This window comes from Mycobacterium sp. IS-1590 (genome assembly GCF_001500025.1).
In the GTDB taxonomy this organism is placed as follows: Bacteria; Actinomycetota; Actinomycetes; order Mycobacteriales; family Mycobacteriaceae; genus Mycobacterium.
In genome coordinates, this window is sequence record NZ_LQIW01000007.1 from 1 (window position 1) to 111063 (window position 111063).

The window sequence follows — 111063 nt, forward strand, 5'->3', positions numbered from 1 at the left end:
GGCAGGCGTTACGCGGAGTTCACCCATTCGTCGGAGCCGTCGGCGAAGAACTGGTGTTTCCACACCGGGAGTCGCTCCTTGACGACGTCGACCAGTCGCGCGCACGTCGCAAACGCGGCCGCACGGTGATCGGCCGCGACGGCGGCAACCAACGCCGCATCACCGATCTCGAGGGCCCCGATGCGGTGGCTGACCGCGATGGCCCGCACGCCGTCGGCGTCCGCGGCGATCTCGGCGGCCACCTCCGCAAGCGTCTGCGGCGCCGACGGATGCGCTGAATACTCCAGCCGCAGCACAGAACGACCGCCGTCGTGGTCGCGCACGACACCGGCGAAGCTCACCACCGCACCAGCCGAGGCGTTCGCGACCAGGGCCTCATGCTCGGCGGGATCGAGGGTTTCCTCGCTGAGGTCGGCGCGCAGCACCACCGCCGTCATCGCGGGTGATCCTTACCAACGATCTGATCGAGCGCATGCTCGAGGACGCGGTCCAGGACACCCAGTCCGTCTTTGACGCCGCCGGGTGACCCGGGCAGGTTCACGACGAGCGTGCGGTCCTTGACCCCGCACACGCCGCGCGACAGCACCGACGTCGGAACCTTGTCCTCGCCGGCCCGACGGATCGCGTCGGCCAGGCCCGGAATCTGATAGTCGACCAACGCGGCGGTGGCCTCGGCGGTGCGGTCCGTCGGGGAGATCCCCGTGCCGCCTGAGGTGATCACCACATCGACACCGTCCTCGACCGCCGCGGAGATGGCGTCGGCGACCGCGTCGCCGTCCGGCACCACCACGGGCGCCGGGGTGTCGATGCCTCGGCCGGCGAGCCAGTCCACGACGACCGGTCCGCTGCGGTCCTCGTATACGCCCGCGGCGGCGCGGGTGGATGCGACGACGACCCGGCCCGACCGCATCAGCGGGTCCAGGTTCCGGTCTTGCCGCCCTCTTTGCGCAGCACCCGGATGTCGTCGGTGCGGGCGGCGGGGTCGACGGCCTTGATCATGTCGTAGAGCGTCAACGCGGCCACGCTCACCGCGGTCAGTGCCTCCATCTCGACACCGGTGCGGTCGGTGCTGCGCACGGTGGCGGTGATGTCCACCGTGTTCTCGCCGATCTCGAAGTCGACGTCAACCCCGGTCAGCGCCAGCTGATGGCACAGCGGGATGAGGTCGCTGGTGCGTTTGGCGGCCACAATGCCCGCGACGCGGGCAGTGGCCAGCGCGTCCCCCTTGGGCAGCCCTCCCGACGTGATCATCGCGACGACGTCCGCGGTCGTGCGGAGGGTTCCGGCCGCGACGGCGGTGCGCTTGGTGACGTCCTTGGCCGTGACGTCGACCATGTGCGCCGCGCCGGTCTCGTCGACGTGTGAGAGGCGGGGCCGCTCGGACACCTACTTGTTGACGACCGTGACCGCGTGCACGTACGGCAGTTCGTCCGCGGGCAGCGGGAACGTGATCTCGCCGAAGGGCGACAGCGCGCCGGTACGGTCGGCGGCCAGCTCGCTCACCGCGTGGTCGTCGTCGCCGTCGACCGCCGGCCAGCCCGGATCGACGTACCGCTTCTTCCCTTTGTTGTCTGCCACGCCCACATTGTGGCAAATGCCTCGGGCGGTGGCGACACCGCCACACTCCTTTACGCTGGTCAGCAATGACCGAGAACGCACCAGGCCTCCCTCTTGGCGCCTGGTTGGCCGATCTCCCCGACGACCGGCTCGTCCGGCTGCTGGAGCTGCGGCCCGACCTGACGCAGCCGCCTCCGGGGTCGATCGCCGCGCTGGCGGCCCGCGCCCAGGCCCGCCAGTCGGTCAAGGCCGCCACCGACGACCTCGACTTCCTGCGGCTCGCTGTGCTCGACGCGCTGCTGGTGCTGCACGCCGACACGACCGCCGTCCCGGTCACCAAGCTGCTGGAGCTGGTCGGCGACCGGGCGCCCGAAGCAGCCGTCATCGCGGCCGTTGACGATCTGCGTGACCGTGGACTGGTGTGGGGTGACGCAGTGGTCCGGGTGGCGGCCGAGGCCGTCGCGGGCTTGCCGTGGTACCCGGGGCAGGCCACGGTCGAAGACACCGCCGCCAGCCCACAGGACATCGCCGCCCGGCTGGAGGCGCTCGACAAGGCGCAGTCCGAGCTGTTGCAGAAGTTGCTCGAGGGCTCGCCGGTGGGCCGCACCCGCGACGCCGCGCCCGGCACGCCGGCCGATCGCCCCGTGCAGCGGCTGCTGGCCGCCGGCCTGCTGCGGCAGGTCGACGCGGAAACGGTGATCCTGCCGCGACTCGTCGGCCAGGTGCTGCGCGGTGAACTGCCCGGCCCCCTGCACCTGACCGAACCCGACCCGGTGGTGTCGACGACGACGGCGGCCGACGCCGACGCGGTGGCCGCGGGCGCCGCACTCGACCTGCTCCGCGAGGTGGAGGTGGTGCTCGAAACGCTCGGCGCCACACCGGTTCCCGAGTTGCGTAGCGGCGGGCTCGGCGTGCGTGACGTCAAACGGCTGACCAAGGCCACCGGCATCGACGAACGCCGGCTGGGGCTGATACTCGAAGTGACCGCGGGCGCGGGCCTCATCTCGGCGGGCATGCCCGAACCCGAACCGGATGCCGGCGACGGCCCGTACTGGGCGCCGACGGTCTCATCCGACCGCTTCGTCGAATCCCCGACAGCGGTCAAATGGCATCTGCTGGCGACGACCTGGCTGGAACTTCCGGGGCGGCCGAGTCTGATCGGCAACCGGGGCCCCGACGGCAAACCCTATGCGGCGCTGTCGGATTCGCTTTTCTCCACTGCCGCACCACTGGACAGACGGCTGCTACTGGAGATGCTGGCAAGCCTGCCGCCGGGCGCGGGCGTCGACGCAGGCGAAGCGTCGCAGGCGATGATCTGGCGCCGGCCGCGGTGGGCGGTGCGGTTGCAGCCGGGGCCGGTCGCAGACCTGCTCACCGAGGCGCACGCGTTGGGTCTGGTGGGCCGGGGCGCCCTCGCCAGCCCCGCTCGCGTATTGCTCACCGACGCTCCACCCGACGACGTGGTCAAGGCGATGGACAACGTGCTGCCCGCACCGATCGACCATTTCCTGCTGCAGGCCGACCTCACGGTGGTCGTCCCCGGCCCGCTGCAACGAGACCTGGCCGAACAACTGGCCGCGGTCGCGAGCGTGGAGTCGGCAGGCGCGGCGATGGTGTACCGGATCAGTGAGCCGTCGATCCGCCGGGCGCTCGACACCGGCCGCACCGCGGGCGAATTGCATGCCTTCTTCGTTCGCCACTCGAAAACACCTGTGCCGCAGGGCTTGACGTATCTCATCGACGATGTGGCCCGCAGGCACGGTCAGTTGCGCGTCGGTATGGCGGCATCGTTCGTGCGGTGCGAGGACGCGGCGCTGCTCGCGCAGGCGGTGGGTGCACCGGCGACGGAGTCGCTGGAGATGCGCCTGCTGGCGCCGACGGTCGCGGTGTCCCAGGCGCCGATCGCCGACGTGCTCGCGGCGCTGCGGCTGGCCGGATTCGCGCCGGCGGCCGAGGACTCGACCGGTGCCATCGTGGACATCCGCGCCCGGGGCGCACGGGTGCCGGCCCCGCCCGGACGACGGCGCACCTATCGGCTCACACCTACGCCCACCAGCCAGACGCTCGGCGCGATCGTCGCTGTGCTGCGCAAGGTGGCGTCGGCCCCGACCGGCGGTATGCGGTTGGACCCGGCGGTGGCGATCAATCAGCTGCAGGAGGCCGCGCACACGCAGGCCTCGGTCGTCATCGGTTACGTCGACCCCGCCGGCGTGGCGACCCAACGAGTCGTCGCGCCGATCAACGTGCGGGGCGGACAGCTGACGGCATACGACCCGGCGTCGGGGCGGGTGCGCGATTTTGCGATCCACCGGATCACCTCCGTGGTGGCCGCCGACGAATCGTAGCGCACGCACCATCGCGAGCGACCGCCAAATGCCCAGTTCAGACGGTGTGTCGGCGGGCAGACACGGTCACTCGCGGGTGGGGACGTCCGGGGGTTCTGGATAATGGACGGGATGACCGACGGCCCCCTGATCGTGCAGTCCGACAAGACGGTGCTGCTCGAGGTCGACCATGAACAGGCGGGGGCGGCACGCGCCGCGATCGCCCCGTTCGCCGAACTCGAGCGTGCGCCCGAGCACATCCACACCTACCGGATCACCCCGCTGGCGCTGTGGAACGCGCGCGCCGCGGGCCACGACGCCGAGCAGGTCGTCGACGCACTGGTGTCGTTCTCCCGCTACGCGGTGCCCCAGCCGCTGCTGGTCGACATCGTCGACACCATGGCGCGCTACGGGCGTCTGCAACTGGTCAAGCATCCGGCTCACGGTCTGATGTTGGTGAGCCTGGACCGCGCGGTGCTCGAAGAGGTGCTGCGCAACAAGAAGATCGCGCCGATGCTGGGCGCGCGCATCGACGACGACACCGTCCTCGTGCACAACAGTGAGCGTGGCCGGGTCAAGCAGATGCTGCTCAAGATCGGTTGGCCCGCAGAGGATCTCGCGGGCTACGTCGACGGCGAGAAGCATCCGATCAGCCTCGCGGAGAACGGCTGGCACCTTCGGGACTACCAGCAGATGGCCACCGAGTCGTTCTGGGAGGGCGGATCCGGGGTCGTCGTGCTGCCGTGTGGTGCGGGCAAGACGCTCGTCGGCGCCGCCGCGATGGCGAAGGCCTCGGCGACCACGCTGATCCTGGTGACCAACACCGTCGCGGGCAGGCAGTGGAAGCGTGAGCTGATCAACCGCACCTCGCTCACCGAGAACGAGATCGGCGAATACTCCGGCGAGCGCAAGGAAATCCGCCCGGTGACCATCGCCACCTATCAGGTGATCACGCGTCGCACCAAAGGCGAATACCGGCACCTGGAGTTGTTCGACAGCCGCGACTGGGGGCTGATCATCTACGACGAGGTGCACCTGTTGCCCGCACCGGTGTTCCGGATGACGGCCGATCTGCAGTCGCGTCGTCGACTCGGCTTGACCGCCACACTGATTCGTGAGGACGGCCGCGAGGGTGACGTGTTCTCGTTGATCGGGCCGAAGCGCTACGACGCGCCGTGGAAGGACATCGAGGCCCAGGGTTGGATCGCGCCTGCCGAGTGCGTCGAGGTGCGTGTGACGATGACCGACAACGAACGCATGCTGTACGCCACGGCCGAACCGGACGAGCGCTACAAGCTGTGCTCGACGGCGCACACCAAGATCGCGGTGGTCAAGTCCATTCTCGACAGGCACAAAGGTGAGCAGACATTGGTGATCGGCGCCTATCTCGACCAGCTCGAGGAACTCGGCCGAGAGCTCGATGCGCCGGTCATCCAGGGCTCGACCAAGACCGCCGAGCGCGAGGTGCTCTTCGATCAGTTTCGCCGCGGTGAGATCTCGACGCTGGTGGTGTCGAAGGTCGCCAACTTCTCCATCGACCTGCCCGAAGCCAGTGTCGCCGTGCAGGTTTCGGGGACGTTCGGATCCCGCCAGGAAGAGGCGCAGCGCCTGGGACGGCTACTGCGACCCAAGGCCGACGGCGGCGGCGCGATCTTCTACTCCGTGGTCTCCCGCGACAGCCTCGACGCCGAGTACGCCGCGCATCGTCAACGATTCCTCGCCGAGCAGGGCTACGGCTACGTCATCAAGGACGCCGACGACCTGTTGGGACCCGCGATCTAGACGTGCGGGCCCACCGGATTCGACACCGTCAGCAGGATCGCGGAGTCCTCGATCGCCTGCAGTCCGTGCCGGTCCTTCGGCACCACGAGGTGGTCGCCTTCGGAGCCCTCCCAGTTGGCCGATGCGTGGGTCAGCCGTACCCGGCCGTGCAGGACCTGCAGCGTGGCTTCCCCGTTCGTCTCGTGCTCGGTCAGCTCGGAGCCGCCGGTCAAGGCGATCAGCGTCTGACGCAGCGAGTGCTCGTGCCCGCCGTAGACCGTGTGCGCGCTGCGTCCACTGCTGGCGGCGCGGGCCGTCTCGAGTTGCTCACGTGCGAGCGCGGTCAGCGAGGTCTTGTTCATTGCGGGCTTCCTGTCGAGGGCTGGTCGATTTTCGAATTCGGCGCCAGAGGCCAATCTTAGTGACGGCGCATCGGCTCCAGGAGACCGCATCGAGACCGTCGTAAATGAGCGGCCGGGGCGGTGAGGCGCTAGCCTGCTTACCCATGACCAGACGCCGTCGCGCCACGTCCGTTCAGGCGGTCAAGTTCGGGCTCGTCGGCGTTGCCATCGGCCTGGGTGCGCTGACTTCGGCCGGGTTGGCCGGCGCGGACCCCGAGGTCCCGCCCGTTCCCGGGACGCCCGAGGTCCCGCCCGTTCCCGGGACGCCCGGCGCGCCGCCGGCGCCGGGCCAGCCCTACGCCGCTCCGGTGGCGCCGGGGGACCCACCGCCCGCGCCTCCGCCCGTCGGCGCGCCACCGGTGCCCGAGATTCCGAACGCGCAGTACGGGCAGGGTTCGAGTCCGGGTCCGCTCGGATTCCTCCGCGATGCCTGGCGTCAGGCCCAGGACCCGTACGGGTTCGCCGCACTGCCGCCGGGCCAGGCACCGGTCGGAGCGCCGCCACCGCCGGGCGCGGGGCCCGCACCGCAGTTACCGCCGGGATACACCTCGCTGAACGCTCCGGAGTCCAACGGCCCGCCGGTTGCATCGCCCACCGAAGGCGGTCCACCGCTGCCGCCGGGTTACTACCCACTGGACGGTCCACCGCCGCCCGGGTACTACGACGCTCCCCCGCCGGGCCCCGCGATTCCACCCGAGGGGCCGATTCCGCCGACGCCGTGATCAGGTGTTGGCCGTCGAGAGCTGAGCTTTGACCGACCGCGACAGTTCGTCGGCGAGGATTTCCGCGTCACCATTGAGCAGGCCGGCGACGGCCTGCTCGGCGACGATCGACGGATCGGTCTTCTGATTCGCGGGGATATAGCTGACCATATCGGTGTCCATGTATCCCACATGCAACGCCGAGACGTGAATTCCTCGCGGCGCCAACTCGGTTCGCAATGCGTCGGTGAGCGCCCACGCCGCGGCCTTGGCCGCCGAGTAGGCACCCGACGTCGGCGGGTGATGCCAGGAGAGGACGGACAGGACGTTCAATATCGAACCACCGCCGTTCTTCTCGATGACGGGCACGAACGCGCGGACGACGTTCAACGTGCCGAAGTAATGCGTATCCATCTCCAGCCGGATGTCCCCGATCGCCCCGGTCAGGAGGCCGGCCCGGTCGACACCCCGGCGTTGTTCACCAAGACCGTGACGTCGTCGGCGATCTCGGCGGCACGGCGCACCGAATCTGGATCGGTGATGTCGAGCTGAATCGGAACCACCCCGGGCAGGTCGATCGTCTCCGGCCGGCGCGCTGCGGCGTAGACCTTTGCTCCGCGCGCGACGAGTTCGGCGGCGAGCCTTCGCCCCAGTCCGCGGTTCGCCCCGGTCACGAGGGCGGTGATGTTGTCTGCCATGGTGGCGCTCCTCTCGGCTGATGACCACCACAACACCAGGAGCACCCGAAAGAAGTCCCGATACGTAACGAGTGCGAAAACTTCGCCGCGCCCCCTAGCTCAGGGCGGGAATCACCTGCTGCTCGAACATCTCGATACCCGACCGGTCGTAGGCGGCCTCCGGGAAGTAGAGGATGGCGTACTCACAGCCCAGATCGCGCATCTTCGCCAGCTTCTCGACGACCTGTTCGGGTGTGCCGCTTGCCGCCTCGCGCGCGGACACGGAGTTCAGCATCGCGTCGACCGCGGCCTCGTCGGCCTTGGTGATCTGCCGGGCGCGCAACCTGGCCACGCGTTCCTTGACGTCGGACTCCGAATCGCCGATCACCGCATTGAAGTTCGCCGAGCGAACGATCGCGTTGTAGTCGGTGCCGAGCTCACGGCAGTGGTCTGCCAGCACCTGTGACTTGTGGGTGAAACCTCCCGGCTCGGAGGTGAAGTTGGTGTACTGGGCGTACTTCGCCGCGATGCGCAACGTCACCTTCTCTCCTCCGCCGGCGATCCACAATGGAATTCCGTTCTCCTGCAGGGGCTTCGGCTGCACGATCGCCCCCGCGACCTGGTAGTGCCTGCCCTCGAAGCTCACCTTCCCGTCACGCCAGGCGTCGCGCATGATCTGCACGCCCTCGTCGAGGCGACCCAACCGCACCCCGGCCGAGGGGAATCCGTAACCGTAGGCGCGCCATTCGTGTTCGTACCAGCCGCCGCCGATGCCCATCTGGATGCGGCCACCGGAGATGATGTCGGTGGTGGCCGCGACCTTGGCCAGATATGCCGGGTTGCGGTAGCTCATCGCCGTGCACATCTGGCCGAGCTTGATGCGCGAGGTCGTCGCGGCGTAGGCGGCCATCAAGGTCCACGCCTCGTGGGTGGCCTCCGCGGTGGGCACCGGGACGGTGTGGAAGTGGTCGTAGACCCACAGCGAGTCCCAGGCGTCGCTGTCGTCGGCGTACGAGGCGAGGTCGCGCATCACCGCCCATTGCTCCGCCGCGGGAATGTCGATGAGGTCCAGTCGCCAGCCCTGCGGGATGAACAGTCCGAAGCGCATGAGACTCGACTCTAGGCCTCCCGTGGCCGGGAGGTCGGCAGGGCACCGAGCGCGTCGGTTCGCCGGGAGCGGCGTCGGCAACGCGGCATCGTTACCGCATCGGCGCCACCGCCCGAGATGTATCAATTAGCTGCGCTCACCATGAGTCCCGTACTGGGCGTTAGCGTCTCGCCGACGGGAAAGGCTCGTGCCGGCATGCGGGCCTACCGACCGCACGGGCTCAACACGCTTCGCCGACCGCCGATTTCTGTTGTATGGTGTGGCTCACACCAGGCAGTACGTGTGATCTGAGACACAGACATGAGGAGGCGTTCGTGGGTCGTGACCCGATAGACGGGTTCAGGGCGCATCCCGTGCGTCCCGGCGGCGCGGTGCACGTTCGGTGGTTCACTGTCCTGCTGCTGGCGGTCATCGCGATCGCAGCGATAGCAGGAATCGTCAGCACGGCGGCGATGGGCCAGACTCCCGTCGCGATCGCCATCGGCATCATCGCGATGGCGTTCTTCTCCCGGATCGGGGCCTGAGGCTCGATCCCCGAATCCTGTCGGGGGCCGGCGTTAGCCTGACGACATGGCCCTGTCGAAAGACGAACGCGAACAATTCCTGGCCGAACCCCACGTTGCCGCATTGTCGGTCGGTGCGGGCGACAAGCGGGGCCCGCTGACGGTTCCCGTCTGGTACCAGTATTTGCCCGGCGGTGATGCGTGGGTGCTCACCGGCGACGGCTCTCGCAAGCATCGACTCATCGAGAGCCAGGGCGAGTTCACGCTGATGGTTCAGCGCCTCGAGCCGACAATTCGGTACGTGGCGGTCGACGGTCCGGTCAGCCGCATCGAGCCCGGCACCGACGAGCGACTCGTCGAAGTCACCAAACGCTATCTGCCACCCGAGAAGGTCGACGCGTACCTGGAATACGCCCGCCGCGAGCACGGCGACAGCGTGGTGATCTTCATGAAACCGCAGCACTGGTTGTCGGCCGATCTGGGCGCCCTCTAGACGTTCCGGCGCCGCTCGAAAAGCGCCGCGACGGCGGGCAGGCTCACCTTCAGCGCCGGATTGCGTGGCAGTTCGTCGACGACCGCGAATGCCACCGGCACGTTGTACACCGGCAGCGAGCGGCGAACCAGGCCGCTCAGCTCGTCATCCGACGGCGCAGGCAGCCCCGGGGCCACCTCGATGGCTGCGACCGGCACTTCGCCCAAACGCGCGTCACGCACGCCGACCACGCAGGCGTCGCGGACAGCGGGGTGTGAGATCAGCACGCGCCGAACGTTTTCCGGCAGAATCTTGAACCCCCCTCGGTTGATCGCCCCGTCGGCCCTTCCGTGGAGTGTGACGAACCCGTCCGTGTCGATCGACGCGATATCGGTGGTGCGGATCCAGTCAGGACCGATCGGTGCGACCTTGGCTTCCAGCAGGCCCGGCTCGCCGGCCGCAAGCTCGTCGCCGGTGTCGGTGTCGACGATGCGCAACTGGACGTCGGGCAGGGCCCTGCCGACGCTGTTGCGTTTGGTCGAACCGAAGTCACGTTGCATCTCCGGAGTCCATGCGCACAGCGATCCCGCGAATTCCGTTGCGCCGTAAGCCAGCACGATCGGTATGCCGTATCTGGCCTCGAACTCGTCGCGGGTCTCGGGGTCCAGTGGGCCGGACGCGCTGATGAGGAAGTCCAGCGACGCGAGATCCTCTTTCGCGACGTCTGCGTCGAGCAGCATCCGGATGACGGCGGGCTGCACACCCGAGCGGGTGATGCGGTGCCGCTTCACGAGATCCACGAAGTCGGCGACGCTGAATCGCTCGAGCATCGCGATCCGCCGGCCGTTGTACACCCCGGCGATCAGCTGACACACGCCGATTCCGCCGAACTGCCAGTACGCGAGTTCCGGCGGGGCGTCGGCGGGCGCGGACTCTCCGCTGGTGACGCTGAACACCGTGCGCTCGAGCACCGGTGTCCTGATCGACTGCCGCTTCGGTGGTCCCGTCGTGCCGCTGGTCAGAATCTGCAGTGCCACACCAGGTTCAGCCTCGGCATGCCTGCGCTGTGGGTCTCGGCGCTCCAGGCCCGGCACCGCAGAGACGAGCGGTGCCCGCCCGGCTATCGACACGCCCGCGCTGCCCGTCCGTCGAGCCGCGTCGACGACGGGCGCGGTCCAGTCCTCGACGTCGGCCACGATCGCCGACAGCCCGAGCGTCTCGATGTCGCGGCCGATCGCCTCCGGCGACTGGAACGAATAGATCATCGACACCGTGCGGCCCGCGGCAAGAAATCCGATGATCGCCGCGGCGTGCGGCAGGCGGTTCCTGACCACGAGGCCGACGGGGACGTCGTCATCGACACCGGCGTCTCGCAGCGCCTGCGCGATGGCGCGGCCGTACGCCGTCACCTCGTCGCCGCTGTACCAGCGTCCCTCGAACTCGATACAGGGGTTCTCGCCGTAGCGGGCCAGCCCGGCCGCGAACCCGGCGGTGAAGCTTTCCGGCACGGCGCCAATCTAGCGAATCACGCGCCCCTCAACGCGGCGAGCCCGATTGAGTTACGTCAGCGACGCCGGCGGGTTGAACCGCTCGCCGTACTTGGCGGCCAGCTCCTTGGCACGCGCCACGAAGGCCTCCTTGCCGACACCGCCGGGACCCTGGTAGCCGACGATGAACTGCGCCGAACCACCGGTGTACGGCGGGAAGCCGATACCCATGATCGAGCCGATGTTCGCGTCGGCGGTCGAGGTGAGCACGCCCTCGTCGAGGCACTTCTGCGTCTCGAGCGCCTCGGCGAACAGCATGCGGTCGATCATGTCCTGCAACGGGATCGACGTGCTGCCGGAGTTGAACGTGTCGGCCAGCCCCGGCCACAGCCCGACGCGCTTGCCGTCGGCGTACTCGTAGAACCCGGCGCCCTTCAGGCGCGACGGGCGTCCGATCTCGATCATCTTCTCGACGACCGCCTCGGCCGGGTGCGGCTCGTAGGTGCCGCCCGTGCTTTCGACGCCCTTGCGGGTGGCGACCGCGATCTTGTGCATCAGCTCGAGGTTGAGCTCGTCGGACAGCTGCAGCGGCGGCGCCGGGTAGCCCGCCTGCGAGCCGGCCTGCTCGATGCTCGCGGGCGCAATGCCCTCGCCCAGCATCGCCAGCGCCTCGTTGACGAAGGTGCCGATGACGCGGCTGGTGAAGAAGCCGCGGCTGTCGTTCACCACGATCGGCGTCTTGCCGATCGCCAGCGTGTAGTCGAACACCCGGGCCAGCGCCTCGTCAGAGGTCTTCTCGCCCTTGATGATCTCCACCAGCGGCATCTTGTCGACCGGGGAGAAGAAGTGGATGCCGATGAAGTCCTCCTGGCGCTTCACCCCGGTCGCCAGGCCGGTGATCGGCAGCGTCGAGGTGTTCGACCCCAGCAGCGCGTTGGGCTCGACGATGTCCTCGATCTCCTGGAATACCTTGTGCTTGAGGTCCTGGTCCTCGAACACCGCCTCGATGACGAAGTCCACACCCGCCAGGTCCTTCGGGTCCGCCGTCGGCGTGATGCGGGCCAGCAGCGCGTCGGACTTGTCCTTGGTGGTCTTGCCCCGCTCGAGCGCCTTGGCCTCCAACTTCTCGGAGTAGCCCTTGCCCTTCTGGGCGGCCTCGATGCTGACGTCCTTGAGTACGACGTCGAAGCCGGCCTTGGCCGAGACGTAGGCGATGCCCGCGCCCATCATGCCCGCGCCCAGCACACCGATCTTGTTGATCTTGACCGGCTCGATACCGTCGGGTCGCGACGCGCCGCCGTTGATGGCCTGCAGGTCGAAGAAGAACGCCTGGATCATGTTCTTGGCGGTCTGCCCGGTCACCAGATGGGTGAAGTAGCGGCTCTCGATGCGGCTCGCGGTGTCGAAATCGACCTGCGCACCCTCGACGGCCGCGTCCAGGATCGCCCGCGGCGCCGGCATCGGCGCACCCTTGAGTTGCTTCTTCAGCAGCGCCGGGAACGACGGCAGGATGCTGGCCAGGCCAGGCGAGGTCGGCGTGCCGCCGGGCATCTTGTAGCCCTTGGCATCCCAGGGCTGGGTATGTGCGTCGGGGTTGGCCTTGATCCACGCCTTGGCTGCGGGCACGAGTTCGTCGACCGACGACACGAGTTCGTCGACCAGGCCGATCTCCTTGGCCTTGCCCGGCTTGAATCGGGTGCCCTGCGAGAGCACCTCCATGAACGCCTTCTGGATGCCGAACATCCGCACGCTGCGGGCGACGCCCCCGGCCCCCGGCAGCAGGCCCAGTGTGACCTCAGGGAACCCGAGCACCACACCCTTGATGTCGGCGGCGATGCGGTGATGGCACGCCAGCGTGATCTCCAGGCCGCCACCGAGAGCGGCGCCGTTGATGGCCGCCACAACCGGCTTGCCGAGGGTCTCCAGCTTGCGCAGGTCGGCCTTGATGCCCTCGACCTCAGCGAAAGATTCCGCGGCGTTCTCCGGGCCGACGTTCATCATGCCCTTGAGGTCACCGCCGGCGAAGAAGGTCTTCTTCGCGCTGGTGATGACGACGCCCGTAATCGAATCCTTCTCCGCGACAAGGCGTTCCACCGCCTTGTGCATGGATTCCTTATAGTGCTCGTTCATCACGTTGGCCGAGCCGGTCGGGTCGTTCAACGTCAGGGTGACGATGCCGTCGGCATCCTTGTCCCACTCAATCGTGTTCTCTGCCATGGGTTGTCCTTACACTCGCTCGATGATGGTGGCCACGCCCATGCCGCCGCCGATGCACAGCGTGATAAGCGCACGCCGGGCGTTGCGACGTTCGAGCTCGTCGACCATGGTTCCGGTGATCATGGCGCCGGTGGCGCCCAGCGGGTGGCCCATCGCGATGGCGCCACCGTTGACGTTGAGCTTCTCGTCGGGGATGTTCAGGTCCTTCTGGAACTTCAGCACCACCGAGGCGAACGCCTCGTTCAGCTCGAACAGGTCGATGTCGTCGACCGTCAGACCGGCGCGGTCCAGCACCTTGCGGGTGGCCGGCGTCGGACCGGTGAGCATGATGACCGGATCGGCGCCACTGGTGGCGGTGGCCACGATGCGCGCGCGGGGGGTCAGACCCTGCGAGGTGCCGGCCTTTTCACTGCCGACGAGCACCAGCGCGGCGCCGTCGACGATGCCCGAGCTGTTGCCGCCGGTGTGGACGTGGTTGATCTTCTCGACGAAGTGATACTTCTGCAGCGCCACGTCGTCGAAACCGCCCATCGCGCCGACGCCGTCGAACGCGGTCTTGAGCTGACCGAGGCCCTCGAGCGTGGTGTCGGGGCGCATGTGCTCGTCGTGGTCGAGGATCACCAGGCCGTTCTGATCCTTGACCGGCACGACGGACTTGGCGAAGTAGCCCCCCGACCAGGCCGCGGCCGCCTTCTCCTGGCTGCGCAGCGCATAGCGGTCGACGTCCTCGCGGGAGAAGCCTTCGATCGTCGCGATCAGGTCGGCGCCGATGCCCTGCGGAACGAAACCGATGCGGTAGTTCGTCTCCGGGTCGGACGCCCAGGCGCCGCCGTCGGAGCCCATCGGGACACGGCTCATCGACTCGACGCCGCCCGCGAGCACCAGGTCGTCCCAACCGGAGCGCACCTTCTGGGCGGCGGTGTTGACGGCTTCGAGACCCGAGGCGCAGAACCGGTTGAGCTGGAAACCGCCGGTGGTCTCGGGCAGGTTGGCCACCAAAGCGGCGGTCCGGGCGATGTCGCCGCCCTGGTCGCCCACCGGCGACACACAACCGAGGATGACGTCGCTGATCAGCGTCTCGTCCAGGTCGGGATAGCGGGCGCGGATCTCCTCGATCAGACCGACGACCAGGTTGACGGGTTTGACCTCGTTGAGCGCGCCGTTCTTGTTCTTGCCGCGGGGCGTACGAATCGCCTCGTAGATGAAGGCTTCTTCAGACATGAAGATATTTCCTGTTCAGATTGGGTTGCGGGAGACCTGTCCATCCGGACGGTAGTCCTCTGTTCGGAAGCCTAACAGCCTCGGCCAACCTGTTGGTTGGGCGGCCTGAGCGCTCTATTGTGAATTTGACGACGCTTTCCCGCCGATAACGTCGTCAGATTCACAAACGGGGAGACGCCGGCGATGCTCGCCTACGCTCGACACCTGTGACAGTCCGACGGCTGCAGCCGTATGCGGTGACGATCTTCGCCGAGATGTCGGCGCTGGCCGCGCGCATCGGCGCGGTCAACCTCGGGCAGGGGTTTCCCGACGAGGACGGCCCGCCCGAGATGCTCGAGATCGCGAAGAAAGCGATCGCCGACGGTATCAACCAGTACCCGCCCGGCCTCGGAATCGCACCGCTGCGCGAAGCGATCGCCGCCCAGCGCAAGCGCGCATACGGCATCGAGTACGACCCGGACACCGAGGTGCTGGTGACCGTCGGCGCCACCGAAGCGATCGCGTCCGCGGTCCTCGGGCTCGTCGAACCCGGTTCCGAGGTGCTGCTCATCGAGCCGTTCTACGACTCCTACTCCCCCGTCATCGCCATGGCGGGCTGCGAGCGCCGTGCCGTCCCCATGATCCAGGCCGGGCACGGCTTTCGTATCGATGTCGACGGGCTGCGAAAGGCCGTCACCCCCCGCACCAAAGCCCTGATCGTCAACTCACCGCACAACCCCACGGGGATGGTCGCCGGCGACGATGAACTGCGCGCGCTGGCCGAACTGGCCGTCGATGCCGACCTGCTCGTCATCACCGATGAGGTCTACGAGCACCTGGTGTACTCCGACTTCCCGGGCCGACGGCATCTGCCGCTGGCCGACTACCCCGGCATGGCCGAGCGCACGATCACGATCTCGAGCGCGGCCAAGATGTTCAACGTCACCGGTTGGAAGATCGGATGGGCATGCGGCCCAGCCGATCTCATCGCGGGAGTGCGCGCAGCCAAGCAGTATTTGTCCTACGTCGGCGGCGCGCCGTTCCAGCCCGCGGTGGCGCACGCACTCAACAACGAGGACGCGTGGGTCGCTTCGCTGCGGGAGTCGTTGCAGCGCAAGCGAGACCGGCTGGGTGGTGCGCTGGCCGACCTCGGCTTCGAGGTGCACGACAGCTTCGGCACCTACTTCCTGTGCGCCGATCCCCGCCCGCTGGGGTTCAGCGACAGCGCCGCGTTCTGCGCCGACCTACCGCATCGTGCGGGTGTGGCGGCGATTCCGATGTCGGCGTTCTGCGATCCGGGCGCCGGGCATGCCGGTGCATGGAATCATCTTTTGCGGTTTGCCTTCTGCAAGCGCGACGACACCCTCGACGAGGCGATCCGTCGACTCGAGGTGCTGCGGTCCGGAAGCCGATCAGCTACGTAACCGCGGCCATCACCCGGCGCCGAAGATTCTCGGTCGCGACGTCGAGCACCATCTTCTTGGCGCGGCGAAGCAGGAACTCCGGAATCGGCGCCGCCAGGTCGATGATGATGTCGAAGCGGACGCGGGTGCGGTCCTCGCCGATGGGGGTGAGGTTGTACTCCCCGTGCTGTCCGCGTTGCTGCATCGTCGCCTTGGCGTCCCAGACCACCCAGTCCTCGCCCCAGTGGTACTCGAGGAACTCTTTGTCGGTGACGCCCATGATCTTGAACGTCGCCTTGACATGATGCGGGCGGCCGTCGGGATGGCGGTCGAGCACCTCGGCATGCTTGTGCACGGGCGACCACGTGGGCACGGCATCGATATCGGCGAGTGCGTCCATGATCGCGTCCTTGGGCGCTTCGAAGACCACTTCCCTCGATGCCTGCACAGCCATGCGGCAAATGGTAGCTAACTCCACTGCCAAGCGCATAGCCCTTTCCAGCAAATTAGTGTTACCGGTCAATATCAATTCGGTCAGTCACATCCCGCGGGGCTCCCCGACAGGACCGGCCGGGAGTCCGTGAAAACCGGGCCGTCAGGCCGGCTTCTCGACCCCGTTGGCCTGCACCGATGTTGACCGCGCACGCACCTGGTCGCGGCGCGCTGCCTCCCGTCACGCCACTACCGGCGTGACGCACCCGTCGGCGCCGGAGAAGACCTCGGCCCACTTGTCGCGGGTCGTACTCGCAAAGCGCTCGAAAAACAGCCTGTGCAGTTTTGGAAACGCCGCGAAAGCTCAGACCATGCGCTCTATCGGCGGCTCTTGACCTGGCGTACTCGTTTGCGTAGCCCGTCGGTGGCGGTCTCCATCAATCCCTTGGCGCCCTTCTTGATCAGGAAGCCGGGTAACGGCACCAGCGGGTCGACCATCAGCTCGAAATGGACCTTCGTCGTGTCGCCGTCGGGGGTGAGCGTGTACCGGCCTTGCTGAGCGCGTTGCTGTTTGGACCTCTCCAGAGTCCAGCTGACACCGTCGTCGTGGATGGTGTAGTTGAGTATCTGCTCGTCGGTGACGCCGACGATCTTGACGACCTGACGTGACTTGCTCGGGCGGCCCTCGTCGTCGCGTTCGAGGACTTCGACCTTCTGATGGGCCGAGGACCACTCGGTCAGCGACTCGAGGTCGGTCAGGACTTCGAGGATCTCCTGGGGCGTCGCCTCGATGACGACGTCGCGAGTTTCGGTGACGGCCATGCCCGATTGATTGCCAACCCGGCGCGCATCGAAACCGCTCAGCCGCGCTTGAGCTTGTGCACCTGCTTGCGCAGGCCGTCGGTGGCGGCCTCCAGACCGCCCTTCATCGCCCGCTTCAGCACGAACCCGGGGATCGGCACCGCGGGGTCGACGGTGATCTCGAAGCGGACCTTGGTCTTGTCGCCGTCGGGTGTGAGTGTGTATGACGCGCTCTGGGTTTTGAGCTGGCTGGACTCCAGCAGCGTCCAGCCGACCGTGTTGTCACCCCAGGTGTACTGCACGACCTGCTCGTCGGTGATGCCCATGGTCTTCAACTTCAGCCGCACGCGGCCGGGCCGGCCCTCGGCGTCCCTGTCGAGGACCTCGGCGCCCTGGTGCTGGGGGGACCAGTCCGGCGCGGACTCGACGTCGGCGATGACGTCGAGGATCTCGGCCGGGCTCGCGTCGATCACGACCTCGCGGGAATCGCTGGTAGCCATGGCGCGACCCTAGCCCCGTTACGGTTGACCGCATGGAACTTTGGGAGCTTTGCGCACGGGAACGCATCAGGGACACCCTCGCCCGGTACAACTGGTCGGGCGACGCGATGCGGCTGCCCGAACTCGCCGCCGCCTTCTGTGAGGACGGGGTCCTCGAGGTGCGGGGCACCGAACCCGCGCGCGGCCGTGCGGCGATCGTGGACTATCTGGGCGGTGCCGTCGCGGCGCCGGACGCGGCCGCTTCGAAGTCGGACGTCAAGCGCATCGTGCGCCACAACGTGACGAACATCCGGTTCACCGATGTGACACCGGACGAGGCGCGGGTCTCCTGCTATTTCACGGTGTTCACCGAGATCGGCCTCGACCACTACGGCCGTTACCGCGACGTGTTCGCCCCGGTCGGCGACGACTGGTTGATCCGCCACCGGTTCGTCTCCACCGATTGGAGTGCGCCGAATTCGACGATGGCCCGCTAACCCGGCGGCACCAGCATCGACTGCCACGTCTTGTTCTCCGGCGGCCCGAGGTCGGCCTGGGTGTAGCGCTTTCCGTCCGGCCCGATGTAGTCGCCGGTCGCGGGGTCGTAAGGGACGGCGGCGACCGGCGCGGGCTCGCGCGGGTCCTGTCCGGGCGCGTACTGCGGGACACCCTGACCGCTGAGCGTCGCGTTCGGATCGCCCTTCCAGTTGTAGCCGTCGTTGAGCGGGACGTACTGCTCGTCGCTCTCGCACATCTCAACGGTCGGGGCGCGCTTGCCCGGAACCGTCTCGCACGGGATATTGCGCACACCACGGACATTGAGATCGGAATCCTGCGGCACGCGGCAGTACAGGTCGCCGGCTGGACGTTCGGGAGCGTCCTGCTCGGACGGCGACCGTTGTTGGCGCACCGGGAGGAAGCCGGTGTTGCACGGCGGCGGCAGGTTCAGGTTGAGGTTGAAGTCGAGGTAGACGCCCTTGTAATCCTGTTTGGTGTTGGCGTTCGGAAGGATGATCGCCGACATGACGGCGGTGCCCTGCGGAAACAGCACCAGCAGTTGCTCGATGTCGTTGCGGTAGGCGATCGCGATGTCGCCGAGACTCACCATGTTGGCCAGCAGCAACGGCAGCGGAGATGCGATGCGGTCGAACACCGCGCGCCCCTCCTCCAGCGTCGGTGCGCCCGATTCGAGCAGACCCGCGAACGCCGCGTCCTGCGCCTTCAACTGTCCCGTGATCGACGCCATCCGATTGGCCCATGCCTCGATCGAATCCGCTGTCCGCACTTGCGAATCTAGAACTGGCGGCGACTGGTCGATCAGGGTGGTGATGGGGCCGACGGTCTTGCCGGCGTCGATCGCCAACGCGGTCGATCCGTCGACGATGCGCGACAGCTCCGGCCCCAGCCCCGCCACCGCGGCGGCCGCCTCGTCGACGACCGTGCGCAGATTGTCCTGTGGAATCGCCTGCAGCGCAGAGTTCGTCGCATCGAGCAGGTTGGCGATGTCCGGCGGTACCCGCACGTTACCTGCGGGGATCACGCTGCCGTCGCGCAGCGCGAGGGCCGTCGCAGCGTCGGTGCCCGGGGCCGGTGTCAACTCCACGAACTGCTCGCCGACGGCCGAGCGGCTGTGAACCTCCGCCGAAACATCGGCGGGCACCTTGGTGGACGAGTCGAGTTTCAGCACGGCCCGCACACCGTCACGAGTCACATCGACGGACGTCACGCGGCCGATCTCCGAACCCCGGTAGGTCACGACCGACGACGGATACAGGCCACCCGACGACGGCAGGTCGAGCGTCACGTTGTACCGACCGATGCCCAGCAGGGCCGGAACCTTGACGAAGTTGAAAGCCATGATGCTGCAGGCGATCACCGTGACGGCCGCCAGAATGGACAGCTGGATCCACGTCGTTCGTGGTAGCCGCACCATGTCAGTAGGCTCCCCACCGGTACGGGACGACCAACGGGTTGCCCGCGGTATACGGGCTGGGCTTCTGACCGATCGTGCGGCCCCACTGAAGTTCGAGTTCGGTGAGATCACCCTCCCACCGGGTACCGGTGAACACGCCGGCGTCGATGCGACTCAGCGTCAGGTCGATGACGAGCGTGATGTTGGCGAAGTCGCCGCGGAACCATTTGGGCACCGTGCTTTTCACCCACGGATAGGTGGACAAGAAGTCCAGGCCCCTGGTCAGCGCCGGGCCGGCGTCGGCCAGCTCGCGCAGCACAGGGGCGATGCTGCGCAGGTTCGCGACCAGCGACTCCCTGGTCTGGTTCACCGTCGACGTGGCGATCGCGCTGAACTGACCGAGCGCGTCGATCGCGTTGGCCAGCTTCTCGCGCGAATCCGCCAGCACCGCAACGGCTTGGGGAATGGTGGTCAGCGCCTTGTCGACGGCCTCGTCCTTCGCCGCAACCTGCCCCGCCAGTGCGTTGAGGTTCTCGGTGGCGGTGATGATGTCGTCGGTCTGCTCGTTGAGTCGACCGATGAAGGTGTCGAGCTGGGTCAGCAGGCTGCGCATTTCGCTTTCGCGGCCGGCGAGTGCGCGGGCGAACGTCTGGTTGATCTCCTGCAGCTGGCCCAGTCCGCCACCGTTGAGCAGGACCGAAACGGCGGCCAGAGTCTGCTCGGTCGTCGGGTATGTGGCGGCCGACGACAGCGGTATCAACGAGCCCTCCCTGAGCTCGCCGCTCGGCGGCTCGTCGGTCGGTGGGGCCAGCTCGATGTGCATCGAACCCAGCAGGCTGGTGGTGCCGACCTTTGCGGTGCTGTTCGCGGGCAGGCGCACATCGCCGTCGATGCGCATGGTCACCAGCGCATGCCAGTCCTGCACCTCGATCCGGGTCACGTTGCCGACGTTGACGTCGGCCACCCGTACCCGCGTGTTCTGCTGGATGACAACGACATCGGGTAACTGGGCCTGGATGGTGTAGGACCCGCGGCCACCACCTTCGGTGCCCGGCAACGACAGGGAGTTCAGCCCCCGCCACCCGCAGCCCGCCAATACGGACACACACAGCAGCGCCGACACCGCGGCCCGCACGCGCCTCAAGGGTTCCCCCGCGGCGGGATCATCATGCCGGGCAACCCCAGACTGGGATCGGTGGGCGTGGCTCGAGGAGCGGGCGCCAGATTGGGGTTGAGCCGGTCTTCGCTGTAAGTGATCTCGTTGGGTCGCGCCGAGGCCCCGACGAACGGATTGACGCCCAGCGGGGGGAAGTTGTACTGACGATTCTTGATGATCGGCGCCAGATACTGCATGCACAGCTTCGCCGACTGTTCGAATCCCTGATGAGCCGCCGCTTCGATTGCGCTGCAGATGAATTGGACGGTGTTGGCGAAGTTGACCGGGGCGAGGATGCCGGTCACCGAACTCTGGGCCGGTTGATAGATGTTCATGAAGTTTTGGAAGACCGTCGGCGTGATGTGCAACACCTGCTTGACGTCCTGTCGGCTGTCGTTGAGGGCGTTGGTGATCGAGGCGAGGCGGTCGAACGTCACGCCGACCCCTTCCCGGTTCTCGGCGACGAATCCCCGCAGATCTGCCACCGCTGCGTCGAGTCCCTTGGTCGCGTCGGCGACTTCGTCGGGGGTGTTGGACAGCACGGTGGTGATGTCGGCGAGGTTGGTGTTGAACTGTGCCAGCAGATCGCTGCTCGACGAGAGCGCCGACACCAGCAACTGCAGGTTGCGCACGGTGCTGAAGATGTCGGTGCTGTGGTCCCCCAGCGCCGACACCGCTTGTGACAGCTTGATCACCGTGTCGCGCGCTGTGGCGCCGTTGCCTCGCAGGTTGTCCGCTGCGGTGTTGACGAACTCGCCGACCGCGCTGACCCCGCCGGGCGTGGTGGGCTGCAGCGACTCGGTGAGTTTCTCCAGCTGTCGGCGGAAGTCGTCCCATTCGACGGGCACAGCGGTCCGGTTTTGCGGAATGGTCGCTCCCGCCACCAGTTTCGGCCCGCCGTCGTAGGCGGGGACCAGTTGGATGGCCCGCGCGCTGACCAACGACGGCGACAGGATCGCCGCGCGGGCCTCGGCGGGCACCGGGTACTTCCTGTCGACCGAGAACGTCACCTTCGTGCGGTCCGGTTCCGGGTCGATCGCCTCGACGGTACCGACTTCGACGCCGAGGATGCGGACCTCGTCGCCGGTGTAGAGGCCGTTCGCGTTGGCGAAGTAGGCGATGAAGGTGTCTTTTGCCACCCGATCCCACCACGGGGTGGTCACCACCGTGACCGCAACGACGAGCACCACGGAAAGCACTGCCGCGGTTGCGATCCGGATGGCACGCAGCGCGCCCGGCTGCATCGTCATCGTCCCGCGCCCGGTTCGGGTACCGGCGGACCGACCGTCGGCGCGGGCAGTTCACCGGGCGCGGGACCCGCGGCGGGTGGGCCGGGTGGTGGTCCGCCGGGCGGCGGCGCCGGCAGCGGCTCCCGATGCGGGTAGCGCCCGGGAAACTGGGCAGGCAGGTTCGGGTCCTGATTTCCGGTGATCGCGTCGGGCACCGTCATCCGAGGCTCGCCGCCCTGTCCGGTCCGCGGGAACGGCACCGGCAGCGCCGGCGTGCCGGGTTGCCCGACACCGGGGTCGACGAGCTCCGACGGCAACAACACGCTCGGGTCCAGCCCGAGGTCGGAGAACGCGGCATCGATGAACGGCTGGGCGAATTGCCCGGGTGCGAGGTTGACCACTGACGCCTTGAAGAAGGGTCCGGCGCCGAGCAATTCGCCGAACGACATCGCATACCGGCGCAACAGATAGAGCACGCGCCGCAGTTCGGCCTTGCGGTTGTCCAGGATGGTCAGAACACCGTTGAGCTTGTCGACCGCGGGTTTGAGCTGCGAGCGGTTGTCCTCCACGAGGCCGGAGATCTGGTGAGACACCGCGGTGATGTTGGTCATCAGCGCGTCGACCGAGTCGCGTTGGGACAGCACCTCGCGCAGCAGTGCATTGGTGTTGACCACCAGGCCGGCGATCTGGTCGCTGCGCTTGCCGAGCACGGCGGTCACCTTGTTGGCGTCGACCAGCAGGTTGCGCAATTGCGCGTCGCGGGTGTTGAGGGTGTCGGAGAAGCGGGCGACACCCTCGAGCGCCGCCCTCAGCTCGGGCGGGGTGTCGGAGAACGTGTCGGCCAGCGTGGTCAGCGCCGAGGACAGCTGGGTGGTGTCCAGCGCGCTGATGGTCGTCGTGAGATCGCCGAGCACCGTGGGCAGGTCATAGGGGGACGTGGTGCGGTCGAGAGGAATGACGCCGGACAGCTCGCCATCCCCGCGGGGGGTGATCTCCAGCATCTTGTTGCCGAGCACGGTCTCTGTCTTGATCGCGGCCTCGGTCCGGTCACCCAGCTCGACGCCGTTGCGCACCGTGAAGTCCACCACGACCTTGGTGCCCTCCAACCGGACGCCGGAGACCTTTCCGACCGAAAGGCCCGAGACGCGCACGTCGCTGCCGGGTTTGATGCCGCCGGCTTCGGCGAAGTAAGCGGCGTAGTCCGACGTGCCCCTGATGAAAGGGATCCGATCATACGAGAAGGCGACGACCACCATGGCGACGACGACGGAGATGCCGACCGCACCGACGGCCAGCCTGTTGCGTTCGGCGAGTGGCTTGAACCTTGGACGCCGCAATACGATTCGACTCATTTGGCCTCACACCGCCCGGTACTCTGCCCGACGAGCTTGACGAACACCGGTTCCCCGCCCTTTCCGTTGACCTTCAAGATCGCGTCGCACAGGTAGAAGCCGAAGTAGTCGCCGTAGAGACCCTGTCTCGCGAGGACCTGGTAGGCGTCCGGCAGGGTCTTGAGCAAGTCGTCGAAGTATTCGTGGTCGGAAAGCACCTGCGCGGCGAACCGGTCGGCCTCGGTGACGGTGTCCTTGATCGGCTGCCGGGCCTCGGTCAGCAAGTCGGCCACCGTCCCGGCCGCGGCGTTGAGGTAAGCCGTCCCGGTTGTGATGTCGGACTTCCGCTCAGCGAGTCCCTCGGCGAGCTTCGAGAGTTTGTCCAGCCCTGCGGAGAACTGGCCGTCGCGGGCCGCGAACGTGCCGAGCACGGTGTTCAGGTTGTCGATGACCTGACCGATGAGCTCGTCGCGGCCGGCCAGTGTCGACGTCAGCGTCGAGGTGTGCGCCAACACCGACGCGATCGTGCCGCCTTGGCCCTGGAACACCCGCAGCAGCTCGCCGGACAGGGCATTGACCTGATCGGGATCGAGCGCGCGGAACAACGGCCGGAAGCCGCCGAGCAGCGCGTCGATGTCCAACGCGGGTGAGGTCTGCGCGAGCGGAATCGTCTGTCCGGGCTGCAGTTTACGCACCGAGCCGACACCCTGCTCGAGCAAAAGGTACCGGTCGCCGATCAGGTTCTCGTAGCGCACCGCGGCCATGGTGCCCTCGGTTAGTGTCAGCCCCTTGTCGATGGCGAACTCGACAGTGACCGTGCCGTCCTTGTGCAAGGTCATGTTCTTGACCTTCCCGACCTCGACGCCCGCGATGCGCACGAAGTTGCCGCCTTTGAGCCCGGACACATTGGTGAACACCGCGCTGTAGGTGGCTCGTGAATCGAAGCGGAACTGCCCGAAAACCGTCATCAGCACGAACATGAACGCGACGCACATCGCCGTGAACAGCACCACCCGGGTGAGCACCTGCCCGGTTCCCCTGCGTCTCACGGCGCTCCACCCGGGGGCGGGGCCGCGGGCGACGGCGGACCGACTGGCGGATAGAGCAATGGCGACCCGTCGGGCGCGAAACGGGCTGCGCCATAGGGTGGCTCGCCCGGATAGGCCGGAAGCGGACCGGGCGCCGGCCCCCCGGGATAGCGGATCCGCGGCGGTTCGGGTATCGCCTTGGTCACCGGGAAGTAGTTGGCGAAGCCGGGGAATCCGATTCCCGGGTTGGGCCGTACGTCCAGACCCGTGCCGAATCCGGTATCCGTGACGAGATACTTGACCGGATAGTTCTTGCCGACGTCGGGCAGGGAGCCGCAGCTCGGATTGCCTCCGGGGCCGCCCGTGGCATTGACCCGGGGAAGGTGGTCCGGATAACGGTACGGGTCGTCGCCCGCGAGGAGCGCGGCGTCCATGATCACCGATTTGCCGGTGCCGCCCAACGCGTCTCGTCCGCCGTTCTCCAGAAACCACTGAGCACCCATGAACAGGCAGGTGTACGTCGGCGAGTACTTCTCGAGCAACGCGGTGGTCGGTGCCACGGTGTTGATGGCCCGCACCAGCGCAGGCTGGTTGGCACCGATCGTGTCGATACCGGACCGGGAGAAGCCGACGGCCGACAACAGCAACTGGTCCAGCGCCGCCGCCTGCGTAGAGATCGTCGCGCTGGTGGTGGTGAAGGAATCGAGGATGGACAGGATGTCCTGCGCGGCCTCGGAATATGCCCGGGTCGTCTCCCCGAACAGCTGCCAGTCCTGCCGGACCGTGTCCATTCGCGGGTTCACCGCCAGCAGGACGTTGTTGGAGTCGCTGATGGCCTGTCCGATGACGTCGCCCTTACCCCGCAGGGATTCGGCCACCGCGGACAGCACCGCGTTCAGCTTGGCCGGATCGATGGACTGCACCACCGATTGCAGGTTCTCGAACACCGTGTTGACCTCGACGGTGACGTTGCGCGAGCGCAGTACCGAACCCGGCTTCAGGGGGTCGGTGCTCGCATCGGGCGGGATGGAGAGCTCGACGTACTTCGCGCCGAACGCGGTGCTGGCCTTGATCTGCGCTTCGACGTTGCTCGGCAGCAAGGCGAACGGGCCAGGGTCGATCTTGAGCGCCAGCCTCGAGGCGTCACTATCCGACATGGTCTCGACGCCGGTGGTCCGAACCTCGCCGATCTGAACACCGCGCAGTTTGACCTTCGCGCCGTCCTCCATCACCAGGCCGGCCCGGTCGGAGACCAAAGTCAGCGGCACCGATCGACGCAACGAGCCGGAGAACAACAGGGCGGTCATCGCGATCAGGGCCGCGGCCACGAGGAACAGCACTGGTGCCCACCAGATCGGGTCGACCTGGCCGCGGCGTGGTGAATTGATCGTGTTGTCGCTCATGGCATCACCCCGACAGGTGGAAGTTGCCGGACTGCCCGTACACCGACAGGGTGATGGTCAGCAGGATGAAGACGCCGGCGGTGATCGACATGCGCACCGCGCGGCCGACGGCCTCACCGACCCCGGCCGGCCCGCCGGTCACGGTGTAGCCGTAGTAGGTGTGGACGGCCATGACCGCGGCCGCCATCGTCACCGCCTCGACGAAGGACCACAGCAAATCGGTCGGATGCAGAAACGTCGAGAAGTAATGGTCGTATACCCCCGCGGACTGGCCGTAGATCACGGTCGTGCCAAACCGGGTGGCCAGGAACGACATCAGCACGGCGACGGTGTAGATAGGGATGACCGCGATCACGCCGGCGACGATGCGGGTGGAGGCCAGATACGTGATGACCCGGACGCCCATCACCTCGAGCGCGTCGATCTCTTCGTTGATCCGCATGGCGCCGATCTGGGCGGTGGCTCCGGCCCCGATGGTCGCGGCAAGCGCCACTCCCGCCGTTGCGGGCGCGATGAACCGGACGTTGAGGAATGCGCCCAGAAATCCGGTGAGCGCTTCGATGCCGACGTTGGACAGCGTGTTGTAGCCCTGAACCGCGATCAGCGCTCCCGTGGACAGGGTGAGAAACCCGACGATGACCACCGTGCCGCCGATGACGGCGAGCGCGCCGGTTCCGATCCCCATGCCTGCTATCTGGCGCAGCACCATGGTCGGATAACGCCGCACGGCGTCGGGGGTCGACGCCAGCGCCTGCCCGTAGAAGGCGGTCTGCTCCCCCAGCCTGCGGGTGGTGTCGACGACCCTGGTGAACGCTTTGGTCACGACGTCGGTCGTCCTCGCCGTCGGCGGCCCGCTCACGACCTCGCTCATGGCGCGACCTTCACGCCGAATGCGGTGGCCAGGATGTTGATCAGGAACAGCGCCATGAACGCGAAGACGACGGTCTCGTTGACCGCCGTGCCGACCGCCGTCGGTCCGCCGCCGACGTGAAGTCCCTTGTAGCAGGCGATCAGGCCCGCCGAGAGGCCGAACAACAGCGCCTTGACCAGTGAGACGATCACCTGCGGCAGGCCGGTCAACAGCGTCATCCCCGCGACGAAGGCACCGGGTGTGACGTCCTGGATGAACACGACGAAGAAGTAGCTGCCGGTCAACCCGACGACCGCCACCACCGAATACAGCATCAGCGCAACGAACGTTGCGGCGATGACGCGCGGAACCACCAGCGCCTGAACAGGATTGACGCCGATCACCTTCATCGCGTCGATCTCCTCGCGAATGGTCCTGGCCCCCAGATCGGCGCACATGGCGGTGGATCCGGCACCGGAGACGACGATCGCGGTGACGACGGGTCCCACTTGAGTCACTGAGGCCAGCGCAGCGCCGGCCCCGGAGAGGTCACCCGCCCCAACCTCGATCAGCACGATGTTCAGGGTGAACACGATCAACACCGTGTAGGGGATCGACAGCACGAGGGTGGGCACGATCGACACCCGCGCGACGAACCAGATCTGGTCGATCAACTCACGCCAGGCGAACGGCGCGCGGAACATCGCCGCGAAAGTCTCACCCGCCAGCACCACGAAGTCGCCCATGGCGACGGCTGGGCGAGACCAGGCCGCACCGGTCATGATCGGTGACCGACCAACTGCTGCACCGGATCACCGCGTTCGTCGAGGGGTGGGCACACGTGACGACGGCAGCGGCGTCATCGCCGCGCGTGTGCGCTCCGGTACACATCTCATGTCGCCATCCCCGTCGTCGTCAGACTGCGCGGGACGCTAAGAGACCCGGTGTTAGCTGTCAACGGGGGTGAGCGGGCAAACTACCTCGTCAATATGCAGGATTCGCTGGTCGCACAAATGGCTTTGGTTTCCTTCATCGAGATCGGATCTAGCTGAGTCTTGTCTCGCCAGCGAGATTCGCCGCGATCGGTAGGCTCACCGGCTATGGACGCTGCAGTGGACCCGTCGGTGCCGCCGAGCGGGACCGGATGCGCTGAATGTGACGCAGTGGACGGGTGGTGGGTCCATCTGCGCCGATGCGCGGCATGCGGTCACATCGGCTGCTGCGACGACTCCTTGGCGCGCCATGCGTCGGCACACTGGCGCGAGACGGGCCATCCAATCATCCGCTCGTTCGAGCCGGGCGAGGACTGGTTCTGGAACTATGCCACCAACGAGTACTACGACGGGCCACGGCTCGCCGCGCCCGAATCCCGTCCCGAGGGCCAGACCGCCCCCGGTCCACGTGGAAGGGTTCCTGCGGATTGGATGGCGCAGTTGCGCGCTCGCCGAGACTGAAACCTCGGCTCGGCGGGTATCCACCGCCGGTGAACCACGACAAGAAGGACAACCCCGACACCGCCGAGACCGACGCCGGGCCCGCCAACGCCGACGACGATGTGCAGAGCGACCCGGCCAGGGGCACCGACGACACCCAAGAGGAAGGCGTCGACTGGTCGGACGAGGGCGGCGCGATGCCGAGCGGCCCCGCCGACACCGGCGACCACACCCAGTGACTCAGCGCAGCGAGTCGGCCAACTCCGTAAGCGTCTGCGCAGTCGTGTATTTCGGTTCCCAACCGAGCTGACTCTTCGCCTTGCTGGTGTCCATGACCACCGACGTGCGGCCGATGTGCACCCACTCCAGCGCGGACGGGACGAACGGCAGCCGGGCGACGACGCCGGACGCTGCGGTCGCGGCGACCTTGGGTACCCGCACTGGGCGGGCGCCGAGTTCGCGGGCCACGTCGCCCACCGTGATGAGCCCGTCGCCCGCGATGTTGTAGGCGCCCGGCTCCGCAGACGTGGTGGCGGCCAACGCGATCGCGGCCGCCACGTCGTCGTGGTGGACCAGCTGCAACGGGATGCCGGGATCCGGGACCGGTGTCTTCAACAGCGGAACGGCGTCGGATAGGCGCTTGACCGGGCCGGGCAGCCGGGTCCACGGCATGTTGTCGGCCAGTGCGGGCGCCTTCGGTCCCGCGACGATGCAGGGCCGCAGCACATACACCTCCAACGACGAACCGCCCACGATGTCGGCCAGCGCCGCCTCGCACTCGGCCTTCTGCTCGGAGTAGTAGTGCTCGGGTGACCCGCGCGGCGGCACGTCCTCGGTGAGCGGAACCGGATTGTCGCTGTGATATCCGTAGGCGGCGACCGACGACGTGTACACCAGCCGCCGCGGGCGCGCAGCGGCGACCGTCGCCTCGAAGACGTTGCGGGTACCGGCCAGGTTGATCCGGGCGCTCTCCTCCCGTGAGCCCATGATGATGAACGCGAGGTGGACCACGACGTCGGCGCGCCCGACCAGCGCGTCGACGGCCTCGCGATCGAGGATGTCGCCCTGCAGGTACGTCGTCTTCGACCAACCGTGCTCGGCCGGGTCGAACGGCCGGCGAGCCATCCCGATGATCTCGTCGACCTCCGCGACGCCTTCCAGCGCTTCCACCGCCGACTTGCCGATCTCACCCGTCGGCCCCGTCACCGCCACCGTGATTCCCATGCGCGCCGCATTCCCGGTGCGGACGGGTCGGAAACAGGCTTTAGGACATATCGGCCAGCGCCTGCTTGGCCGCGTTGTAGCCCGGAATGAACGTGATGCCGGGGCCGCCGTGGCAACCGGCGCTGCCCAGGTACAGCCCGTCGATCGGAATCGGCTGATCGACATAGCCTTTGGGCCCCGGCCGGTTCGGACCCATCTGGTCGGGATGGATCAGCCCGTGGCAGTAGTCGCCGCCGGGCGCACCGAACATGGTGCCCATGTGTTTGGGCGTGAACGTCGTGTGCCGCAGGATGAGGCTCTCGAAGTTCGGGGCCAGTCGGGTGACCTTCTCGATCACACGCCTGCCCATCTCTGCCTTCATCTCGCCGTAGCCGTGCTCGCCCTCCGAGATCGGAAACCACAGCGAGAACGCCGAGGCCGCATGCTTGCCCGGCGGCGCCAGGCCGGGGTCGTTCACCGACGGGATCTGCAGGGCGATCGACGGGTCGGTGGGCACGACGCCGCGCCTGGCGTCCTCCCACTGTTGTTGGAGTTCCTCGGGCGTGCTGAAGATTCCGATATTGGACTGCATGGCGGGGTCGTTGAGCAGTTCGTAGGGCGCCGCGAACTCCGGAATGCCCTCCAGCGCGAAGTGCATCTGCAGATAGCTGCCCCGGTGGTCCAGGCGTGAGAAGCGGTCCCGCACCTCGGCGGGGACCGCGTTGGAGTCGACGAGACCGTTGACCGTCAGGTCGGGTGCGACGCCGGATACGACGATCGGGGACGATAGCGAGGTGCCGTCTTCGAGCCGCACTCCGGTGACCTTGCCGTCGGCGACCGTGACCTCCACGACCTTGCTGCGCAACCGCAGTTCTCCGCCGTTGGCGGTGAACACGTCGCATAGGTGCGACGTGAGGGCTCCGATGCCGCCTCGTAGCTTCTTGACCAGTAACGCGTTCTCGTCGGGGACGGCAAAGCCGTACGCGAGGGCGGCGGCCGTGCCCGGGGTGGCCGGTCCGCGGTAGGTGGTGTTGCACGCCAGCAGCGACAGCATGCCGCGCAACGCACCGTTCTTCTCCTTGTCCGGCAGGTAGCGGTCGAGCACGTCGGTGACCGAGCCGAACAACATGTCGGTGATGGTCGAGCGCTCGAATTCGCTTGTCGCACAGGCATACATCTCATCAAGCGACTTCGGGGGCCGGCCCGCGTCGAACCGGCCCAACGCCCGTGTGGGCGCCTGACACCACGCCATCAACCCGGCCATGCCGTTGACGGCCTCGGCGCCGTGCACCTCGTTGATGTGCGTCAGGAGCTTCACCGGGTCGGTGAAGTAGACCAACGGCTCGTCACCTACGCCTCGCAGCGACACCGACATCACGTCGAGGTCGACGGTCGGCAGCGAGTCGAGGCCGAGTTCGCGGCTGACCACCGCCGACGTCGGAATCTGCACCGAGCCGGCGATCTCGAACTTGAACCCGTCGAACAATTCGACCGTGGAGGCCATGCCTCCGGCGTACAACTTCGCGTCCAGGCAGAGGGTGCGCATACCGGCTTTCTGCAGCACGGTGGCCGCGGTCAATCCGTTGTGCCCCGCACCGATGACGATGGCGTCGAAGTCGCTCATGGGCTGAGGCTGACACGTTATTCCAAGTTTTGTCAATAATGACAAAACATCAGCCGGTGACGCCGTCGGCCAGGGCGCGCAGGGCCTGCCCGGTGAGCCGCGACAGCTCCAGCAGGGAGCGCTCGTCGCCGAGCATCCACACCTCCATCGCGCCGAACACAGCCGCGGCGATGCACCGCGCGGTGACCGTGATCCGCATCCGCTCGTCGGTGGAGACGTCGGATCGAAGACCCTCGGCGAGGTGCTCCGCGATCACCTCGGCGAAGTCGGCTTCCACCTGGCGCATGTGCCGCACCACCCGGCCCGGTTCGAGTTCCTGCGCGCGCAGGGCGGCGGTCTGTGCGACGGCCCAGTCGTCGTACGGGCGGGCCATGATCGCGCTGTGCACCGCCTCGATGATCGGCTCCTTGCGGTCGCGGGCGGCCAGCGCCGAGCGGAACCAGTCCAGGCCGGCGTAGTCGGCGAACAGCAGGTCGTGTTTGGACGCGAAGTGGCGATAGAAGGTTCGCAACGACACACCGGCGTCGGCCGCGATCTGTTCGGCCGACGTCTCATCGACGCCCTGCGCAAGGAACCGTACGACCGCCGCTTTCCGCAGCGCTTCGCGGGTGCGCTCGCTGCGCGCGGTCTGGGCCGGACGGGGCATGTGCAAGAAAGTACCCGAGACAGGTTATGTCAATATTGACAAAACTTGGCCCGGTGGTGGGAGACTCCGGTCATGGTTTCGTTGATCATTCACCTTGTCCTCGGGTTCGCGACGCTAGCGGTCATCGTCAAAGCGAATCCCGCGATCTTCGCGCGCTACGCCTCAGGTCCGCGGGTCACCAAGCTCGAGTTGTTCTACTACGTCGCGGGCGTCGCCTCGGTCATCCTCGGCTACTACTTCAACAACCAGTTTGTGGCCGAGTATGCGCCGCCGGGTGGGCTGCACAACTTCGTATGGGGGCCGGGCAGCTGGTCGGAGTTCATCGCGCTGGGCTACGACAACCCCGCGGCCAGTTCGGCCAGCCAGGACTACACGATCATGAGCCTGCTGCTGTTCCCCGCCTGGTTGCTCGTCGACGGTCGCAGGCGCGACGTCAAACACGCCTGGCTGTATCTGGGTTTCATCCTGTTCGCCAGTTCGGCATTCGCCTGGGCGTTCTATCTGGCGACCATCGAGCGCCAGCACCGGCATCAGTCGACCGCCCAGGTCACCTCACCGGCTTGACGACTCCCGGTCGTACAGTGCGTTCATGAACACCGACGCGCTGCGCCAACGACGGCTGGAGGTGATCCGTGTGCACATGGACACCGAGGTCACCAAGGAGTTCGACGCCACCCTCGCGACGTTCAAGAACGAGTCCGGGGGACGGCCGCACTACGAGATCATGGCCACCGGCCAGGTCTTCGACGGCGACGACGAGGTCATGGCCTACTACCGGAGCACGCGCACCGCGTTCCCCGATCAGCGCCACGACAACGTCCGGTTCCACGTCGCCGACGACGCGGTGATCGTCGAATTCGACCTGCTGGGAACCAATCTGGGCGAGTTCTACGGATTACCGCCGACAGGCAAAGCGTTCCGGGTGCCGGTGGCCGCGGTGTTCTTCTTCACCGACGACCGCATCGTCAACGAACGGATCTACTTCGACTCCGCGAGCCTCGTGTCACAGATCGGTCGCACCGAGTTGCTCACCGGAGCCGCCCAGTGAAGGTTCACCATCTCAATTGTGGGTCGATGCATCCATGGGGTGTCCCCGTCCTGGTCTGCCATGTGCTGCTCGTCGAGACCGACAACGGGCTGGTGCTCGTCGACAGTGGCTACGGGCTGGCCGATTGTGAGGAGCGGGCACGCCGAACCGGCCCCACTCGCCGCCTCTTTCGGCCGTTCTTCGACCCGGACGAGACCGCCGTCCGGCAGGTGGAACGGCTGGGATTTCGGCGCGAGGATGTCCGCCACATCGTGGTCACGCATTTCGATGTCGACCACATCGGCGGGATCTCCGATTTCCCCCACGCCGAAATCCACTGCACCGCAGCCGAAGTGCTCGGGGCAATGCAGCCGCCGACACGGGGTGAACGCTTCCGGTTCCGATCGGCCCAGTGGGAGCACGGTCCCAAGATCGTCGAGCACACCCCCGACGGGGAGAAGTGGCGCGGGTTCGCCGCGGCCAAGGAGCTGACCGAGGTCTCGCCGGGCATCGTGCTGATGTCGCTGCCCGGCCACACCCGCGGACATGCCTGCGTGGCCGTGGACGCGGGCCATCGCTGGCTTCTGCACTGCGGGGACGCCTTCTACCACCCCGACACCATCGGCGGCCCGGGACGAATCGCTCCGGTGCTCGGCGCGTTCGAGAAGGTCGCCGCGTTCGACCGTAAGCAGGTGCGCGACAACCACGCTCGGCTGACCGAGTTGTACCGCCGCGGCGAACCCGATCTGCTTCTCCTGTGCGCGCACGATCCGGGACTGCTGGCCCACGCGAGGGAGACCGCGTAGCTAGCCGGCGGCGCGCTTGCGAAGGGACGCCTGCAGCCGCTCGAGCACGTCGAAGTAGCGCGTCGGTGCGATCCGGGCGAGGGCGTCGAACATATACGCGTCCGGCCCGACGAGGATCCGGGCCTTGCCCGCCTCCACACCGCGGTGGATGATCTCCGCCGCCTTCTCAGGCTGGGTTCTGGTCATCGCCGCGAACTCCTCGACGACCTGGTCCTTGGTGGGACCGCCCGGCTCGTCGCGGAACCGACCGTTGCGCACGATGTTGGTGTTCACGCCACCGGGGTGCACGTTGACGGCCGACACGCCCGTGCCCCGCAGCTCCTGACGCAGCGAGTCCGTGAATCCGCGAACCGCGAACTTCGCTGAACAGTAAGCGCTTTGGCCCGGCATGCCGACCAAACCGAAGACGCTCGACGTATTGACGATCACGCCCTCGTCCTGCTCGACAAGGACGGGCAGGAATGCTCGGGTGCCGTTCACGACACCGTGAAAGTTGATGTTCCACAACCAGTCGTCGTCGCCGGCGACGGCGTCGAGCACGGTCGATCCGAGCGCGACACCGGCGTTGTTGAACACCGCCCCGAGCGGCCGGGGAGCCCACTCGCGTACCTCGGCGGCGAACTCGTGTTGGGCCTGGGCATCGCTGACATCCAGAACCCGCGACAATGCCGGGCCCCGCAGCGACGCCTCGGTCTCCTTGAGCCCCTGTTCGTTGACGTCGGCGATGGCGACCGGGCAGCTGTACGACGAGAGCCGCTGCGCCAGTGCGCGTCCGATGCCCGACGCCGCGCCGGTGATGACCGCGGTACGCCCGCTGATCGTCCTACGTTGCTTGCTCATAGCGACTGGCCCGCCTTTCTGGTACACCGAGGTACCGCTACGGTACGCGGAGGTACCGCGTATGACAAGGGCGGTTCGGTCCGCACCGTTCGCGGACGCGAGGCGATGAACTCGCGCCGATTCTAAGTGTCTGACCGGGCTTCTCCCCGTGGGACGCTCACGACGCGCACGTCACCTCGATGTAAACGCCCGCAGCCGTGGGCATTTCACTGCGGCGCGCGAGACCCGTCCACCCACGAGAAAGTGAACACGTTGACCACCATCATCGACACCCCGTCGCGGCTGACTCCTCTGGAGCCGGTCGCGCTCGATCCCGCGGCCTTCCCGCCCACCAACGTCGCCGCCATCCCACCCCTTGCCGCGCATTGGCAAAAGCTCGACTTCCGCGAGATTCTGAGCCGACCGGCGGCCTTCTTGTCGGTCAGCCAGTCCAATTCCCTCTACAAGCCCGGCGGTGTGCAGTACGCGGAAGGTCACGCGCTGCGCGGCAGCCTCGAGGCGACGGTGAAGGCCGTACGGGCGGCACGCAAAGCACCGAACTTCCTGTCGTTCAACTGGATCGGTTTCTCGGTGTTCCGCAAGGACTATCCGCAGACGACCTTCGACCGTGTCCAGTACGAGAGTTGGACCGGCCACATCGACGCGACGCCCGAGCAGATCGCCTGGGACAACGCGCTCGTCGACGAGCTGCGCGAGCTGGTGGAGCCCGGTGATAGCGAGCTCTACGAAAAGGCGCTTCAAACCGCGTTCGTCGGCACCGACCTGCCGGGTGCACTGATCCGGCAGAAGATCGAGGTCGTCGTCATCACCGGAATCCACCTCGACTGGTGCATCGAAGGCAACGCCCGCGCCGCGCGCGACCACGGGTTGCTGCCCATCATCATCGGTGACGCGACCGGCGCCGCCCGCCCCGACCAGGAGCCGGCCGCATTCAGCCGCATCAACGAGTTCTTCGCCCCGGTGATCTCGTCGGATCAGTTCGTGGAATGGGTGGGGCGCTGATGGGCAACGTGGGTCTGCTCCTCGTCGGCGTCGTCCTGTTCGTCAACGGCCTGGTCTCCATCGGAGTGGTCAAGCCGAGAAGCGCCGCGCCGCTCAACGTGTTCGTCGGCGCGGCACAGGTTGTCCTGCCCACGCTGATCCTGGTGCAGGCTGGTGGTGACACCGGCGTCGTCAACGCGACCTGGCCGAGCCTGCTGTTCGGGTTCACCTACCTGTGGTTCGGGCTCATCCAGATCTACGACCTCGAGCCGCAGGGGTTCGGCTGGTACAGCGCGTTCGTCGCCGCGATCGCACTGTTTCACGCGGTCAAGAACATCGGCACCGATCCGGTGTTCGCGGTCATCTGGGCCACGTGGGCGCTCATGTGGACGCTGTTCTTCGTGCTGCTCGGTTTGGGGATCAGCCGGTTCCGGTCGTTCGACCTCGGCCACTTCACCGGGTGGGTGCTGATCCTGCTCGGCATCCCGACGTGCACGCTGCCGGCGATCTTCCTGTTGAACGGCGCCTGGTCGTTATCGCCGTTGGCCGGGGTCGCGGCGCTTGCCGCCCTGGTGGCCGGCGTCGCCCTGTCGGCGGCGCTGGCGACGCGCACCGCACGGACGGACGAACCCGTACCGGTCGCTGCGCCGGCCCCGGTCGAGGTTGTGCCCGCCGACGGGGAGCTGGCCGTGCCGCAACCGGTTTGACAGCGATCCAGATGCCCCGGCGGCTTCGGGATACCGGAGCCGCCGGTTGCGTTGTGCGGTGGAATGCGATCTCGCTACCGGATTGTTGACGGTGCCGTCAGACTTTGTGTGAAGACAATTCGTTTGTGGGTAGCCGACGGATGGTGACGGGTGTGGGATCGGCTGCGTCGGGGGCCCGTCACAAGGCGGTCGTCGGTGCAGCCGTGGCGTTGAGAGCACAGCCCTCTGCCGATGATCGCCGGTTCCCGCTCGCCGGTTTCCCTCGACGGCAAGATCCCTCGAAGGGCACAAGCGACTCTGTGGTGGCCAGGGCCGGGATCGAACCGGCGACCTTCCGCTTTTCAGGCGGACGCTCGTACCAACTGAGCTACCTGGCCCGGAAGGCACCGCTCGGGCGTAACCCAGATGCCTCGCCGCAATGGCGACCCTGACGGGACTCGAACCCGCGACCTCCGCCGTGACAGGGCGGCGCGCTAACCAACTGCGCCACAGGGCCTTGCTTGCGTCCCATCGTACGGGTCGCTGCGCGTACCCCCTACGGGATTCGAACCCGCGCTACCGCCTTGAAAGGGCGGCGTCCTAGGCCGCTAGACGAAGGGGGCCCAGCCGAATCTCTCCGGGGTACTCGCAACGCGATGACGTTGGGAGCTTCGATAGCTTAGGTTATCGGCACCGGAATCCTCAAACGAGGGCTACGCGGACGCTTCGCGTTGCCAGAAAGCGGCCTTCGGTTGTCGGTGGCGGGTGCAATGCTGGCTCCACGATGACGCGCCACACCACGTTCGAATTCTGTCTCGACCCGACAGTTGAGCAGCGTGACGCGCTGTTCCGTCACGCGGGAGCGTCCCGGTTTGCGTATAACCAGTGCCTGCGAATGGTCCAAGCCGCACTGAGCGCCCGTCGCGCCGACGAGCAGGTAACTGTGCCTCGCAGCGGCTTCGATCTGATCAACGCGTTCAACCGATGGAAGAAGTCCGAAGCTGCTGGTCGGGTGTGGGCCGTGAGCAACGACGGAGCTGTCGAACTTGTGTCCACCGGCCTCGCGTGGCGATATGAGGTAAGCCAGCAGGTGTTCGAAGAAGCGGCAGTCGACTGCGCTCGCGCCCTGACGGCCTGGTCGGACTCACTCTCCGGACGGCGCAGGGGCAGAAAGATCGGATTTCCACGAATCAAGAAGAAGAAAGGCACCCGCCCCCGATTCCGATTGCGTAATACCCAGCGCAAGGGCCGCCGGCCGACGATCCGTGTAGGTGACACCGGCCGCACGCGTTCGATCACCTTGCCCCAGATCGGTGTCGTGGCTGTCCGCGACGACACTCGCCGGCTTCGCCGAATGCTCGCTCAAAACCGCGCAAGGATTCCGTTCGCAAGTGTCAGCAATCGTGCCGGCCGGTGGTGGGTGGCGCTGAACGTGGAAGCCGACGATCTACACCCCTCGCATCGTCACCCAGCAAGATCAGAGGACGATCACGGTGGCTGGGTCGGTTTAGACCGTGGGCTGACTGCATACGCAGTCGCCGCCGAAGCCGACGGAACAATGGTCGCGCGCATCGGGGCGCCACCGCGGGCCCTGCGTGGCGCGATGACCCGGCAACGACGGCTGGCCAGGAGGCTGGCCCTACGGAAGCGAGGATCACGCCGCCACGAAACCACCCTGCTGAAACTTCGACGGCACCACCATCGGGTCGCCAACGTCCGCCGCCACTTTCTGCATGAAATCTCCAACTCGCTGGTCAAGACTCACGACCGACTGGTTCTGGAGGACCTGAATATACGCGGGATGCTAGCGAATCACCGTCTTGCTAAGTCTATTTCGGATGCGGCGTGGTCTGAGTTCGCTCGCATCTTGACCTACAAGCAACGCTGGCGCGGCGGCCAAGTCGTCTATGCGAACCGCTACTTTCCTTCCACCAAAACATGTTCGCGTTGCGGTGCGAAACGGACGGACCTGAAGCTTGCGGATCGCATCTTCAGCTGCGAATGCGGCCATACCGCCGACCGTGACCACAACGCCGCGGTCAACTTGGCTCGCTGGGCTCAGCGGACCCATGGCACCGACCGATTCCCGGACCCCAAGCAGGAGGCCGGGTCACCAATGCCCGTGGACGAAACGGCGGCGAGCAGCATCTCTTTGATGCTGGCGACCCCGCTTCGGTAGAAGCGGGAACCGAGGTTGCACTTACAGTGAACCGAGGACGCCCGAGAAGGGCGGTGCCGACCATCTCAGCGAGTAGTCGGCACGCTGGATAGCTCAGTTGGTAGTCCCAACACGAGACCACAGCGGTTGCGCGGATCGCAAAGGCCTCCGATAGAGTGGCTGCGCCCCCGTAGCTCACTCGGAAGAGCAGCGGACTTTTAATCCGCGGGTACGGAGATCGAAACTCCGCGGGGGCACCACAATCCCTCTCATCAAGCAACCCGAACACGAACCGGGGCACTGAGGTAAATTCCGGCCATGACACGTCTCCGTGTCCGTCGGCTCGCCACGCGCGCCCTGGTGGCCCTCGCCATCGGGGCGGGCATTGTGGCGGGCATCATGGTGATCACAGGTCTGCCGATCGTGTCGAATGCCTGGTCCGCCGCGACAGAGCCGGCGTATGTGATTCCGGCAGAGTCGTCGATGTGGCGATTCACGCCGACTCAGATGAATGAGGGCTCCGGCGACTGGTGGGTCTACGGACAGGACGACCGCAACTACTACTACTTCACGGGGTCGGGAGAACCGCCCTACCTCGTCATGCCCAAAGTAGAGGCGACGGCGTGCGCCGGGTTCGAGAGCACGGACCATCGCACCTGGTGTCGTTGACCGGCTGCCTCCCAACAGTTGGCAAGCGGCACAATTACATTCAGGGCGTTACCGCCGCATCAGACCTGCGGACAGTAGAACTGCGGCTGACCGCGGTATTCCACCGGCGGGAGGTTACGCGCGGGTGTCTCCACCAGCGGCGCGTCCGCCGGCAGCCGTCCCGTCGCGCGGTCGATCGCAGAACGCTTGCGCGGGTGCATCAGCCACCGTTTGGGCAACACCCTGGTGGCCAGCGTCACGACATCGCAGAAGCGGCGGTGAAGCCACTCTTGGCGGGGTGACCAGTCATAACCCATCAACTCCCGAACCGGCGGATCGTAGAGGGCGACGGTCATGAAGGTCAGAAAGCGTTGCATCACTTTGAGGTTCAGCCGCCACAACGGATCCGGGATCCACTCCAGCGACGGGTGCTTGGGCATCGTCGAGAGATCCATCACCTCCCGGGCCGCCCAGTTGTTCTCCAAGACGTTGTTGCACATGTGATCCCAGTACTCCTGGAATTCTTCCCACGTCTTGGGCACCGGCCGCATACTCATCCCGTACATCCGGTACCAGGTGATGTGTTCGTCGAACAACTGCCGCTTCTGGTCCTCGGTCAGCCCGCCGCCGAACTTCTCGGCGGCCAGCAGCGTCGACTTGAAGAACGTCGCGTGCGCCCAGTAGAAGACGTCGGGGTTCAGCGCGCTGTAGCGTCTGCCGCGCTCGTCGGTGCCTTTGATGCCGACGTGGTAGTCGCGGACCTCCGCGCCCGTCTTCGGCGCCCGGTCACCGTCGAACACCACGCCGCCGATCGGGTAGATCGAACGCAGCAGCCGCGGGATCCGCTCCATGAAGAAGATCGAGTGCTCCTGCACGGCGGCACCCAACTGCGGGTGCATGTTCTGCATCGAGCCCGCCCAGGTGCCTTGGAACAGCCCCGTCCACTGACCGAAGTACCGCCACGTCAGCGAGTCCGGGCCGAGCGGAACAGGTGGCGCGTCGTAGCCGCCGGAGGTCACCGGACAGCCCGCCGCCAGCACAGGCGCGTCCTCCTGCCCTTCGGACGGATAGCGCTCCCGCGACACGGGGCACGTTTCAGACGTATCTTGAGTCACTGGTGTACTTCCGTCCGGATGTAGCAGATTCTGACTACGGGCGTTGTCATGCCGAGCTTAGGAGGGATGTGCCTTCGGGTCAAAGACGGGGCCGATGGTCGGGCGTGCCGCTGCAGGACCGTCAGATGCTTCGCCGTGACGAACTCATCGCCGCCGGGGTGGAGCTTCTCGGCGCCGCCGAGGGCCCGTCCCTGACCGTACGGGCCGTATGCCGCGCGGCCGGGTTGACCGAGCGTTACTTCTACGAAAGCTTCGCCGACCGCGACGAGTTCGTGCGTGCCGTGTACGACGACGTCTGCGCCAAAGCCATGTCCACCCTGACGTCCGCAGAAACCCCGCGCGACGCCGTCGAACGGTTCGTCGCCCTGATGGTCGACGACCCGACTCGAGGCCGGGTTCTGCTGCTCGCGCCGGCCAGCGAACCGGTGCTGACGCGCTCGGGCGCCGAGTGGATGCCCAGCTTCATCGAGCTGCTGCAGCGCAAGCTCACCCGCATCACCGATCCCGACCGGGCGGCGATGGCGGCCACCGGGCTGATCGGCGCGCTGACCGCACTGTTCACCGCGTACCTCAACGGCAGGCTGGCCGCCACGCGTGAGCGCTTCATCGACTACTGCGTCGAGATGCTGCTCGGCCGGGTGTCGAGCCGCTAGACCCGCCTACTCGTCCGGCGTGACCGGCGCTTCCAGCTCTTCCAGTTCCTGATTCTCGGCCTCCTCCTCGGCCTTGGACTTGGCCGCCCGCCCGAGCGGATTGGCCACGGACGCACCGGGATTGGTCGCTGTCGCATAGCCACCCGCACAGTTCAACGCGAGGTGGACCTGGGTCCCGGAGGCGTCGATGCGAAGAAACGACGCGTCCCAGGCGTTGGTGACGATGCAGTCACCTTGATCGAGTTTGTCCCCAACGCGAGCGGCGACCACCGCCGTGTCGCCCTCCTCCTCGATGGCCGAGACCGCGTCGGAGTAGGTCTGCCCCACGACGTCCGGGGCTGCCGCCGCCGTCGCCGCGCCGAACAGAGCCATCGCCGGCACCGCGGCACCGACCGCGCTGAGCCCCCAAATTCGCATTCGCATCGTCTGCTCGCCTCCGTGAGTGTGCTCCGGAGCGGGCGATGACTCGTGGTCGTCCACCCCGGGCGTGGATTCCACGCCACCTTCACGGGGTGGTGTGAACGTTGCGATGCGCTGAGGTTGACGCCGGGTGAAAACCGTTGCCGACTATGAAGACTGCGTTAATTGTCGGGCGTGACGGGCGATTCCAGCTCTGACAGTTCCTGCTTCTCGGCTTCCTCTTCGGCCTTGGACTTGGCCGCGCGTCCGAGTGGATTGGCAACGGAGGCACCGGGATTGGTGGCGGTTGCGTACTCGCCGGCGCAGTTCAGCGCCACCGACATCTCACTCTCGTCGGCCTGGCTGATCCGCAGGAACGACGAGTCCCAGATGTTGGTGACAATGCAATCGCCGAGGTCCAGTTTGTCGCCGACCCGAGCGGCGACAACCGCCTTGCCCCCCGCGTTCTCGATCCGTTCCTGAGCGTCGGAGTACTTCATGCCCACGACGCTGGGAGCCGCCGAGGCGGTGCCCGCACCGAACAGGACGGCCGATGCCGCCGCGACGCCCATCGCCGACATGAAGCCGATGGAGATGACCTTCTTCATGTGCCCCAACCTCCGTGTCCGGGCGATGACCGCCGTGTAAACGCTGGTGGCAGTCTATTGCGGTTGGGTATACACCGCCACCGGAGCGAATGGCCGGGTTGTGGAGGGCCTGAGCTGCCCGAAGGCTCAGTTGTCCGGCGTCACCGGGGCGGCCAATTCCTGCTCTTCCAGCATCGCCGCCTCGCGTGCGGCTTTCGCCTGCCGACGTTGCTGCTCAGCCTTGGCGTCGCGGCCGACGGGGCTCATCGCGGAGTTGCCCGGCGCCCCGGGCGCGGCGACGGCCGCATTGCAGTTCAACGCCACCATGACATCGCTGTTGGAGACCGGGCGCCCCCGCGAATTCGGGCGGCGGACCGCGGCGTCCCATGCGTTCGTCACCAGGCAGTTGCCCTCGTCGGCGCCGCTCCCGACCCGTGTTGCGACCACGGCGTTGCCGCCGTACTGCTGGATGATCTTCTTGGCGTCCTTGTACGGCCGGTCGACGACGTCGGGGACCGCGGCGGCCTGGCCCGCTCCCACGAGCGCGGTACCGGCCGCTATCGCGGCAACGGCCGCGCCTGCCCACAGATGCCGCAACCTGAGCAACGCCGCCTCCGAGTCTCCAGTGATGCCGAATTGGGGGCCGTAGATGTTTGCCCGACGGGGATACTACAACGACGGATGCGCCTGATGTGGCGGTTGTGACACGGTTGCCCGGAACTTGATGTCACCGGGGGACACAGATATATTGACTGCAACCAACGGGTACAGATAACTAACCGGGTGGGGCTCTCGCACGCGAGAAGGAGTAAGGATCAATGCACGAGAACTTGACTGACCTACATCTGCTGCATGAGCTCGAGCCTGTCGTCGAGAAGTACCTCAATCGGCACTTGTCGATGCGCAAGGACTGGAATCCGCACGACTACATCCCGTGGTCGGACGGCAAAAACTATTACGCACTGGGCGGCCAGGATTGGGACCCCGAGCAGTCGCAACTGTCCGAGGTCGCGCAGGTGGCGATGATCCAGAACCTGCTGACCGAGGACAACCTGCCGTCGTATCACCGCGAGATCGCGATGAACATGGGCATGGACGGCGCCTGGGGCCAGTGGGTCAACCGGTGGACGGCCGAGGAGAACCGGCACGGTATCGCGCTGCGTGACTACCTCGTCGTCACCCGGGCGGTCGATCCCGTTCAGCTGGAGCAGCTTCGCGTCGAGCAGGTCACCCGCGGCTTCTCACCCGGCCAGAACCAGCAGGGCGACCTCTTCGCCGAGAGCCTGTTCGACTCGGTCATCTACGTGACCTTCCAGGAGTTGGCGACCCGCGTGTCGCACCGCAACACCGGTAAGGCGTGCAACGAGACCGTCGCCGACCAGCTGCTCGCGCGGGTCTCGGCCGACGAGAACCTGCACATGATCTTCTACCGCGACGTCAGTGAGGCCGGCTTCGACATCGCGCCGGACCAGGCGATGCATTGCCTGCACCGGGTGCTGCGCAACTTCAAGATGCCCGGGTACACGGTTCCGGAGTTCCGCCGCAAGGCCGTGATCATCGCCGTGGGCGGCGTCTACGATCCGCGCATCCACCTCGACGACGTGGTGATGCCGGTCCTCAAGAAGTGGCGGATCTTCGAACGCGAAGACTTCACCGGCGAGGCCGCGCGTATGCGCGACGACCTGGGTGTGCTGGTCGAGGAGCTGGAGGAGGCCTCGCAGAAGTTCGAGGAATCCAAGCAGCGTCGCCTCGAGCGCGAGGCGCGCAAGGCCGAGAAGCTCTCCGCGAAGAAGGTTCTGGCCTCCTCGCCCTCATGACGGTCCTGGCCGACGAGCGCGAACTGCTGATCGGCCCGATACGGCTTCGCAGCCCGGTCGTACTGGCGCCGATGGCCGGTGTGACCAACGTCGCGTTCCGCACCCTGTGCCGCGAACTGGAGCTGGCCAAAGCGGGCACGGTCAGCGGCCTGTACGTGTGCGAGATGGTCACCGCGCGAGCCCTCGTCGAGCGGCATCCGGGAACCATGCACATGGTGACGTTCGCGCCCGACGAGGCGCCGCGTTCGTTGCAGCTGTATTCGGTCGACCCCCAGAACACTTACGCGGCGGCGAAGATGATCGTCGACGAAGGGCTCGCCGACCACATCGACATGAACTTCGGCTGCCCGGTGCCCAAGGTCACACGGCGCGGCGGAGGTGCGGCCCTGCCCTATAAGCGCAGGCTGTTCGGGCAGATCGTCGCCGCCGCGGTCCGCGCGACCGAAGGCACCGACATCCCGGTGACGGTGAAGTTCCGCATCGGGATCGACGATGCGCACCGCACCCATCTGGACGCCGGCAGGATCGCCGCCGAGGAGGGCGCCGCAGCGGTGGCGCTGCACGCTCGAACCGCGGCTCAGCGCTATTCCGGCAAAGCGGACTGGGAGCAGATCGCGGCGCTCAAAGAGCACGTCACGGGCGTACCCGTGCTGGGCAACGGCGACATCTTCGAAGCCTCCGACGCGTTGGCGATGATGACGGCCACCGGATGCGACGGCGTGGTGATCGGTCGGGGTTGTCTGGGCAGGCCGTGGTTGTTCGCCGAGCTGTCGGCCGCCTTCACCGGGCGGCCCGCGCCCGCACCTCCCACGCTCGGCGAGGTGGCCTCGATCATCGTGCGCCACGGCGAACTGCTGGCCGCCCATTTCGGCGAGGACAAGGGAATGCGCGACATTCGCAAGCATGTCGCCTGGTACCTGCACGGATTCCCCGCCGGCGCCGACCTGCGACGGGCGTTGGCGCTGGTCAAATCCCTTGCCGAGCTCGAGGAACTGCTCGCCGGACTCGATGCCGATGTGCCCTTCCCCGAGGCCGCGACGGGTCCACGCGGCCGCCAGGGCTCTGCTGCCGCGGTCGCACTGCCCGAGGGCTGGCTGGCCGATCCCGACGATTGCACGGTGCCCGCCGGTGCCGAGGTCATGCACTCCGGTGGATAGCCGTCTCCCAGTCGTCTCCGTCCTGAGACGACTCTGACATCACATCTCTCAGGATGTCTCAGTACGATATGAGTCTCGTTCGTAATGCGCTCCCGTCGCGGAGTCACCCAGGTGCTGTAGCAATGGCGCGCGGCACCGTGTTCGCCCCTGAGCTGCACATGTTGAAAGTCGGAGGCCGGTAGGACATGAGTGACGGCGATAACGCCACTCCTGGCCCTCCCGACCCCACCGACGGCGAGAACCGGTGGCTGACCCGCAGTCAACGGCCGTCACCGGGTGCCGCTCCATGGGAGCGTGCGGACATCCCTCGCCGACAGGACCCGTCGCAGGCCGAAGCCCCCGAGGCCGAGCCCACCGGTAACCACACCGACGGCGTGACCGTCGCCGACCTCATTGCCAAGTTGTCCGGCGACGACGCGGTGCCGCCGGAACTGCGCCGTCGACGCCGCCGCGAACCCGAACCCACACCACCGGCACCGCCCACCGAGATCATCGCGGCGGTGCCCGACGAGCCGGCCGTCCCGGATCAACCGGCGGAGCTGGACGAACCTGAGCCGTTCTACGAGCCGCAGCCTCCCGCCGCCGGCGAGGCCAACGACGACACCGAGATCCTGCCGGTCGTCCGCGCGGATGCGGATCTGCCCGACCTGGCGCTCGTTCGCAGGCCCAGCCGGGTGCCCGCGGCGCACGCGGTCACCGCGCGCAGGCCCTCGAAGCCCCGCAGACGTCGGCACCACACGCTCATCGCCGGACGCGCGGTCGCCGCGCTGATCGCGGTGCTCGCGCTCGCGCTGACCGGCGGAGCGTGGCAGTGGCAGTCGGCGAAGAACAACATGATGAACCGGATCTCCGCGCTGGACCCCGATTCTCGCGACATCCTCGACCCCAACGCACAATTCGGTGACGAGAACTTCTTGATCGTCGGCGTCGACAGCCGGATCGGTGAGAACAGCGGCATGGGCGCGGGCACCACCGAGGACGCCGCGGGCGCGCGCTCGGACACCGTGATGCTGGTGAACATCCCGGCGAACCGGGAACGTGTTGTGGCGGTGTCGTTCCCGCGGGACCTCGCGATCGAACCGATGAAGTGCGAGCCGTGGGATCCCCAGACCGGTAACTACGGTCCGATCACCGACCCCGACTCGCCGATGTACGGCGCCGAGGAGGTCTACACCGAGTACAAGCTGAACTCGGCGTACGCCGTCGGCGGCCCCAAGTGTCTGGTCAAGGTCATCCAGAAGATGTCCGGACTTTCGATAAACCGTTTCATGGCAGTGGATTTCGCGGGGTTCTCCAAGATGGTGGATGCGCTCGGCGGAGTCGAGGTGTGTAGCACCACCCCGCTGGAGGACTACGAACTCGGAACGGTGCTCCCCCACGCGGGCCGGCAGATGGTCGACGGGCACACGGCTCTTCAGTATGTGCGCGCCCGACAGGTCACCACCGAGACCAACGGCGACTACGGGCGGATCAAACGCCAGCAGCTGTTCTTGTCGTCGCTGATGCGCTCGATGATCTCCAAAGAGGTGTTCTTCTCGCTGTCGAAGCTCAACAACGTCGTCAACATGTTCATCAACGACAGCTACGTCGACAACATGAACACCAGGGACCTCGTCACGCTCGGCCAGTCGATCCAGGGCATCGCCGCGGGCCGAATCACGTTCCTGACCGTGCCGACCACTGGCTACATGGACGAGTACGGCAACGAGCACCTGCGCGAGGAGGACACCCGGGCGATCTTCGACGCGATCATCAACGACGATCCGCTGCCCGAGGAGAAGAACGCCGACAACACCCCGGTGCCCGGGACGCCCGAGTCGTCGACCAACGCTGCGCCCGACTCGGCCACGCCGACCCACGACGCCCCGGCGTCGGGTGAGCTCGTGGACGCGGTCACCACGGATCCGGCCGACATCACGGTCCAGGTATCCAACTCCACCGGGGAGAACGGTCTGGCCGCGACGGCGGCCAGCGAACTGCAGACCCACGGATTCAACGTCACCTCCCCCGACGACTACCCGGGCCCGTTGGATTCGACGACGGTGTTCTTCTCGCCGGGCAACGAGGAGGCGGCAGCGACGGTGGCGTCTTCCTTCGCCAACGCCAAGGTGGAGCGCACCTCGGGGATGGGCGACACCGTGCGCGTGGTGCTGGGCAGCGACTTCCACACCGTCACCCCGCCCTCACCGAGCGGGTCGCCGGTGCAGGTGCACGTCGTGCGCGGATCCAGAAGCACCCCCACGCAGCTACCTGAGGATCTCGCGGTCACGAACGCGGCCGACACCAGCTGCGAGTGACCGCTCGGTCACACCGTTTCAGCAGGTGGGGTTCACCTTTCGTTCACCGCTCGCTTCATGCGGTTTCGGTGGTGATGCCCGTAGGGTGGAGGCATGCGTACCGCGTATCACGAGCAGCTAGAGGCTCTGACCAGCCAGCTCGGGGAGATGTGCGGGCTGGCGGGCGCTGCGATGGAGCGCGCCACCCAGGCCCTGCTGCAAGCCGATCTCGTGCTGGCCGAACAGGTCATCACCGACCACGAGCAGATCGCCGCGATGAGCGCACGGGCCGAGGAGTCGGCGTTCGTGCTGCTCGCCCTGCAGGCGCCGGTCGCAGGCGACCTTCGGGCCATCGTCGGCTCGATCCAGATCGTCGCCGACGTGGACCGCATGGGTGCGCTCGCGCTGCACGTCGCCAAGATCGCACGTCGCCGCCACCCCCAGCACGCACTGCCCGAAGAGGTGAACGGTTACTTCGCCGAGATGGGCCGTCTCGCGGTGGAATTGGGTAACAGCGCCCAGGAGGTCCTGGTGACCCGCGACCCGGAGAAGGCCGCCCGCATCGGAGAAGAAGACGATGCGATGGACGACCTGCACCGCCACCTGTTCACGGTGTTGATGGATCGGGAGTGGAAGCACGGCGTGGCGGCCGCGGTGGACGTGACCCTGCTCGGCCGCTTCTACGAGCGGTTCGCCGACCACGCCGTCGAGGTGGCCCGCCGGGTGATCTTCCAGGTCACCGGTAAGCACCCCGCCGAAGTCGACATCCCGGCGTCGCGCTGACGCGGGTGGGCGCAGGGCTCAGCCGAAGCGCCCGGAGATGTAGTCCTCGGTCGCCTTCTGCGTCGGGTTGGAGAAGATCTTCTCGGTGTCGTCGATCTCGATGAGCCGCCCGGGCTTACCCGTCGCCTCGAGGTTGAAGAACGCGGTCTGATCGCTCACCCGTGCCGCCTGTTGCATGTTGTGCGTGACGATGACGATCGTGAAGTCCTGCTTGAGCGTGGCGATCAGATCCTCGATCGCCAGTGTGGAGATGGGATCGAGTGCCGAGCACGGCTCGTCCATCAGAAGCACGTCGGGCTGCACGGCGATCGCCCGGGCGATGCACAGCCGCTGCTGTTGACCACCCGACAGTCCGCCACCGGGCTTGTCCAACCGGTCCTTGACCTCGGTCCACAGGTTGGCCCCGCGCAGCGAACGTTCGGCGACTTCGTCGAGCGTCTTCTTGTTGCGCACGCCCTGCAATTTCAGGCCGGCGACCACGTTGTCGCGAATCGACATGGTGGGGAACGGATTCGGACGTTGAAACACCATACCGATCGTCTTGCGCACACCGACCGGGTCCACTCCGGCGCCGTAGATGTCCTCACCGTCGAGCAGCACCGAGCCCTCGACGCGCGCACCGGGGATGACCTCGTGCATGCGATTCAGCGTGCGCAGCACCGTGGACTTTCCGCAGCCCGAGGGGCCGATGAAAGCGGTCACGTTGCGGGGCGGAACCGCCAGCGAGACATCGGCCACGGCGTGAAACGCACCGTAGAAGATGTTGACATCCTTGAGATCCAAGCGCTTGGCCATCGAAGTCTCCTAAACCTTCTTGGGGGCGAAGATCTTCGCGAGGAACCGCGCCCCGACGTTGAGTAAAGCGATCAGCAGGATCAAGGTCAGGGCGGCGCCCCACAACCGATCCGTGGGAACGGGATTGGCGCCAGCGCCCGCCGAGGTCTGGTCGTACATCATTCCGGGCAGCGAGCCCATGAAGCCGTCGAACATGTCGAAGTTCATCGCCTGCGAATAGCCGACGAGGACCAGCAGCGGTGCGGTCTCACCCATGACGCGCGCCAGCGCCAACATGATCCCGGTGACGATGCCGGACAGGGCGGTCGGAATCACAATGCGGACAATGGTTTTCCATTTCGGCACACCGAGGGCGTAACTGGCTTCGCGCAGGTCCATCGGCACGATGCGCAGCATCTCCTCGGTCGCGCGCACGATGACCGGGATCATCAGCAGCACCAGGGACAGCGACACCGCGAAGCCGGAGCGCGGGAAGCCGAACGTCGCCACCCACAGCGCGTAGATGAACAGCGCCGCGACGATCGACGGTACGCCGGTGAGGATGTCGACCATGAACGTCGTCACCTTGCCGAATCGTGTTCCGCCGCCGTACTCGACGAGGTAGATCCCCACGAACACCCCGACCGGAATCGAGATGGCCGCACACACCAGACCCTGCAGCAGCGTGCCCACGATCGCGTGGTACACGCCTCCGCCTGCCTGGAACGCCGTCATGCCAGCCTGCGAATTGGTGAACCAGACAGGCGATGTCAACGCCTTGAAACCCTTGACGATCACCGAGTACAGCACCCACAGCAAGGGAATCAGGGCGACCAGAACGCTCAGTGTGACCAGGATGGTGGCGACGTTGTTGGTCACCTTGCGGCGAAGGCTCACCCCCTGGAAGGTGGTCGCCTTGACCGGCCGGTCCAGCGTCGACGTCATTTCTGAGCCTTCCCGGCGACCGCGGCACGGGCCAGCGAGTTCACCACGAACGTCAGCACGAACAGCACCAGGCCGGCGGCGATGTAGGCGCCCGCCTTGTACTGGTCGTTGAATTCGCTTGCCGTGGCGGCGATCAGGCTCGCGAAGGTGTAGCCACCGTCGAACAGCGACCACCCGAACGCCTGCTGCGTCCCACGCAGGATGATCAACAGCGCGATGGTCTCGCCCAGGGCACGACCGAGTCCGAGCATGGCACCGCTGATGTAACCGGACATGCCGAACGGCAGTACGGTCGTGCGCACCACCTCCCAGCGCGTGGCACCGAGCGCGAGTGCCGCCTCGATCTGGCCTCGCGGCGTCTGAATGAACACCTCGCGGGTAACCGCGGTGATGATCGGAAGGATCATCACCGCCAGCACGATCCCCGCCGTGAAGATCGTTCCGCCGCCTGCCACCGACGCCGTTCCGGTCTCGAAGAGGAACAGCCAGCCGAGGTTCTCGTTCAGCCACAACGCAGCCGGTTTCAACACCGGGGCCAGCACGTAGAGCCCCCACACGCCGTAGATGATCGACGGCACCGCGGCCAGCAGGTCGACCATGTACGCCAGCGGACCCGCGACCCGCCGGGGGGCGTACTGGGTCAAAAAGATCGCGATGCCAAGGGCCACAGGCATCGCCAGCACGAGCGCGAACACCGACACGAACACCGTCACCTGCAGCAGGTCGAGGATGCCGAAATGCATCGCCGACGTGTCGGTGGTCTTCCAGGTGCCGCCGTAGAGGAAGAAGTTCTCCTCGTTGCGCGCCAACGCCGGAACAGCCCGCCACAGCAGGAACGCCCCGATGGCCGCGATCAGCGCGACGATGAAGGCGCCCGAACCCTGCGCCAGCCCGCGGAAGATGCGGTCGCCGACACGCTCTTTGGCGTTTCTCGACGGGTTGGTGCTTATCGGGGTCGGCTCGGGAAAGGGCGAAGCGAGCGCTTCACCCGATCCCGCGTCGGACGGATTGGGGATTGTCACCTCGAGCCTATCGGTCATCGGTCCAAGGACCTATCCTCACCGTATCCCCGGCGGCGCGCCACGAAACTAGGCAATCGCCTGGATGGATGTCAGGAGTCGCTCCTTGAAGCGGTCCGGCAGCGGCACATAGCCTGCGGGCGAGAGGTTCTGCTGACCGTCGTTGGCCGAGATCGTGAGGAACGACTTGACCGCCGCGGCGGTTTCGGGGTCGTAGCCCTTCGAGCAGACGATCTCGTAGGTGGCGAGCACCAACGGGTAGGCGCCGGGCTCCTTCGTCCCGTACAACGAGTTCAGGTCCAGCGCCAGGTCGTTGCCTTCGGCGGCGAACGTCGCAACGTCGATCGCCTTCCTGGCCGACTCGTCGGTCAGCTCGACCGCCCCTGCGCCACTGTCGATTTGGGCGAACGGCACACCACCCTGTTCGGCGAAACCCTTCTCCACGTACCCGATCGAACCGCCGGTGGCCTGCACGGCCTGCACGACGCCTGCCGACTTCTGGGCGCCTTCACCGGCGCCGCCCTGGAACTCGCTGCCATCACCCCTGGTCCAACTCTGGGGGGCCGCCGCGGCCAGGTACTTCTGGAAGTTGTCGGTGGTGCCCGAGGAGTCCGACCGGTAGATCGGCGTGATGTCTGTGTCCGGCAGGGTGGTTCCGCCGTTGAGGGCGGCGATCGCGGGATCGTTCCACTTGGTGATCTGTCCCTGGAAGATCTTGGCGAGCAGGTCGGCGTTGAGAACCAGCTTGTCGACACCTTCGATGTTGTAGGCCAACGCAACCGGGCCGAAGACCAGCGGAAGGTTCCATGCCGGGTTGCCGTCGCAGCGCTGGGCGGCCTGCTGGACCTGATCACCGGTGAGAGCCGAATCCGACCCGGCGAAATCGACCTGACCGGCGATGAACTGCTCGCGTCCCGCGCCCGATCCGGTGGGGTTGTACGACAGGTTCTTGCCCTCGCAGCGCTGACCCCAGACCTTGTTGAACTCGGCGATGGCGTTCTGTTGAGCCGTCGAACCCTCGGCGGTGACGGAGTTCTTGCCGCCGCACTCGGCGGCGGATGCAGCCCCGTTACCGCCCGTCGTCGGAGCGTTGTTGTCACTGCCACACGCCGACAGCGTCAAGGCCGCGATCGCGGCCGCCGACAACGTGGTCAGCAGCGGGCTGCCGGGGGTCTTGCCGAGGTTGAGCTTCACGAATCCCACTTTCGAATCGGACGACTTGAACTCCCTGGCAACGTATGCGGCGCCGGTGGACTAATCGCGGATCACAGGTGAACGGCCGGTGAACACGTTCAGTTGGTTCGCCGTGGTTTCCCAGCTAGCGCTAAAGACGCTGCGCATAGGCGGCGTCGACGGAGAAGACCGTGAAGCCGAGATTTCGGTACGTCTTCACGGCCGCCGAGTTATCTGCCTCCACGTAGAGCATCACGGCGGGATCCGCACTCGCCGACAGTCGCTCGGCGAGGTGATGGAGGCCGGTGAGGGTCAGCACTGCGCCGAGGCCCCGCCCCTGGGCCGACGGGTCGACGCCGACGACATAGACCTCGCCCAGGTCGGCGTCGTGGATCTTCGTCCAGTGGAATCCGAGCACCTCGTCCGTGCGCTCGTCGACGGCCATGAACAACCCCTGCGGGTCGAACCAGGGTTCGCCCCGGCGCTCGGCGATGTCGGCCTCGGTCCATCCGCCCTGCTCGGGATGCCAGACGAAGGCCGCGTTGTTGACGCGCAGCAGCGCGGCGTCGTCCTGCGGACCGGAGTAGGTGGTGATGCGGACACCGTCCGGCGCGGGCGTCGGCGGCAGGTCGGTCAGCGGGCGCCGCATCTGCAGCAGTTCGCGCACCACGGCCAGCCCGAGCGAGGACGCGGTGGCGCGCGCCGCCTCCAGGTTGCCGTGCGCCCACACGCGCGCGTCGCCTCCGCCCTCGGCCAGGCCCGTGCGCACCAGTGCCGCGCCGATCCCGCGTCGCCGCGAGCGCGGATGCACGACCGCCTCGGCCATCGCGGACTCGTGCTCCCCGGCCAGGTTCAGATAGCCGACGATGTCCGCGTCGTCGCGGGCCACCAGGTGACGGGTGCGGTCGTGCGGCAGTTCGCGCAGCACCTGCTCGCCGACCGGGGCGACGCCGTCGGCAGCGGTGGCGGCCTCGATCAGGTCATGGATGCGACGCTGCTCGTCGCCGGAGAGTTCGGTGCGCCAGAGAAGTTCCGTCACGGGCTTCGCAGCGGGTCGGCCAACGCCTCGGCGATACCGTCCGACGTCTCGAGCTCCACGCTGTCGATGTCGTCGGGCACCGCGGCGTCCTGGGCGGGCGCGCGACCCCGCGCCGGACGCACCGCTTTGTAGCCGACGTTGCGCACGGTGCCGATCAGCGATTCGTACTCGGGGCCGAGCTTGGCGCGCAACCGTCGCACGTGCACATCCACCGTGCGGGTGCCGCCGAAGAAGTCGTAACCCCAGACCTCCTGCAACAGCTGCGCGCGGGTGAACACCCGGCCCGCGTGCTGGGCCAGGTACTTGAGCAGCTCGAATTCCTTGTAGGTCAGGTCGAGGGGGCGACCGCGAAGCCGGGCGGTGTAGGTCCCCTCGTCGATCACCAGTTCGCCGAGGCTGATCTTGCCGACGTTCTCCTGGTTGGCCACCCCGCCGCGGCGCCCGACGAGCAGCCGCAGCCTCGCGTCGATCTCGGCGGGCCCGGTGCTGGGCAGCAGGATCTCGTCCAGACCCCACTCGACGTTGACGGCCACCAGGCCGCCTTCATTGACGACGGCCACCACGGGCACCGAGGTGCCGGTCGTGCCCAGCAGCCTGCACAACCCGCGAGCCGCGGCAAGGTCGGTACGTGCGTCGACGATCGCGACGTCGGCGCTGCCGGCCTCCAGCAGCGAGGAGACCTCGGTGGGCGCGGTCCGCACCGTGTGGGCGAGCAGCGACAGCGACGGCAGCACAGACTCAGGGTGTGGGTCGACTGTCAGTAGCAGTAGATCCAACTGGCCCTCCAGAAGCCATAGGGACCTCGCCTGGACATCTTTGTCGGTCGGTGACTTCCCAGATTCATGCTCGACATACGCCCGTTACCGGGGCGATGGCTTCCTAACGATAGCGCGCAACCCGCTTGTCAGCTGCGTCGACCGGAACGATGAGTCTGCCGTGGGCCAGAATGTGCGGGTGCGCAAGCTGCTGCTCGGAGTGTTGGCGACGGTGCTGGCGGTCGCCCTGTGCGCCGTCGGCGCCGATTTCGGGGCGGCGATCTACGCCGAATACCGGCTGGCCAGAAGCGTGCGCACCGCCGCTGACCTGCAACACGACCCGTCGGTGGCGATCCTCGGGTTCCCGTTCACCACCCAGGCGATGGACCGCCACTACGACGAGGTCGAGATCAGGGCCAACGGCGTCGACAATCGCGTCGTCGGCAAGGCGTCGTTGGAGGCGACGCTGCACGACATCGATCTGCCCGGCGATTCGTGGCTCGTCGAGCCCGGCGCGAGGCTGCGGGTCGGCAAGGCCGAGAGCCGCATCATCATCGACTCGACGCACCTGGGCCGGTTCATGGACATCCCGGATCTGCTGGTCGAGGCGCCGACGGGAGAGAGCAACGATGCCACCGGGGGCACCACCGAATCGGGTATCTCCAGCAACAAGGGCGTGGTGTTCACCGGGACACCCGCCAAAGCCGACTTTCACGACCGGGTGAGCGTCGCGGTGGACCTCGAGGTCGCCGGATCCGACCAGACGACGTTGGTGATGACGGCCACCGGCGTGCTGACCGGCCCCGGCACGGCCGACCAGGACGTGCCCGACGACAAGAAGGCCGCCGTGCTGGCCGCGTTCACCGCGAGCCTGCCCGGCCAGAAGCTGCCGTTCGGGCTGGCGCCGACGGCGCAGGGCGCCCGCGGTTCCGACATCATCATCGAGGGCATCGCCGAGGGAGTAACCGTCGCGCTCACCGAGTTCCATCTGTCATGAGCTCTTCCTGGGTGTTGGCGATCACCGTGCTCATCGCGGCGCTGGGCGTCGCCTATGTGATCGGGCGGCTGGTCGCGCTGCGATCGAATCTGCGCGCGGCGAGCGAGAAGGCGGCCGATGTCGACACCAGTGCCCTCGGCCTGTCGTCGACCGGACCGACCGTCGTGCACTTCTCCGCCGAGTGGTGCGGGCCGTGCGCCGCGGTGCGCCGGGTCGTCGACGAGGTCTGCGCCCAGCTGCCCGCGGTGGCCCACGTCGAGATCGACATCGACGCCAATCCGGAGGCCGCGCGGCGTCTTTCGGTGCTCTCGCTTCCCACCACCATCCTGTTCGACCGGGGCGGCCGGCCCCGCTACCGGACCCACGGCGTCCCCAAGGCCGCTGACCTGCGCTCGGCTCTGGAACCGCTGTTGGCTTGATCACCGTGTCGATTGGTAAGCTGTCCGGCGTGTCCGCCCGCCTCGAGCCGATGCTCACCAAGCGCCGCGCAGTCGATCTGTGCCGCGTCGCGGGTTCTTGCTGTTGTTGTTGCAGCTGCTGAGTAGCCGCGCCCTTCTTCGCGCCGCACTCGGGAGCGACCCATGTGGTCTTTCCCGTTTCAGCCCAGCCCGACCCGATGACCGCAACAGGAGCATGAATGCCAACGACGAACATGTCGACAACACGAAGCAGCACGCCGGCCCAGGTGGACGTGCGCGGGCCGCGGTTCGCCGCATGGCTCACCACCGTCGTGCTGGTGGCCACCCTGCTGCTGTGGCCGGTGAACCCGGTGCTCGCCGCGGTCGTGCTGGGCCTGCAGGCGGCGGTGTTCGCCATCGGAGCATGGCGCGGCCCGCGGTCGCATCCCTACGGCCTGGTCTTCGCCCGTCTGATCGCGCCGCGACTGGGACCGGTCACCGAAAAGGAGCCGGTGGCGCCGCTGAAGTTCGCCCAGTTCGTCGGGCTCGTCTTCGCGGTGGCCGGCGTCGTCGGGTTCGCGACCGGCCTGCCACTGCTCGGTCTGATCGCCACCGCCTTCGCGTTGGTGGCGGCGTTCCTCAATGCGGCCTTCGGCATCTGCCTGGGCTGCCAGCTCTACCCGCTCGTCGCGGGCGTCCGAAAGAACACAAGCGCATCGTCAACCGCATAGAACTTCAAACCTGAAGCAACCGAAAGGATTTCCTCTATGGCACGCTCCGACGTCCTGGTCACGGCTGACTGGGCCGAGAGCAATCTCAACGCACCGAACATCGTGTTCGTCGAGGTCGACGAAGACACCAGCGCCTACGACGGCGGCCACATCGAGGGCGCGGTCAAAATCGACTGGAAGACCGACCTCCAAGATCCGGTGCGCCGCGATTTCGTTGACCAGGAACAGTTTTCGAAGCTGCTGAGTGAACGTGGCATCTCCAACGACGACACCGTGGTTCTCTACGGCGGCAACAACAACTGGTTCGCGGCGTATGCCTACTGGTACTTCAAGCTGTACGGGCACCAGAACGTCAAGCTGCTCGACGGCGGCCGCAAGAAGTGGGAGCTCGACGGACGTCCGCTGTCCACCGAGGTCGTCAAGCGGCCCGCGACCAGCTACACCGCCAAGGCGCCCGACAACAGCATCCGGGCCTTCCGCGACGAGGTGATCGCGGCGATCAACAACAAGAACCTCGTCGACGTACGCTCCCCCGACGAGTTCTCCGGCAAGATCCTGGCTCCGGCGCACCTGCCCCAGGAGCAGAGCCAGCGACCCGGGCATATCCCGAGCGCCATCAACGTTCCGTGGAGCAAGGCGGCCAACGACGACGGCACCTTCAAGTCCGACGAGGCGCTGGAGAAGCTGTACGCCGAGGCCGGGCTGGACGGTGAGAAGGAGACCATCGCTTACTGCCGCATCGGTGAGCGCTCGTCGCACACTTGGTTCGTGCTGCAGGAGCTGCTCGGACACAAGAACGTCAAGAACTACGACGGCAGTTGGACCGAATACGGCTCCCTGGTGGGGGCCCCGATCGAGTTGGGAAATTGATATGTGCTCTGCCCCGAAACAAGGCCTGACGTTGCCCGCCAGCGTCGACTTGGAGAAGGAGACGGTGATCACCGGCCGCGTCGTGGACGGGTCGGGACAGACCGTCGGCGGCGCGTTCGTGCGGCTGCTGGACAGCTCGGACGAGTTCACCGCCGAGGTGGTCGCGTCGGCCACCGGTGACTTCCGGTTCTTCGCCGCGCCCGGCACCTGGACGCTGCGCGCGCTGTCGAAGGTCGGCAACGGCGACGCCGTCGTCGCGCCGTCGGGCGCGGGCATCCACGAGGTCGACGTCAAGGTCGCCTGAGATCCACCGGCTCGAAACTGAACTTGTGGGCGACGACCCGCGCGGACTTTGCACACGAGTTCAGTTTCGGCGCACCGGGCCGACGCACTCGGCCTCCCGCGGCCGACTAGACTCGTGCCCGTGGTGCTGTTCTTCGAACTCCTGCTCGTAGCCGCGACCCTGGTGATCACCTGGTTCGCGTTGTACGCGGTGTACCGGCTGATCACCGACGAGTCGTGACGTCCGGGGACGATGCTGTAGCCGCCGCGAAAGAACGCGCGAAAACGACCGCGGCGCGCAACATCCCGGTTTTCGGTGATCTTCCCGCGCCATCGGACACCGCCAATCTCCGCGAGGGCGCGAACCTCAACGACGCGCTTCTGGCGCTGTTGCCGCTCGTCGGTGTCTGGCGCGGCGAGGGTGAGGGCCGCGGCGCCGACGGCGATTACCGGTTCGGCCAGCAGATCGTGGTGTCCCACGACGGCAGCGACTACTTGATCTGGGAGGCGCGCTCGTGGCGACTCAGCGAGTCCGGCGACTTCGAGGCGCACACGCTGCGCGAGTCCGGGTTCTGGCGCTTCGTCAACGACCCGGCCGACCCGTCAGAGTCCCAGGCCATCGAACTGTTGCTGGCCCATTCCGCGGGCTATGTCGAGCTGTTCTACGGCCGCCCCCTTTCCCAGTCGTCGTGGGAGTTGGTCACCGATGCGTTGGCGCGCAGCAAGTCCGGGATGCTGGTCGGTGGCGCCAAACGGCTGTACGGCATCGTCGAGGGCGGCGATCTGGCCTACGTCGAGGAGCGGGTCGACGCCGACGGTGGCCTGGTCCCCCACCTGTCGGCCAGGCTGTCGAGGTTCGCCGGCTGATGCGCGCGATCATGGTCCTCGCGGGTCTCGCCGCGACCGCGGTGCTCGCAGGGTGCGGGTCCGAACCACCGGCCGAGCAGGGGCCCCCCACCTCGCAGTCCCTGTCGCAGACCACCACCTCGCAGGCCCCGGCCCAAACCACCGCGTCCGAGACCCCCGCCGGTCACGGTTCGCTGGCCCAGTGCCTGGACGAGCACGGCGTACCCGCAGCGCCCGGACCGGCCGCAGGCCCGCCTCCCGGCGTCGATGCCGAGACCTGGAACGAGGCCATGCGGGCGTGCGCCACGTTCGCGCCGGGACCCGCCGGCTAAGCCAGTTGCGGGCTCTTACCCACCTCGGCCAGCCACTCACCGCGCAATTGCGCCAGCGTGCCGTCGTCGCGTAACGAATCGACGACCAAGGAGACGCAGGCGGTCAGCCCGCTGTGTTTGGCGAGCACTAGGCCGAACTGTTCCGGGGCCTGGTCGCCGGCGGGTAGCTGACCGACCATCATTCCGTCGCGCAATTCGCCGACGACCGCGAACGCGGTCGGCAGATCGGCGATCAGCGCGTCGATTTCGCCGTTGGACAGCGCGAGCTTCGCATCGGAGTTGGTCTCGTACACCTCGACCGCGTTCCGGCCGCCGACCGCCAATGCGGCGGTGTGGCTGGTGCTGGCGACCTGAGCTCCCAGCCGCAGCGTCTTGAGGTCGTCGACGTTTCTCACGCCGGCCGCAGGCGAGCCCTTGACGGTGATGACGGCCTGGTTCACGTCGAAGTACGGCGTCGAGAAGTCCACAGCGGCCCTGCGCTGTTCGGTGATGGAGAACTGGGTCAGGTTGGCGTCAAAGGATTTGGCACCGGCGGCGATGGCCTCACCGAACGGCACCCGCACCCACCGCACGTCGGTGGCGCTGTAACCGAGCCGGTTCGCGATGGCGTATGCGAGCGCCGACTCGAAGCCCTCCCCGTTGGCCGGATTGTCACCCATGTACCACGGCGGGTACACCGGCCGATCGGTACCGAAGGTGAAGATTCCCTTGTACAGGGTCGCCAACTTGTCTTTGTGACAGTCGTGCGGGCTCGCCGCGCTGTAGGGCTCAGCAGCGGGCGCACAGGCCGTCACGGTTGCAAGGGCCGCCAGCAGCACGCCGAGCTTCTTGACGATGCGCATGGGCCGCATCATCGCCCGCGCACGCCAGGATCGCGAGTCCGGACGTGCAACGGTTCGCTACCGATTCGACTGTCGGATGTGGACCACCGGATATGAAGCGGCCCCCGAGCCGTGTGTTCCTGGCGGACAAAACCGAGGGGCTCGGGGGCCGGGTGACTGCGGGGAATTCGCCAGCGCGCGCAGGCGCGAAGAGCCTCAGCTCATTCCCCTGGCGCTGCTAGCTCGCAGCCACCTCACAAGTCCATAAGTCACTCAAAATCTCGGACCACCTCCTCTCCTGTGTACGGGCGACGCTACCCGCGCACGCACGAGGCGACAACCGGATTACGGGCGATTCAGCGTTCAGCGATCGCGCACGATCGCGGCGTCGACGAGTTCGGTGAACTCGGCCGCCAACGGGCTTGGCGGCAGCGGCGTCCCGTCGAGGGTGTGCACCCGCGCCGCCAACGTGATGCTCGACACCAGCCAAACACCCTGTGCGGTATACAGATCCGCAGCTCGCAGCGAGCGGTAGTCGCAGGCGTAGCCCTTGTCGCGGGCGACCTCGAACAGCGCCTGCTGAGTGGTGCCGCGCAGGATCGGGAACCACGGCGGTGGAGTGAAGAACGCGATATCGCCGGCGCCGGGCTCGGACTCCGTTGCGATGACGACGGTCGAGCGCGGCCCCTCCAGGATGAAACCGTCGGTGCCGACGAAGATCACGTCGCCCGCGCCGTTGCGCTCGGCATGTCGCAGCGCGGCCATGTTCACCGCGTAGGACAGGGTTTTGGCGCCGGCGAGCAGCCACGGCATATCGCCGGTGCCCTCGGAGGAGAGTCCGCGCGCCAAGGTCAGCGCGGCAAGCCCGTTTCGCCGCACCTCGGTCACCCGCGCGGGTAACGCCCCGACCGTGGCGAACGCCGTCGGGGCTGAGCCGCCTTCGCGCCCCCTGCTGTACACCAACCGCAGCACGCCCTCCTCGCCCGTCTGCGAGGTCCACTGGGCCACGGCAGCGGACACCGCGGAGCGCCAGCGCGACAGGTCGGGGTCGGGAAGGTCGATCAGGCGCGCCGATTGCGTGAGCCGCGACAGGTGGGCGTCGAGCAGGCACGGCCGGCCATCGCGGATCAGCAATGTCTCGAAGACGCCGTCGCCGCGGACCGCCGCGAGGTCATCGGCGTGCAGCAGCGGCGCCGCGGGGTCGTGCAACCGCCCGTCGAGGGTCACCACGACCCCGGGTTCGCCAGCCATGGGGCCACAGCGTAGCCGCGCAGCGCTCAACGCCGAACGTAGAGTTGACCTGTGACAACTTCTGGACCCGCCGTTCCTGCGCCCGACGCCGGACCCGACGCCGGCGCCGTGTGGCACTACGGCGATCCACTCGGCGAACAACGGGCCGCCGCCGACGGCGCCGTCGTCGTGGATCGTTCGCATCGTGCGGTGCTCACCCTCACAGGCGCCGACCGCAAGACGTGGCTGCACAACCTCACCACCCAGCACGTCAGCGACCTGCCCGACGGCGCAGTCACCGAGAATCTCAGCCTCGACGGACAGGGTCGTGTCGAAGATCACTGGGTGCAAACCGAACTCGGCGACATCACCTATCTCGACACCGAACCGTCGCGGGGCGAGCCGCTGTTGGCCTATCTGCGCAAGATGGTGTTCTGGTCCGACGTCGCGGTGGAAGCCGCGGATCTGGCGGTGCTGTCCCTGCTCGGGCCGCGGCTGGGTGACCGGGAGGTGCTCGATGCGCTCGGCCTCGATTCGCTACCGGCCGAACGGACCGCCGTCGCGCTGCCCGACGGTGGCTTCCTGCGCCGGCCCGCCGCCGCTGGACTCGAACTCGACCTGGTGATCCCGCGTGCCCAGGTGCAAGCGTGGTGGCGGCGGCTCACCGATGCCGGGGTCCGGCCCGCCGGCGTGTGGGCGTACGAAGCGCATCGTGTCGCGGCCCTGCGGCCACGCCTGGGGGTGGACACCGATGAGCGCACGATCCCGCACGAGGTCGGCTGGATCGGGTCCGCCGTGCACTTGGACAAAGGCTGCTACCGCGGCCAGGAGACGGTCGCGCGGGTGCACAACCTGGGCAAACCGCCCCGAATGCTGGTCCTGCTGCACCTCGACGGTTCGAGCGACCGACCGGCCACCGGCGCCCCGGTGCTGGCCGGCGGTCGGGCCGTCGGCCGGCTCGGCACCGTGGTCGACCACGTCGACGAGGGGCCGGTGGCGCTGGCGTTGCTCAAGCGCGGCCTGCCCGCGGACACCGATTTGACCGTCGGCGACGTGCCCGCGGTCATCGACCCGGAGTCGATGCCGCCGCCCGACGTCGCAGGTGCCGGGCGTCGCGCGGTCGAGCAGCTCCGCGGCGGGCCGCGGCCGTGACGAGGGCCTGCCAGCGCCGCGAGGCCAAGCACGGTAAAGTGTTGGCAGGACGATATAAAAAACAGATCAGATCGGAGCCGCCTACCAATTAGGCCGCTCCGTTATTGCGCGAGGGGGTCCCCCCATGGGCCGCGGCCGGGCGAAGGCAAAGCAGACCAAGGTTGCTCGTGAGCTCAAATACAGCTCACCGCAGACCGACTTAAAGCGGCTTCAGCAAGAGCTGTCGGGCGCTTCCGAGAACGACCTGAACGGCACCGATCCGGTGGCCGACGAGTGGGTCGAAGAGGATGACTGGCGTCGCTGACGCCTAGAACCGCGGGTGCTGGCCCACCAGTGCGGCTCGTGGGGCGTCCTTACCGCCTTTTTTGACAGTTCCCAGCGTCCAGCAGTTCAGGTGACGCGCGGTCAGGATCGCCAGCGCGCGGTCGGTGTCTTCGGGCGCGACGATCGCGACCATGCCGACACCCATGTTGAAGGTCCGCTCCATCTCGACCCGCTCGACCCGTCCGCGCTGCCCGATCATCGCGAACACGGGTGCGGGAGTCCAGGTGCCGCGGTCGATTTCGGCGACCAGGCCGTGTGGGATGACGCGCTCGAGGTTGCCGGCCAACCCGCCGCCGGTGACATGGCAGAACGTCCGGACCTGGGTCTCGGCCGCCAGCGCCAGGCAGTCCTTGGCGTAGATCCGGGTCGGCTCCAAGAGCTCCTCGCCCAGCGTGCGACCGAACTCCTCGACATGGCCGGCCAGGTTCATCCGGTCGATCTCGAGCAACACCTTGCGCGCCAGCGAGTATCCGTTCGAGTGCAAGCCGGTCGAGGCCATCGCGATCAGCACGTCGCCGGGCTTGACCCGATCCGGGCCCAGCACGTCATCGGCCTCGACCACGCCCACCCCGGTCGCCGAGATGTCGTAGTGGTCGGGCGCCATCAGACCCGGATGTTCGGCCGTCTCACCGCCGAGCAGCGCGCAACCGGCCTGCAGACAGCCGTTGGCGATGCCTGCCACCAGTTCGCTGATCCGCTCGGGGACCGTGCGGCCCACCGCGATGTAGTCCTGAAGGAACAGCGGTTCGGCCCCACAGACCACCAGATCGTCAACGACCATCGCGACCAGGTCGATTCCGACCGTGTCGTGCTTGTCCATGGCCTGGGCCACCGCCAGCTTGGTACCGACTCCGTCGGTGGAGGAGGCGAGCACCGGCTCGCGGTAGCCGCCGCGCAGCGCGAACAGTCCCGCAAAGCCGCCGATACCGCCGCGCACCTCGGGTCTGGTCGCCTTCTCGGCGAGCGGTTTGAGGAGTTCGACGGCGCGGTCACCGGCTTCGATGTCGACCCCGGCCGACGCGTAGGAGATGCCGGCAGGTTCGGCGCGTTCGGTCATCGCGGTAAAGGCTACCGGTGTTCGTCGCGCCGCGGTAACCGCCTTCGGCCGGTGTCTCCCGGCCGAGATGTCGCGCGATCCCCGGCCGTGTGTCAATCTGACCGCTCATGACAACAGTTCGCTGGTACGCCGTGTCCGCGTCGGTGACGTTCGCGCTTGCGTTGTTCGGCCCGGCCGCCGCGTCGGCGACCCCGTCGGCCGGCGTGGAGGCCAAGACGCTCTCGGAGGCGACGGTCGACGGAATCGACTACATCACCCGCGAGATCACCGTCGCACCCGGCGGCAGCACCGGCTGGCACTATCACGACGGGCGGGTGTACGGCGTGGTCCGCGACGGCACACTCACCCACGACGCCGCGGTGAACTGCTCACCCGACGGCGTCTACCCGCCGGGCGCGCCCATCACCGAGGCCAGCGGACCGGGCAACGTGCACATCGGCCGCAACCTGGGCCCGACGCCGTTGGTGATGTGGGTGCTCTACATCAAGCCGACGGGCACACCGCTGTCGGTTGACATGCCCGATCCCGGTTGCGGGTTTGCCTGACGTTCAAAGCGGCGATCCCGGCGGGGTGACTGAAGACATCCGTTGCGTGGTGACCGGGGCGACCGGCTACATCGGTGGCCGGCTGGTGCCCGCGTTGCTCGACCGCGGCCACACGGTGCGTGCGCTGGCCCGCAACCCCGACAAACTCGACGCCGTGCCCTGGCGCGACCGCGTCGAGGTCGCGCGGGGCGACCTCGGTGACGCCGACTCGCTGCGAGAAGCGTTCGCGGACACCGACGTCGTCTACTACCTGGTGCATTCGATGGGCAGCTCGTCGAATTTCGTCGACGAGGAGGCGCGCTCGGCCCGCAACGTCGTCGCCGCGGCCTCCGATGCGGGCGTCAAGCGACTGGTGTACCTGGGCGGGCTGCACCCCTCGGGCGCCGACCTCTCCCCGCACCTGCAGTCCAGGGCGGACGTCGGTGAGATCCTGCTCGAGTCGGGCATCGAGACCGTGGTTCTGCAGGCCGGCATCGTGATCGGCGCGGGCTCGGCATCGTTCGAGATGATCCGTCACCTGACCAACCGCCTGCCGGTGATGACCACGCCGAAGTGGGTGCACAACAAGATCCAGCCCATCGCGATCGACGATGCGCTGCACTATCTGGCCGAGGCCGCCACAGCGACGGTGCCCACGTCGCGCACGTGGGACATCGGCGGGCCGGACGTGTTCGAGTACGGCGAGGCGATGCAGGTGTACGCCGAGGCGTCGGGACGGCGTCGCCGCGTGATGGTCGTATTGCCTTGGCTCACACCGACAATCGCGAGCTGGTGGATCGGCTTGGTGACCCCTCTTCCCGGCGGGCTGGCGCGGCCGCTGGTGGAGTCGCTGGAATGCGACGCGGTGATGGCCGACCACGACATCGACGACGTCATCGCCCCGCCCGAAGGCGGTCTCACCGGCTACCGGGAGGCGGTGGCCAAGGCCCTGGAGCGGGGTCCGTTACCGACCGATCCGCACTGGGCGAAGGTCGGGCGGTAGTTGAGGGCGACGGTTACGGGCCAGGGTCACGGACGACAGTCACGGACGACGTAGCGCCGAGACGTTGTCGTTGCCGGCCTGCAGCGGGATACCGCTCTTAGCGGCGGTCGAGAGCATGTGTTCGATCACGTTCTTGCCCAACGCCGATTCGCCCGGCAACTCGATCGGGTACTTGCCGTCGAAGCACGCGCTGCACAACCGCGATGCGGGTTGTTCGGTGGCCGCGATCATGCCCTGCTTGGAGATGTAGCCGAGTGTGTCGGCACCGATGGCGTGGCGCACCGCCTCGAGCATCTCGTTCTCGTCGTCGACGGCGTTGGCGATCAGCTCCGCCGGGGTGGCGAAGTCGATGCCGTAGAAGCACGGCCACTTCACGGGCGGGGATGCGATGCGCACGTGCACCTCGACAGCGCCGGCTTCCCGCAGCATCCGGACAAGGGCGCGTTGGGTGTTGCCGCGCACGATCGAATCGTCGACGACGATCAGGCGCTTTCCGCGGATCACTTCCTTGAGCGGATTCAGCTTCAGCCGGATGCCGAGCTGGCGGATGGTCTGGGACGGCTGGATGAACGTGCGCCCGACGTAGGCGTTCTTCATCAGGCCCTGGCCGTAAGGGATTCCGGACTCCTGCGCGTAGCCCACCGCGGCGGGGGTGCCCGACTCCGGCACGCCGATCACGAGGTCGGCCTCCACCGGCATCTCCCTGGCCAGCCGCCGGCCGATGTCGACGCGTGTCGCGTGCACCGATCGGCCCGCCAGGGTGCTGTCCGGCCGCGCGAGATAGACGTATTCGAAGACGCAGCCCTTGGGCTCCGGGCTGGCGAAGCGGGTGGAGCGCACCCCGTCCGCGTCGATCGCCAGCAGCTCGCCGGGCTCGATGTCGCGGACGAAGGACGCGCCGACGATGTCGAGCGCGGCGGTCTCCGACGCCACGACCCAGCCGCGGTCCAACCGCCCCAACGCCAACGGCCGCACCCCGTACGGGTCGCGCGCCGCATACAGGGTGTTCTCGTCCATCCACGTCAGACAGAACGCGCCCCGCACGGTGGGCAGCAGTTCCAGCGCGGCCTGCTCGAGCGTCGAATCGGCCGCGCCGTGGGCCAGCAGCGCGCCGAGGATGTCGGAGTCGGTGGTCGCCGCGGGAGTGCCCCGGGTGTCGAGCAGGCCGGCCTCGCGGGCCCGGGCCGCCAACTCGGCCGCGTTCACGAGATTGCCGTTGTGTCCCAGGGCGACGCCGGTGCCGGCAGAGGTGTTGCGGAACACCGGCTGGGCGTTCTCCCACGTGGTCGACCCCGTGGTGGAGTACCGACAGTGCCCGATCGCGACGTGCCCCTCCATCGCGGCCAGCGTCTGCTCGTCGAACACCTGGCTCACCAGGCCCAGATCCTTGAAGACCAGCACCTGCGAGCCGTCGGCCACGGCGATGCCCGCCGCTTCCTGACCGCGGTGCTGCAGGGCGTACAAGCCGTAGTAGGTGAGCTTGGCGACTTCTTCACCCGGCGCCCAGACGCCGAATACGCCACACTCTTCGCGGGGTTCTGGATCGGTCTGTTCGCCGGTCACGATAGGGCTGCTCCGGGGGGAGGACGGCTGATGGCCCCGAGTCTACGGGTATATGGGAGCGGAAACGAAGCGCTGAAGCGTGTCGTGGGACACGTTCAAATCGTCGACGCTTCCTGCACGGCGACAGCGGCGCCCAGGCCCTAACATTCGCGTTAATAAATTCAAGCCCGACGGGGGTGGCCGTGGCCGCGAGAAGGTCCGGCACACCGACGAGGTGAAGCGGCCCCGATGGCGCCTGGGCACCCGCATCGCGTTCCGCTTCTGCCTCGTCTACCTCGGCCTCTGTGCGCTGTATTTCGCCCAGTACACCCTGGCTTTCGTGGGCTTCGTCGGCCGGTGGCTGCCCGATCATGCGGAGATCTGGCAGACGACCGCGCTCGCCCCGGTCGCGCGGTGGGTCGGGGCCCACGTGTTCGGGGTCGACGCGCAGTTGCGTCTGGAGTCGGGCAGCGGCGACCAGGCGGCCATCTGGGTGCTGATGTTCTGCGGGCTGACGGTCGCCGCGGTGGCCACCGCGGTGTGGTCGGTCCTCGATCGGCGCCGCCTCTCCTATCCGCGCCTGAGTGCCTGGTTCTTCGTGTTTCTGCGGATGTTCCTCGGGGCCCAGATGTTGTTCTACGGATTCGCCAAGGTGATCCCGAACCAGATGCCCGCGCCGCCGCTGTCCGCGCTGCTGCAGGCCTACGGCGACCTCAGCCCGGCGTCGGTGTTGTGGCTGCAGGTCGGTAGCTCATATCCGTACGAGATGCTGCTGGGTTCAGCAGAGGCCCTGGCGGGAGTGCTGCTGTTGGTGCCGTGCACCGCAACGCTGGGCGCGTTGCTGAGCCTGCTGGCCATGGGGCAGGTGTTCATCCTCAATATGACCTTCGACATTCCGGTCAAGCTCCTGTCGTTTCATCTGGTCGTCATGGCCCTGGTGCTCCTGACCCCGCACCTGCGCCGCCTGGCGAACGTGTTCGTGCTGCACCGCACACCCGAGCCCGTCACATACCCGCCCCTGTTCGACACCCCGCGAGCCAACCGGGTGGCGTCGGCCGCGCAGGTCTGCCTCTGCATCCTGCTGCTGACCGGTTGTGTGGCGCTGAATTGGCACGGCTGGCAGTCGTATGGCGGCGGACGCGCCAAGCACGTCGCGTACGGCATCTGGTCGGTCACCGAGTTCCGCCTGGACGGCAAGCCGCGTCCGCCCATGCTCACCGACGAGCAGCGCTGGCAGCGAGTCGTCTTCGACGAACCCCAGCTGATGACGTATCAACGCATGGATGGCGAGTTGGTCTCGGCGCCTGCGCTTTTCGACGACAGGACGGGTGTTCTCGAGCTGCCGGGCACAGCCACGCTCACGGTCGAGCGGCCGGCCCCGGACCGGTTGCGTCTACACGGGCACCTCGGCGGCCGGGCGGTCGCCATGTCGTTGCATCGAATGGACCACAACAACTTCCCGCTGCGCGCCCGTGGCTTCAATTGGGTTCAGGACTATCCGTACTTTCGGTGAGAGTCTCGGGCTCGAGACGCACTAGCGGCAGCCATTCGGCGATCTCGCCGGCGCGTGAGCCCGACATGACCAGCGTTCCGTCCGCGACGGCGTCGGCCACGGTGGTCAGGGCGGTGGCCAACAGCAGCCAGGTTCGCGGATCGGTCTCGACCACGTTGGGCGGGTTGCCGCGCCGGTGCGCCGGGCCCTCGATGCACTGCACCGCGACGAACGGCGGCACCCGAACCTCGACACTGAAACCCGGCGCCGACGCCGCGAGCGTGCGCGCCGTCAACCGGACCGCCTCGCCGAGTTCGGTGCGCGACGGTGCCGCGCGCGAGTCATCGCGCAGCCAGTCGGCCAGCGCCGCCACCGCGGCGCGGGTCTTCGCCGGATCGGCTGTATGACGGGCGGCCATAACCTACTGTCTCAAAGTGTTTGTCGACCGTCACAAGCCGCCGTACAAGGTGGCCGGTGCGGTGCTGTTGGTCGTCGCCACCGTTGCGGCGAGCCTTCTCTACCTCCAGTTTCGCGGCGACCTGAGCCGCAGAGCGCATCTGACCGTGGTGTCGCCGCGGGCGGGCCTGGTGGTCGAACGGGGCGCAAAGGTGACCTACAACGGCGTCGAGATCGGTCGAGTCGACCGAATCTCCCATGTCGACAACGCCGTCGGGATGCCGGCGGAGTTGTCGTTGGAGGTCAATCCGCGTTACCTGGAACGGATTCCGGCGAACGTGACGGCCCAGATTCGGGCCACCACCGTGTTCGGCAACAAGTACATCTCCCTGGAGTCTCCCAACGACGCTTCGGCACAACCCATCTCCGCCGGGGCTGTGATCGAGGCGTCCGGGGTGACCACCGAGTTCAACACGGTGTTCGAGACGATCATCGCCATCGCCGAGAAGGTCGACCCGATCAAGCTGAACCAGACGTTGGCAGCGACGGCCGAGGCGCTCAGCGGCCTGGGCGGCCACGGTTTCGGCGAGTCGCTGGTCAACGGCGACCGGATCCTCGACGACCTCAACGCGCGGATGCCGGCCATCCGCACCGACACTCGCCTGCTGGCCGATCTCGGCGAGGTCTACGCCGAGGCGTCGGTGGATCTGTGGGACGGACTGCGGGACGCCGCGACGGCCGCGCGCACGTTCAACGAGCACCGCACCGACGTCGATACCGCGCTGGTGGCCGCCCTCGGCTTCGCAGACGTCGCGGCCGACACGATCGAACGCGGCGGGCCCTATCTGGTGCGGGGCGCGGCAGATCTGGTGCCGACGACGGAACTGTTCGACTACCACAGTCCCGCGATCGTGTGCTCCATCCGCAAGTACGCCGAAGTGCAGCCTCGGGTGGCGAAGACGTTGGGCGGCAACGGCTATTCGTTGACCGGTGGTGGCGGAATCCTGGCCGGGGCAGGCAACCCGTACATCTACCCGGACAACCTGCCGCGAGTCAACGCCACAGGCGGGCCGGAAGGCCGTCCGGGCTGCTGGCAGGACATCAGCCGCGACCTGTATCCGGCGCCGTACCTGGTGATGGACACCGGCGCCAGCATCGCGCCCTACAACCACATCGAACTCGGCCAGCCGATGTTCATCGAGTACGTGTGGGGCCGGCAGATCGGCGAGCTGACCATCAACCCGTGAAACCTCAGTCGGGGAATCCGAACAGTTTCACCACGCCGTGGTCGCGCCCTGCGGTGTAACCGCCGTCGACCGCGATCGCCTGACCGGTGACGAACGACGCGTCGGGTGAGACCAGAAATGTTGCGACCGAGGCGATCTCGTCGGGTCGCCCCCGTCTCTGCAGCGCATGTTCTTCGGTGATGGACCGCAGCGGTCCCTCCATACCCTCCAGACCCATCACGTTCTCCAGCATCGGGGTGTCGATGAAACCGGGGCAGATGGCGTTGGCGCGGATACCGCTGGGCCCGTAGTCGACTGCGATGTTCTTGGTCAGGATCACGACTCCTCCCTTGGCGGCGTTGTAGCTGCTGCCGCCTGCCGTGCCCTCCAGCCCTTCGACGCTGGCCAGGGTGACGATCGAACCGCGCTCACCGTTTGAGCGTGGCTGCTCGATCATCTTCGCCAGGGCGGCCTTGGCGACCAGGAATGTCCCGGTGAGGTTCACCGCGATGACGCGGTCCCACTCGGCGCGATCGAGCAGGTGTACCGGCCCGCCACCGGCCACCCCCGCGGCGTGCACGACACCGTCGAGGCGACCACGGACCGCAGCGAAGACCGACGCGACCGCGCGCTCGTCGGTGACGTCGGCGCCGACGAACTCGAAGCCCTCGCCGAGGTTCTCGCGGGGCTCGACCACATCCGCGCCGATCACGGTGCCGCCCTCGGCAAGCAGACGCCTCGCGGTGGCCAGGCCGATGCCCGACGCGGCACCGGTGACGACGAACGTGCGCGACCGGGCGCGCCCCGATGTGATCATGACCGGGACTCTATGCGCCGCTGCACGGTCAGCGCCGCCAATGCCGCGGCTTCGTTGGCGGCCAGGTGGGCCAGCATCGGCGCGACGACGCTGCCCGACCGCGCGTGCAACCACCCGAACAACCAGCCCGCGACGCCGGTGAACAGGACGGTACCCAGGATCGGGTTGCCGGTGATGCGGGCGTCCATGATGTGCCAGAGACCGAAAGCCACCGACTGCAGCAGGCGCCCGCCTGCGGGCCGGAATGCGGACTCGGCGGCGTCGCCCAACGTCGCGCGGTAGGCGACCTCCTCGGGCCACACGGTGCCGATCGGAATGTCGAGCGCCATCCACCGCACCGGATGGTCGGGCAGTTCCCGGGCGGCCATTCCGCGGCGCACCGGCGGGATCGCGGTGGCGACCGCGACCCCCAGCGCGATCGGCACGGCGGCGGCCAGGCCGTGACGCAGGCCCGACCACAGGGCCGGTGGACGCAACCCCAGCGGTGGGCGCGTGAGCACGTAGACGCCTGCGCCCAGCGCCGCATTCCACATGGGATGGAACCGCACCCTGGGCGCGACGAAACTCCACCCCACCAGCGCGACCGCGACCGCGACCGCTCGAAACTGCGCCGTACGCATCAGTATTCGGGTCCGTCTTCGGACTCGGTCTTGGTCAGAGCCGTGCGGATCCGTTCGGTGTCCTCGGGAGTCCACCCCGGCGGCGGCGCGACCGCGGCCCACCCGTCGAGAACCAGGTCGCCGTAGTTGTGGCCGTGGCCGTCGGGCACCGAACTCGCATTCGTCATATCGGCGGCGACCTGGCCGAAGGTGACGATCGGATACCACCGCATCGACGCGGTGCGGTCGCGCCCGGGCGGTTCGCGCAGCCAGTCCGGCCGGGTGAACAGAAGGTCGGGCGACCACCACACGATCGGATCGGACGGGTGCTGCAGGAACAGCACGCGAGTGCCCTCCCATGGCTTCGCGGTCACCTTCGCGATCTCGCGCGGATCGGTGGCCTGGGAGAAGCGCACGGTGCGGCCGTTGTCGTAGCGCGGTTCGACTTGGGGGGTTCGGGGATCACGCCGCTCGGTGATCGCCCTCCACAGCGGGCTGGCGTTCGGCGGGCCCACCCACAACACCGACGAGAAGCCCATCCGCGAGATGTCGGGGAGCCAGTCGAACGCACCCTGACCCGCCATCGAACCGAGGCTTTCCCCGTAGAGCACGAGCTTGGGCCGGCGATCCTCCGGAAGTTGTTCCCAGCGTTGATGAATGGCGTCGATCATCATGCGCCCGGATTCCATCGACTTCTGCTGGTCGCCGAGGAAGGAGATCCAGCTCGGCAGGAAAGAGTACTGCGACCCCACCAGAGCGGTGTCGCCGTTGTACATCATCTCCAGCGATCGGGCAGCCACGGGATTGATCCACCCGGTGCCGGTGGTCGGGACGATGACCAACAGCTCGCGCTCGAACGCGCCGGTGCGCTCGAGTTCGCTGAGCAGTACCGCCATCCGCTGCTCGTCGGTGTCGGCCGTCTGCAGGCCGACATACACGCGGATGGGCTCCTTGGCGGGCGTGCCGTTCAGTTCCGTGAGTTCCTCGGCGTCCGGCCCGGTCGCAACGAAGTTACGGCCCTGGTAGCCAAGGGTGTCCCAGGACGCGAACGACTCTGGGCTGCCCGACTTTTCGGGTTCCAGCGGCTGGATGACGCCTGCCCGGGTCGTGGTGTTCTGAGGCTGGAACACGCGGTTGGCGCCGGCGAGGAAACCGCGCACCAGGACACCGTTGATCAGCATGATGGCAATCACGACGACGATGGCCGTGCCGATGAACAGCGCCACCTCGTCGTGCAGATGCCACCGGCGGATGAAGAATCGGGCCATCGTCTTGATGATGTCGAGCAGCACGCGGGCGGTGGCCACGCACAGCGCACCGACCAGCGACGCGAGTACCAGCGTGCGCAGGTATTCGAACGTGGCGGGGCCTTCGATGCCCATCACCGCCGACACCTGCCGCTGCCATGCGGCGGCGGGGATCACCATGAGCACGCTGGCGCCGAGCGCCAGCACCACCGTGACACTTTTGGCCGCCCACAGCACCCGCTTCCCGGGTGGCCACCAGTTGACACGCCGTAACACGAAGCGGCGCAGCATCTTTGCGACAAAGACGCCGATACCGTAACCGATGGCGGCATTGATGCCGCCGATCAGGCCCGCGAACAACCAGTCGCGCGGCAGCAGCGACGGGGTCAGCGACAGACAGAAGAACAGCGCGCTGAAAGCGATTCCGACGAAGTCGAGGCGGAGCAGGCGCCACGCCCAGACGTATATGGGGTGTTGTCGTGGGGTGGTATCACTCACCCGAACAACCTGGGCAGCACGCTTTCCGACGTGCTGCGCAGGTCCTCCAGAGTGACGGTGAACAGGCCCTGGACTTCGATCTCCGCGCTGGCCTGGTCCACCACGCCGATGCGGGTGGCGGGCAGCCCGCGAGCCTCGCACATCGCACGGAAGCGGCTTTCCTCGGTGCGCGGCACCGCGACGAGGACCCGTCCCGCCGATTCGGAGAACAGGAACGTGAAAGGTCCTGTGCCGCCCTGCCATTCCTCGGGGAGCACGATGCGGCAACCGGTCTCGCCACGAAGCGCGGATTCGACCACGGCCTGGATCAGCCCGCCCTCGGACAGGTCGTGCGCAGCGGAGACCAGGCCGTCGCGGGATGCCGCCGTCAGCACGTCAGCCAGCAGTTTCTCGCGCTCGAGGTCCACGCTCGGCGGCAGCCCGCCCAGGTGATCCGCGGTGACCTGCGCCCAGATCGATCCGTCGAACTCGTCCCGGGTCTCCCCCAGCAGCATCAGCGTCTCGCCGGGTTCGTCGCCGAACCCGGTGGGGATGCGTCGTTTGACGTCGTCGATCACCCCGAGCACACCGACCACCGGGGTGGGCAGGATCGCGGTGGTGCCGGTCTGGTTGTAGAAGCTCACGTTGCCGCCGGTGACCGGAATCCCCAGTGCCGCAGCGCCGTCGGCCAGCCCTCGCACGGCCTGGCTGAACTGCCACATGACGCCGGGATCCTCCGGGGAGCCGAAGTTCAGGCAGTTGGTCACGGCGATCGGCGTCGCGCCGGTGACCGCGACGTTGCGGTACGCCTCGGCCAGCGCCAACTGCGCCCCGGCGTAGGGGTCCAGCGAGGTGTAGCGACCCGAGGCGTCGGTCGAGATCGCGATGCCGCGGCCCGTGGTCTCGTCAACACGCAACAGGCCGCCGTCGGCGTCTTCGGCCAGCACGGTGTTGCCGCGCACGTAGCGGTCGTACTGCTCGGTGATGAACGCCCGGCTGCACAGGTGCGGGCTGCCAAGCAGCGCAAGCAGAGTCGCCTTCAGTTCGTCGCCCGTCGACGGCCGCGGCAGGTCGGCGGTGGTGTCGGCGTTGAGCGCGTCCTGTGTCTCGGGCCGCTGCACCGGCCGCTGGTAGACCGGGCCCTCGTGCGCGACGGTGCGCGGCGGCACATCGACGACGGTCTCACCGTGCCAGGTGATCTGCAGGCGATCGCCGTCGGTGACCTCGCCGATGACCGTGGCCAGCACCTCCCACTTACGGCAGACGGCCATGAACTCATCGACGTTCTCGGGTGTGACGACGGCGCACATCCGTTCCTGCGACTCGCTCGACAGGATCTCGGCGGGCGTCATGTTCGCCGCCCGCAACGGCACCGCATCGAGCTCGATGCGCATGCCACCGTCGCCGGCCGATGCGAGTTCGGATGTGGCGCAGGACAACCCGGCACCACCGAGGTCCTGGATGCCGACCACCAGGCCGCCTGCGTACAACTCGAGGCAGCACTCGATGAGCACCTTCTCCATGAACGGGTCGCCGACCTGGACGCTGGGCAGCTTCTTGCGGCCCGCCGAACCACTCTCGTCGCCGCCGAACGTCTCACTCGCCAGCACGCTGACGCCGCCGATGCCGTCGAGCCCGGTGCGGGCGCCGAACAGGATGATCTTGTTGCCGGTGCCGGACGCGAACGCCAGTTGCAGATCCTCCTTGCGCAGCACCCCCACACATAGCGCGTTGACCAACGGGTTGCCGCCGTACGACGCGTCGAACACGGTCTCGCCACCGATGTTGGGCAGTCCCAACGAGTTGCCGTAGCCGCCGATACCGCGCACCACCCCGTCGACGACGCGGCGGGTGTCGGGCGCGTCGGCTGCACCGAACCGCAACTGGTCCATCACCGCGACCGGGCGCGCGCCCATGGCCATGATGTCGCGGACGATGCCGCCGACACCGGTGGCAGCGCCCTGGTACGGCTCGATGTAGGACGGGTGGTTGTGCGACTCGACCTTGAAGGTGGCGGCCCAGCCGTCACCGATGTCGACGACGCCGGCGTTCTCGCCGATGCCTGCCAGCATCGTTTCGCGCATCTCGTCGGTGGTGGTCTCACCGAAGTAGCGCAGGTGGACCTTCGAGGACTTGTACGAACAGTGCTCGCTCCACATGACCGAATACATCGCGAGTTCCGCGTCGGTGGGCCTGCGGCCCAGAATCTCGCGGATCCGCTGATACTCGTCGTCCTTGAGGCCGAGTTCGCGGAACGGCTGGGGGTGGTCGGGGGTGGCGGCGGCTCTGTCGACGGTGTCCACAGTGTTCAAGGCGTGGGTTAGCTCCGACGTCACGAGGCCATTCTAGGTTGTCCGCCGTTTCGGGCACCCGACACACGCCTAGCCCCAGATCCGCACCAGCGCGTCGGCGAGGGCACTCGGGTCCTGCGTGTCGACGTTGCAGCTCACCGCCACCGACGTATGCCGGTCTCGATCGATCCGGAAGTCGGTGACGAATCCCACCCAGGCGCCGTCATGGCCCAGCGAGCCGTCGGCGTACTCGTAGATGCCGGCACCGTACCGGTCACCTTCGCCCGTCTCGACCGCCCCGGCGAGTTGGGCGTCGAGCAGTGCGCGGCCGCCGACCTTGCCGGTGTGGTAGTTGTCCGCCCAGCGCACCAGCTGGCTCGGCGCGGTCTGGATCGAACCGTCGCCGACCTGCTGCCACGCCGTCCACGCCGGCGCGTATCGGCCGTCGGCCTCCGTGTAGGGCACCGCGGCGCCGGGGACCGGACCGGCGGGGTCCAGGACCATGGCCAGCTCGAGTGGCCGGAAGATCCGCTCGGCCAGAAACGCCGAGAGCGGTTGTCGCGCAGACCGTTCGACGATCTCGGCCAGCAGCACGTCGTTCGAGTTCGAGTACTCGAACGCCGTGCCCGGCTCGAAATCGAGTTCGGTCACGGAACCCAATACCCTCAGGACGTCGGCGTTGGTGGTGCGGTCAGTCAGTGTGAAGCCGGCGTCTTCGAGCAGCCCCATGTAGTCGGGAATCCCGCTGGTCTGGTGCATCAGCTGCCCGATGGTGACGGCGCCGGCCCACGGCGGAAGCCCGGCAACGTGACTGGCCACGGTGTCGTCGAGCGTGAGCTGGTGCCGGTCGGCCAGCAGCAAGACGGCGGTGGCCGTGAATTGTTTGGACACCGAGGCGATGTCGAACGCGGTGTCGGTGGTGATCTGGGCGCCGGTGGCGATGTCCGCGAGGCCGCGCGCTCCGGCCCAGGCCACAGCGCCGTCGACCCCCACCGCCGCCGAGCACCCCGGAACACCGGCTACGACCATGTCGTCGAGCAAGCTCTCGCTGCGGGCGGGGCGATCGTCGGATTCGATCGCTGTCTGGGCCGGGGGTGCGGGCGCGTGGGCTGCGCAGGCGCTCATCAGCAGCGCGGCCGCGAGAGCCGCCGTCACCGCACGGACCGGTCGCGTCACAGGATCGACGTTAAGGGGCCGCGCTTGGTTTCACACGCTTCTCAGGGGTGGTCGGCCGAGCCGACGCAGAACTCGTTGCCGTCCGGATCGGCCAACACCACCCAACCGAAGTCGCCCATGCTGTGCCGCCCTTTCTCGGTGGCGCCGAGTTCGACCAGCCGCGTGACCTCGGCCTCCATGTCGTCGGCGCCGAGGTCGAGGTGCAGACGATTCTTGCCCGGGGTGGGATCGTCGACCTTTTGGAAGCCGAGACCGGCGGCGCTGCCGGGCTGCGAGACCGTCACGAAAAAGCCTGGCGCCATTGGGTTTACCTGGCCGCCGAGCGCACGGGCCCACCACTGGGCGAGCCGGTCGGGATCGGTGCTGTCGAAGGTGACGTTCAACACGGCGAGGGTCATGCACCGCACCCTAGATCACCGCGGCGACAGGAACGCCGTCAACGCCGCGGCATAGGCGGCGACGTCTCCGGCGCCCATCACCTCCCGAGCGGAATGCATGGCCAGCTGCGCCGCGCCGACATCGACGGTCGGGATCCCGGTGCGCGCCGCGGTCATCGGCCCGACCGTCGACCCGCACGGCAGGTCGGCCCGGTGTTCGTAGCGCTGCAGAGGCACCCCGGCCTGCGCGCACGCCAGTGCGAACGCGGCGGCCGTGCGCCCGTCGGTGGCGTACCGCAGATTCGGCTGCACCTTGAGCACCGGTCCCGCGTTGACCTCGATCAAGTGTCCCGGTTCGTGGCGCTCCGGGTAGTTCGGGTGGGTGGCGTGCGCCATGTCGCCCGAGGCCACCATCGAGCCCGGCAGCCGCCGCAGGAAGTCCTCACGCCCACCACCCGCGCTGAGCGTGATGCGCTCGAGCACGGTCAACAGCAGATCGGACTGGGCACCGTGGTCGGACTGCGATCCGACCTCCTCGTGGTCGAACAGCACGAGCACCGGCGCATATCCGCTCGGTTCGGCCGCCAGAAACGCCTCCAGCCCGGCATAGCAGGTCGCCTGGTTGTCCAGCCGCGGGGCGCTCACCAGATCACGGTCGGCACCGACCAGGCGCGACGGTGTCAGGTCATGGGTCATCAGGTCGGCGCCCAGCACGTCGTCGGCCGCCACCTCGGCCTGCTCGGCCACGTAGTCCAGGAACGACCGGGGCCCGCTCCCGGCGCCCCACACCGCGTTGACGTGGCGCTGCGGGTTCAGTTCCACGGCCTTGCGGTCCTCGGCGAGGTGGATGGCCAGCTGCGGCACCCGCAGGATCGGCTCGTCGATCCGGACCAGACGGTGCACCAGCCCAGCGTCGCTGCGTACCGACAACCGGCCGCTGATCCCGAGATCGCGGTCGAGCCACGAGTTCAGCCACGCGCCGCCGTAAGGCGCCAGCGCGACCACCCGCCAGCCCGAGACGAACCGGTCAGGGTGCTGTTTGACGCGGAGGTTGGGGCTGTCGGTGTGGGCGCCGACGATCCGGAACGAGGAGGTACGGCTTCCCCCGTCGGTCCGCCAGGCGATCAGCGAACCGGCCCTGCGGACGAAGAAGTCGCCGTGGGTGGGCCAGGCGTCGGCTTCGGACAATTCGCGAAAGCCGGACTCACGCAGGCGCGCCGCAGCCGTCTCGCAGACGTGGTACGGCGACGGCGACGCGTCGATGAACTCGCACAGTCCCTGGGGGCTAGCTGCCATTCCTTCATCTTTACCGGTGAATCAAGATCATTGACGCTAGGGTCCAATTGTGCCCGAGATCCAGCCACAACCGGTGCTCGAACCGTTGACGCCTGCGGCCGTCTTCCTGGTGGCGACCATCGTCGACGGTGGGGAGGTGACCGTCCACGACGCGCTGCCCGATATCTCGGGGCTGGTGCGGGCCATCGGTTTCCGCGATCCGGCCAAGCGGCTGTCGGCGATCACATCGATCGGGTCCAACGCCTGGGACCGGCTGTTCACCGGCCCCCGACCGGCCGAACTGCACCCGTTCGCCGAGATCCGCGGCGACCGCCACCACGCCCCGGCCACCGACGGTGACGTGCTGTTCCACATCCGGGCAGAGTCGATGGACGTCTGCTTCGAGTTGGCCACCAAGCTGGTCGACGCCATGAAAGGCGCGATCACCATCGTCGACGAGACCCACGGCTTCAAGTTCTTCGACAACCGCGACCTGATGGGATTCGTCGACGGCACCGAGAACCCGGACGGTGCGCTCGCGCGGTCGGCCACCCAGATCGGTGACGAGGACCCCGATTTCACCGGCGGGTGTTATGTCCACGTGCAGAAGTACGTGCACGACATGACCGCGTGGAACTCCCTGTCGGTGGAGGAGCAGGAGCGGGTGATCGGGCGCACCAAACTCGACGACATCGAACTCGACGACGACGCCAAACCGGCCAATTCCCATGTCGCGCTCAACGTGATCACCGACGACGACGGAAACGAACTGAAGATCGTGCGGCACAACATGCCGTTCGGCGAGATCGGCAAGGGCGAGTTCGGTACCTACTACATCGGGTATTCGCGGACGCCTGCGGTCACCGAGCGGATGCTCGACAACATGTTCCTCGGCGATCCGCCCGGCAACACCGATCGCATCCTGGACTTCTCGACCGCGTTGACGGGCGGCCTGTTCTTCACCCCGACGCTCGACTTCCTCGACGATCCTCCCCCGCTGCCCGGTTCGGTCAGCACCGATCAGGACGAACCGGCGCCGCCCGTCGTGACCGCCGCCGAATACGAGGGCTCGCTGGCCATCGGCAGCCTGAAAGGAACACGCTGATGAACAATTTGTATCGCGATCTCGCCCCGATCACCGGAGCCGCCTGGGCCGAGATCGAACTCGAGGCCTCACGAACGTTCAAGCGTCACATCGCCGGTCGTCGTGTGGTGGACGTCAGCGAGCCCGGCGGCCCGGCCACCGCCGCGATCAGCACCGGCCACCTGCGTGATGTGACGCCTCCGGGCGACGGCGTGGTCGCGCACCTGCGGGAGGCCAAACCGCTGGTGCGGCTTCGCGTGCCGTTCACGGTGTCGCGCACCGCGATCGACGATGTCGAGCGCGGTTCGCAGGACTCGGACTGGGATCCGGTCAAGGACGCCGCGATGAAGTTGGCGTTCGCCGAGGACCGGGCGATCTTCGAGGGTTATGCGGCGGCCTCGATCGAAGGCATCCGGGCGTGCAGTTCGAACACCGCGCTCGCGCTGCCCGACGACGAGCGCGACATCCCCGACGTCATCTCCCAGGCGCTGTCCGAGTTGCGGCTCTCCGGTGTCGACGGCCCGTATTCGGTTCTGCTGTCGGCGGAGGTGTACACCAAGGTCAGTGAAACCACCCAGCACGGCTATCCGATCCGCGAGCACCTCACCCGGCTGGTCGACGGCGACATCATCTGGGCCCCGGCCATCGACGGCGCGTTCGTGTTGTCAACGCGCGGAGGCGATTTCGACCTGCAGCTGGGCACCGACGTGTCGATCGGATACCTGTCGCACGACGCGGACAGCGTGCAGTTGTATCTGGAGGAGACGCTGACGTTCCTGTGCTACACCGCCGAAGCCTCGGTAGCCCTGACCCCTTGACCTTCGGCAGGGTGCCTACGCGCTGAGGACACCGTCGAGTGCGCTGTAGAAAAGGCCGAGCCCGTCGTCGGACGGTCCGGTCAGCGCCTCGGTGGCGTGTTCGGGGTGTGGCATCAGACCGACGACGCGCCCGTTGGCCGAGCTGATGCCTGCGATGTTGCGCTGTGAGCCGTTGGGGTTGTCGCGGTAGCGGAACACCACGCGGCCTTCGCCTTCGAGTTCGTCGAGCACCTTGTCGCTGGCCACATACCGGCCCTCGCCGGACTTCAGCGGGATCAGCACGTCGGCGCCGGTCTCGTATCGCGACGTCCACGCCGAGGAGTTCGACGCCACCTCCAGCCAGATATCGCGGCACACGAAATGCAGTCCGACATTGCGGGTCAACGCGCCCGGCAGCAGGCCGGACTCGCACAGCACCTGAAACCCGTTGCAGATCCCCAGAACCGGCATGCCGCCCTCGGCGGCCCGGATGACCTCGCCCATCACGGGTGCGAACTTCGCGATCGCTCCGGCGCGCAGGTAGTCCCCGTAGGAGAAGCCGCCCGGCACCACCACGGCGTCGACGTTCTTCAGATCGGCGTCGGCATGCCACAGCGGTACCGCCTCGGCGCCTGCCAGCCGAACCGCGCGCGCCGCGTCGACGTCGTCGAGGGTGCCCGGGAATGTGATGACGCCCACATGAGCGGTCATGGTTGCTCCCTACTCACCGACCAATCCTCGATCACGGTGTTCGCCAACAGCGACTCCGCGATCTCGGCCAGGGTGTCGTCGTCGATGCTGTCATCGACCTCGAGCTCAAAACGCTTGCCCTGCCGAACATCTGAGACACCGTTGAAGCCCAGACGGCCCAATGCGCCGACGATCGCCTGCCCCTGCGGGTCGAGGATCTCGGCCTTGGGCATCACGTGCACCACCACCCTTGCCACGCGTCAACTGTACCGGCGGTTCCGTCGTGCGCGACTCACCGGCACGAACCGAGATACGCCTCGCACAGCGGGGCCGCCAGCGCGTCGAGAACCTGCGCGTCGGGCACCGCCGGCCAGGGCACCTGCAGCGGCAGCGTCGACCACAGCGCGAGTTCGACGACGCTGCCGCTGGTGGGGTGGGCCAACAGGTACTGACGCACCACCTTCTGCCCGGCGACGCTGATCACCGCGGCCAGCCGCTCGGGATCGGCCGTCGTGATCGACGGCGACACCAGCGGTGCGGTCAGCTGGCAGGTACGCAGTCGGGTCTGCGCCGAATCGAGCACCGAGCGGACGAGGGGTCCGTTGTAGGCCACATCACCGCGCCAGTGCAGCACCTGCGCCCGCAGTTGCCACTGACCAGCCGGATTGGTGACCTGCGCCTTGGCCGCGACGACGTAGTCGCGCGGGTCGCCCGGCAGCGGCGGGCCGGCGCAGAGCTCCTCGAACAGAAACCGCGGCGCCGGCGCGTTGACGGCCAGGCCCGCCAGCCCCGGCCAGCGGTACACCGGGAACAGGGGAAGCGCGTCGGACTGCGGCCATGCGACGTCGGGAATCGCGTCGCAGATCGGCGGGCACACGCCCGGTACCGCCCGGCCCGACGGCGCGGCCGCGGGGCCGGCGGTCAGCGCCAGGCCGAACGTCGCGAGGGCCACCGCAAGCACCAATCGCACGACTCAAGTACCCCCTGAAGACGGCCTGCGCCGCCACAATATAGGCATGCAATTGACCCATTTCGGACATTCATGCTTACTGGCCAATTTCAAGAGCGAATCCGGTGGACAAGCATCGATCTTGTTCGATCCGGGCGTCTTCTCGCACGGATTCGAGGGCATCACCGGTCTGTCGGCGATCCTGATCACCCACCAGCATCCCGATCACGCCGACACCGACCGGCTGCCCGCGCTGCTCGAGGCCAACCCCCAGGCCGCGCTGTACGCCGACCCGCAGACCGCCGCGCAGCTCGGCGACCGGTGGCGCGCGGTCAACGTCGGCGACGTCCTGACCATCGACCATTTGACCGTGCGCGGCGTCGGCGGCAAGCACGCGGTGATCCACCCGGAGATCCCGGTCATCGACAACATCTCCTACCTCGTCGATGACGGCACCCACCGCGCCCGGCTGATGCATCCCGGCGACGCCCTGTACGCGCCGGGCGAACCGGTCGACGTGCTCGCCACGCCCGCCGCGGCGCCGTGGATGAAGATCTCCGAGGCGGTGGACTACCTGCGCGCGGTGGCGCCGACGCACGCGGTGCCCATCCACCAGGGCATCATCGATCCGAGTGCCCGCGGGATCTTCTACGGCCGGCTCACCGAGATGACCGACACCGATTTCCAGGTGCTCGAACCCGAGGACGGCACCCAGTTCTGAGTCAGGCCGTGTCGCGCGCGGCCGCACGTCCCGCCGCACGTCCGGAGAACACACAGCCGCCGAGGAAGGTGCCCTCCAGCGACCGGTAGCCGTGCACACCGCCGCCGCCGAAACCCGCCGCCTCGCCCGCGGCGAACAGGCCGTCGAACACATCGCCGCCGGGTTTGAGCACGCGCGCATCGAGATCGGTTTCCAACCCGCCCAACGATTTTCGCGTCAGAATGTGCAGCTTCACCGCGATCAGCGGCCCGGCTTTGGGGTCGGTCAGGCGGTGCGGCGCCACGACGCGGCTGACCCGATCGCCGAGATAGTTGCGTGCGACCCGGATCGAGGCGATCTGCATGTCCTTGGTGAACTTGTTGGCGACCTCCCGGTCACGCGCGGTGACCTCGGCCTCGACCGTCGCGTAATCCAGCGGCAGCACGTCGGGCACGGCGTTCATCGCCGAGACCAGACCGCGCAACGAATCCGCGCTGACGAAATCGACGCCGCGGTCGACGAACGCCTGCACGGGCGCGGGCGCCCCGGGACGGACCCGGGACAACACGTCGCGGATGCTGCGACCGGTCAGGTCCGGGTTCTGCTCCTGACCCGACAGCGCGAACTCCTTGGCGATGATCCGGGCGTTGAGGATGAACCACGTGTAGTCCTGACCCGTCTGCGCGATGTGCTCCAGCGTGCCGAGCGTGTCGAAACCCGGGTACAGCGGTGACGGCAGGCGATTGCCGTTGGCGTCCAACCACAGTGACGAGGGCCCGGGCAGGATGCGGATGCCGTGCAGCGGCCAGATCGGGTCGTAGTTGGTGATGCCCTCGGTGTAGTGCCACATGCGGTCGCTGTTGATCACCCGTGCCCCCGCAGCCTCGGTGATGCCGATCATGCGCCCGTCGACGTGGGCGGGCACACCGGACAGCAGTTGTTCGGGTACGCGGCCCATCCGTTTGGGCCAGTTCTGCCGCACCAGGTCGTGGTTGCCGCCGATGCCGCCGCTGGCGACGATCACCGCTTGTGCGCGAAACTCAAACTCTCCGGCGGGCTCTCGCGACGTGGCGACACCTCGGGGCGCGTCCGACGGCTCGAGCACCGTTCCGCGCACGCCGACGACGGCGCCGTTCTCGACGATGAGCTCGTCCACCCGGTGCCGGTGCGCGTACCGGGCGCGTCCGGTCAGGCGGCGCGCGAAGATGTCGACGATCGCGGGGCCGGTGCCCCAGGTGATGTGGAATCGCGGTACCGAATTGCCGTGTCCGCGCGCGTCGTATCCGCCGCGCTCGGCCCACCCGACGAGGGGAAAGGTCTGTAGACCGCGCTCACGCAGCCAGCCGCGCTTCTCGCCGGCGGCGAAATCGACGTAGGCATACGCCCATTGGCGCGGCCAATGGTCCTCTGGCCGGTCGAATCCCGCCGAGCCGAGCCAGTCCTGGAGCGCCAACTCGTGGCTGTCGCGGATACCCAGCCGCCGTTGCTCCGGGCTGTCGACGAAGAACAGCCCGCCGAACGACCAGAATGCCTGAGCGCCGATGTTGTTGGCGTTCTCCTGGTCGACAATCAGTACGCGGCGCCCGCGGTCGACAAGCTCGCAGGCGGCCACCAGTCCCGCCAGCCCGGCTCCGACGACGATGACATCAGCATCAGCCATGACCGCCACGTTAGCGGGCTGGCGCTACGCGGCAGCGGTCATTACGGAGTCGGGACGCCATTTGTAGACATCCGGCTCGCAGCCGTGCATGAGCGCGAGGTCGACGGCGTCGAGCGCCGCGCGTCGCGTGCCCGGCCTGCGCAGGTGCCGGGCGGCGACCGCGACTCGCACGATTCCGCCCCGCCGGGCCGTCCGCTCGGCGGATAACACCAACGTGCGGCACCACCACGGTTCGCTGAGGAAACCTTCACCGATGCCGAGCACACGCGATCGCACGGCCGTTCCCCGGACCAGGTCGGTGATGTCGGTCAGCCCGGCGAGCACGCGAAAGCCCTTGCGAGGCAGCATCAACTCGGTGCCGCGCGATACCGCCCATCCCGGCGCCGCGAACAGCCGGGTGCGCAGACCCACGTGCTCCATCATGCGGTCGGCGGCCGTCAACCGCAGGCCGGCCTCGTGTGCGGGCAGTGCCGCGAATTCCCCGCGACGGTTCTTGGTGGCGGCGTCGTCGAAGCCGTGCAACACGATGGCGTCACCGGTGTGGTTGCGGGCGGCGAGCCATTCGACGGTGGCGGCGTCCTCCTCGAGCCGATAGCCGCCTCTGATCCTGGGCGCCACCAGAAACGAGACCGGCACACCACGCGCGTCGAGATGCGAACAGAAGTCCGCAACGTCGGGCATCGTGCGATCGGTGATGCCGGAGACGGAGACGATCAGCTGTCCAGCCACGCCGTCAGTGTGGCGGCGTCAGGTGTCGCAACGGTTTACAACACACTGACGGCAGGTGGCCATCGGCGGCTATCGCGGCAGCACGTCCTTGATGGCCGCGATCACCTCGGGAGCGTCGGGTTCGGTGCGCGGCCGGAACCGCCTGACGACCGTTCCACCTGGTGCGAGCAGGAACTTCTCGAAGTTCCACTGGATGTCGCCGGCCTCACCGCTGTCGTCGGGGGTCTTGGTCAACTCGGCGAACAGCGGGTGCCGGTCGGCGCCGTTGACGTCGGTCTTGGCCAGCAAGGGGAACGTCACGCCGTACGTCGTCGAGCAGAACTCCTGGATCTCCTCGGCCGTACCGGGCTCCTGGCCCATGAACTGGTTGCACGGCACGCCGATCACGGTGAGCCCGCGGTCGCCGTAGTCCTTGGCCAGCTGTTCGAGCGCGGTGTATTGCGGTGTCAGGCCGCATTTGGAGGCGACGTTGACAACCAGAGCGGCGCCGTCGGCCAGTTCGCCGAGCGTGGTGTCGCGGCCGTCGAGGGTGGTCACAGCGATGTCGGTCAGCGGGGTCTCGGTCATGCCCGCACGTTACCCGGTCTCGAACAGCATGCCCGCGACCCGGTGCACGGCCGCGATCGGATCACCGTCGGCGTCGATCGCCTTGTTGAGCCACAGCAGCGAAAAGCCGTGCACCAGTGACCAGGCCGCGAGCGCAGCGGCCTGAGGGTCCCGCGCGGCGCGAGGGTCGCCGAGGGTGCCGACACCGTGCCTCAGTTCATGGCCCGCCGCGTCCCGGGCCGCCTTCAACTCCTCGTCGTTCGGATCGACGAGCGAGCGGTCGAACATGACCGCGTAATGCCCGGGATGGTCGAGCGCGAAGCGCACGTACGCCAGTGCCGCGTCGATGAATTCCGGCGTCGCCTCGGCGAGCGCCGCGGCCAGCTTGCGCCACCCCTCCGTGGCCAGTGCGGTGAACAGTCCGCGCCGATCGGTGAAGTGGTGCGCGGGCGCGGCATGCGACACCCCCGCGACCCGCGCGAGCTCTCGCAACGAGACCCCGTCGGCGCCGCGCTCGGCGACCAGGGTCGCCGCCTCCGCGAGGATGACGGCCTTCAGATCGCCGTGGTGGTAGGACGCCCTGCTCATCCGGCCATCATAGCGGACATCTTGACACTGGCTAGATTCCTACCTACATTCGGAACTAGTCACTGTCAAGATTGGAGTAGCCATGGCCGTGCTCGTCACGCTGATACTCGGAACGCTCGGCGCACGCCTGGTCGGCTGGCTGGGCCTGGAATACGTGGACAGCTGGCCGGCTGCCGTCGCCGTCGGGCTGGCCGCGATGTTCGCGCTCACCGGGGTCGCGCATTTCGTGAACCCGCTGCGCCGCGACATGATCGCGATCGTCCCGCCGCGACTGCCCGCCCCGGCATTGTTGGTCACCGTCACCGGAGTGCTCGAACTTCTCGGCGCGGCAGGTCTGCTCTACCCGCCCACGCGGGCCGCCGCAGCGGTCGGGCTTTTCACGCTGATGCTCGCGATGTTCCCGGCCAACGTCTATGCGTCGCGCATGCCCGACCCGCCGAAGTCGATGACCACCCGGCTGGATCTGCGTGCCGCCGAGCAGATCCTGTTCCTAGGGGCGGCGCTCGTGATCGGCTTGGGCAGCGTCCAGTAGCCAGGCGTACTGGAAAGCGGTCTCCTTCCAGCGTTCATATCGACCGCTGATACCCCCGTGGCCGGCATTCATCTCCGTCTTCAGCAGCACGGGATGTCCGTCGGTCTTGGTGTGGCGCAGTGCGGCAACCCATTTCGCCGGCTCGACGTAGTACACGCGGGTGTCGTTGAGCGACGTCATGGCCAGTATGCGCGGGTAGTTTCTGGGCTCGACGTTCTCGTAGGGCGAGTAGGACTTCATGTATTCGTAGACGTCCTTGCTCTCCAACGGGTTTCCCCACTCGTCCCACTCGGTGACCGTGAGCGGCAACGACGGGTCGAGGATGGTGGTGAGCGGGTCGACGAACGGCACCACCGCGAGGACACCGGCGAACAACTGCGGAGCCATGTTGGTGACGGCGCCGACGAGCAGTCCGCCGGCGCTGCCTCCGTAGGCCACCAGATTTTCCGGGCGGGTGACATCGGTTTGCACGAGATGCATTGCGACGTCGATGAAGTCGGTGAAGCTGTTCTTCTTCTCGAGCATCTTGCCGTGCTCGTACCAGGGTCGGCCGAGCTCGCCGCCGCCCCGCACATGTGCGACCGCGAAGATCATCCCGCGGTCGAGCAGCGACAGTCGTGCGATGGAGAACCGCGGATCTTCGCAGGCCTCGTACGCACCGTAGCCGTACAGCAGCGTGGGCGCCGGATACTGCAGGCCGATCTTGTGCACGATCGAGATCGGTATCCGCACCCCGTCCTGCGCGATCGCCCAATCCCGGCGCTCGACATAGTCTTCGGGTCGGTAGTCGCCGAGCACCGGCTGCTCGCGTAGCAGCGTCCGTTCGCCGGTGGCCAGGTCGACGTCGTAGATGCGCACCGGTGTGGTGTAGGAGGTGGCGCCGATGCGCAGTTTGGGTGCGCTCCAGTTGGGGTTGGCGCTCAGCCCCGCCGACGTCAGCTCGGACTCGAAGGTGAAGTCCTCGGGACGGCCGTACTCACCGCTTGGGTGAAGGGGCCAGAGCTGGATCCTCGGCAGCGCCTCGCTGCGGTAGCTCACGACGAGGTGTCCGTCGAACGCGTCCACGGAGTCGAGGCGGACGTCGTCGCGATGTTCGATCAGGGTGCGCACGGCGGTGGGGTCGCCGACGGGCGCCTCGACCAGGGTGAAGTTTTCGGCACCGTCGTTGTGCAGGATGAGAAATCGGTCCTCACCGCCCACGACGGCGTGCTCGACGGAGTACTCGACGAGGTCGCGGCGCGGCCACACGACCGTGAATTCGGCTTCCGGATCGGTCGCGTCGGCGTAGCGCACTTCGGAGGTGACGGCGCTGCCCGCGGCGATGATGACGTATTTGTCGCTGCGGGTGCGTCCGACGCCGAGCCAGTACCGTTCGTCGGGCTCGTGGTAGACCTTCTGCGCGGGCAGGCCCGAGCCGAGGCGGTGCCGCCAGATGGTGTCGGGACGCCACGCCTCGTCGAGGGTGGAGTAGTAGAGGGTTCGGTTGTCGGCGGCCCACGTCGCGCCGGGGCCGATACCGGCGATGGTGTCCTCGTACAGCTCGCCGGTCGTCAAGTTCTTGAACCGCAGCGTGTACCGTTCGTCGCCCTTGAGGTCGACCGAATAGGCGAGGATGTTTCCGTCCAGGCTGACCGAGGCGGCGCCCAGCGAGAAGAACTCGTGACCTTCGGCCTCGACGTTCTCGTCGAGCAGTACCTGCTCGCCGGGGATCTCGGTGTTCTCGTCGAGCACCGGGGGCGTCCAGTCGTCGGGATCGGCGACGGGACAACGGCAGTGCACGCTGTACTGCTTTCCCTCGAAGCTGCGACCGTAGTACCACCATGCGTCGCGCCGGGTCGGCACGGACAGGTCGGTTTCCTTGGTGCGGGCTTTGATCTCGTCGAAGATGGCCTGCCGCAAGGGCGCAAGGTGCTCGGTGACATGCTCGGTGTAGGCGTTCTCCGCCTCGAGATGCGCGATCACCTCGGGATTGTTCTTGTCGCGCAGCCACTCGTAGGGATCACAGAAGACGTCGCCGTGATGTTCGCGCCTGGTGTCGACGCGCTTGGCCACCGGCGGCTTCATCATCTGTTGATTCGCTCCGCAAACGTCGCTCATGCACCGATCCAGTCGTCGAACTTGCGCCCCGAAATGCGTTCGTAGGCCTCGATGTAGCGCGCGCGGGTGGATTCGACGACATCCGGTGGTAACGGCGGTGGAGGTGTGTCACCGGTGCGGTCCCAGCCGGACTCCTCAGAGGTGAGCCAGTTGCGGACGAACTGCTTGTCGAAGCTGTTCTGCACAACGCCTTCTTTCCAGTCGTCGGCGCGCCAGTACCTGCTCGAATCGGGGGTGAACACCTCGTCGGCCAGCCGCAATTCACCGTCCGCGTCGACGCCGAACTCGAACTTGGTGTCGGCGACGATGATTCCCGTGGTCAGCGCATGCTCGGCGCCGCGGCGGTAGGTCTCCAATGTCCGATCACGCAGTTGTTCGGCCCGCTGCGCACCGATCAGCTCGACCACATCGTAGAACGAGATGTTCTCATCATGTTGTCCCAGTTCGGCTTTGGTCGCCGGGGTGAACAGCGGCTCGTCGAACTTGCTGGCCTCGACCAGCCCGCCGGGAAGCGGAATACCGCATACGGCGCCCGTCTTCTGGTAGTCGATGAGCCCCGAACCGGTGAGGTAGCCGCGGGCCACCGCCTCCACCGGCAACATCTCGAGTTCCTGCACCACCAGCGCGCGCCCGAGCACGTCGGCGGGGATGCGCTTGTCATCGGGTGGACCGGCGAGGTGGTTGGGCGTGCCCGCGGTCCGATGCAACAGGTCGAAGAAGTACACGCTCATCGCCGTCAGGATGCGGCCCTTGTCGGGGATCAACGAGTCGAGGACGTAGTCGTAGGCCGAGATGCGGTCGCTGGCCACGAAGAGCAGCGTCTCGTCGTCCACGCGATACAGTTCGCGAACCTTGCCGCTGGCCAGATGTTGGTAGTCGGACAGAGCGGGGCGCATCGGGCCAGCCTATCGGGCAGCATCTACAGCCATGACTTCGCGGTTTATCCCCTACGCCACCACACCGTCGCGGATCTTGGCACAGCTCGTCAGCGACTTCGTCGTGGTCGCCTGGTCCACGGTGTGGGTGTTGGTCGGCATGGCTGTGCACTCGGCGGTCTCCACCATCGCCGCGGTGGGCCGCCAGGTCGAGACCGGCGCCAACGGCGTCGCCGACAACCTCGACGCGGCGGGCGAGCGCACCGACGACTTCCCGCTCGTCGGCGACGCCCTCAGCAAGCCGTTGCGGGCCGCGAGTGAGGCCGCGCTCGACATCGCCGGCGCCGGTCACAGCCTCGACACCACGGCCTCGTGGTTGGCGTGGGTGCTGGCACTGGCGGTGGCCGCGCCGCCGATCCTGTTCGTCGCCATGCCCTGGCTGTACCTTCGGCTGCGGTTCTTCCGCCGCAAGTGGACCGCGATCACGCTGGCCCGCACCCCCGCGGGCGAGCAGCTGTTGGCGCTGAGAGCGCTGGCCAACCGTCCGCTGGCCAAGCTGGTGGCCGTGCACGCCGACCCCGTCGAGGCGTGGCGCATGCACGACGCCGACGCGATCCGCGGCCTGGCCACGCTGGAGTTGCGCTCCTCAGGCGTCGCCCGCCACCTCTAGCGGCTCCGCCGCCGCGATTTGTGAGTGATTCCGATCGCTCACCGAACGTTTTCACTCACAAATCGCATGACGGGGAGCCGATCGGGCCCTCGCAACCGTCCTATTGCAGTGCTCGATGATCTGTTACGCGATCACGATGGCGTCATCACCCTCGCGCAGGCCCGCGAGATCGGCCTGAGCGACCAGTCTGTCCGCAGACGCGCGCAGTCGGGACGGTGGCGTCGCTGCGGGCCCGGCGTCTATTTCGCCGCCGACCGACCATTCAGCGATGCCGCCCGAATCCGAGCTGCGGTATGGGGCTACGGCGATCGCTCCTGCGCCAGCGGTCTCGCCGCGGCGTGGTGGCACGGGGCGTCGAAATATGCGCCGGAGGTCGTCGACGTGACGGTGCCCAAGTCGAGCAACGGCCGACGGCACCCCGGCACGCGGTTGCGGCGGCGCGACCTGTCGCCCCGCGACGTCGTCGAGCGGGCCGGGCTGCGGGTGACGGCGATGCCGCTGACCGTGCTCGAAGCCGCGGTTCGCCGCGGCGGTGGGCCGAAACTGATGGATGCCGCCCTGCAGCGTCATGTCGAACTCGCCCAACTGTGGCGGGCGCATCTACGCAACAAGGGCAGACACGGTTCCCCCGCCGCACGGCGACAACTCCGCGCGGCCGAGGACGGTGCGCGTTCCGAAGCCGAGCGAGTCCTCGTGAAACTTCTGCGCGACGCCGGATTCGCCGGATGGCGGACGAACTATCCCGTCGGTGGCTACACGGTCGACGTCGCATTCACCCGAGCGGAGGTGGCGATCGAGGTCGACGGCTGGGCGTTTCACACCGACAGCGAGGTTTTTCAGACCGACCGCAACCGGCAGAACACGATCGCGCTGCTGGGCTGGAAGGTGTTGCGGTTCACCTGGCTTGATCTGACGATGCATCCACAACGGGTGATCAGGGAGATCTCCTCCGCGACGGGCCAGACGCCGTCAACCCAGCATGCGACGCAAGGCGTGACCGAACGGATAGCGCGCGGTCACTGACCCGAACCGCACCCGGCCGCGCGCCACGAGATGCAGCCTCTGCGACGGCGGACCGTAAGGCACCTTGAGGGTGGTGCTGCCTGCAAACGTCTCGACACCGTTGAGGTCTGCGGTGGCACCGTCGGGCAGGATCAGTTCCGTTGAGCTGAAGTAGTCGTCGATCTCCAGGATGACGGTCGGGTTCTGCAACCGCGCGGCGGTGAAATCGAGGGTGGTATCGCACAAGCGGGTGTTGAGGTCGATACGCGCAGGCACCGTCCACGGTCCCCGTCGCGAGATCGACGACATCCGGCCCCGCAGCTGCTCTTCGCCTCCGGACGCAACCGACTGCAGCACATCCGTCGAGGGCAGATCGGCGATCACCCGGCGCAGCTCACCGCGGGTCCGCGCGGCGAGCACGGTGTCGATCCGCTCGCTGAACTCGTCGAGAGTGAGCATGCCTTGGCCCACCGCCCGTTCGAGCACGTGCCTCACACGGTCGCGGTCGACGTCGGAAACCCGCACGTTCGCGTCATCGATGTCCATGCCCCGAGGGTAGGTGGCCCGACCGCGCGCTCACTCGCAGCACTCCCGCGACCGCGACGGCGATCCATGCGGCAAACGCGATCCAGAAGAAGACCAGCGAAATCGTCGGTAGGCCATGCCATCCGGTCTCCACCGCCATGGCGTGGCCGGCCGCCGAGTACATGCCGAGCGGAAAGACCATCGCCCACCACACGCCGGCGAATCGCCGCGCGCCCGGACGTCCGACGTGCCGCACGGCGAAGTAGACGAGCGGCACGATCCACGCCGTCGCAAGACACCACGTCGCGACAGTCACATCGCGGACGGCGTCGATGCCGGCGCGATGGATGTGGTCCCCCGCCAACGTCGCGATCGCGAGGGCGCCCATCAGTATCCACGCGTCGGGCTCGAACCCGCCGGGATCCAGCCGCGCAGCGAATGCGCGCGCCAGAATCAGCGTCGTCATGACCCCGTATATCGCGATCGCGGCGACCCATATCGCGATAGCGGCCAGCAGCAGGGCGTGCCAACCCGTGTCGCGTGCGAGGGCGACCGCGACGATCGCCAGACCGGACGTGCCGACGCTGCACAGTTCCCACGCGCCACGCGCCCGGTCCTGCAGTTCCTTCCAGGACCGACGAGCGAAGTTGCGTGCTGTCAAGACAGCCAAGACCGACCACACCAACGCCGCCGGCACGGCCAGCACCCACACGATCGCCGAATTCGCCATCAACCTGCTGTCGAGCACCGCACACGCCGCGACGAACGTGAACAAGCCGATCGTCACATCGGGATCCGACCAATCGGGCGGTCGCCTGAACCACGAAACCACTGCCACAACAACAAGACCCAGCATCCCCAGGACGGCCAGCACGGCCAGCGCGCCACTGATGTAGGTCAGGCCGTGGTCGACCGCGGCGATCGAGACGATCCCGGTCGCCATCACGAACGCGAACGCGTCGGGCCTCACCGCTCACCGCTCACCGCAGCTCGACCACGAGATGCCGCATACCGGTGTGCCGGTTGCTGCGCGTCCACTCGACGGGTTTGACCAGCCGGGCTTCGGAGAAGCGGGCCAGCAACTCCTCGAACAGCACACGCAGCTCCAGCCGCGCCAGGTTCGCCCCCAGGCAGTAGTGCACCCCCTGGCCGAAGCCCAAGTGCGGGTTGGGCTTACGGGCGATGTCGAACATGTCGGGGTCGGTGAACACCGCATCGTCGCGGTTGGCCGAACCCTCCCAGATCTGCACCTTCTGACCGGCCCTGATCTCGCATCCTCCCAATGACACGTCGCGAGTTGCGGTGCGCCGCTTGGACGGTGACGGCGACGACCAGCGCACCATCTCCTCGACGGCCGGACCCAGCAGCGCGAGATCACCGCGCAGGGCGGCAAGCGAATCCGGGTTCTCGATCAGCGCCAGAAGGCCACCCGCCACCGCATTGCGCGTCGTCTCGGCGCCCGCGCTGAACAGGAGGCTGAAGAACAGGTAGAGCTCCATTTCCGAAAGGAGGGCCGGAGCGAGCTCACCGTCGTCCATCGATGCGTTCGCGACCACCGACAACATGTCGTCGGTCGGCGAGGCACGCTTGGCGGCTATCAACTCCTGCCCGTAGGTGTACATCCGCGAACCGGCCTCTTCGGCGGTCAACTGCCCGACCGACGCCTTTCGCGAGCCGCCGAAATCGAACTGCGGCTCGATGGCCTGGAACAACCAATGTCGTTCGGACTCCGGAACTCCCAGCAGGATGCAGATCATCTGCATCGGCAGCTCGGCCGCCACGTCGACCAGGAAATCGAAGGGCGCCCCGGGTTCGACCGCATCCAGTAACCGCCGCGCTCGCGCGCGAAGATCGTCTTCGACCCTGCGGATCATCCGCGGTGTCAGGCCCGAGCTGACCAGCCTTCGGATCTGCGAATGCCGCGGATCGTCCATCATGTTGAGCACCTGACCGGCGACCGCCAGATCTTGCAGCAGCGTGCCGCCGTAGGGCCGGGAACCACCTGTCACCGACGAGAACGTCTGCGGATCACGAAACACCGCAACCGTTTCGGCGTAGGTGGCCACCGACCAGAACCCCTCGCCGTCGGGGGTGTGCTCGGTCGGCTCGTGCCAGTACACCGGTGCTTCGCGCCGATGCATCGCGAACAGCTCGTGGGGAAATCCGTTCGCGAAGTTGTCCAGATCGGTGAAGTCGATCCCGGCCAGTGTCACAAGATGGCACCCGAAGTGTATTTGGCCGCTTCGGGATAGCGGCTCACCAACTCGTCGACCGCCGCCACGACGCGGTCCACCTGGTCGCCTGCCGCACCCGTGAACGCCTGCTTGTCGGCCAGCGCCGCATCCAGCGCCGGCCGGTCCAGCGGCAGCCGAGTATCGGCCGCCAACCGGTCCAGCAGATCGGGCTCCTGACCCTTCTCCCGCATCGCCAACGCCACCGCGACGGCGTGCTCCTTGATCACCTCGTGCGCGGTTTCGCGGCCCACCCCGGCCCGGACGGCGGCGATGAGGATCCGCGTCGTGGCCAGGAACGGCAGATAGCGGTCCAACTCACGCTGGATCACCGCGGGATAGGCGCCGAACTCGTCGAGCACCGTCAGGAACGTCTCGATCTGGCCGTCGACGGCGAAGAACGCATCCGGCAGCGCCACGCGACGCACCACCGAGCAGAACACGTCGCCCTCATTCCATTGCGCGCCAGCGAGTTCGGCCGCCATGGAGCCGTAACCGCGCAGCACCACCTGCAGCCCGTTGACCCGTTCGCACGAACGCGTGTTCATCTTGTGCGGCATCGCCGACGACCCGACCTGTCCGGGCGCGAAACCCTCGGTGACCAGTTCGTGGCCGGCCATCAGCCGGATGGTGTGCGCCAGCGACGAGGGTCCCGCGCCGACCTGCACCAGCGCGGAGACGACGTCGTGGTCCAGCGAGCGCGGGTACACCTGGCCCACGCTGGTGAAAATCTCGGTGAAACCCAGGAATTCGGCGACCCGCCGCTCGAGCTCGGCCAGCCGAGAGGCGTCACCGTCGAACAGGTCGAGCATGTCCTGGGCGGTGCCCATCGGGCCCTTGACGCCGCGCAGCGGGTAGCGGTCGATCAGCGAGCGCAGCCGCTGCAACGCGATCAGCAGCTCCTCGGCCGCCGAGGCGAACCGCTTGCCCAGCGTAGTGGCCTGCGCGGCGACGTTGTGGCTGCGGCCGGCCATCACCAAGTCGCGGTACAACACGGCGCGTTCGGCCAGCCGGGCCACCACCGCCACACCGTGTGAGTGCACCAGTTCGAGTGAGCGTCGGATCTGCAGCTGCTCGACGTTCTCGGTCAGGTCGCGGCTCGTCATGCCCTTGTGCACGTGTTCATGGCCCGCCAGCGCGTTGAATTCCTCGATGCGCGCCTTCACGTCGTGGCGCAGCACGCGTTCGCGAGCGGCGATCGATGCGAGGTCGACCTGTTCGAGCACCCGCTCGTAGTCGTCGACCACGCCGGAGGGCACATCGACGCCCAATTCCGCCTGCGCGCGCAGCACCGCCAACCACAGCCGGCGCTCCGCGACGACCTTGGCTTCCGGTGACCAGATCGCCGCCATGTCCTCGCTGGCGTAGCGATTGGCCAGCACGTTGGGGATCGTCACAAACACTCAGCTTACGACCCGGGTAGTGCAGGCTGGTCCCATGTACTTCGTTGGGCTCGATCTCGCGTGGGCGGAGGGAAACCAATCCGGGGTCGCCGTTCTCGACGACGGCGGACGGCTTGTGCACGTGGGTGCGGCGGTCGGCGACGACGAGATCACCACGGCCCTCTCACCCTTTGTCGACGGTCCCTGCGTCGTGGGCGTCGACGCGCCGCTCATCGTCACCAACCCCAGCGGGTACCGGCTCGGCGAGACGCTCTACAACCGGGACTTCGCGCCGTTCGAGGCCACCGCACAGCCCGCGAACACCGGCAATCCGCTCTTCGATCCGCCCCGCGCCGAAGTCCTCTGCCGACGACTGGGCCTGGACCCCGACCCGATGTCGCGCGCCGACCGCCGTGCGATCGAGGTGTACCCCCACGCGGCGACCATCTCGCTGTTCAAACTCGGCAAGACGCTCAAGTACAAGCGGCGCGCCAAGGATGTCGCCAAACGCAAGGACGAGCTGCTGCGCATGGTGGCGCTGATCGAGGGGTTGAACGACGCGACGCCGCGGCTTCGGGTGCGCAGCAGTCCCGGCTGGCTCGAAATTCGCAGGAGGATCGAGGCAAGCGACCGAGCGTTCCAGCTCAACGCTTGTGAGGATCCCGTCGACGCGGTGCTCTGCGCGTACGTCGCGCTGTTCTTCGAGCGCCGGCGCGAGGACGTCACGATCTACGGCGACCGCGACGGCGGCTACATCGTCACACCCGCACTGCCACCGGGGCTCACGCCGGCTCCCCGAGCCCGCGCGGCAACCAACCCCGAGCGCGGTGATGTGCTTCCGCGACTGGAGCAGGTTCAACAGCTGATCGAGCGAGCGCAACGCGAGCTCACCGAGATACGCAGGCAGCTCGGCGGTTAGTCCGGCGTCTGCGCCAGTTGAGTCGGATCGGTGATGCCCGCGACCTTGATGCCGAGTCGCCTGTTGATCGCCATGGTGATGCCGAAGAGCACGATTCCGATCACCACCAGGATCCCCGCCAGCAGGTACTGCGTGCCCGGGCGGCCCGACAGGGGTGTCACCAGGTACAGCGACGTGACGAATCCGACGATGGGCAGCACGGTGGGTGTCCGGAAGTGCCGGTCGTCCTCGGGCACATCGCGACGCAGGACCAACACCGCGACGTTGACCGTCGCGAAGACCGCCAACAGCAGCAGCGACGTGGTGCCGCCGAGCACCGAGAGCGCCTTGCTGCTCGCGAACGCCGAGACGTAGAAGATCAGTCCGAACGCGATGATGGTGGTGAAAATGATTGCCACCCAAGGCGTGTGGCGGGTCCGGTGCACCGAACCCAACACCGGCGGCAGAACGTGCTGGCGTGCCATGCCGTAGATCAGCCGGCTGGCCATGAGCATGTTGATCAACGCGGTGTTCGAGACCGCGAACATCGTGATGAACGGGAACAACTCGTCGATCGGAAGTCCGGGCGCGGCCGCCTCGACCACGCTCACCAGCGGAGTGCTGCTCTCCCTCAACTCGCCGATCGGCACCAACGCCACCGCAATGATCGACACCAGAATGTAGACCACACCCGCGATGCTCAGCCCGGTCAACAAGACCTTCGGGAAGATCCGGACGGGGTCCTTGGTCTCCTCGGCCATGTTGACCGAGTCCTCGAAACCGACCATGGCGAAGAAGGCGAGCGATGTCGCCGCGGTGATCGCGACGAATGTGCTTCGGTCTTCGCTGCTTTCGAACATCACGATGCGTGAGAAGTCGTGGTCGCCGGCCTGGGTGAAGGCCCACAGGCCGACGAAGATCACCAGCAGCAGACCGCTGATCTCGATGACGGTCAGGCCGACGTTGAGCTTGACGCTCTCGCTGACACCGCGCAGGTTGATCGCGGCGAGCACGGCCATGAAGGTCAACGCGATGGCCGCGACGCCCGCCTTACCCCAGTCCAGCCCGAAACCCTTGATCAGGTTGGCCGCGAACGCCTGTGATGCGGTCGAGGCCGACGTGATGCCCGAACACATCACTACGAACGCGACCAGGAATGTGAAGAACTGGATCCCGAATGCCTTGTGCACGTAGAGCGCCGCGCCCGCGGCTTGCGGATACTTGGTGACGAGCTCCAGATAGGAGAACGCCGTGATGGTGGCGATGGCGAACGCCAGCAGGAACGGCAGCCATGCCGCACCACCCACTTCCCCGGCCACCTGACCGGTCAGCGCGTAGACACCGGTGCCGAGGATGTCGCCGACGATGAACAGCAGCAACAACCCCGGACCCATGACCCGCCGAAGCTCCGGCTGCTTGTCGGTCGGCGTACTCATCGGCCTCCTAGGTCACACCTGCGCCACTCGCTCGTCGATCGGTGCCAACACGTCTATCACGTCGATCAGCGTCGCGCGTGCTGTTGCGCGAGGGCCGTCGCCCTCGGCGACCAGCGCCGCCACCACCGCACCGTCGACCGCGTTGACCAACGCGGTGAGATACTCGGCACGCACCGAGCGACCCGAGCGCTCGATGACCTCGATGACCGCGTCGGTGCGCTGGCGCATGATCCGCCGCTGGACATCACGAAGCATGGGGTGGCGCGCGCACGCGATGTAGCGCTCGTAGCGCGAGATCAGCTGCTCGCTCACCCGTTGCCCCGCCACGTCGTCGACCAACAGATCCACCAGGATGTCGGCGGTCGACTCGGCGCCTCGCCGGCGGCGCGACAGCATCGCCACCCGTGCGCGCAACTGCTCGGCCTCCCGCTCGCCGACGTATTCGACGGCCTTGGCGATCAGATCGTCCAACGACGAAAAGTAATAGGTCGTCGACGCCAACGGCAGACCGGCGCGACGGGCCACCGCGCGATGCCGCACCGCGTCGAAGCCGCCCTCGCACAGCAGATCGGCAGCGGCGCTGACCAGCGCAAAGCGTCGACGTTCTCCCTTGGGAGTGACCGCTGCCGTCACCTTTAGCATGCTGCCAGTCGGGCGGCCCTCCCATCGCGCTTTCGGCCAATCGTCAGGCTTTCTCACCGAAGTCGGGGCTGGTGGTTCAGATGCGACGGCCGGCCGCCACCCGTCGGCCAGTGGAGCCACGATGGCATCATGGCCGCCATGCCCGAACTGAGCCGCCGATCCCTTCTGCGTCTCGGGGTCGGCACGGCCGCCGGGCTGGCGACGCTGCGGATGGCACCCGCGGCCCCGGCCGCGCCCGCCGCGCCCACCTACGTCGACGGGTCCTTCGTCTCGGCGGCCCGCGGCGGGCTGCAGACCAACTGGGCGATCGCCCGTCCGCCCGGCCAGACCGCGCCGCTACGTCCGGTTATCGCGCTGCACGGTAAGGGTCAGGACGCAGCGGGTGTGATGGCCGGCGGGGTGGAACAGGGCTTGGCGGAGGCGGTCGCCGCGGGGCTGCCGCCCTTCGCGGTCGTCGCCGTCGACGGCGGTGGAAGCTACTGGCACAAGCGGGCCTCCGGTGAGGACTCGGGGGCGATGGTGCTCGATGAGCTGATCCCGATGCTGAACTCACAAGGTCTGGACACCTCACGAGTCGGCTTCCTCGGCTGGTCGATGGGCGGCTACGGGGCACTGCTGCTCGGCGCGCGACTCGGCCCCGCCCGCACCGCGGCGATCTGCGCCGTCAGCCCCGCTCTGTGGACGTCTTTCGGCGCCTCGGCGCCCGGTGCGTTCGACAGCGCGGAAGACTATGCGGCCAACAGTGTTTGGGGACTGCCCGCGCTGGCATCGATTCCGATCCGGATCGACTGCGGGACCGGCGATCCGTTCTACTCGGCGACGAAGGAGTTCATCGCGCAGCTACCGAATCCGCCCGCGGGCGGGTTCTCGCCGGGAGGTCACGACGCCGGGTTCTGGAGCTCGCAGCTGCCCGCCGAACTGACCTGGATGGCGCCGCTGCTGACGGCCTAGACGCCGATCAGTCCCTGCGCCGCCGCTAGGGCGATGTCGGTGCGAAAGTGGCTGCCCGGCAGCCGAATCGACTTGATCACCTGGTAGGCGGCCTCACGCGCGGCGGACAGATCCGCGCCGGTGCCCACGATCGAGAGCACACGGCCTCCCGAAGACACGACGGCGCCGTCCTCGCGACGGGTCGTGCCTGCGTGCAGCACGCCCTCGACGTCGGCACCGGTGATCACGTCGCCGACTCGGGGGCGAGACGGGTAGTTCTCCGCGGCCAGCACCACGGTCACGGCGGCACCTTCGCGCCACTGCAGCGGAGGCTCGTCGGCAAGGCCGCCTGTTGCGGCCGCGTACAGCAGCTGGCCCAGCGGCGTCTCCAGTAGGGCCAGGACGGGCTGGGTCTCGGGATCGCCGAAGCGGCAGTTGAATTCGATCACTGCGGGGCCCCTCGAGGTGATGGCCAGCCCGGCATACAACAACCCCGAGAACGAGCTGCCGCGCTTGACCAGTTCGGCGGCAACGGGTTTCACCACATCGTCGACGATCTGGGTGACGATGCCGTCGGGCAGCCACGGCAGCGGCGCGTATGCCCCCATGCCGCCGGTGTTCGGTCCGGTGTCGTTGTCACCGACCCGTTTGAAGTCCTGCGCGGGGAGCATGGGCACCACGGTCTCGCCGTCGACGAGGCAGAACAGCGACACCTCCGGCCCGTCGAGGAACGACTCGAGCAATACCGGGTGTCCCGCGTCGAGCAGGCTCGCCGCATGGGCCCGGGCGGCTGCGCGATCGGCCGTGACCACCACTCCCTTGCCCGCGGCCAGACCGTCGTCCTTGACCACCCATGCGGCCTCGCCGCCGTCGGGGCCGAAGCGGTCGAGCGCGGCGTCGAGGTGGCCGGGGTTGTCGACGACTTCGCTTCTGGCGGTGCGCACACCGGCGGCCGTCATCAGCTCCTTGCCGAACGACTTCGAACCCTCGATACGGGCCGCGTCCTTGCTCGGTCCGAAGCAGGCGATCCCGGCGCTGCGCACCGCATCGGCGACGCCGAGTACCAGCGGCACTTCGGGCCCGATGACGACGAGGTCGACCTCCAGACGCTGCGCCAGTTGTGCCACCGCCTCCCCCGAGGTGATGTCGACGTCGTACTGGTCGGCGATCGCGGCCGTGCCCGCATTACCCGGCGCGATCGACAGACCTTCGACCTGGGGGTCGCGCCGCAGCGCCAGCAGCAACGCATGTTCACGGGCACCGGATCCGATTACCAGGACTCGCACAACTGCTCACCCTAACGGTTGACGACACCGGCTCGGCCATACACTTGACACGACACTGTATGGTCGAATGTATGACGCAGGCCACATGCCCGTTCGGGCCCGACAGTGCCAGTCCCCAAGGCGCGATGCGCCTGCCCCAGGGATATGACTTCACGGACCCCGAGGTGCTGCTGCGCGGTATTCCCGTCGCCGAATTCGCCCAGCTGCGCAAGACCGCGCCGGTGTGGTGGAACGAGCAGCACGAGTCGATCTTCGACGACGGCGGCTACTGGGTGATCAGCCGCCACGAGGACATCAAGGCCATCTCGCGCAACTCCGAGCTGTGGTCGACCAACCGCAAGGGCGCGGTGATGCGCCTGCCCGAAGGCGTCACCTCCGAACAGCTCGAGCTCACCAAGGCGTTGCTCATCAACCACGACGCACCCGAGCACACGAGGCTGCGCAAGCTGGTGTCGCGCTTGTTCACCCCGCGGGCAATCGCGACGCTCGAGGATCGATTGGCGACCGCCGCGCGCGAAATCGTCGCCGAGGCAAGGCAGAAGGGCAGCGGCAATTTCGTCGACGACATCGCGATGCGCCTGCCGCTGCTGGCCATCGCCGACCTGATCGGTGTGCCCGAGGCCGATCGCGAGAAGTTGTTCGAATGGACCAACGCGATCATGAACACCGACGACCCCGACTTCGACTCCGATCCCACCGCCGCCAATGCGGAGCTGATGGGATACGCCTACGCGATGGCCGAAAAGCGCCGCCGCTGTCCTGCCGACGACATCGTGACCCGGCTGATCGAGGCCGACGTGGAGGGGCAATCGCTCGATGACGTGGAGTTCGCGTTCTTCGTGATCCTGCTGGCGGTCGCCGGAAACGAGACCACCCGAAACGCGATGACCCACGGTATGAACGCGTTCTTCGAGAATCCGGATCAGTGGGAGCTGTTCAAGCGCGAGAGACCCGCGACCGCCGCCGACGAGATCGTGCGCTGGGCGACCCCCGTGCACTGCTTCCAGCGGACGGCTCTGGCCGACACCGAACTCGGCGGCGTCACCATCCGCGAAGGGCAGCGGGTGGGGCTGTTCTACAGCTCGGCCAATTATGACGAAGAGGTGTTCGACCGGCCTTTCCGGTTCGACATCCTGCGCGACCCCAATCCGCACCTCGGGTTCGGCGGCAACGGCGCCCACTACTGCATCGGCGCGAACCTGGCCCGCATGGAGATCAAATTGATCTTCGACGAGATCGCCGACCAGATTCCCGACATCACCAAACTCGGTGAACCACAACGTCTTCGCTCGGGCTGGATCAACGGCGTCAAGGACCTGCAGGTCTCCTACACCGGGTGATCGGGCCGGCTGAGTAGGATTTCGCCGTGCGCACTCACGGTTGGTCCGGCGCGGCGCCGTCGACGGACGAGGAGGCGGTCGCCCGCATCCTCGACGCCGCCGGCAAAGCGATCGACGCGCGCGGTGCGGAGTTCTCGATCAGCGACGTCGCGCGCACGCTGGGGGTGACGCGGCAGACGGTCTACCGGTACTTTCCCAGCACCGACGCTCTCCTTCAGGCCTCAGCCCAGCGCGCGGCCACCGGCTTCCTGGACCGGCTGGCCGACCACCTGCAGGGATTGACCGACCCGCAGGAGGCGGTCGCCGAGGGCATCGCCACGGCGCTGGAGTGGCTGCCGCAGGACAAACACATGGGACTGCTGCTGATGCCCCCGCGGGCCAGCGAGTTCAGCCAGACGGTGACCTCGGATGTGGCGTTGCAGTTCGCCAATTCGATGCTGCGCCGCTTCGACGTGGACTGGGCCGCGCTCGGGTTCGATGACCACGACCTGGATGAGCTGGCCGAGCACCTGCTGCGGATCATCCAGTCGTTCATCATCGATCCGGGGCGCCCCCCGCGCCGCGGCCGAGAGCTGCGAGGCTACCTGCGCCGCTGGGTCGGCGCGTCGGTAGCCGCTCCGACGGCGGCCCGCTGAGCGCCACAATTGGTGCTCGGCCGCCCGTCCGGCGGGCCGTAAACTCACGAGCGTGAGTGTCGTCGATGCCTTCCTCTCGACGTGGGCGCGGGCGCGCGCCACGTTCGGCGAGGGCATCCCGGCGGACGGCGGCGGGCTGGACCACAGTGCCCGCTTGGAGTCCCTACGGGACGAGGTGGAGTCGGCGACGCCCGGTTCGGATTGGACCGGCGCGGGTGCCGAGGGCTATCGCGACCGGAATGCCAGGCAGGCAAGGGCTCTGGGGGCGTTGGCCGACCTGGACCGCCGGCTCGCCGCCGAGGTGGACAGGTCGGCCGCGGTGGTGGCGGCCGGCCGCCGTGAGCTCGACGCGGTCCGGCAGTGGGTGCAGGACGCCGCCGCGACGGTACCCGAACCCGAAACGCCTGCCGGTCAACAGATGCTGTGGCCGGTGGTCAGCAAGGGCGCCGGGGAGGTCGCGGAGATCATCCAGCGCTCGCACCGCGACCTCGATGCCATCGCGGCCCGGATGCGCGCACTCGGCGCGGAGTACGAGCAGGTGGGCCGGCCCGGGCGCTGAGAACGGCTCGATTCAGAGCACGGTCAACGGCAACGACTTGCGGTCTTCGAACTCCCACGTCGAACCGCCACTGACCCTGACAACGGACACCTCGGAGAATTCCTTGGCCTCGGTGTCCGTCTCGACGACGCGCGCGGTCCACTCCTGGGCGGTGCCGGTCACCTCGACATCGAGGCGCTTGTCGACCGCGGTGACGGCGGCCTGCAACGGACGCACCTCGTCCGGCGTCACCAGCGAGATCCAGGCGCCGTCCTCGTGAGCGGGCGAACGCCGCAGATGCACCGTGTCCGGCCCGAATTCGGCGTCGACGTAGGCGGCCGGGTTGAGCATCGGATGCAACTCGAGCGTGCGAACCGCGCCCTCGATTCCCCCGGGCAACTCCAGCGCGCGGTGGATGCGCTCGGCCGCGATACCGGCCAGCCCGATCAGTTGTTTGGTGCAGATCTCGGTCGCCAGTTCGGTGTTGGTGCCGGCCCGCTTCCCGACGGCGATGACATACGACAGGTTGAGCAGGTGCATCTGCAGACACACCTCGTCGGCCATGCGCACCAGCGCTGAATGCGAGAACGCGCCGAAGTCGAAGTCCGAGACCAACGGGCCCGAGTAGTCCGACTGCCCTTGGTCACCGGTGTCGATGGGGTCGAGTTCGGTTCTGGCGGCACGTGTCCGGGCGACCACCTCGAGTACCGGGTGGTCCTCCACCTCGGGGTAGGACTCGTCGATGATCACGGTCCACGCACAATGCGGGTGCCGGTCGGCGGGTGTGCGCGGCGGGCGGTGGATCGGGCGGATCTGGGCTCGGCGGTTGGTCGCCACGGCCGTCGCGTCGAACGTCGGGTCCTCGATGTCGTGGCACATGCCGCGCACGTACTCTTCGCCCATCGGTTCCACGTCCAACAGCGCGCCGCAGTGGTCGAGGTGAAATTCGCCGTGCCAGCGGTCGTGGACGGTGTAGCGGAAATCCATGAACTGCGGTGGCGCCCCGATGTCGAGCTGCAGACCTTTGAAGATCGTGATGACATCGGTGCCCTCGTACTTCAAGGCCTTCTGCATCCGCTTGGTGTAGATCGGGCTGGCGCCCATCCACTCCTCGATCGCGACCTGCAGCATCTCCTCGCGACCGAAATTGCTGATGATCCAGGCCATTCCAGAGCGGTCGATCAGCTGACCGATCAGCAGCAGCTCCGGCAGCAGGACTGCGAGCTGCTCACGCGACAGCGATGAGTACCTACTTGTCATGCTCGTCGTGCACCGTCCCGCCGGAGTGCATCTTCACCGCGGCGTTGACATTGGCTTTCTTGTCTTCGCCCCGGCCCTTCTCCGCGGCCTTCCTGCGGTTCTTGATGACCTTGCTGACCGCGCCGTCCAACTTGGACCCCAACGGGAACCCTAGGTAGTGGGTCAAGAAGACGGCCATCTCCTTGAGCTCGTCCTCGGTCATCTCACCGTTGGCCAACGCCGCGTTGGCCTGGATCTCCGCGAGGTCGGAGTTCCCGACGGCCGTCACGGCGGTCAGCGTCATGACCCGCTTGTCGCGCATCGACAACCCCGGCCGCGTCCAGATGGTGCCGAAGAGATGGTCGACGGTGAGGTCGAAGTACGGATCACCCTCGATGTTGGGCATCTCCCAGCCGTAGACCTCGTTCATCTTCTCAAGGCCCTTGCGGCGCAACTCGTCCATCGTCACTCCTTTGTGTGCGGCACGCCGAGCCCGGCGGCCAGGTTCTGCAGCGCGACCTCTGCCAGCGGGAGTTCGGTCCCGGTGGCCTCGCCCAGCGCCAGCGCCAACCGCAGATCCTTCTCCCCGAGGCCACGGGTGTGAACGAACATGTCGTGCAGGAAATGGTCCGGGGTGAGGGGCTTGGTGTCGTCGCGGTACATGATGGCGCCGGGCCCGCCGCTCTGCGCGTCACTGTGGCGCACGACGCGTCCCAGCTTCTGCAGGTCGATACCCGCCGCCTCGGCCAGTTTCTGCGCTTCACAGGCCGCGGCGAACCCGACGAACGTCAGCATGTTCCGAGCCAACTTCATCCGAGTGCCCGCGCCGGGATCGCCGGCGCGCACCACCAAAGAGGCCCACTGCTTGAACACCGGTTTCACCTTGGCGAAGGCTTCGTCGTCGGCACCCACCATCACGGCGAGCTCACCCTTCTCCGCCGCACCGGCGCCGCCGCTGACGGGCGCATCCACGATGTGGATTCCCTTGTCCCGCAGCTGCTCAGCCAGCTCAGCCGCGGTGCCGGGCTCGATCGTCGAATGGATGGCGACGACCGTTCCCGGGCGGGCGTGCTCGGCGAGCTCACGCACCACGTCTCGCACCTGTTCGTCGTTGAGCACTGTCACGCTGATGACCTCGGCCGCCGCGACGTCGGCCACGGTGTCGGCCAACGTCGCTCCGGCCTCCACCAGCGGGGTCATCGCCTCGGTGCGCACGTCGAACACGATGAGACCGCCCGGCCAGTCGACCAGGCGCTTGGCCATCGGTGCGCCCTGGTTGCCCAGTCCGATGTACCCCAGCTTGACGTCGCTCACCTGATGATCTGCCCGCCGTCGACGTTGAAGATCTGACCGGTGATCCACTTCGCCTGATCCGACAGCAGGAACAGACACATGCCGACCAGATCCTCGGGTTGGCCCATGCGCGACAACGGGATTCCCTTGACGATGTCGGCGACCATCTCCTGCGGCGTGGTGGTGCGGTTGGCCTCGGTGTCGATCGGGCCCGGCGCGATGGCGTTCACCCGGATGTTCTGGCCGCCGAGTTCGGTCGCCAACTGCTGGGTCAACCCGTTGACGCCGACCTTGGCCAGGCCGTAGAAGTTCGAGTACAGCCACGCCGCGGTCGACGACTGGTTGACAATCGCGCCGCCGCCGCGTTTGGCCATCTTCTTGTACACCGCGCGGGTACAGACCAGCGCGCCGTCCATGTTCACGCTCATGAACTTCTTGTAGTAGTCCCAGTCGACGGTGATCAGGAAGTCCAGTTTCATGCCGCCGAAGATCGCGGCGTTGTTCACCAGGTAGTCGATGCCACCGAATTCCGAGAGCGTCTGCGCGGCCATCTCTTTGGCCGATTCCGGGTCGGACACATCGACAGGCACGGCGAGAGCGTTGCCGCCTTCCCCTTTGATACCGTCGGCGACCTTCTGTGCGCCCTCGGTGTTGATGTCGGCCACCACCACCGCGGCGCCTTCCCGCGCCAGCGCCTCGGCATAAGCCTGGCCGATACCGCCGCCAGCGCCGGTGACTATTGCCACCTTGTCCTTGAACTGGTCTCCGTAGAGCCCCATCGCGTCCCTTCCTCGTTGCCGAATGTGGCGTTGTGTCACGCCTTGCGACGTTTCGCGTGCCGGTAACCCACGTTCGGCGGGGTTACACCGCCGTGGCGATCGCTTTGATCTCCAGGTATTCCTCGAAGCCCGCCAGTCCCATCTCGCGACCGAGCCCGGACTGCTTGTATCCACCGAACGGCATATCCGCCGAGTACCAGACCCCGCCGTTGATGTTGACCGTACCGACCCGCATCCGCGCCGCGACCCGGTTTGCGCGTTCTTCGTCGGCCGAGAACACCGTGCCCGAAAGGCCGTACGCCGAGTCGTTGGCGATGCGGACCGCGTCGTCGTCACCGTCGTGGGCGATGACCGTCAGGACCGGCCCGAAGATCTCCTCGCGGGAGACCTTGGCGTTGTTGTCCAGCCCGGCGATGACGGTGGGCTCGATGAAGAACCCGGTGTCGCGGTCGGCGGGCCGGCCACCGCCGACGGCGAACGTGCCGCCCTCCTGGATCGCCGAGTCGAGGTAACCCTGGACTCGGTCGCGCTGGCGGGCGGAAATCAGTGGGCCGCAGATCGTTCCGTCGTCCTGGGGGTCACCCGGCCTGAGGCCGCCCATCGTCGCCGCCGCCGCCTCCACCGCCTCGTCGTAGCGAGCGCGGGGCACCACCAGTCGGGTGGTGATGGCACAACCCTGTCCGGCGTGCATCGAGGCGGTGAACGCCGACATCGAACAGGCGGCGGCCAGGTCGGCGTCGTCGAGCACGACGAAAGCCGACTTGCCGCCCAGTTCCAGGAACACCTTCTTGATCGTGGCGGCGCCGTCGGCCATCACGCTGCGGCCGGTCGCCGTCGACCCGGTGAACGAAACCATGTCCACCCGTGGGTCTTTGGACAGCAGCGCACCGACGCCGTGATCGCTGGAGGTGACGATGTTGACCACACCCGGCGGGATGTCGGTGTGCTCGGCGATCAACTCCCCGACCGCGGCCGCGCACCAGGGTGTGTCCGGTGCCGGCTTGAGCACGATGGTGTTACCCGCGGCCAACGCGGGACCGATCTTGGCGAGGTTGATCTGGTGCGGGAAGTTCCACGGTGTGATGGCGCCGACGACGCCGACTGCCTCACGGGCGATGCGGCGGCGGGTCTTGATGCCCATCGGCGACGCTTCCCCCAGATCGGTGACCCACTGGTAGGACTCGGCGGTGTCGGCGCAGAAGCTCAGGTCCTCGACCGGCCCCTCGAGTTGCGCCGCCGACGTCAACATCCGGGGTGCGCCGACCTCGCTGATCGTGATCTCACGCAGTTCCTCGATGTGGTCCTTGAGGACGCCCTGCAGCTGGCGCAGGCAACGCACCCGTAAGGCGGTGTCGGTCGACCAGTCGGTCTCGTCGAAGGCGCGCCGGGCGGCCTCGATGGCCCGGCCCATGTCGTCGGCCGTGGCGTCGGCCGCGACACCGAGCACTTCCTCGGTCGCGGGGTTGACGGTCTCGAAGGATCCGCCGCTGCCGGCGACGAGCTTGCCGTCGATGAGCAGCAGACTTTCCCGATTCGCCAGTACAGCCACGCCGCCTCCGTTCACCATTGCTGGACAAGTGTCCGAATTGATGGACCGAACGATAGTCCCCTCCCGGTGCAGCTGGCAAGCATAGGCGTTTCTAGCTGCGTACTTGCGGATCTGCGCCCAGCTCAGATAGCTTGGACAAGTGTCCAGCGAGCCCGTGGTTGCGGTCACAGGCCCGGCGCCTGTCAGCACCGGCGAAACACCGCGGAACCGCCGCCAGGAGGAGACGTTCCGCAAGGTGCTCACCGCCGGCGTCGAGATGCTGCGCGAGTCCTCCTACGCCGATCTGACGGTGCGCGCGGTCGCCGCCCGAGCCAAGGTCGCACCGGCCACCGCATACACGTACTTCTCGTCGAAGAACCACCTGATCGCCGAGGTGTACCTGGACTTGATGCGTCAGGTGCCGTACTTCACCGACGTCAACGAAAGCCGGGTCACCCGCGTCGAGAAGACGCTGCGCGCGATGGCGCTGATGGTCGCCGACGAGCCTGAGGTCGCGGCGGCGTGCACGACCGCGCTGCTCAGCGGTGGCGATACCGCGGTGCGCGCGGCGCGTGACCGCATCGGTGCCGAGATCCACCGCCGCATCCGCTCGGCCATGGGTCCCGAGGCCGACCCGCGCGCGTTGGCCGCACTGGAGATGACGTTCTTCGGCGCACTGGTCAACGCGGGCAGCGGTGCCTTCACCTACCACCAGATAGCCGACCGGCTCAGCTATGTCGTCGGCCTCATCCTCGGGGAGGACCAGTGACCGTCAGCGAGATCGTGCTCGACCCATACGATTACGACTTCCACGAGGATCCGTACCCGTACTACAAGCGGCTGCGCGACGAAGCGCCGCTGTACCGCAACGACGAACTCGGCTTCTGGGCGCTGTCGCGGCACCAGGATGTCCTGCAGGGTTTCCGCAACAGCACCACGCTGTCGAACAAGTTCGGCGTATCGCTGGATCCCGCGTCGCGCGGCCCGCACGCCTCAAAGACCATGTCCTTTCTCGCAATGGACGATCCGGACCACCTGAGACTGCGCACCCTGGTGTCGAAAGGCTTCACGCCCCGGCGCATCCGCGAGTTGGAGCCGCGCGTCACCGAGATCGCGGTGCAGCACCTCGACGTCATGCTGGACAAGGCTCGCTCGAACGAGACCGTCGACTACGTCGACGAATTCGCGGGCAAGCTGCCAATGGACGTGATCTCCGAGTTGATGGGTGTCCCGGAGGCGGACCGCACGCAGGTGCGCGCGTGGGCGGACGGTGTGATGCACCGCGACGAGGGCGTGACCGACGTACCCCCCTCGGCGGTGGAGGCGTCGATCAATCTCATCGTCTACTACCAGGGCATGGTGGCCGAACGCCGCAAGACGCCCACCGCCGATCTCACCACCGCCCTGTTGGAGGCCGAGATCGACGGCGACCGGCTCACCGACGACGAGATCATCGGCTTCATGTTCCTGATGGTGATCGCCGGTAATGAGACCACCACGAAACTGCTTGCCAATGCGGCATTCTGGGGACACAGAAATCCCGACCAGCTGGCTTCCGTCTACGCCGACCTGCACCGGATTCCCCTCTGGGTCGAGGAGACGCTGCGCTACGACACCTCGAGCCAGATCCTCGCGCGCACGGTCTCGGGTGAGCTGACGTTGTACGACACCACCATTCCCGACGGTGATGTCCTGCTGTTACTGCCCGGATCGGCGCACCGGGACGAGCGGGTGTTCGACGACCCCGACCGGTTCGTCATTGGCCGCGAAATAGGCTCCAAGCTCATGAGTTTCGGTAGCGGTGCCCACTTCTGCCTGGGCGCGCACCTGGCGCGGATGGAGGCCAGGGTCGCGCTGACCGAGTTGTTCAAACGAATCCGTGGATACGAGGTGGACGAGGCCAACGCCGTCCGCGTCCACTCCAGCAATGTCCGCGGATTCGCTCACCTACCCATCACTGTGGAGATTGTCTGATGCCGCGGTTCGACCCCCTGCCCGAACGCCGACCCGTCATCGTCGCCGGCGCATCCTCTGGAATCGGAGAGGCGACGGCGATCGACATGGCCGCGCGCGGGTTCCCGGTCGCGCTCGGCGCCCGTCGCGTGGAGAAGCTCGAAGACATCGTCGGCAAGATCAACGCCGACGGCGGCGAGGCCGTCGGCTTCCACCTCGACGTCACCGACCCCAACTCGGTGAAAACGTTTGTGGCCCAATCTGTCGAGGCGCTCGGCGAGATCGAGGTGCTGGTGGCCGGCGCCGGTGACACCTACTTCGGCAAGCTGGCCGAGATCAGCACCGACGAGTTCGAGTCACAGCTGCAAATCCACCTCGTCGGCGCCAACCGGCTGGCCTCGGCGGTGCTGCCCGGCATGCTCGAGCGCCAACGCGGTGACCTGATCTTCGTCGGATCCGATGTGGCGTTGCGTCAGCGGCCACACATGGGCGCCTACGGGGCGGCGAAGGCGGCACTTGTCGCGATGGTCAACAACTTTCAGATGGAACTCGAGGGCACCGGCGTGCGCGCCTCGATCGTGCACCCGGGCCCTACCAAAACCAGCATGGGCTGGAGCCTGCCCGCCGAGAAGATCGGTCCGGCACTCGAGGACTGGGCGAAGTGGGGCCAGGCTCGGCACGACTATTTTCTGCGAGCGTCCGATCTCGCTCGCGCCATCACATTCGTGGCGGAGACGCCGCGCGGCGGGTTCATCGCGAACATGGAACTACAACCCGAAGCTCCGTTGTCCGATGCACCCGCAGAACGCCAGCAGCTCAAGCTGAACGAGGAGAACCTGAAGTCATGACGACCGCGATCGTGCCCCGGGTTTCGGGCGGCGAAGAAGAACACGGACACCTCGAGGAGTTCCGCACCGACCCGATCGGTCTGATGAAACGGGTCCGGGAGGAATGCGGCGACGTCGGCTGGTTCCAGTTGGTGGACAAGCACGTCATCCTGCTGTCCGGCGCCGAGGCCAACGAGTTCTTCTTCCGTTCGGCCGACGAGGATCTCGACCAGGCCGAGGCCTATCCGTTCATGACGCCGATCTTCGGCAAAGGTGTGGTGTTCGACGCAAGCCCCGAGCGCCGCAAGGAGATGCTGCACAATTCGGCGCTGCGCGGTGAGCACATGAAGGGCCACGCGGCCACCATCGAGGGCGAAGTCAAGAAGATGATCGCCGACTGGGGCGACGAGGGCGAGATCGAGTTGCTCGACTTCTTCGCCGAGTTGACGATCTACACCTCGACGGCGTGCTTGATCGGCCTGAAGTTCCGAAATCAGCTCGACCACCGGTTCGCCGAGTACTACCACGATCTCGAGCGCGGCACCGACCCGCTGTGCTATGTGGACCCCTACCTGCCGATCGAGAGTTTCCAGCGGCGCGACGAAGCGCGCGTGAAACTCGTTGCGCTGGTGCAGGAGATCATGAACCAGCGCCTGGCAAATCCGCCGAAGGACAAATCCGACCGCGACATGCTCGACGTGCTGGTGTCGATCAAGGACGAGGACGGCGAACCGCGGTTCTCGGCCGATGAGGTCACCGGCATGTTCATCTCGCTGATGTTCGCCGGTCACCACACCAGTTCCGGGACGTCGGCGTGGACTCTGATCGAGCTGATCCGCCACCCCGAGATCTACGCCAAGGTTCAGGCCGAACTCGATGAGCTCTACGCCGACGGCCAAGAGGTGAGCTTCCATGCGCTGCGCCAGATTCCGCTGCTGGACAACGTCGTCAAGGAGACGCTACGGCTGCACCCGCCGCTGATCATCCTGATGCGGGTGGCCCAGGGCGAGTTCGAGGTGGCCGGCTTCCCCATTCACAAGGGTGACTTCGTCGCCGCCTCACCGGCCATCAGCAACCGGATCCCCGAGGACTTCCCGGACCCCGACGGTTTCAATCCGGACCGCTACAACAAGCCCGAACAGGCCGACATCGCGAACCGCTGGACCTGGATTCCGTTCGGCGCCGGCAGGCACCGCTGCGTCGGCGCGGCGTTCGCCCAGATGCAGATCAAGGCGATTTTCTCGGTCTTGTTGCGCGAGTACGAGTTCGAGATGGCGCAACCGGCCGACAGCTATCGCAATGACCACTCGAAGATGGTGGTGCAACTGCAGCGGCCCGCCAAAGCCCGGTACCGCCGGCGAACCAAGTAGGCACCGAATGGGTTGCTACAGAGTCGAAGTAGATCTTGACCTGTGTCAGGGTCACGCGATGTGTGAGCTCGAGGCACCCGACTACTTCCGGGTGCCCAAACGCGGCAAGGTAGAGATCCTCGATGCCGAACCGCCCGACGACGCCCGCGACGAGATACAGAACGCGGTCGACATGTGCCCGACCCAAGCACTGGCCATCAGAGAAACAGGAGAATGACAATGCCGTCACTACCCCGCGAAGCGCTCGACAACTGGGTCGAACAGTGGCTGGAGGCCAACCGGGAGGCCGAACGCAAGGGCGACTGGAAGCCGCTGGCCGAGTTCTACACCGACGATGCGACCTACGGCTGGAACATCGGCCCTAAGGAAGACGTCATGTGCGTCGGCAAAGATGAAATTCGGGATGTCGCACTGGGTTTGGAGATGGAGGGCCTGGAGAACTGGGTCTACGAGTACCAGAAGGTGCTGGTCGACGACAAACAGGGCGAGATCGTCGGCTTCTGGAAGCAGGTCGCGAACAAGTCCGACGGCACCACCGCCGAGATCTACGGCATCGGGGGCAGCTGGTTCCGGTTGGATGAAAACCTGAAGATCGAGTGGCAGCGGGACTTCTTCGACTTCGGCCACGTCGCCAAGGGGTACGCGAAGCTGATCGAGTCCGGCGACCTGTCGCCCGGTATGCAGAAGCGCATCGAGCGCTCCCTGGCCGGCGAGAAGCTGCCCGGTTACTACCCCCTCGGCCAGGCTCCGGTGCCGATCTGGTGACCCGGCCAAGCAGTTGATTGGGGGCGGGTGTGACCTACCTAACTACTGCCTCTAGTCTGAGGTCACCGGTACTAGCGGAAGGCACGTTC

General features: G+C 67.3%; 119 protein-coding genes, 4 tRNA genes and 1 pseudogene. 53 read left to right on the forward strand and 71 right to left on the reverse strand.

The features are described 5' to 3' along the window. Positions 1-8 precede the first annotated feature (8 nt). Genes AU197_RS06970 through AU197_RS06985 form a run of 4 tightly spaced genes read right to left on the reverse strand, consistent with a single transcriptional unit; the run spans position 9 to position 1578 of the window. The gene (locus tag AU197_RS06970; RefSeq protein ID WP_064401813.1) at positions 9-437 is read right to left on the reverse strand and encodes a molybdenum cofactor biosynthesis protein MoaE; all 429 of its coding nucleotides are present in this window, start codon (positions 435-437) and stop codon (positions 9-11) included. After that, positions 434-910, reverse strand: coding sequence for a MogA/MoaB family molybdenum cofactor biosynthesis protein (locus AU197_RS06975; RefSeq protein WP_082696542.1), 477 nt, complete (start codon positions 908-910; stop codon positions 434-436). Before AU197_RS06975 ends, AU197_RS06970 begins: the two co-directional genes overlap by 4 nt. Next, positions 910-1335, reverse strand: a complete 426-nt coding sequence (gene moaC, locus AU197_RS06980) for a cyclic pyranopterin monophosphate synthase MoaC (RefSeq protein WP_064401917.1) — start codon at positions 1333-1335, stop codon at positions 910-912. The genes AU197_RS06975 and moaC overlap by 1 nt, the downstream gene beginning before the upstream one ends. 51 nt (positions 1336-1386) lie before the next feature. After that, positions 1387-1578, reverse strand: a complete 192-nt coding sequence (locus tag AU197_RS06985) for a hypothetical protein (RefSeq protein WP_156434337.1) — start codon at positions 1576-1578, stop codon at positions 1387-1389. 65 nt (positions 1579-1643) lie between these two features. Here AU197_RS06985 and AU197_RS06990 point away from each other — a divergent pair, with 65 nt between their 5' ends. Together AU197_RS06990 and AU197_RS06995 are read left to right on the forward strand one after the other, a co-directional pair. Continuing rightward, positions 1644-3902 carry a helicase-associated domain-containing protein gene (locus AU197_RS06990; RefSeq protein WP_064401816.1) on the forward strand — a complete coding sequence of 753 codons (2259 nt, stop codon included), beginning with the start codon at positions 1644-1646 and terminating at the stop codon, positions 3900-3902. Between the two features lie 111 nt (positions 3903-4013). After that, positions 4014-5663: a DNA repair helicase XPB gene (locus tag AU197_RS06995; RefSeq protein WP_064401918.1), complete on the forward strand. Its 1650-nt coding sequence runs from the start codon at positions 4014-4016 to the stop codon at positions 5661-5663. On the opposite strand, the gene AU197_RS07000 is transcribed toward AU197_RS06995, so the two are convergent. Continuing rightward, positions 5660-6004: a cupin domain-containing protein gene (locus AU197_RS07000; protein WP_064401817.1), complete on the reverse strand. Its 345-nt coding sequence runs from the start codon at positions 6002-6004 to the stop codon at positions 5660-5662. The genes AU197_RS06995 and AU197_RS07000 overlap by 4 nt on opposite strands. Before the next feature lie 143 nt (positions 6005-6147). On the opposite strand from AU197_RS07000, the gene AU197_RS07005 reads away from it, so the two are divergent. Then, entirely contained in the window at positions 6148-6765 is a 618-nt protein-coding gene (locus tag AU197_RS07005) for a hypothetical protein (protein WP_064401818.1), read from the forward strand. Here the strand turns inward: AU197_RS07005 and AU197_RS07010 are convergent. Continuing rightward, positions 6766-7442, reverse strand: a pseudogene (locus AU197_RS07010) (SDR family oxidoreductase). A 94-nt stretch (positions 7443-7536) separates the two neighbouring features. Continuing rightward, complete coding sequence (locus AU197_RS07015) at positions 7537-8529, reverse strand: LLM class F420-dependent oxidoreductase (protein ID WP_064401819.1); 993 nt, start codon at positions 8527-8529, stop codon at positions 7537-7539. Between the two features lie 314 nt (positions 8530-8843). On the opposite strand from AU197_RS07015, the gene AU197_RS26220 reads away from it, so the two are divergent. Both AU197_RS26220 and AU197_RS07020 read left to right on the forward strand, forming a co-directional pair. Further along, positions 8844-9053, forward strand: coding sequence for a hypothetical protein (locus tag AU197_RS26220; protein WP_131808596.1), 210 nt, complete (start codon positions 8844-8846; stop codon positions 9051-9053). 46 nt (positions 9054-9099) lie between these two features. Then, the gene (locus AU197_RS07020) at positions 9100-9525 is read left to right on the forward strand and encodes a pyridoxamine 5'-phosphate oxidase family protein (protein ID WP_064401820.1); all 426 of its coding nucleotides are present in this window, start codon (positions 9100-9102) and stop codon (positions 9523-9525) included. Here AU197_RS07020 and AU197_RS07025 read toward each other — a convergent pair. From AU197_RS07025 to AU197_RS07035, 3 genes are read right to left on the reverse strand one after another with little or no spacing between them, the layout of a single operon-like run. Then, on the reverse strand, positions 9522-11012 hold the full coding sequence (locus AU197_RS07025) for a class I adenylate-forming enzyme family protein (protein WP_082696544.1): 1491 nt from the start codon (positions 11010-11012) through the stop codon (positions 9522-9524). The two genes, AU197_RS07020 and AU197_RS07025, sit on opposite strands and share 4 nt — an antisense overlap. Before the next feature lie 51 nt (positions 11013-11063). Continuing rightward, on the reverse strand, positions 11064-13208 hold the full coding sequence (locus AU197_RS07030; protein WP_064401822.1) for a 3-hydroxyacyl-CoA dehydrogenase NAD-binding domain-containing protein: 2145 nt from the start codon (positions 13206-13208) through the stop codon (positions 11064-11066). Positions 13209-13217: 9 nt separating this feature from the next. Then, the gene (locus AU197_RS07035) at positions 13218-14429 is read right to left on the reverse strand and encodes an acetyl-CoA C-acetyltransferase (RefSeq protein WP_064401823.1); all 1212 of its coding nucleotides are present in this window, start codon (positions 14427-14429) and stop codon (positions 13218-13220) included. A gap of 206 nt (positions 14430-14635) precedes the next feature. Here AU197_RS07035 and AU197_RS07040 point away from each other — a divergent pair, with 206 nt between their 5' ends. Next, on the forward strand, positions 14636-15832 hold the full coding sequence (locus AU197_RS07040) for a pyridoxal phosphate-dependent aminotransferase (RefSeq protein WP_064401824.1): 1197 nt from the start codon (positions 14636-14638) through the stop codon (positions 15830-15832). On the opposite strand, the gene AU197_RS07045 is transcribed toward AU197_RS07040, so the two are convergent. The 3 genes from AU197_RS07045 to AU197_RS07055 all read right to left on the reverse strand — a co-directional run bounded on the left by AU197_RS07045 (position 15825) and on the right by AU197_RS07055 (position 17544). Further along, complete coding sequence (locus tag AU197_RS07045; protein WP_064397507.1) at positions 15825-16265, reverse strand: SRPBCC family protein; 441 nt, start codon at positions 16263-16265, stop codon at positions 15825-15827. The two genes, AU197_RS07040 and AU197_RS07045, sit on opposite strands and share 8 nt — an antisense overlap. Positions 16266-16621: 356 nt before the next feature. Then, positions 16622-17065 carry an SRPBCC family protein gene (locus AU197_RS07050; protein WP_064401825.1) on the reverse strand — a complete coding sequence of 148 codons (444 nt, stop codon included), beginning with the start codon at positions 17063-17065 and terminating at the stop codon, positions 16622-16624. Positions 17066-17103: 38 nt separating this feature from the next. Continuing rightward, positions 17104-17544 carry an SRPBCC family protein gene (locus tag AU197_RS07055; RefSeq protein WP_064401826.1) on the reverse strand — a complete coding sequence of 147 codons (441 nt, stop codon included), beginning with the start codon at positions 17542-17544 and terminating at the stop codon, positions 17104-17106. Positions 17545-17576: 32 nt separating this feature from the next. Here AU197_RS07055 and AU197_RS07060 point away from each other — a divergent pair, with 32 nt between their 5' ends. Further along, positions 17577-18020 carry a nuclear transport factor 2 family protein gene (locus tag AU197_RS07060; protein ID WP_064401827.1) on the forward strand — a complete coding sequence of 148 codons (444 nt, stop codon included), beginning with the start codon at positions 17577-17579 and terminating at the stop codon, positions 18018-18020. Here the strand turns inward: AU197_RS07060 and AU197_RS07065 are convergent. From AU197_RS07065 to AU197_RS07100, 8 genes are read right to left on the reverse strand one after another with little or no spacing between them, the layout of a single operon-like run. Next, positions 18017-19456 carry an MCE family protein gene (locus AU197_RS07065; protein ID WP_064401828.1) on the reverse strand — a complete coding sequence of 480 codons (1440 nt, stop codon included), beginning with the start codon at positions 19454-19456 and terminating at the stop codon, positions 18017-18019. The genes AU197_RS07060 and AU197_RS07065 overlap by 4 nt on opposite strands. A gap of 1 nt (position 19457) precedes the next feature. Next, on the reverse strand, positions 19458-20579 hold the full coding sequence (locus tag AU197_RS07070; RefSeq protein ID WP_064401829.1) for an MCE family protein: 1122 nt from the start codon (positions 20577-20579) through the stop codon (positions 19458-19460). Beyond that, entirely contained in the window at positions 20576-21841 is a 1266-nt protein-coding gene (locus tag AU197_RS07075; protein WP_064401830.1) for an MCE family protein, read from the reverse strand. Before AU197_RS07075 ends, AU197_RS07070 begins: the two co-directional genes overlap by 4 nt. Continuing rightward, positions 21838-23172, reverse strand: a complete 1335-nt coding sequence (locus AU197_RS07080; protein ID WP_064401831.1) for an MCE family protein — start codon at positions 23170-23172, stop codon at positions 21838-21840. Before AU197_RS07080 ends, AU197_RS07075 begins: the two co-directional genes overlap by 4 nt. Further along, a complete protein-coding gene (locus AU197_RS07085; protein WP_286145553.1) occupies positions 23169-24200 on the reverse strand; it encodes an MCE family protein in 1032 nt (343 codons plus the stop codon). The genes AU197_RS07080 and AU197_RS07085 overlap by 4 nt, the downstream gene beginning before the upstream one ends. Next, on the reverse strand, positions 24197-25582 hold the full coding sequence (locus AU197_RS07090; protein ID WP_064401832.1) for an MCE family protein: 1386 nt from the start codon (positions 25580-25582) through the stop codon (positions 24197-24199). Before AU197_RS07090 ends, AU197_RS07085 begins: the two co-directional genes overlap by 4 nt. A 4-nt stretch (positions 25583-25586) precedes the next feature. Next, positions 25587-26453 carry an ABC transporter permease gene (locus tag AU197_RS07095; protein WP_231744849.1) on the reverse strand — a complete coding sequence of 289 codons (867 nt, stop codon included), beginning with the start codon at positions 26451-26453 and terminating at the stop codon, positions 25587-25589. Next, positions 26450-27214, reverse strand: a complete 765-nt coding sequence (locus AU197_RS07100; protein WP_064401833.1) for an MlaE family ABC transporter permease — start codon at positions 27212-27214, stop codon at positions 26450-26452. Before AU197_RS07100 ends, AU197_RS07095 begins: the two co-directional genes overlap by 4 nt. 318 nt (positions 27215-27532) lie before the next feature. Here AU197_RS07100 and AU197_RS07105 point away from each other — a divergent pair, with 318 nt between their 5' ends. Next, positions 27533-27886 (forward strand): UBP-type zinc finger domain-containing protein, encoded by a 354-nt coding sequence (locus AU197_RS07105; protein ID WP_064401834.1) that lies wholly within the window; start codon positions 27533-27535, stop codon positions 27884-27886. Between the two features lie 29 nt (positions 27887-27915). Further along, positions 27916-28104 carry a hypothetical protein gene (locus tag AU197_RS07110; RefSeq protein ID WP_064401835.1) on the forward strand — a complete coding sequence of 63 codons (189 nt, stop codon included), beginning with the start codon at positions 27916-27918 and terminating at the stop codon, positions 28102-28104. A 1-nt stretch (position 28105) separates the two neighbouring features. Here AU197_RS07110 and AU197_RS07115 read toward each other — a convergent pair whose 3' ends face one another. From AU197_RS07115 to AU197_RS07125, 3 genes are read right to left on the reverse strand one after another with little or no spacing between them, the layout of a single operon-like run. After that, positions 28106-29089, reverse strand: a complete 984-nt coding sequence (locus tag AU197_RS07115; protein ID WP_064401836.1) for an NAD-dependent epimerase/dehydratase family protein — start codon at positions 29087-29089, stop codon at positions 28106-28108. A 40-nt stretch (positions 29090-29129) separates the two neighbouring features. Beyond that, positions 29130-30692 carry a phytoene desaturase family protein gene (locus AU197_RS07120; protein ID WP_064401837.1) on the reverse strand — a complete coding sequence of 521 codons (1563 nt, stop codon included), beginning with the start codon at positions 30690-30692 and terminating at the stop codon, positions 29130-29132. 49 nt (positions 30693-30741) lie between these two features. Beyond that, a complete protein-coding gene (locus AU197_RS07125) occupies positions 30742-31338 on the reverse strand; it encodes a TetR/AcrR family transcriptional regulator (protein ID WP_064401838.1) in 597 nt (198 codons plus the stop codon). A gap of 72 nt (positions 31339-31410) precedes the next feature. On the opposite strand from AU197_RS07125, the gene AU197_RS07130 reads away from it, so the two are divergent. The 3 genes from AU197_RS07130 to AU197_RS07140 are packed head-to-tail and all read left to right on the forward strand — an operon-like array spanning position 31411 to position 33171. Then, on the forward strand, positions 31411-31902 hold the full coding sequence (locus AU197_RS07130) for a DUF2834 domain-containing protein (protein WP_064401839.1): 492 nt from the start codon (positions 31411-31413) through the stop codon (positions 31900-31902). Between the two features lie 25 nt (positions 31903-31927). Continuing rightward, entirely contained in the window at positions 31928-32386 is a 459-nt protein-coding gene (locus AU197_RS07135) for an ester cyclase (protein WP_064401840.1), read from the forward strand. Continuing rightward, positions 32383-33171, forward strand: coding sequence for an MBL fold metallo-hydrolase (locus tag AU197_RS07140; RefSeq protein ID WP_064401841.1), 789 nt, complete (start codon positions 32383-32385; stop codon positions 33169-33171). Before AU197_RS07135 ends, AU197_RS07140 begins: the two co-directional genes overlap by 4 nt. Here AU197_RS07140 and AU197_RS07145 read toward each other — a convergent pair whose 3' ends face one another. Next, the gene (locus tag AU197_RS07145; RefSeq protein ID WP_064401842.1) at positions 33172-34011 is read right to left on the reverse strand and encodes an SDR family NAD(P)-dependent oxidoreductase; all 840 of its coding nucleotides are present in this window, start codon (positions 34009-34011) and stop codon (positions 33172-33174) included. It lies immediately after the preceding gene. 252 nt (positions 34012-34263) lie between these two features. Between AU197_RS07145 and AU197_RS07150 the strand changes: the two genes are divergently transcribed. Together AU197_RS07150 and AU197_RS07155 are read left to right on the forward strand one after the other, a co-directional pair. Beyond that, positions 34264-35013, forward strand: a complete 750-nt coding sequence (locus AU197_RS07150; protein WP_064401921.1) for a cysteine hydrolase family protein — start codon at positions 34264-34266, stop codon at positions 35011-35013. Next, a complete protein-coding gene (locus AU197_RS07155) occupies positions 35013-35699 on the forward strand; it encodes an AmiS/UreI family transporter (RefSeq protein ID WP_082696548.1) in 687 nt (228 codons plus the stop codon). The genes AU197_RS07150 and AU197_RS07155 overlap by 1 nt, the downstream gene beginning before the upstream one ends. 300 nt (positions 35700-35999) lie before the next feature. Here the strand turns inward: AU197_RS07155 and AU197_RS07160 are convergent. From AU197_RS07160 to AU197_RS07170, 3 genes are all read right to left on the reverse strand, one after another. Further along, a tRNA-Phe gene (locus AU197_RS07160) sits at positions 36000-36076 on the reverse strand. Positions 36077-36118: 42 nt separating this feature from the next. Then, a tRNA-Asp gene (locus tag AU197_RS07165) sits at positions 36119-36195 on the reverse strand. Positions 36196-36228: 33 nt separating this feature from the next. Beyond that, positions 36229-36301 (reverse strand) — tRNA-Glu (locus AU197_RS07170). A 161-nt stretch (positions 36302-36462) separates the two neighbouring features. On the opposite strand from AU197_RS07170, the gene AU197_RS07175 reads away from it, so the two are divergent. From AU197_RS07175 to AU197_RS07185, 3 genes are all read left to right on the forward strand, one after another. Beyond that, on the forward strand, positions 36463-37857 hold the full coding sequence (locus AU197_RS07175) for an RNA-guided endonuclease InsQ/TnpB family protein (RefSeq protein WP_064401844.1): 1395 nt from the start codon (positions 36463-36465) through the stop codon (positions 37855-37857). A gap of 163 nt (positions 37858-38020) precedes the next feature. Then, a tRNA-Lys gene (locus AU197_RS07180) sits at positions 38021-38096 on the forward strand. A gap of 58 nt (positions 38097-38154) precedes the next feature. After that, complete coding sequence (locus AU197_RS07185) at positions 38155-38505, forward strand: hypothetical protein (RefSeq protein WP_064401845.1); 351 nt, start codon at positions 38155-38157, stop codon at positions 38503-38505. 59 nt (positions 38506-38564) lie between these two features. On the opposite strand, the gene AU197_RS07190 is transcribed toward AU197_RS07185, so the two are convergent. Next, positions 38565-39599 (reverse strand): oxygenase MpaB family protein, encoded by a 1035-nt coding sequence (locus tag AU197_RS07190; protein ID WP_064401846.1) that lies wholly within the window; start codon positions 39597-39599, stop codon positions 38565-38567. A gap of 68 nt (positions 39600-39667) precedes the next feature. Between AU197_RS07190 and AU197_RS07195 the strand changes: the two genes are divergently transcribed. Continuing rightward, positions 39668-40252 carry a TetR/AcrR family transcriptional regulator gene (locus AU197_RS07195; protein ID WP_064401847.1) on the forward strand — a complete coding sequence of 195 codons (585 nt, stop codon included), beginning with the start codon at positions 39668-39670 and terminating at the stop codon, positions 40250-40252. A gap of 6 nt (positions 40253-40258) precedes the next feature. Here the strand turns inward: AU197_RS07195 and AU197_RS07200 are convergent, their stop codons facing one another. The 3 genes from AU197_RS07200 to AU197_RS07210 form a co-directional block, all read right to left on the reverse strand. Further along, positions 40259-40675, reverse strand: coding sequence for a PASTA domain-containing protein (locus AU197_RS07200; protein WP_064401922.1), 417 nt, complete (start codon positions 40673-40675; stop codon positions 40259-40261). Positions 40676-40833: 158 nt separating this feature from the next. Further along, positions 40834-41259, reverse strand: coding sequence for a hypothetical protein (locus tag AU197_RS07205; RefSeq protein ID WP_064401848.1), 426 nt, complete (start codon positions 41257-41259; stop codon positions 40834-40836). Between the two features lie 126 nt (positions 41260-41385). Continuing rightward, positions 41386-41844 carry a PASTA domain-containing protein gene (locus AU197_RS07210; RefSeq protein ID WP_231744851.1) on the reverse strand — a complete coding sequence of 153 codons (459 nt, stop codon included), beginning with the start codon at positions 41842-41844 and terminating at the stop codon, positions 41386-41388. Positions 41845-42056: 212 nt separating this feature from the next. Between AU197_RS07210 and AU197_RS07215 the strand changes: the two genes are divergently transcribed. From AU197_RS07215 to phoU, 4 genes are all read left to right on the forward strand, one after another. Next, positions 42057-43055: an acyl-ACP desaturase gene (locus AU197_RS07215; RefSeq protein ID WP_064401849.1), complete on the forward strand. Its 999-nt coding sequence runs from the start codon at positions 42057-42059 to the stop codon at positions 43053-43055. Continuing rightward, complete coding sequence (dusB, locus tag AU197_RS07220; RefSeq protein WP_064401850.1) at positions 43052-44212, forward strand: tRNA dihydrouridine synthase DusB; 1161 nt, start codon at positions 43052-43054, stop codon at positions 44210-44212. Before AU197_RS07215 ends, dusB begins: the two co-directional genes overlap by 4 nt. 185 nt (positions 44213-44397) lie before the next feature. Next, the gene (locus AU197_RS07225; protein WP_064401851.1) at positions 44398-46509 is read left to right on the forward strand and encodes an LCP family protein; all 2112 of its coding nucleotides are present in this window, start codon (positions 44398-44400) and stop codon (positions 46507-46509) included. 93 nt (positions 46510-46602) lie between these two features. Next, positions 46603-47271: a phosphate signaling complex protein PhoU gene (phoU, locus tag AU197_RS07230; protein WP_064401852.1), complete on the forward strand. Its 669-nt coding sequence runs from the start codon at positions 46603-46605 to the stop codon at positions 47269-47271. An 18-nt stretch (positions 47272-47289) separates the two neighbouring features. On the opposite strand, the gene pstB is transcribed toward phoU, so the two are convergent. From pstB to AU197_RS07260, 6 genes are all read right to left on the reverse strand, one after another. Further along, positions 47290-48066 carry a phosphate ABC transporter ATP-binding protein PstB gene (gene pstB / locus AU197_RS07235; protein ID WP_064401853.1) on the reverse strand — a complete coding sequence of 259 codons (777 nt, stop codon included), beginning with the start codon at positions 48064-48066 and terminating at the stop codon, positions 47290-47292. Between the two features lie 9 nt (positions 48067-48075). Then, a complete protein-coding gene (pstA, locus tag AU197_RS07240) occupies positions 48076-48990 on the reverse strand; it encodes a phosphate ABC transporter permease PstA (protein ID WP_064401854.1) in 915 nt (304 codons plus the stop codon). Beyond that, positions 48987-50030 carry a phosphate ABC transporter permease subunit PstC gene (gene pstC / locus AU197_RS07245; RefSeq protein WP_064401855.1) on the reverse strand — a complete coding sequence of 348 codons (1044 nt, stop codon included), beginning with the start codon at positions 50028-50030 and terminating at the stop codon, positions 48987-48989. Before pstC ends, pstA begins: the two co-directional genes overlap by 4 nt. Before the next feature lie 48 nt (positions 50031-50078). After that, the gene (gene pstS, locus AU197_RS07250) at positions 50079-51203 is read right to left on the reverse strand and encodes a phosphate ABC transporter substrate-binding protein PstS (RefSeq protein ID WP_064401924.1); all 1125 of its coding nucleotides are present in this window, start codon (positions 51201-51203) and stop codon (positions 50079-50081) included. Positions 51204-51333: 130 nt separating this feature from the next. Continuing rightward, entirely contained in the window at positions 51334-52221 is an 888-nt protein-coding gene (gene mshD, locus AU197_RS07255) for a mycothiol synthase (protein ID WP_064401856.1), read from the reverse strand. Beyond that, entirely contained in the window at positions 52218-52997 is a 780-nt protein-coding gene (locus AU197_RS07260) for a winged helix-turn-helix transcriptional regulator (protein ID WP_064401857.1), read from the reverse strand. The genes mshD and AU197_RS07260 overlap by 4 nt, the downstream gene beginning before the upstream one ends. Before the next feature lie 160 nt (positions 52998-53157). Here AU197_RS07260 and lmeA point away from each other — a divergent pair, with 160 nt between their 5' ends. The 8 genes from lmeA (at position 53158) to AU197_RS07295 (ending at position 57432) form a co-directional block, all read left to right on the forward strand. After that, entirely contained in the window at positions 53158-53973 is an 816-nt protein-coding gene (gene lmeA, locus AU197_RS07265; protein WP_231744852.1) for a mannan chain length control protein LmeA, read from the forward strand. Next, positions 53970-54392 carry a thioredoxin family protein gene (locus AU197_RS07270; protein WP_064401858.1) on the forward strand — a complete coding sequence of 141 codons (423 nt, stop codon included), beginning with the start codon at positions 53970-53972 and terminating at the stop codon, positions 54390-54392. Before lmeA ends, AU197_RS07270 begins: the two co-directional genes overlap by 4 nt. 29 nt (positions 54393-54421) lie before the next feature. Then, positions 54422-54514, forward strand: coding sequence for an Ms5788A family Cys-rich leader peptide (locus tag AU197_RS26810; protein ID WP_353612127.1), 93 nt, complete (start codon positions 54422-54424; stop codon positions 54512-54514). A 111-nt stretch (positions 54515-54625) separates the two neighbouring features. Next, entirely contained in the window at positions 54626-55102 is a 477-nt protein-coding gene (locus AU197_RS07275) for a DUF4395 domain-containing protein (RefSeq protein WP_064401859.1), read from the forward strand. 36 nt (positions 55103-55138) lie between these two features. Further along, positions 55139-55972 carry a sulfurtransferase gene (locus AU197_RS07280; RefSeq protein WP_064401860.1) on the forward strand — a complete coding sequence of 278 codons (834 nt, stop codon included), beginning with the start codon at positions 55139-55141 and terminating at the stop codon, positions 55970-55972. Between the two features lies 1 nt (position 55973). Beyond that, a complete protein-coding gene (locus tag AU197_RS07285) occupies positions 55974-56276 on the forward strand; it encodes a DUF1416 domain-containing protein (protein ID WP_064401861.1) in 303 nt (100 codons plus the stop codon). 215 nt (positions 56277-56491) lie between these two features. Next, positions 56492-57121, forward strand: a complete 630-nt coding sequence (locus AU197_RS07290) for a heme-binding beta-barrel domain-containing protein (protein WP_064401862.1) — start codon at positions 56492-56494, stop codon at positions 57119-57121. Next, positions 57121-57432, forward strand: a complete 312-nt coding sequence (locus AU197_RS07295; RefSeq protein WP_064401863.1) for a hypothetical protein — start codon at positions 57121-57123, stop codon at positions 57430-57432. Before AU197_RS07290 ends, AU197_RS07295 begins: the two co-directional genes overlap by 1 nt. On the opposite strand, the gene AU197_RS07300 is transcribed toward AU197_RS07295, so the two are convergent. Further along, positions 57429-58274, reverse strand: coding sequence for an ABC transporter substrate-binding protein (locus tag AU197_RS07300; RefSeq protein WP_082696549.1), 846 nt, complete (start codon positions 58272-58274; stop codon positions 57429-57431). The two genes, AU197_RS07295 and AU197_RS07300, sit on opposite strands and share 4 nt — an antisense overlap. A 342-nt stretch (positions 58275-58616) precedes the next feature. Beyond that, positions 58617-59504: an aminodeoxychorismate lyase gene (locus AU197_RS07305; RefSeq protein WP_064401865.1), complete on the reverse strand. Its 888-nt coding sequence runs from the start codon at positions 59502-59504 to the stop codon at positions 58617-58619. 51 nt (positions 59505-59555) lie between these two features. Here AU197_RS07305 and ygfZ point away from each other — a divergent pair, with 51 nt between their 5' ends. Together ygfZ and AU197_RS07315 are read left to right on the forward strand one after the other, a co-directional pair. Further along, the gene (ygfZ, locus tag AU197_RS07310; RefSeq protein WP_064401866.1) at positions 59556-60635 is read left to right on the forward strand and encodes a CAF17-like 4Fe-4S cluster assembly/insertion protein YgfZ; all 1080 of its coding nucleotides are present in this window, start codon (positions 59556-59558) and stop codon (positions 60633-60635) included. Between the two features lie 124 nt (positions 60636-60759). Continuing rightward, positions 60760-60939: a DUF3073 domain-containing protein gene (locus tag AU197_RS07315; RefSeq protein ID WP_064401867.1), complete on the forward strand. Its 180-nt coding sequence runs from the start codon at positions 60760-60762 to the stop codon at positions 60937-60939. Positions 60940-60942: 3 nt separating this feature from the next. Here AU197_RS07315 and purM read toward each other — a convergent pair whose 3' ends face one another. Next, positions 60943-62016: a phosphoribosylformylglycinamidine cyclo-ligase gene (purM, locus tag AU197_RS07320; RefSeq protein ID WP_064401868.1), complete on the reverse strand. Its 1074-nt coding sequence runs from the start codon at positions 62014-62016 to the stop codon at positions 60943-60945. A gap of 107 nt (positions 62017-62123) precedes the next feature. Here purM and AU197_RS07325 point away from each other — a divergent pair, with 107 nt between their 5' ends. Further along, positions 62124-62561 (forward strand): cupin domain-containing protein, encoded by a 438-nt coding sequence (locus tag AU197_RS07325; RefSeq protein ID WP_064401869.1) that lies wholly within the window; start codon positions 62124-62126, stop codon positions 62559-62561. A 25-nt stretch (positions 62562-62586) separates the two neighbouring features. Beyond that, the gene (locus AU197_RS07330) at positions 62587-63543 is read left to right on the forward strand and encodes an NAD(P)H-binding protein (RefSeq protein ID WP_064401870.1); all 957 of its coding nucleotides are present in this window, start codon (positions 62587-62589) and stop codon (positions 63541-63543) included. A 39-nt stretch (positions 63544-63582) separates the two neighbouring features. On the opposite strand, the gene purF is transcribed toward AU197_RS07330, so the two are convergent. After that, entirely contained in the window at positions 63583-65106 is a 1524-nt protein-coding gene (gene purF / locus AU197_RS07335; RefSeq protein ID WP_064401871.1) for an amidophosphoribosyltransferase, read from the reverse strand. A gap of 214 nt (positions 65107-65320) precedes the next feature. Between purF and AU197_RS07340 the strand changes: the two genes are divergently transcribed. Next, positions 65321-66598 carry a DoxX family protein gene (locus tag AU197_RS07340; RefSeq protein WP_231744853.1) on the forward strand — a complete coding sequence of 426 codons (1278 nt, stop codon included), beginning with the start codon at positions 65321-65323 and terminating at the stop codon, positions 66596-66598. Here the strand turns inward: AU197_RS07340 and AU197_RS07345 are convergent. Continuing rightward, a complete protein-coding gene (locus AU197_RS07345; RefSeq protein WP_064401872.1) occupies positions 66564-66995 on the reverse strand; it encodes a sterol carrier family protein in 432 nt (143 codons plus the stop codon). The genes AU197_RS07340 and AU197_RS07345 overlap by 35 nt on opposite strands. A 16-nt stretch (positions 66996-67011) precedes the next feature. Between AU197_RS07345 and AU197_RS07350 the strand changes: the two genes are divergently transcribed. Then, complete coding sequence (locus AU197_RS07350) at positions 67012-68220, forward strand: MCE family protein (RefSeq protein ID WP_064401873.1); 1209 nt, start codon at positions 67012-67014, stop codon at positions 68218-68220. A 4-nt stretch (positions 68221-68224) separates the two neighbouring features. Here the strand turns inward: AU197_RS07350 and AU197_RS07355 are convergent, their stop codons facing one another. The 7 genes from AU197_RS07355 to AU197_RS07385 all read right to left on the reverse strand — a co-directional run bounded on the left by AU197_RS07355 (position 68225) and on the right by AU197_RS07385 (position 76479). Further along, positions 68225-69016 carry an SDR family NAD(P)-dependent oxidoreductase gene (locus AU197_RS07355; RefSeq protein WP_064401874.1) on the reverse strand — a complete coding sequence of 264 codons (792 nt, stop codon included), beginning with the start codon at positions 69014-69016 and terminating at the stop codon, positions 68225-68227. After that, a complete protein-coding gene (locus AU197_RS07360) occupies positions 69013-69636 on the reverse strand; it encodes an Rv0804 family intramembrane glutamic endopeptidase (protein WP_064401875.1) in 624 nt (207 codons plus the stop codon). Before AU197_RS07360 ends, AU197_RS07355 begins: the two co-directional genes overlap by 4 nt. Continuing rightward, a complete protein-coding gene (locus AU197_RS07365; RefSeq protein WP_064401876.1) occupies positions 69636-71360 on the reverse strand; it encodes an alpha/beta hydrolase in 1725 nt (574 codons plus the stop codon). Before AU197_RS07365 ends, AU197_RS07360 begins: the two co-directional genes overlap by 1 nt. Next, entirely contained in the window at positions 71357-73642 is a 2286-nt protein-coding gene (purL, locus tag AU197_RS07370) for a phosphoribosylformylglycinamidine synthase subunit PurL (RefSeq protein ID WP_197415479.1), read from the reverse strand. The genes AU197_RS07365 and purL overlap by 4 nt, the downstream gene beginning before the upstream one ends. 78 nt (positions 73643-73720) lie before the next feature. After that, positions 73721-74755, reverse strand: a complete 1035-nt coding sequence (locus tag AU197_RS07375) for a serine hydrolase domain-containing protein (protein ID WP_064401927.1) — start codon at positions 74753-74755, stop codon at positions 73721-73723. 92 nt (positions 74756-74847) lie between these two features. After that, complete coding sequence (locus tag AU197_RS07380; protein ID WP_064401878.1) at positions 74848-75204, reverse strand: VOC family protein; 357 nt, start codon at positions 75202-75204, stop codon at positions 74848-74850. A gap of 15 nt (positions 75205-75219) precedes the next feature. Continuing rightward, complete coding sequence (locus AU197_RS07385) at positions 75220-76479, reverse strand: M18 family aminopeptidase (RefSeq protein ID WP_064401879.1); 1260 nt, start codon at positions 76477-76479, stop codon at positions 75220-75222. Between the two features lie 49 nt (positions 76480-76528). On the opposite strand from AU197_RS07385, the gene AU197_RS07390 reads away from it, so the two are divergent. Both AU197_RS07390 and AU197_RS07395 read left to right on the forward strand, forming a co-directional pair. Further along, positions 76529-77563, forward strand: coding sequence for a Dyp-type peroxidase (locus AU197_RS07390; protein WP_064401880.1), 1035 nt, complete (start codon positions 76529-76531; stop codon positions 77561-77563). Beyond that, positions 77563-78360, forward strand: a complete 798-nt coding sequence (locus AU197_RS07395) for a family 1 encapsulin nanocompartment shell protein (RefSeq protein ID WP_064401881.1) — start codon at positions 77563-77565, stop codon at positions 78358-78360. Before AU197_RS07390 ends, AU197_RS07395 begins: the two co-directional genes overlap by 1 nt. 15 nt (positions 78361-78375) lie before the next feature. On the opposite strand, the gene purQ is transcribed toward AU197_RS07395, so the two are convergent. The 3 genes from purQ to AU197_RS07410 are packed head-to-tail and all read right to left on the reverse strand — an operon-like array spanning position 78376 to position 79999. Next, on the reverse strand, positions 78376-79050 hold the full coding sequence (gene purQ, locus AU197_RS07400) for a phosphoribosylformylglycinamidine synthase subunit PurQ (RefSeq protein ID WP_064401882.1): 675 nt from the start codon (positions 79048-79050) through the stop codon (positions 78376-78378). Then, positions 79047-79286 (reverse strand): phosphoribosylformylglycinamidine synthase subunit PurS, encoded by a 240-nt coding sequence (purS, locus tag AU197_RS07405; RefSeq protein WP_064401883.1) that lies wholly within the window; start codon positions 79284-79286, stop codon positions 79047-79049. The genes purQ and purS overlap by 4 nt, the downstream gene beginning before the upstream one ends. 35 nt (positions 79287-79321) lie before the next feature. Beyond that, the gene (locus AU197_RS07410) at positions 79322-79999 is read right to left on the reverse strand and encodes a hypothetical protein (protein ID WP_064401884.1); all 678 of its coding nucleotides are present in this window, start codon (positions 79997-79999) and stop codon (positions 79322-79324) included. A 46-nt stretch (positions 80000-80045) separates the two neighbouring features. Here AU197_RS07410 and AU197_RS07415 point away from each other — a divergent pair, with 46 nt between their 5' ends. After that, on the forward strand, positions 80046-80699 hold the full coding sequence (locus tag AU197_RS07415) for an MBL fold metallo-hydrolase (RefSeq protein ID WP_064401885.1): 654 nt from the start codon (positions 80046-80048) through the stop codon (positions 80697-80699). Position 80700: 1 nt separating this feature from the next. On the opposite strand, the gene AU197_RS07420 is transcribed toward AU197_RS07415, so the two are convergent. From AU197_RS07420 to AU197_RS07435, 4 genes are all read right to left on the reverse strand, one after another. Beyond that, positions 80701-82338: an FAD-binding dehydrogenase gene (locus AU197_RS07420; protein WP_064401928.1), complete on the reverse strand. Its 1638-nt coding sequence runs from the start codon at positions 82336-82338 to the stop codon at positions 80701-80703. 24 nt (positions 82339-82362) lie between these two features. Further along, positions 82363-83067 carry a DUF2334 domain-containing protein gene (locus tag AU197_RS07425; RefSeq protein ID WP_064401886.1) on the reverse strand — a complete coding sequence of 235 codons (705 nt, stop codon included), beginning with the start codon at positions 83065-83067 and terminating at the stop codon, positions 82363-82365. Between the two features lie 69 nt (positions 83068-83136). Then, positions 83137-83634, reverse strand: coding sequence for a glutathione peroxidase (locus tag AU197_RS07430; RefSeq protein ID WP_064401887.1), 498 nt, complete (start codon positions 83632-83634; stop codon positions 83137-83139). Positions 83635-83643: 9 nt separating this feature from the next. Next, a complete protein-coding gene (locus AU197_RS07435; RefSeq protein ID WP_064401888.1) occupies positions 83644-84201 on the reverse strand; it encodes a TetR/AcrR family transcriptional regulator in 558 nt (185 codons plus the stop codon). A gap of 82 nt (positions 84202-84283) precedes the next feature. On the opposite strand from AU197_RS07435, the gene AU197_RS07440 reads away from it, so the two are divergent. Beyond that, positions 84284-84733 (forward strand): DoxX family protein, encoded by a 450-nt coding sequence (locus AU197_RS07440; protein ID WP_064401889.1) that lies wholly within the window; start codon positions 84284-84286, stop codon positions 84731-84733. Here AU197_RS07440 and AU197_RS07445 read toward each other — a convergent pair. Together AU197_RS07445 and AU197_RS07450 are read right to left on the reverse strand one after the other, a co-directional pair. Next, positions 84692-86797 (reverse strand): S9 family peptidase, encoded by a 2106-nt coding sequence (locus tag AU197_RS07445; RefSeq protein WP_064401929.1) that lies wholly within the window; start codon positions 86795-86797, stop codon positions 84692-84694. The genes AU197_RS07440 and AU197_RS07445 overlap by 42 nt on opposite strands. Positions 86798-86826: 29 nt before the next feature. Continuing rightward, positions 86827-87726 carry a phosphoribosylaminoimidazolesuccinocarboxamide synthase gene (locus tag AU197_RS07450; RefSeq protein WP_064401890.1) on the reverse strand — a complete coding sequence of 300 codons (900 nt, stop codon included), beginning with the start codon at positions 87724-87726 and terminating at the stop codon, positions 86827-86829. A 31-nt stretch (positions 87727-87757) separates the two neighbouring features. Here AU197_RS07450 and AU197_RS07455 point away from each other — a divergent pair, with 31 nt between their 5' ends. Next, positions 87758-88375 carry a hypothetical protein gene (locus AU197_RS07455; protein ID WP_064401891.1) on the forward strand — a complete coding sequence of 206 codons (618 nt, stop codon included), beginning with the start codon at positions 87758-87760 and terminating at the stop codon, positions 88373-88375. Positions 88376-88483: 108 nt separating this feature from the next. Then, on the forward strand, positions 88484-89398 hold the full coding sequence (locus tag AU197_RS07460; RefSeq protein WP_064401892.1) for a PDDEXK-like endonuclease domain-containing protein: 915 nt from the start codon (positions 88484-88486) through the stop codon (positions 89396-89398). On the opposite strand, the gene AU197_RS07465 is transcribed toward AU197_RS07460, so the two are convergent. Genes AU197_RS07465 through purB form a run of 4 tightly spaced genes read right to left on the reverse strand, consistent with a single transcriptional unit; the run spans position 89345 to position 93530 of the window. Beyond that, on the reverse strand, positions 89345-89923 hold the full coding sequence (locus AU197_RS07465) for a DUF1707 SHOCT-like domain-containing protein (protein ID WP_064401893.1): 579 nt from the start codon (positions 89921-89923) through the stop codon (positions 89345-89347). The genes AU197_RS07460 and AU197_RS07465 overlap by 54 nt on opposite strands. Beyond that, complete coding sequence (locus tag AU197_RS07470; RefSeq protein WP_082696545.1) at positions 89910-90872, reverse strand: tellurite resistance/C4-dicarboxylate transporter family protein; 963 nt, start codon at positions 90870-90872, stop codon at positions 89910-89912. The genes AU197_RS07465 and AU197_RS07470 overlap by 14 nt, the downstream gene beginning before the upstream one ends. Positions 90873-90882: 10 nt before the next feature. Further along, complete coding sequence (locus tag AU197_RS07475) at positions 90883-92115, reverse strand: cytochrome P450 (RefSeq protein ID WP_064401894.1); 1233 nt, start codon at positions 92113-92115, stop codon at positions 90883-90885. Beyond that, complete coding sequence (purB, locus tag AU197_RS07480; RefSeq protein ID WP_064401895.1) at positions 92112-93530, reverse strand: adenylosuccinate lyase; 1419 nt, start codon at positions 93528-93530, stop codon at positions 92112-92114. Before purB ends, AU197_RS07475 begins: the two co-directional genes overlap by 4 nt. Before the next feature lie 40 nt (positions 93531-93570). Here purB and AU197_RS07485 point away from each other — a divergent pair, with 40 nt between their 5' ends. Then, positions 93571-94434 (forward strand): DUF429 domain-containing protein, encoded by an 864-nt coding sequence (locus tag AU197_RS07485; RefSeq protein WP_064401896.1) that lies wholly within the window; start codon positions 93571-93573, stop codon positions 94432-94434. On the opposite strand, the gene AU197_RS07490 is transcribed toward AU197_RS07485, so the two are convergent. Next, on the reverse strand, positions 94431-95849 hold the full coding sequence (locus AU197_RS07490; RefSeq protein ID WP_064401897.1) for an APC family permease: 1419 nt from the start codon (positions 95847-95849) through the stop codon (positions 94431-94433). The genes AU197_RS07485 and AU197_RS07490 overlap by 4 nt on opposite strands. Positions 95850-95861: 12 nt before the next feature. Further along, entirely contained in the window at positions 95862-96491 is a 630-nt protein-coding gene (locus AU197_RS07495; protein WP_064401898.1) for a TetR/AcrR family transcriptional regulator, read from the reverse strand. Between the two features lie 126 nt (positions 96492-96617). On the opposite strand from AU197_RS07495, the gene AU197_RS07500 reads away from it, so the two are divergent. Then, positions 96618-97442 (forward strand): alpha/beta hydrolase, encoded by an 825-nt coding sequence (locus AU197_RS07500; protein ID WP_197415480.1) that lies wholly within the window; start codon positions 96618-96620, stop codon positions 97440-97442. Here AU197_RS07500 and purD read toward each other — a convergent pair. Continuing rightward, complete coding sequence (purD, locus tag AU197_RS07505) at positions 97439-98707, reverse strand: phosphoribosylamine--glycine ligase (protein WP_064401900.1); 1269 nt, start codon at positions 98705-98707, stop codon at positions 97439-97441. The genes AU197_RS07500 and purD overlap by 4 nt on opposite strands. Before the next feature lie 71 nt (positions 98708-98778). On the opposite strand from purD, the gene AU197_RS07510 reads away from it, so the two are divergent. From AU197_RS07510 to AU197_RS07520, 3 genes are read left to right on the forward strand one after another with little or no spacing between them, the layout of a single operon-like run. Beyond that, a complete protein-coding gene (locus AU197_RS07510; protein ID WP_064401901.1) occupies positions 98779-100047 on the forward strand; it encodes a cytochrome P450 in 1269 nt (422 codons plus the stop codon). Between the two features lie 26 nt (positions 100048-100073). Next, on the forward strand, positions 100074-100682 hold the full coding sequence (locus AU197_RS07515; protein ID WP_064401902.1) for a TetR/AcrR family transcriptional regulator: 609 nt from the start codon (positions 100074-100076) through the stop codon (positions 100680-100682). 52 nt (positions 100683-100734) lie between these two features. Then, positions 100735-101241 carry an EspA/EspE family type VII secretion system effector gene (locus AU197_RS07520; protein ID WP_064401903.1) on the forward strand — a complete coding sequence of 169 codons (507 nt, stop codon included), beginning with the start codon at positions 100735-100737 and terminating at the stop codon, positions 101239-101241. A gap of 12 nt (positions 101242-101253) precedes the next feature. On the opposite strand, the gene AU197_RS07525 is transcribed toward AU197_RS07520, so the two are convergent. The 5 genes from AU197_RS07525 to AU197_RS07545 form a co-directional block, all read right to left on the reverse strand. Beyond that, complete coding sequence (locus tag AU197_RS07525) at positions 101254-102480, reverse strand: hypothetical protein (RefSeq protein WP_064401904.1); 1227 nt, start codon at positions 102478-102480, stop codon at positions 101254-101256. Beyond that, entirely contained in the window at positions 102470-102922 is a 453-nt protein-coding gene (locus AU197_RS07530) for a carboxymuconolactone decarboxylase family protein (RefSeq protein ID WP_064401905.1), read from the reverse strand. Before AU197_RS07530 ends, AU197_RS07525 begins: the two co-directional genes overlap by 11 nt. A gap of 2 nt (positions 102923-102924) precedes the next feature. Beyond that, positions 102925-103773 carry an NAD(P)-dependent oxidoreductase gene (locus tag AU197_RS07535; RefSeq protein ID WP_082696546.1) on the reverse strand — a complete coding sequence of 283 codons (849 nt, stop codon included), beginning with the start codon at positions 103771-103773 and terminating at the stop codon, positions 102925-102927. Further along, a complete protein-coding gene (locus AU197_RS07540) occupies positions 103770-104531 on the reverse strand; it encodes an SDR family oxidoreductase (protein ID WP_064401906.1) in 762 nt (253 codons plus the stop codon). Before AU197_RS07540 ends, AU197_RS07535 begins: the two co-directional genes overlap by 4 nt. Before the next feature lie 82 nt (positions 104532-104613). Further along, on the reverse strand, positions 104614-106098 hold the full coding sequence (locus tag AU197_RS07545) for an aldehyde dehydrogenase (protein WP_502687862.1): 1485 nt from the start codon (positions 106096-106098) through the stop codon (positions 104614-104616). A gap of 121 nt (positions 106099-106219) precedes the next feature. Here AU197_RS07545 and AU197_RS07550 point away from each other — a divergent pair, with 121 nt between their 5' ends. Genes AU197_RS07550 through AU197_RS07575 form a run of 6 tightly spaced genes read left to right on the forward strand, consistent with a single transcriptional unit; the run spans position 106220 to position 110974 of the window. Further along, the gene (locus AU197_RS07550; RefSeq protein ID WP_064401907.1) at positions 106220-106828 is read left to right on the forward strand and encodes a TetR/AcrR family transcriptional regulator; all 609 of its coding nucleotides are present in this window, start codon (positions 106220-106222) and stop codon (positions 106826-106828) included. After that, positions 106825-108033: a cytochrome P450 gene (locus tag AU197_RS07555; protein ID WP_064401908.1), complete on the forward strand. Its 1209-nt coding sequence runs from the start codon at positions 106825-106827 to the stop codon at positions 108031-108033. The genes AU197_RS07550 and AU197_RS07555 overlap by 4 nt, the downstream gene beginning before the upstream one ends. Beyond that, on the forward strand, positions 108033-108860 hold the full coding sequence (locus tag AU197_RS07560) for an SDR family oxidoreductase (protein ID WP_064401909.1): 828 nt from the start codon (positions 108033-108035) through the stop codon (positions 108858-108860). The genes AU197_RS07555 and AU197_RS07560 overlap by 1 nt, the downstream gene beginning before the upstream one ends. Further along, positions 108857-110209, forward strand: coding sequence for a lanosterol 14-alpha demethylase (gene cyp51 / locus AU197_RS07565; RefSeq protein WP_064401910.1), 1353 nt, complete (start codon positions 108857-108859; stop codon positions 110207-110209). The genes AU197_RS07560 and cyp51 overlap by 4 nt, the downstream gene beginning before the upstream one ends. 7 nt (positions 110210-110216) lie before the next feature. Beyond that, positions 110217-110426 carry a ferredoxin Fdx gene (gene fdx, locus AU197_RS07570; RefSeq protein WP_064401911.1) on the forward strand — a complete coding sequence of 70 codons (210 nt, stop codon included), beginning with the start codon at positions 110217-110219 and terminating at the stop codon, positions 110424-110426. Between the two features lie 2 nt (positions 110427-110428). Further along, the gene (locus AU197_RS07575; RefSeq protein ID WP_064401912.1) at positions 110429-110974 is read left to right on the forward strand and encodes a nuclear transport factor 2 family protein; all 546 of its coding nucleotides are present in this window, start codon (positions 110429-110431) and stop codon (positions 110972-110974) included. Positions 110975-111063: the final 89 nt, after the last annotated feature.

What these genes read in the sequence shown, in the direction of transcription:
- AU197_RS06970 (WP_064401813.1), bottom strand. Translation starts at nt 437, where the DNA reads ATGACGGCGGTGGTGCTGCGCGCCGACCTCAGCGAGGAAACCCTCGAT.
- AU197_RS06975 (WP_082696542.1), bottom strand. Translation starts at nt 910, where the DNA reads ATGCGGTCGGGCCGGGTCGTCGTCGCATCCACCCGCGCCGCCGCGGGC.
- moaC (WP_064401917.1), bottom strand. Translation starts at nt 1,335, where the DNA reads ATGGTCGACGTCACGGCCAAGGACGTCACCAAGCGCACCGCCGTCGCG.
- AU197_RS06990 (WP_064401816.1), top strand. Translation starts at nt 1,644, where the DNA reads ATGACCGAGAACGCACCAGGCCTCCCTCTTGGCGCCTGGTTGGCCGAT.
- AU197_RS06995 (WP_064401918.1), top strand. Translation starts at nt 4,014, where the DNA reads ATGACCGACGGCCCCCTGATCGTGCAGTCCGACAAGACGGTGCTGCTC.
- AU197_RS07000 (WP_064401817.1), bottom strand. Translation starts at nt 6,004, where the DNA reads ATGAACAAGACCTCGCTGACCGCGCTCGCACGTGAGCAACTCGAGACG.
- AU197_RS07005 (WP_064401818.1), top strand. Translation starts at nt 6,148, where the DNA reads ATGACCAGACGCCGTCGCGCCACGTCCGTTCAGGCGGTCAAGTTCGGG.
- AU197_RS07015 (WP_064401819.1), bottom strand. Translation starts at nt 8,529, where the DNA reads ATGCGCTTCGGACTGTTCATCCCGCAGGGCTGGCGACTGGACCTCATC.
- AU197_RS07020 (WP_064401820.1), top strand. Translation starts at nt 9,100, where the DNA reads ATGGCCCTGTCGAAAGACGAACGCGAACAATTCCTGGCCGAACCCCAC.
- AU197_RS07030 (WP_064401822.1), bottom strand. Translation starts at nt 13,208, where the DNA reads ATGGCAGAGAACACGATTGAGTGGGACAAGGATGCCGACGGCATCGTC.
- AU197_RS07035 (WP_064401823.1), bottom strand. Translation starts at nt 14,429, where the DNA reads ATGTCTGAAGAAGCCTTCATCTACGAGGCGATTCGTACGCCCCGCGGC.
- AU197_RS07045 (WP_064397507.1), bottom strand. Translation starts at nt 16,265, where the DNA reads ATGGCTGTGCAGGCATCGAGGGAAGTGGTCTTCGAAGCGCCCAAGGAC.
- AU197_RS07050 (WP_064401825.1), bottom strand. Translation starts at nt 17,065, where the DNA reads ATGGCCGTCACCGAAACTCGCGACGTCGTCATCGAGGCGACGCCCCAG.
- AU197_RS07055 (WP_064401826.1), bottom strand. Translation starts at nt 17,544, where the DNA reads ATGGCTACCAGCGATTCCCGCGAGGTCGTGATCGACGCGAGCCCGGCC.
- AU197_RS07060 (WP_064401827.1), top strand. Translation starts at nt 17,577, where the DNA reads ATGGAACTTTGGGAGCTTTGCGCACGGGAACGCATCAGGGACACCCTC.
- AU197_RS07065 (WP_064401828.1), bottom strand. Translation starts at nt 19,456, where the DNA reads ATGGTGCGGCTACCACGAACGACGTGGATCCAGCTGTCCATTCTGGCG.
- AU197_RS07075 (WP_064401830.1), bottom strand. Translation starts at nt 21,841, where the DNA reads ATGACGATGCAGCCGGGCGCGCTGCGTGCCATCCGGATCGCAACCGCG.
- AU197_RS07080 (WP_064401831.1), bottom strand. Translation starts at nt 23,172, where the DNA reads ATGAGTCGAATCGTATTGCGGCGTCCAAGGTTCAAGCCACTCGCCGAA.
- AU197_RS07090 (WP_064401832.1), bottom strand. Translation starts at nt 25,582, where the DNA reads ATGAGCGACAACACGATCAATTCACCACGCCGCGGCCAGGTCGACCCG.
- AU197_RS07095 (WP_231744849.1), bottom strand. Translation starts at nt 26,453, where the DNA reads ATGAGCGAGGTCGTGAGCGGGCCGCCGACGGCGAGGACGACCGACGTC.
- AU197_RS07100 (WP_064401833.1), bottom strand. Translation starts at nt 27,214, where the DNA reads ATGACCGGTGCGGCCTGGTCTCGCCCAGCCGTCGCCATGGGCGACTTC.
- AU197_RS07105 (WP_064401834.1), top strand. Translation starts at nt 27,533, where the DNA reads ATGGACGCTGCAGTGGACCCGTCGGTGCCGCCGAGCGGGACCGGATGC.
- AU197_RS07115 (WP_064401836.1), bottom strand. Translation starts at nt 29,089, where the DNA reads ATGGGAATCACGGTGGCGGTGACGGGGCCGACGGGTGAGATCGGCAAG.
- AU197_RS07120 (WP_064401837.1), bottom strand. Translation starts at nt 30,692, where the DNA reads ATGAGCGACTTCGACGCCATCGTCATCGGTGCGGGGCACAACGGATTG.
- AU197_RS07125 (WP_064401838.1), bottom strand. Translation starts at nt 31,338, where the DNA reads ATGCCCCGTCCGGCCCAGACCGCGCGCAGCGAGCGCACCCGCGAAGCG.
- AU197_RS07130 (WP_064401839.1), top strand. Translation starts at nt 31,411, where the DNA reads ATGGTTTCGTTGATCATTCACCTTGTCCTCGGGTTCGCGACGCTAGCG.
- AU197_RS07135 (WP_064401840.1), top strand. Translation starts at nt 31,928, where the DNA reads ATGAACACCGACGCGCTGCGCCAACGACGGCTGGAGGTGATCCGTGTG.
- AU197_RS07145 (WP_064401842.1), bottom strand. Translation starts at nt 34,011, where the DNA reads ATGAGCAAGCAACGTAGGACGATCAGCGGGCGTACCGCGGTCATCACC.
- AU197_RS07155 (WP_082696548.1), top strand. Translation starts at nt 35,013, where the DNA reads ATGGGCAACGTGGGTCTGCTCCTCGTCGGCGTCGTCCTGTTCGTCAAC.
- AU197_RS07175 (WP_064401844.1), top strand. Translation starts at nt 36,463, where the DNA reads ATGACGCGCCACACCACGTTCGAATTCTGTCTCGACCCGACAGTTGAG.
- AU197_RS07185 (WP_064401845.1), top strand. Translation starts at nt 38,155, where the DNA reads ATGACACGTCTCCGTGTCCGTCGGCTCGCCACGCGCGCCCTGGTGGCC.
- AU197_RS07200 (WP_064401922.1), bottom strand. Translation starts at nt 40,675, where the DNA reads ATGCGAATGCGAATTTGGGGGCTCAGCGCGGTCGGTGCCGCGGTGCCG.
- AU197_RS07205 (WP_064401848.1), bottom strand. Translation starts at nt 41,259, where the DNA reads ATGAAGAAGGTCATCTCCATCGGCTTCATGTCGGCGATGGGCGTCGCG.
- AU197_RS07215 (WP_064401849.1), top strand. Translation starts at nt 42,057, where the DNA reads ATGCACGAGAACTTGACTGACCTACATCTGCTGCATGAGCTCGAGCCT.
- dusB (WP_064401850.1), top strand. Translation starts at nt 43,052, where the DNA reads ATGACGGTCCTGGCCGACGAGCGCGAACTGCTGATCGGCCCGATACGG.
- AU197_RS07225 (WP_064401851.1), top strand. Translation starts at nt 44,398, where the DNA reads ATGAGTGACGGCGATAACGCCACTCCTGGCCCTCCCGACCCCACCGAC.
- phoU (WP_064401852.1), top strand. Translation starts at nt 46,603, where the DNA reads ATGCGTACCGCGTATCACGAGCAGCTAGAGGCTCTGACCAGCCAGCTC.
- pstB (WP_064401853.1), bottom strand. Translation starts at nt 48,066, where the DNA reads ATGGCCAAGCGCTTGGATCTCAAGGATGTCAACATCTTCTACGGTGCG.
- pstA (WP_064401854.1), bottom strand. Translation starts at nt 48,990, where the DNA reads ATGACGTCGACGCTGGACCGGCCGGTCAAGGCGACCACCTTCCAGGGG.
- pstC (WP_064401855.1), bottom strand. Translation starts at nt 50,030, where the DNA reads ATGACCGATAGGCTCGAGGTGACAATCCCCAATCCGTCCGACGCGGGA.
- AU197_RS07270 (WP_064401858.1), top strand. Translation starts at nt 53,970, where the DNA reads ATGAGCTCTTCCTGGGTGTTGGCGATCACCGTGCTCATCGCGGCGCTG.
- AU197_RS07275 (WP_064401859.1), top strand. Translation starts at nt 54,626, where the DNA reads ATGTCGACAACACGAAGCAGCACGCCGGCCCAGGTGGACGTGCGCGGG.
- AU197_RS07280 (WP_064401860.1), top strand. Translation starts at nt 55,139, where the DNA reads ATGGCACGCTCCGACGTCCTGGTCACGGCTGACTGGGCCGAGAGCAAT.
- AU197_RS07285 (WP_064401861.1), top strand. Translation starts at nt 55,974, where the DNA reads ATGTGCTCTGCCCCGAAACAAGGCCTGACGTTGCCCGCCAGCGTCGAC.
- AU197_RS07295 (WP_064401863.1), top strand. Translation starts at nt 57,121, where the DNA reads ATGCGCGCGATCATGGTCCTCGCGGGTCTCGCCGCGACCGCGGTGCTC.
- AU197_RS07300 (WP_082696549.1), bottom strand. Translation starts at nt 58,274, where the DNA reads ATGCGCATCGTCAAGAAGCTCGGCGTGCTGCTGGCGGCCCTTGCAACC.
- AU197_RS07305 (WP_064401865.1), bottom strand. Translation starts at nt 59,504, where the DNA reads ATGGCTGGCGAACCCGGGGTCGTGGTGACCCTCGACGGGCGGTTGCAC.
- AU197_RS07315 (WP_064401867.1), top strand. Translation starts at nt 60,760, where the DNA reads ATGGGCCGCGGCCGGGCGAAGGCAAAGCAGACCAAGGTTGCTCGTGAG.
- purM (WP_064401868.1), bottom strand. Translation starts at nt 62,016, where the DNA reads ATGACCGAACGCGCCGAACCTGCCGGCATCTCCTACGCGTCGGCCGGG.
- AU197_RS07325 (WP_064401869.1), top strand. Translation starts at nt 62,124, where the DNA reads ATGACAACAGTTCGCTGGTACGCCGTGTCCGCGTCGGTGACGTTCGCG.
- AU197_RS07345 (WP_064401872.1), bottom strand. Translation starts at nt 66,995, where the DNA reads ATGGCCGCCCGTCATACAGCCGATCCGGCGAAGACCCGCGCCGCGGTG.
- AU197_RS07355 (WP_064401874.1), bottom strand. Translation starts at nt 69,016, where the DNA reads ATGATCACATCGGGGCGCGCCCGGTCGCGCACGTTCGTCGTCACCGGT.
- AU197_RS07360 (WP_064401875.1), bottom strand. Translation starts at nt 69,636, where the DNA reads ATGCGTACGGCGCAGTTTCGAGCGGTCGCGGTCGCGGTCGCGCTGGTG.
- AU197_RS07375 (WP_064401927.1), bottom strand. Translation starts at nt 74,755, where the DNA reads ATGAGCGCCTGCGCAGCCCACGCGCCCGCACCCCCGGCCCAGACAGCG.
- AU197_RS07380 (WP_064401878.1), bottom strand. Translation starts at nt 75,204, where the DNA reads ATGACCCTCGCCGTGTTGAACGTCACCTTCGACAGCACCGATCCCGAC.
- AU197_RS07385 (WP_064401879.1), bottom strand. Translation starts at nt 76,479, where the DNA reads ATGGCAGCTAGCCCCCAGGGACTGTGCGAGTTCATCGACGCGTCGCCG.
- AU197_RS07395 (WP_064401881.1), top strand. Translation starts at nt 77,563, where the DNA reads ATGAACAATTTGTATCGCGATCTCGCCCCGATCACCGGAGCCGCCTGG.
- purQ (WP_064401882.1), bottom strand. Translation starts at nt 79,050, where the DNA reads ATGACCGCTCATGTGGGCGTCATCACATTCCCGGGCACCCTCGACGAC.
- AU197_RS07415 (WP_064401885.1), top strand. Translation starts at nt 80,046, where the DNA reads ATGCAATTGACCCATTTCGGACATTCATGCTTACTGGCCAATTTCAAG.
- AU197_RS07420 (WP_064401928.1), bottom strand. Translation starts at nt 82,338, where the DNA reads ATGGCTGATGCTGATGTCATCGTCGTCGGAGCCGGGCTGGCGGGACTG.
- AU197_RS07430 (WP_064401887.1), bottom strand. Translation starts at nt 83,634, where the DNA reads ATGACCGAGACCCCGCTGACCGACATCGCTGTGACCACCCTCGACGGC.
- AU197_RS07435 (WP_064401888.1), bottom strand. Translation starts at nt 84,201, where the DNA reads ATGAGCAGGGCGTCCTACCACCACGGCGATCTGAAGGCCGTCATCCTC.
- AU197_RS07440 (WP_064401889.1), top strand. Translation starts at nt 84,284, where the DNA reads ATGGCCGTGCTCGTCACGCTGATACTCGGAACGCTCGGCGCACGCCTG.
- AU197_RS07445 (WP_064401929.1), bottom strand. Translation starts at nt 86,797, where the DNA reads ATGAAGCCGCCGGTGGCCAAGCGCGTCGACACCAGGCGCGAACATCAC.
- AU197_RS07450 (WP_064401890.1), bottom strand. Translation starts at nt 87,726, where the DNA reads ATGCGCCCCGCTCTGTCCGACTACCAACATCTGGCCAGCGGCAAGGTT.
- AU197_RS07455 (WP_064401891.1), top strand. Translation starts at nt 87,758, where the DNA reads ATGACTTCGCGGTTTATCCCCTACGCCACCACACCGTCGCGGATCTTG.
- AU197_RS07465 (WP_064401893.1), bottom strand. Translation starts at nt 89,923, where the DNA reads ATGGACATCGATGACGCGAACGTGCGGGTTTCCGACGTCGACCGCGAC.
- AU197_RS07485 (WP_064401896.1), top strand. Translation starts at nt 93,571, where the DNA reads ATGTACTTCGTTGGGCTCGATCTCGCGTGGGCGGAGGGAAACCAATCC.
- AU197_RS07490 (WP_064401897.1), bottom strand. Translation starts at nt 95,849, where the DNA reads ATGAGTACGCCGACCGACAAGCAGCCGGAGCTTCGGCGGGTCATGGGT.
- AU197_RS07495 (WP_064401898.1), bottom strand. Translation starts at nt 96,491, where the DNA reads ATGCTAAAGGTGACGGCAGCGGTCACTCCCAAGGGAGAACGTCGACGC.
- AU197_RS07510 (WP_064401901.1), top strand. Translation starts at nt 98,779, where the DNA reads ATGACGCAGGCCACATGCCCGTTCGGGCCCGACAGTGCCAGTCCCCAA.
- AU197_RS07525 (WP_064401904.1), bottom strand. Translation starts at nt 102,480, where the DNA reads ATGACAAGTAGGTACTCATCGCTGTCGCGTGAGCAGCTCGCAGTCCTG.
- AU197_RS07530 (WP_064401905.1), bottom strand. Translation starts at nt 102,922, where the DNA reads ATGGACGAGTTGCGCCGCAAGGGCCTTGAGAAGATGAACGAGGTCTAC.
- AU197_RS07540 (WP_064401906.1), bottom strand. Translation starts at nt 104,531, where the DNA reads ATGGGGCTCTACGGAGACCAGTTCAAGGACAAGGTGGCAATAGTCACC.
- AU197_RS07545 (WP_502687862.1), bottom strand. Translation starts at nt 106,098, where the DNA reads ATGGTGAACGGAGGCGGCGTGGCTGTACTGGCGAATCGGGAAAGTCTG.
- AU197_RS07560 (WP_064401909.1), top strand. Translation starts at nt 108,033, where the DNA reads ATGCCGCGGTTCGACCCCCTGCCCGAACGCCGACCCGTCATCGTCGCC.
- cyp51 (WP_064401910.1), top strand. Translation starts at nt 108,857, where the DNA reads ATGACGACCGCGATCGTGCCCCGGGTTTCGGGCGGCGAAGAAGAACAC.
- fdx (WP_064401911.1), top strand. Translation starts at nt 110,217, where the DNA reads ATGGGTTGCTACAGAGTCGAAGTAGATCTTGACCTGTGTCAGGGTCAC.
- AU197_RS07575 (WP_064401912.1), top strand. Translation starts at nt 110,429, where the DNA reads ATGCCGTCACTACCCCGCGAAGCGCTCGACAACTGGGTCGAACAGTGG.